Here is a 102,737-nt window from a genome sequence, read left to right on the forward strand (position 1 = left end):
TGTCCGCGGAGGTCGCTGGGCTCGGAGTCGAGGAGATGCTGATCCGCGCCGCGCTCGGCCTGATGCTCGATGCCGGGCAGAAGCACGTCGCCGTGACGGCGACGGCCGATGCGGACCCGGTCATCAGAACCGTCGTCGCCGGTATGCCGGTGCCCGACCCGCTTGCGGATTCCCCCGTCGCGATCCCTGCGGTCAGCGTGATCCCCGTGCGCGAGGTGGCCGGCCGCCTTGAGGTGTTTGTCCAGTACCGCGTCAGCACCATGGATTTCGCGGCCGGGGCCGTGGTCTTTCCGGGCGGCCGCATCGATCCCGGCGATCGACAGGCAGGTGCCGCACTAGCGCTCCCCGCGACGCTGGTCGCCGAGCACGGTGCGCTGTTCGGGAGAACGGCATACGGTCATTTGGGGTCCGCCGAGGAGGCGGCACGCACGCTGCTGGCCACGGGCATCCGGGAGGTCGCGGAGGAGACGGGAGCCGTCATCGACCCCGCTCGGCTGGTCCCGTGGGACGACTGGATCACTCCGATCGGGATGCCTAAACGCTTCGATGTGCGGTTCTTCCTCTATCCGGTCACGGAAGCCGAAGCGGCGGCGTTCGGTCATACGACCACGGAGTCGCACCGCTCCGGGTGGGCCGGCGTTTCAACCCTCGTTGATCGAACGGAGGCGCGCGAGCTGGTATTGCTGCCGCCGACGCGGACCATCCTCGACGAGCTCAGTGCGCTCGGCTCAGTCGCGGGCGCCCTGTCCCTGACGCCGGTCCTCAGGCCGGTGCGGCATGACATTGCCGCGCGCCGACCACGCCGCTGACGGCCTCGGGTCGCTACGGTCGGGCGATGGGAGAGACACCGAAGCGACTGCGTCGCCTTGCCACCATCACTGCGCTGACCGGATTGGCCGTTTCCGGCGCCTACCCTGCGCTCGCCGGGCCGGGTGACGGCGGCGCCGATGCCGGGGCGCCGCCGACGGTGATGATGCCGACGGGCGGCGGTTACGAGTTCGAGACGCTCCAGGCATTCGCCAAGATGGCGATCTCGCGGGCCGGAGACACGACCGTCGATCTCGTGGTCGTGCCGTCCGCCTATGGCGACGACTGGCCGAGCCGACCCGAGAACATCGCCCTTGCCACACAGCGCACCCAGGAGGTGCAGGACGCCTGCACTGCGGTCGTGCCCGCCGGGATGCGGTGCGTCGGCCGACTCGCCCTTCTGCTCAATCGAGCCGACGCTCTGAAGACGTCGAACTCGGCCGCTTTGCGCAGCCCGAGCCTGGACGGCATCTATGCCCTCGGCGGCGACCAGGGGATCGCGATGAAGGTGCTGGCGAACTCGCCCGCGGAAACGGCGATGACGGCGGCGGTCAAGCGGGGCGTGCCCTTCGCCGGCACCAGCGCTGGGGCAGCGATCGAGTCGACCTCGATGATCAACGGTTATGTCGGCGATTATGGTGCCGCGCAAGGACTTCGGCGCGGCTCGACGCTGATGTGGTGGGGCAATGACGGCGACCGGCAGCGCGGCCTGGTCTTCGGGTCGCAGCGGGCGATCTACGATCAGCACTTCTATGAGCGGGGCCGGTTCGGCCGGTCGCTGTCGACGATTGCCACCGCCGACGAGCGGTTCGGCGGCACGAGCCCCGTCGGGGTCGGCGCCGATTATGCGACCGGTGTCGTCAACTACGGCGACCGGACGCTGACGCAGGTCTTCGGCCTGTCCGGGGTGGCGACCATCGACTACGAGAGCCTGAACGCCACCCACCGGTGGGTCGGCACCGAGCGCTGGCTCTCGGCGCGGAAGGTCAAGGTTAACCTGCTCACCGAGAACACCGACTATGACCTGGTGACCCGGCGGATGACCCGCGGCGGCGCCACCGTCGGCGCGGTGACGGGGCGCGCCTGGGTGGTGCCAAGGGCGTCGGCCACCGGCACGGTCTATCTCGGCGGTGGGGTTCTCGGCGGCTCCAATGTGGTGCCGAGCGTGGTCAAGGATGCGGCGGCCGCGAGCGCCGATCCAGCGAAGGCCCGACTGCTCATCATCTCCGCCGACACCCGCTCGACCGCCGCCGCCTACGGCACCAAGGTCAAGGAGGCCGGATGGATGGGCCACGTCGACACTGTGACCTATGGCGACAGCGGCTGGATGGGCACCGATGTCACGACGTATGACGCGGTCCTCCTCGTCGCGGTCTCCCCGCCGCAGGCGGCCAAGGCCTTCCGCGATGCGAGCTTCCGCGCCCTCGCCGCGACAGCGGCTGCCGCGGCGCCGGTGTTCTTCGCGGACGGCCCCGCAGCGGCCTACGCCGGCGCGCGGTGGTCACCCAATGCCCGGCCGAACGGCGACAACTACGAGGAGGTCTCCGGCCTGGCGTTCAAGACGACCGAGGCGAAATGGCAGCGCGGTCTCGGAGTCGTCTCCGCAACCGTCGTCCCGGCGCTGAACACCGATTACACCTGGGGCCGGCTTTTCAACGGCGTGGCCGTGGCCAAGGGGCAACTCGGTCTCGGCATCAATGCCGGCACGGCGATCCGTTTCCAGGGCAATGACATCCGCGTCGTCGACGGGGCTGTCGTCGTGGCCGACGGCCGGGACGCCTCGACCTGGGCCTCCTCGAACGGGACGCTCGGTGCCGCCGGACTCGTGGTCGACACCTTCGGTCCGGGGGAGCGCCTGGCCCGCTGACGCGTTCCTATTACCGTCGAGTGGCCGGGCTGGGGGTCAGCTCGGGCGCTTGGCGAACGCCCAGGCCGAGACATTGGCTGTGTCCTCGGCCCCGAAGAAGGGCTCCCACAGCGAGAAGCGGTCGGTGCTGAAGTCGGTGTCGCCGTCATCCGCGGTTCCGCCGACCTTGTCGGGGCCAGCCTGGAACATCCGCCAGAATCCGCGGCCACCGCTGTCCATCAGCGAGGAGACGAGGTTGCCGTTGTCGGTGTGGAAGTTGCCGATGTAGTGGCCGGCCTCGTGCGAGACGACATTCCCGATCGCCCGGCCGACGAACTTCACTCGCGGCGTCTTCGTGCCGATGTAGGAGTTGAGCGACACCACGGAAAGGGGGTTGCCGGCGACCGGCGCGCTCATCATGTCCAGCAGCACCAGAGCGGTCTCCGCACGCTCGAAGTTGCCGGGGTCGATGCTTTGGGCGATGCCGACCGTCTCGATGCCGGACTCGCCGATGGTGCCGCCGATGATGATCCGCGAAACGCCGGGGCGGCCGAAGGTGTCGGGCGCACGCAAGCCGTTGACGACCTTGACCGAGAAGCCCGGAATGCCGCGCCGGGCCAGATCGGCTTGGAGATTTTCGGTCGCGGTCGCGGTGATCTGTTCGGCGAGTGGAGGCAAGTCGGCTTCGGTGAGCCCCCAGCCGGCGAGGAAGGACTTCAGCGGGGAGAGCTTGGCGCGCGGGTTGTCGCCTCCGAAGATCGAGGTGTCGATGACGGCACCGTCGAAGTCGAGGTAGATCGTTTGCGGCGTTGCCGACTCGGATCCGCCGGGCCGGTAGACCTCGACGGTGTTGGTGTAGCGGCCGACGCCGTTTTCGGTGATCACGCCATACCAGCCATCGGCCTCGGCGACATAGGCGACAGTGGCGTTGCCGCCGCCCGGCAGCGGGCTGGCCTCGGGATAGATGAAGGAGAGGTCGGCGTCGGTGGCGCCCGTGACGTACTGCGCGTCCCACCTCTGCACGGAGACCCGCTTCGCCTGCCCGGCAACGGACGCGCCGAGCACATCTCCCTTGCGCAAGTGCACGACCACCGCGTCACGGTCGCTGCGCCAGGAACCGAGGTTCAGCGAATATCGCGTGGTGGGGCCTTGACCGGTCCCGGATCCGGAGTCGAAGGAGTCCTTCTGCCACATGGATCCGAGCGTCACTTGCACATAAAAGGTCCCGCCCGTTGTCGTGTAGTAGGTCGCCGCCTGCGCGTCCCCGCCGCCCGGCACCTGCCAGCCGAGTGCCAACAGCGTGCCCGTCGCGTCGGCGATCATGGTGGTCGCGTACTCATCCGCTCCGCTCAGTTCCGCGCGAATGGTCTCGCCCGGTTTTGCGGTGACGGCATACCAGTCGAAGTCGCCGCTCTTGTCGCCGCGGGTGCCGTGCGGTCCGTCGCCGATCGTGCCCGTGACCGTGATCCGGCCATTGCCGGCGATCCCGGTCTGGCGAGCCAAGGGGATCGCCCCGTCGTCCTCCGCCGACGGCGTCAGTTGGCGGGCGGTGGGCGAGAGGTCGGCCAAAGCGCCTGTGACGACCATCCGGTTGCGTGCCCCAGCCGCCGTGCCGAAGGGCGTGACCCGCTCACCGGTCCACGTGGTGTCATTGCGCCCGCCGACACCGGCCGGCTCCTTCTCGCGATAGGTGAGTACCGGGCTCAACCGGCCGCCCGGCGAGGCCGCCGCCTGGACCGCGGCCGACGGCGCGGCGCGGCCCTGGCTGCGCTCAGTGAGCACGCGCCGCCAGGACATCATGTCCACGCCGTGGAGGTCCGGCAGATAGCTGATCACCGGGTTCGCACCGGTTGCACCCGTCCCTGGCCGGGCGAGCTGCCTACCCGCATTAAGGCGGGCCTCCTCGACGGGCGTCAGTTCTCCTGACTCGGTCGTGGCGGCGCGCGGGGCGGCGCTGCCCGCTGCCACCGACGCCATCCCGATCGCGGTGCCGCTCAACGCGAGAGTCAGCGCTCCCGCGGCCACCATCCGTGCTCGTGCCATCGCCATGTCACCTTTCCCCTGCCGGACGAGGCCGCCTCCATGCGGCCTGCTATGGACCCTAGGCAAGCCCCACCAACAGTGGCATCCGCAGGACTACTCATCCGCCAGGCCGTGGACCCCGTGCGACCCAGGACGCCGAGCGTCGTAGAGTGTCCCCTCGGTAGACATCCTTTAACGACCTGTCCGGCGAGGCAGGGAAGGAGGTCGCACGCGTATGACGCGCGCCGACATGACGGTTCCCGCGGGCCACCCGATCGACCCCGACGGGCGCACGGTGCTTTCCGCTCCCGAGATCTCTCGGTGCTTGCGACGCATCGCGCACGAGATCCTCGAACACAACAAGGGCGCCACCGACCTGGTCCTGCTCGGCATCCCGAGCCGCGGCGTGGAATTGGCTAGCCGTCTCGCCGCGATGATCGCCGAGGTCGAGGAGTGCGGCCCGATCCCGGTCGGCGACCTCGACATCACCATGCACCGCGACGACCTGCGCCGGCAACCGACGCGGGCGCCCATGCGCACGGTCATACCGGCCGGGGGGATCGACGGCAAGGTCGTCGTGCTCGTCGACGATGTCCTCTACTCCGGCCGCACCATCCGGGCGGCGCTGGACGCGCTCGCCGATCTCGGCCGGCCGCGCGCGGTCCGGCTGGCTGTGTTGGTGGACCGCGGCCACCGGGAGTTGCCGATCCGCGCCGATCATGTGGGCAAGAACCTCCCGACCTCGCATCAGGAGAAGGTGCAGGTCCGCTTGGCCGGCTTCGACGGAGGCGAGGACATCGTCCGGATCGCTTCCGGCGCAACGGTATTGGGGGACCCGGCATGACCAAGCACCTGCTGTCCTCGGCGGATCTGACCCGCACGGACGTCGAGGCCATCTTGGCCACAGCCGCGTCGATGCACGACGTCCAGCGCCGTGAGGTCAAGAAGCTGCCGACCCTGCGCGGACGCACGATCATTAACTTCTTCTTCGAGGACTCCACCCGCACCCGCAGTAGCTTCGAGATCGCCGGCAAGTGGATGTCGGCGGACACCATCAACCTCTCGGCCAAAGGGTCCTCGACGTCCAAGGGGGAGTCGCTGCGCGACAGCGTCCAGACCATCAACGCGATGGCTGTCGACGCACTCGTCATCCGGCACAACCAGAGCGGCGCCTGCCAGCAGGTGGCCGGGTGGGTCGATGCGAGCGTCATCAATGCCGGTGACGGCACGCATGAGCACCCGACGCAGGCCCTGCTGGACGCCTACACCCTCCGCTCCCGCGTCGGTCAGCTGGACGGTAGGCACGTAGCGATCGTCGGCGATCTGACCCACAGTCGCGTCTTCCGCAGCAATGTCATCACCTTGGCCAGCCTGGGCGCGCGGGTGACCGTGGTCGCGCCGCCGACCCTCATGCCCGCCGGCATGAGGGACTGGGCCGACCGCGACGGCTTCGCGACCTCGTGGGATCTGGACGAAGTGCTCGACGACGACACGCCGGATGCCGTCATGATGCTGCGCGTCCAGCGCGAGCGGATGAGCGGCGGCTACTTCCCGACCGCACGCGAGTACACCGTCGGCTACGGGCTGACGCGCCCCCGTCTCGCCCGGCTGCTCGACCGCAAACCCGAGGCGGTCGTGATGCACCCCGGACCGATGAACCGCGGCCTGGAGATCAGCGCGGATGCCGCCGAGTCGGGGGCGTCGATCATCCTCGACCAGGTCTCGGGCGGCTTGGCGGTGCGGATGGCCGTGCTCTATCACCTGCTCGCCGGCGAGGAGACTGCCGCATGAGTGACCTGCTGATCACCGGGGCCACGCTCCACGTCACCCATGCGGCCGGCGACGCCGGCGAACCGCGCCCGGGCGAGACGGCGGATGTCCTGATCCGGGACGGCCGGATCGCCGAGATCGGTCGGATCGCGGACGCGCCCGACGGGGTGACGTGCTTGGCCGCCGACGGACTCGCACTGCTGCCGGGCTTCGTGGACCTGCATACCCACCTGCGAGAACCGGGACGCGAGGACGCCGAGACGATCGCCAGTGGCTCGGCAGCAGCGGCCGCCGGCGGCTTCACCGCGATCCTGGCGATGGCCAACACCTCCCCAGTGACCGACACCGCAGAGGCCGCCGAACTCCTCCTCGACCGCGGGCGGGCGGTCGGCCTTGCCGACGTCCAGCCCGTCGGCGCCGTCACCAAAGGTCTTGCGGGAGAAGAGCTTGCCGAGCTGGGCCTGATGGCCCGCTCCCGCGCTCGAGTGCGCTTCTTCTCCGATGACGGGCGCTGTGTCCAGGACGCCCGCGTGATGCGGCGGGCGCTGGAATACCTCAAGCCCTTTGGCGGGGTGATCTCCCAACACGCCCGGGACGCGAACCTCGCCGGAGCGAGCGCGTGCTGCCACGAGGGCGAGATCTCGGGGCGACTGGGCCTGCCCGGCTGGCCGGCGGTGGCCGAGTCCGCGATTGTCGCGCGCGATGTGCAACTGGCCCGGCATACGGGCTCGCGAGTCCATGTGGCGCACGTCTCCACAGCGGAATCGGTCGAGGTCATCCGGTGGGCCAAGAACCACGGCATTGCCGTCACCGCGGAGGTCACTCCGCACCACCTGGCTCTCGGCACTGAGTTGGTGCGCGGCTACGATCCGGTCTTCAAAGTCAACCCGCCGCTGCGCCCGCGTGAGGACCAGGAGGCGCTGCGCGAGGCGCTGGCCGACGGGACCATCGACGCGGTCGCCACGGACCACGCCCCGCACGCCCGGCACGACAAGGAGCACGCGTTCGAGGCGGCGGCCTTCGGGATGCTCGGCCTAGAGACCGCGTTCGCCGTCGTCCATGACCTGATGGTCCGGTCGGGCCAGATGACGATGAGCGATCTCGTGCGCCGGATGTCGATCGATCCGGCCCGCATCGCCGGGCTGACCGAGCACGGCCGCTCGATAGCCGTCGGTAACCCCGCCAATCTCGTGGTGATCGACCCGGAGCGGGCCGTCACCGTCGATGCGGCGGTCTCGCACTCGTTGTCCCGCAACAATCCTTGGCACGGGATGAGCTTCACCGGCGCGGTCCATGCGACCATCCTGCGCGGCCGGATCACCGCCCTCGACGGGAAGGTTCACGACCAGTGAGCGTCACCACTTCAGCGAACGACACCGCTGTTCTCGTTCTCGAGGACGGGCGCCGCTTCACCGGGCAGGCCTTCGGCGCCCGCGGCACGACCGTCGGCGAGGCCGTCTTCAACACCGGGATGACCGGCTATCAAGAGACCCTGACCGACCCCAGCTACCACCGCCAGGTTGTCGTCATGACGGCGCCCCACATCGGCAATACCGGCTGGAACGACGAGGACGCCGAGTCCCAGCGCATCTGGGTCAGCGGCTTCGTTGTGCGCGATCCTGCCCTCCGGCCGTCGAACTGGCGCTCGCGCGGTTCACTCGACGAGCAGTTGGCCGCGCAGGGGGTCGTCGGGATCAGCGGCATCGACACGCGCGCCCTGACCCGGCATCTGCGTGAGCGTGGCGCGATGCGGGTGGGCATCTTCAGCGGCCCGGACGCCGCCGCCACGCCGGCGAGCCTGCTGCAGCGGGTGACCGAGGCGCCCGCGATGTCGGGTAGCCAGCTGGCCCCCGAGGTGAGCACCAAGGAGGCGTATGTAGTTGCGGCACAGGGTGAAAAGCGCTTCACGGTGGCTGCGCTCGACCTGGGCATCAAGGCGATGACCCCGCAGTTGTTGGCGCGCCGTGGCATCGAGGTGCACGTGTTGCCGGCAACCGCGACCTTCGCCGACATCGCGGCGGTCGCACCGGACGGGGTCTTCTTCTCCAATGGCCCGGGCGATCCGGCCACCGCCGATCACGAGGTCGGCGTGCTGCGCGCGGTGCTGGCCGCACGGCTGCCGTTCTTCGGCATCTGCTTCGGCAACCAGATCCTCGGGCGGGCTCTCGGCTTCGGCACCTACAAGCTGAGATATGGTCATCGCGGCATCAACCAGCCGGTGCAGGACATCGCGACCGGCAAGGTCGAGGTGACCGCCCACAACCACGGTTTCGCCGTCGATGCGCCCCTCGGTGACCCGGTTCCCGCGCCGGCGGACACGGCATACGGCCGGGTGCGGGTCAGTCACGTCTGCCTCAACGACGATGTCGTGGAAGGTCTGGAATGCCTTGACCTGCCAGCCTTTTCGGTGCAATACCACCCGGAGGCCGCGGCCGGTCCACACGATGCCGACTATCTCTTCGACCGGTTCGCGGCCCTGTTGGAAGGGGTGAAGTAGGGTGCCTAGGCGCGACGACATCACCTCGGTCCTCGTCATCGGCTCCGGGCCGATTGTGATCGGCCAGGCGTGCGAGTTCGACTACTCGGGGACCCAGGCCTGCCGGGTGCTGCGCGAGGAGGGCATCCGGGTCGTCCTGGTCAACTCCAACCCGGCGACGATCATGACCGACCCGGAGTTCGCCGACGCGACCTATGTCGAGCCGATCACGCCCGAGGTCATCGAGAAGATCATCGCCAAGGAGCGCCCGGACGCGGTGCTCGCGACGCTGGGTGGCCAGACGGCACTGAACGCGGCCATGGCGCTGCACGAGCAGGGGATCCTCGAGAAGTACGGCTGCCCGCTCATCGGTGCCAACGTCGAGGCCATCCAGCTCGGCGAGGACCGCGAGAAGTTCAAGGGCGTCGTCGAGCGCTGCGGCGCCGAGTCCGCACGGTCGATCATCTGCCACACCATGGACGAATGTCTCGCCGCCGCAACGAAACTCAGCTACCCCGTCGTGGTGCGGCCTTCCTTCACGATGGGCGGGCTCGGCAGCGGCTTCGCGTATGACGAGGACGAGCTACGCCGGATCGCCGGCGCGGGTCTGCAGTACTCCCCGGTTACCGAGGTGCTCCTGGAGGAGTCGATCCTCGGCTGGAAGGAATACGAGCTCGAGATCATGCGCGACGGCGCCGACAACGTCGTCGTCGTCTGCTCCATCGAGAATCTCGACCCGATGGGCGTGCATACGGGCGACTCGATCACCGTTGCGCCGGCGCTGACCCTGACCGACCGGGAGTACCAACGACTGCGTGACATCGGCATCGCCGTCATCCGCGAGGTCGGAGTCGCCACCGGCGGCTGCAATATCCAGTTCGCCGTCAACCCCGAGAACGGCCGAATCATCGTCATCGAGATGAACCCGCGCGTCTCCCGTTCCAGCGCACTGGCATCCAAGGCCACCGGCTTCCCGATCGCCAAGATCGCTGCGAAGGTCGCCATCGGCTACACCCTGGACGAAGTCCGCAATGACATCACCCAGGAGACCCCGGCGAGCTTCGAGCCCAGCCTCGACTACATCGTTGTCAAGGTGCCGCGCTTCGCCTTCGAGAAGTTCCCCTCGGCCGACCCGACGCTGACCACCACGATGAAGTCGGTCGGTGAGGCGATGGCGCTCGGGCGCAACTTCACCGAGGCGCTGCAGAAGGCGCTCCGCTCGATGGAGAAGGCCGACTCGACCTTCCATTGGACGGGGCAGCCTCCGGCCGGCGACGACCTGGATGCGCTCCTCGCGGGCATCGCGATCCCCACCGACGGGCGCATCATCGCGGTCCAGCAAGCCCTGCGCGCCGGGACGAGCGTCGAGCGGGTCCACGAGATCACGGGGATCGATCCGTGGTTCCTCGACCAGATCGCCTTGATCAACGACCTCGCGCAAGAAGTGCTCGCGGCCGAGCGACTCGATCCTGACCTGCTGCGGCTCGCCAAGCGACACGGCTTCTCCGACAAGCAGATTGCCCAGCTGCGCGGTATGCCCGAGTCCGTCCTGCGCGGCGTGCGGCAGGCCCTCGGGGTGCGTCCGGTCTACAAGACGGTCGACACGTGCGCGGCCGAGTTCGCGGCGCTGACCCCCTATCACTACTCGACCTATGACGAGGAGACGGAGGTGGCGCCGCGCGAGCGGCCGGCCGTCATCATCCTCGGTTCCGGGCCGAACCGGATCGGGCAGGGCGTCGAGTTCGACTACTCCTGCGTGCACGCGAGTTTCGCCCTGCGCGACGCCGGCTACGACACCATCATGGTGAACTGCAATCCCGAGACCGTCTCGACCGACTACGACACCAGTTCGCGGCTCTACTTCGAGCCGCTGACCCTGGAGGACGTCCTCGAGGTCGTCCACGCCGAGCGGCAGGCCGGTCCCGTGGCGGGTGTCATCGTCCAGCTCGGGGGGCAGACACCCCTGGGGCTGGCGCGGGCCCTGATGGACGAGGGCGTGCCCATCGTCGGGACCTCGCCGGACGCCATCCACCTCGCCGAAGACCGCGGCGCCTTCGGGCGGGTCCTCGCGGCGGCGGCCCTTCCGGCGCCTAAGCACGGCACGGCCTACTCGGCGGCCGAGGCGATCTCGGTGGCTGCGGAGATCGGGTACCCGGTGCTGGTGCGGCCGTCCTACGTGCTCGGTGGCCGGGGGATGGAGATCGTCTACGACGATGCCACCCTGGCCGAATACATCACGCGCGCGGCGAAGGCCTCGCCCGAGCACCCGATCCTCGTCGACCGCTTCCTCGATGACGCCATCGAGATCGACGTCGATGTTCTCTTCGACGGCGAGGAGATGTATGTCGGCGGCATCATGGAGCACATCGAGGAGGCCGGCGTGCACTCTGGCGACTCGGCCTGCACCCTGCCGCCGGCCACCCTGGGCCGCGAGGAGCTGGCGCGGGTGCGTCGCTCGACCCTCGCTCTGGCGCAAGGGATCGGCGTCCGTGGCCTGATGAACGTCCAGTTCGCGCTGGCCCACGACGTCCTCTATGTGCTGGAAGCGAACCCGCGGGCCTCGCGCACGGTGCCCTTCGTCGCCAAGGCGACCGGCGTGCCGCTGGCCAAGGCGGCGGCCCGGGTCATGCTCGGCGCCTCGATCGCCCAGCTGCGCGAGGAGGGCCTGCTGCCGCCCACCGGCGACGGGGGTGATCTGCCCACGCACGCGCACCTGTCGGTCAAGGAGGCCGTGCTGCCCTTCAAGCGCTTCCGCACGGCCGACGGCACCGTGGTTGACGCCCTTCTCGGGCCCGAGATGCGCTCCACCGGCGAGGTGATGGGGATCGACATCGACTTCGGGGCAGCCTTCGCCAAGAGCCAGACCGGCGCGATGTGCGAGTTGCCGACGAGAGGCCGGATCTTCGTCTCGATGGCCAATCGCGACAAGCGGGCGATGATCTTCCCGATCATGCGGCTGCGCGATCTGGGCTTCACCATCGTCGCCACCGTCGGGACCGCAGATGTCTTGCGGCGCAATGGAGTCGAGGCCGAGGTGGTGCGCAAGGTCAGCGAACGCGGGCCGGGGGAGACCAGCGTCGTCGAGCAGATCAACGCCGGCACGATCGACATGGTGGTCAACACCCCCTCCGGGCAGAACGCCCGCGAGGACGGCTACAAGATCCGTCAGGCCATCACGGCCATGGACAAGCCGATCATCACGACCGTGCAGCAACTCGGTGCGGCCGTGCAGGGCATTGAGTCGGCGATCCACCACGAGTTGCGCGTCAAGAGCTTGCAGGAACACGCTCGCGATCTCGACCTCTACGGCCGGCGAGGCGAGCAGTGACGGCGACGCCGGTGCGGGACCGGGTCACCCGCGTCGATGCCGCCGTCCGCGCCAGTGAGCCGGCCGGCGACTACCGGCGGCTGACCCTGGTCGCACCCGAGATCGCCGTGCTTGCCACGCCGGGGCAGTTCGTCGCCCTGGCGATCGACGGCGCGGACTCGGCCCTGCTGCTGCGTCGGTCCTTCTCGATCCACCGGGTCTCGGCCGATGCGGGCACGGTCGAGATCGTCGTCGCCGACGCCGGGCCGGGGACTCGGTGGATCACCCGGTTGCGCGCCGGGGGCGAGGTCAGTGTCGTCGGGCCGCTCGGCCGCGGCTTCACCTCGCCCTCCGCGCCTCGGCCGTGCATCCTCGTCGGGGGCGGCTACGGGTCCGCGCCGCTCTTCTGGCTGGCCGAAAGCCTTCGGGTCCAAGGCTGTTCGACTCACCTCATCCTGGGCGCGGCGACTGAGCGGCGGCTCTTTGGCGCCCGATCGGGAGCCGATTCGGTGGACGAGATGGTGGTGATGACCGATGACGGGTCGGCGGGCGCGACCGGCCTCGTCACCCAGCCGCTGCCGGAGTTGCTGACCCGCACTCACGCCGAGCTCGTCTACGCCTGCGGGCCGATGGGAATGCTGCGCGCGGCTACCGAGATCGCCGAGGCGCACGGGGCGCAGGCGCAGGTCGCCGTCGAGGAGGCCATGGCCTGCGGGGTCGGCGTCTGTATGACGTGTGTTCTGCCGATCACCGGCGACGACGGCATCACTCGGATGAGCCGGTCCTGCCTCGACGGGCCGGTCTTCACCGGCACGGCCGTGCGGTGGGACGTCATCGCGGACGGGCGGGTCGCCGTGCCCGCCGACTGCCTCGGGGCGCCGGCGGTGACGCCATGACCGAGGATCTGACCACCGTCGACCTGACGACCGATCTGGGCGGCGTGACCTTGCCCAACCCGCTGATGACGGCGTCGGGCTGCGCCGCGAACGGCAAGGAGTTGCACCGCTTCTTCGACATCGCCGAGCTCGGTGCCTTCGTGACCAAGTCCGTCAAGGCCGAACCCCAATCCGGTCGCGGGACGCCGCGGATGGCGGAGACGCCCAGCGGCATGCTCAACTCGATCGGCCTCCAGGGTCCGGGTATCGAGGCCTTCGTGACCACCGACCTGCCCTGGTTGCAATCGGTCGGCGCCCGGGTGATCGTGTCGATCGCCGGCGAGAGCAGCGAGGAGTTCGCGCGCGTCGCCGAGCGGCTCGTGGCCGCGCCGGCCTTCGGCGCGGTCGCGGCGATCGAGGTCAACATCTCCTGCCCCAATGTCGCGCGCCGCGGCTTGGTGTATGCCTGCGATCCCGAGTCGTCGGCCACCGTGCTGCGGCTGGTCCGTGAGGTTGTCCCACGGGGAATTCCGTTGCTGGCCAAGGTGACTCCGGATGTCACCGACATCGTGGGCATCGCCGAAGCAGCACTCGCGGGAGGTGCCGACGGGCTGACGATGATCAACACGCTGCTCGGCATCGCCATCGACATCGACCGGCAGCGCCCGCACCTGTTCGGCACGACCGGTGGCCTGTCCGGCCCGGCCGTCCGGCCGGTCGCGGTCCGGGCCATCTGGCAGACCCATGCCGCCATGCGAGCGGGTCGCATCCCGTCCGCACCGATCGTCGGGGTCGGGGGAGTACGCTCCGGTCGGGACGCCCTGGAGTTGACGCTGGCCGGCGCGAGTGCCATCCAGGTCGGCACGGCCACCTTCAACGACCCGCTCGCCCCGGTGCGGGTCCTCGGCGAACTCGCCGGGCTCGTCGCCGACCGCGGCGCCCGCTATGCCGACCTCGTCGGTGCCGCCCACCCCATCTGACAAAGGAGACCCGATGAGCACCTTCGGCGCGCGCCTGCGCACGGCGATGGACACCTACGGGCCGCTATGCGTCGGCCTCGACCCGCACCCACAGATCCTGACCGACTGGGGGCTGCCGGTCTCGGCCGCGGGCGTTCGGCGGTTCGGCGAAATCTGCGTCGATGCCTTCGCCGGGCAGGTGGCCGTGGTCAAGCCCCAGTCGGCCTTTTTCGAGGAATATGGCAGCGACGGGATCGCTGCGCTCGAGGCCACCCTGGCGGCCTTCCGTGTCGCGGGCACCTTGACGATTCTCGACGTCAAGCGCGGCGACATCGGCTCGACGATGGCCGGGTATGCCCGGGCCTATCTGCGTGACGATGCGCCGCTCGCCGCCGACGCGATCACGGTCAGCCCCTATCTCGGCTTTGGCTCCCTGGGGCCGGCCCTCGATCTGGCCGCCACCACCGGACGCGGCCTCTTCGTGCTCGCCCTGACCTCCAACCCCGAGGGCGCAAGCGTCCAGCACGCCCGTATCGGGGGCGAAAGTGTCGCTGCCGCAATGGTTTCCGGAGCCGCCGCGGCGAACGCCGGGGCAGGGGAGAACGGCATACTCGGCAGTGTCGGCCTGGTCGTCGGGGCGACCGTGGGCAGCGCGCCGCGCGACCTGGGCATCGATCTGGCGGCAGCGAATGCGCCGATTCTGGCGCCCGGTTTCGGAGCTCAGGGCGCCGGCCTCGATGAGGCCCGAGAGGTCTTCGGCGCCGCCTTGCCCAATGTGCTCGCGGCCTCGAGCCGAGAGATTCTGGCCGCCGGTCCGCAGGTGGCTTCCCTTCGGGAGGCGGCACGGCGAACTCTTCACTAGGATGCGCTCACTGGCGCCCGCCAAGGCGCCGGGAGGCCCTCCACCGTCGGGGGGTCTTTCCATGATTGAGAGGAGTATGAGCGTGGCACTCCCCCCGCTCACACCCGAGCAGCGCGCCGCCGCTCTCGAGAAGGCTGCCATCGCCCGTCAGGAGCGGGCCGCGGTCAAGAACCGGTTGAAACACGCCAGCGGGTCGATCGCTTCGGTGATTGACGAAGGCAAGACCAATGACGTCATCGGCAAGATGCGCGTCTCCGCTCTCCTTGAGTCGATGCCGGGCGTCGGCAAGATCCGGGCCGCCGCGATCATGGACGAACTCGGCATCTCGCCGAGCCGTCGGGTGCGCGGGCTCGGCGCCAACCAGGCCGCCGCGCTCCTCGAGCGCTTTCCCGCCAAGTAACCTCGGTTGTATGGCTGCGGGTCGGTTGACAGTTCTCGCCGGCCCGACCGCGGTCGGGAAGGGGAGCGTTTCGGCATACGTCCGGGAGCACTTCCCCAAGGTGTGGCTCTCGGTGTCCGTGACGACACGGCCGCCGAGGCCCACCGAGGTCGACGGCATCCACTATCGGTTCATCGATGACGCGACCTTCGAACGGATGCGTGCCGACGGCGACCTACTCGAATGGGCCGTCGTCCACGGCCGGGCCAAGTACGGCACGCCGCGCGGCCCGGTGATCGAGGCCATCGCCGCCGGGCTCTCCCCGCTGCTGGAAATCGACCTACAGGGCGCGCGACAGGTACGCGAATCGATGCCCGAGGCGCTCTTCGTCTTCCTCGACCCGCCCAGTTGGGACGAACTCGTGCGCCGCCTGATCGGCCGAGGCACCGAGAGTCGGGACGAGCGCGAGGCCAGGCTGGCCACCGCGCGCGTCGAACTTGCGGCAGCGGACGAGTTCGACGTGCGCATCGTCAACGACGATGTCCAGCGCGCCGCCGAGGAACTCGTATCATTGATGGGATAACCCCCGAAACCCTTCGCACATCGAGGCTGCCTACGTGTCTGGAACCCTGCCCAACCCCATCGGCATCACGAGCCCGCCGATCGATGACCTGCTGCTGCACGCCGCCGACAGCAAGTACGCCCTGGTGCTCTACTCCGCCAAGCGTGCGCGTCAGATCAACGCCTACTACTCCCAGCTCCAGGAAGGCCTGCTGGAGTATGTCGGCCCGCTCGTCGAGTCGCAGATGCACGAGAAGCCGCTCTCGATCGCGCTGCGCGAGATCAACGAGAGTCTGCTGACCTCCGAGCCCACCGAGGTCTGAACGCGATCGGGCGAGCAATGAAGGTCGTCCTCGGCGTCTCCGGCGGCATCGCCGCCTACAAGGCCGCACTCTTGCTGCGGCTGTTCACCGAATCCGGTCACGACGTAACGGTCGTGCCTACCAGCGCCGCCCTGGAATTCGTCGGCGCGCCCACGTGGGCCGCCTTGTCGGGCAAGCCGGTGCAGACCGACGTCTGGACCAATGTCAGCGCCGTGCCGCACGTGCGCCTCGGCCAGCAGGCCGATCTGGTCGTCATCGCGCCGGCGACCGCCGACCTGCTCGCGCGGGCGGCCGCCGGCCTGGCCGACGACCTGCTCACCGCGACCCTCCTCACCGCCCGGTGCCCGGTGGTCTTCGCCCCGGCCATGCACACCGAGATGTGGGACCACCCGGCGACCCAGGCCAATGTCGACCTGCTGATCCAGCGCGGCTGCCATGTCATCCCGCCGGCCGCGGGCCGCCTCACCGGCGCCGACACCGGCCCGGGGCGGCTGCCCGAGCCCGAGGACATCTTTGCCGTATGCCGGCGCCTGCTCACCGAGCACCGTGGCCCGGTTCGCGGGGCTGCCGAGCCCTCCCGTGCCGGCGACTACGCCGGCCGCCGGGTGCTGATCACGGCCGGCGGGACGCGCGAGCCCTTGGACCCCGTGCGCTTCCTCGGCAATCGCAGCTCCGGCAAGCAGGGCTACGCCCTGGCCGCACGAGCCGCGGCTCGCGGCGCGTCGGTCCGGCTGATCAGCGCCAATGCCGACCTCAGCGCCGCGCCCGGAGTGGACGTGATCCGCGTCGGATCCGCGCTGGAGATGCAGGAGGCGATCCGCGGGCATACCGACTGGGCGGATGTGATCGTCATGGCAGCGGCAGTGGCCGACTATCGGCCCGCGGTCTATGCCGAGAGCAAGATGAAGAAGACGCACGCCCCCGGGACCGAGAACGACGCGCCCACCATCACCTTGGTGCGTAACCCGGACATCCTTGCGGGGTTGGTCGCCGACCGCGGCGCCGCGACGTCGCCGGTGATCGTCGGCTTCGCCGCCGAGACCGGGGAGCCGGGACGCTCGGTGCACGAACTCGGCCGCGAGAAGCTGGCCCGCAAGGGCTGCGACCTGCTGGTCGTCAACGAGGTCGGGGTGGACGTCACCTTCGGCCGCGACGAGAACACCGTGCACATCCTGCGCCAGGACGGCGGTCCGCCGATCGACGCTGGCCCCGCACGCAAAGAGATCATCGCGGACGCCGTCCTCGATGCCGCCCGCGACCTGCTGGTCTAGCGCCCACGCCGGTTCTGGACAGCCTGCGGGCCGGTGGCGCCGCGAGCATTAGAATCCATGCCGTTCGTGCCTTCGCAGGGTGCACCCCATTCCCGGTTTTGAGGAGTTTTCGCGCGTGTCCGCTCGTCTGTTCACTTCGGAGTCCGTCACCGAAGGCCACCCGGACAAGATCTGCGACCAGATCTCCGACACCATCCTCGACGCCATGCTCGAGCAGGACCCGGGCAGCCGGGTCGCCGTCGAGACGATGGTCACTACCGGACTGGTGCACGTCGCGGGTGAAGTCACCACCGAGGCCTACGTCGAGATTCCGCGCCTGGTGCGCGAGCGTGTCCGTCAGATCGGCTACGACAGCTCCACCAAGGGCTTCGACGGCGGCTCCTGTGGCGTCTCGATCTCGATCGGGCAGCAGAGCCCCGATATCGCCCAGGGCGTGGACTCGGCCTACGAGGCGCGGACCGGGACCATCGACGCGCTGGACAAGCAGGGCGCCGGCGACCAGGGCCTGATGTTCGGGTATGCCTGCCAGGACACCGCCGAGTTGATGCCCCTGCCGATCTATCTTGCGCACCGGCTCGCCGAGCGCCTGACCGCGGTCCGCAAGGACAGCACGGTCGCCTACCTGCGCCCCGACGGCAAGACCCAGGTGACCATCGAATACGACGGTGACAAGGCCGTGCGGCTGGACACCGTGGTCGTCTCGACGCAGCATGCGGACGGGATCTCCCTGGACGACCTGCTGGCGCCGGACATCGAGCAGCAGGTCATCGCGCCCGTGCTCGCCGAACTCGCCGAGGCCGGCAACACCTTGGACATCAGCGGCTACCGGACCCTGATCAACCCCACCGGCAAGTTCGTCATCGGTGGCCCGATGGGCGACGCGGGCCTGACCGGTCGCAAGATCATCGTCGACACCTACGGCGGCATGGCACGGCACGGTGGCGGCGCCTTCTCGGGCAAGGACCCCTCGAAGGTCGACCGCTCCGCTGCGTATGCCATGCGTTGGGTCGCCAAGAATGTCGTCGCTGCCGGCCTGGCCGGCCGCTGCGAGGTCCAGGTGGCGTATGCCATCGGCAAGGCCCAGCCGGTCGGCCTCTATGTCGAGACCTTCGGCACCGAGACCGCGCCGATCGACGCGATCCGGAATGCCATCACCACGGTCTTCGACCTGCGGCCCGCGGCCATCGTCCACGATCTCGACCTGCTGCGGCCGATCTATGTGCCGACCGCGGCCTATGGGCACTTCGGCCGCACGAGCGCCGAGGGCGTCGAGAACGCCTTCACCTGGGAGCGCACCGACCGCGTCGAGGAACTGCGCCGCGCGCTCGCAGGCTGACCCGCTCGGGTCCGGCCGTCGCTGTCGGAGCGCGCGGGTAGCGTTCGACGCATGACGGTGACGGACGCGACCGCCTCGGGTGCCCAGGCACCCGAGGTCTCGCTGCCGGTTGCCCTCGTGGTGGTGGACACCGGTCTTCCACACCTGGATCGCCCTTTCGAGTATGCCGTTCCGCAGGCCCTGAGCGACGCGGCCCAGCCGGGCGTGCGCGTCAAGGTGCGCTTTGCCGGGCAGGACCTGCCGGGCTATGTCGTCGAGCGGCGGGCTCGGGCGGAGCACACCGGCCGGCTGGCACCGATCCGCAGTGTGGTTTCCGAGGAGCAGGTGCTCCGTCCGGCCATCCTGCGGCTCGCCGAGGAACTCGCCGAGGCGTATGCCGCCACCGTTGGCGACGTGCTCCGGCTCGCCATCCCGCCTAGGCACGCCCGCGCCGAGCGTGCCCTACCGATGGCGGCCCCCGACGGGGCGGACTTCACCCTCTCGACGGACCCAGCCGCGTGGTCGGCCTACCCGGCAGGTCAGGCCCTGCTCCGGCGGCTGATCGAGGGGGATGCGCCCGCCGCGGCCTGGTGCGCGGCGCCGGGTGCCGTCGGGCCGGAAGAGGACTGGCCGGCGGCGATTGCCGAAGCCGTGGGGCTGACCCTGCTCGGTGGCCGCGGGAGCCTCGTCGTCGTGCCCGATCACCGCGACGTCGAGCGAGTCGACGCGGCGCTGGTGCGGGTGCTGGGTCCCGGTCAGCACGTGCGGCTGACCGCCGATCAAGGCCCACAGGCGCGCTACACCTCGTGGCTGCGGGTGCTTCGCGGGCACGTGCCGGTGGCGATCGGGACCCGCGCGGCGGCATACGCACCCGTTGACCGGCTCGGGCTGATCGTCGTCTGGGACGACGGGGATGACCTGCACGAGGAGCCACGCGCACCCTATGTGCACAGCGCCGACGTCGCGCGGCGGCGGGCGGCGATCGAAGGTGCCGCGCTGATCCTGGGTGGGTTCGGCCGCAGCGTCCGCAGCCAGGCGCTCGTAGAGTCAGGCGCGGTGCGCTCGGTCACCGTCACCCGGGCGTATGCCCGTGACCACGCGCCCGCTGCCACGGTGGCCGGCGAGAGTGACACCGAGCAGGAGCGCGACGCGGGCGCCCGGTCGGCCCGCCTCCCCACACCGGCGTGGCGGGCGGCAAAGGAGGCGCTGGCCAGTGGGCCGGTGTTGATCCAGGTGCCGCGGCGGGGCTATGTGCCGTCGCTGGCCTGTCGCACGTGCCGGGCGCGGGCGCGCTGTCCCAACTGCCAGGGTCCGCTGAAACTCGATGCCGCGCAGGCGTTTCCGTCGTGCGGCTGGTGCTCGCGACAAGCGCCGGGTTGGGTTTGCCCGGTGTGCGAGGGCACCCAGGTGCGCTCCCTGGTGATCGGCGCTCGGCGCACGGCGGAAGAATTGGGGCGCGCCTTCCCCGGGTTCGCCGTGCTGACCTCGGGGGCCGGCACAGTGCTCAGCCGGGTGCCCGGGCGGCCGGCGCTGGTGATCGCCACGCCCGGCGCCGAGCCGGTCGCTGACGGTGGCTATGCCGCGGCGCTGCTGTTGGACGCCTGGGCGCTGCTCGACCGGCCCTCGCTGGATGCCCAGCCCGAGACCTTGAGACGCTGGCTCGCCGCGGCCGCACTGGTGCGTGGCCGATCCCTCGGTGGTGTCGTCGTGGTGTGTGGTGCACCGCCGGACGGGGCCGCGCCGGCGGTGGATGCCTTGATCCGGTGGGATCCGGTTTGGTTGGCGCGGAACGAGTTGACGGCCCGGGCGGAGCTCGGCCTGCCGCCCGTGGCGGTCTTCGCCGAGGCAACCGGGGATCGCAAGACGCTGGCCGAGATCGCTCAGCGGGCCGGGATAGCTTCTGGGGCAACGGCATTCGGGCCGCTGGCGCTCCCCAGTGGGGACAGCCACCGGTTGTTGCTGCGCACGACGACCGAGGCCGCGCCCGGGCTGAGTGGCGAGTTGCGCGCCATCCGGGCCGAACGCAGCGCCCGCAAGGTGGCCGAGCCGCTCCGGATCCGGATGCACGTCGACGACCCGGATTGATCCGGGCCGGCCGCAGAGCTCAGGCGAACCACGGGCAGACCAGGTCACGGGTCTGCAGCAGCCGGCGACGCTCGCGGTGCTCCGGTCGTAACAAGGGCGCGATGGGCTCGTCGGCATCGCCCGCGAGGCGCTCGCTGCCGCTGAGGTCGACGACCACGTCGTAGACCCCGCCCTCGGCTGGCTGGGTCTGGGTAGGCCCGAGCCGGCGCAGCATAGCCAGTGACGCGGGATTGTCGATGAGGACCTCGGTGACGATCCGGGTCACGCCGACAGGCCGCCGCGCGATCAATTCGCGCAGCAACAGGCTCGCGCAGCCCAGGTCTTGCCAGTCGTCCTTGACGGTGACGGCCAGGTCGGCGCTCTCGGGCTGATCGGCATACCGCACGATCCGGGCGATGGCGACGGGCACGAGATCGTGGTCGACGTCCACGGCGAGGACGAGCGCGACGTGATCAATGCCGTCGACGTCGTCGACCAGGTGCCGCAGCATCTCCTCGGTCAGGTGCACAACGGGTCGCAGAAAGCGCCGGCGCACCGAGTCCGGTGAGAGTTCCTCGAACTCGGCCGCAAGTTGCTCGCGATCGGTGGGCAACAACGGGAAGATCCACGCCGGCGTCCCGTCCCGCAGTTCGCAGGGCGCCTTGTCAGCCACGCACGCCGCCGCAGAGGTGACGAAGCGGGCTAGGCGTGGGTGCAGGCATACGGCCAGCGTAGGCAGCGTAGGCACCGGTTCCGGAAACCCGGCGAGGTGATCCGCGTGACGTCCGGGCTGCACTACTCGTTCGCGTCGGGCGGCTTCGTACACTGGCGCGATGCCCGTCCATCCCATCCGCCTCTTCGGCGATCCCGTGCTCCGCACCCGCGCCGACGAGGTCGTCGACTTCGACAAGGAGTTGCGCACGCTGGTGGCGGACCTGACCGAGACCATGCTGGAGGCTCCCGGAGCCGGGTTGGCTGCCCCGCAGATCGGCGTAAGCCTGCGGGTCTTCACCTATCACGTCGACGGTGAGCTCGGGCATCTGATCAACCCGGACCTGCGGCTCGGCACGGATGAGCAGTTCGGGCCCGAAGGGTGCCTGTCCTTCCCCGAGTTGCGCTTCGACACCCGGCGGGCCCTGGATGTCGTCGCCCGCGGCTGGAATATGCACGGCGAGCCCGTCGAGATCGTCGGGACCGAGTTGCTTTCCCGCGCTATCCAGCACGAAACCGACCACCTTGACGGCATCCTCTTCATCGACCGGCTGGACCCGGCCACGCGCCGCGAAGCCATGCGCATTATCCGAGCCGCCGACTGGACCGGAGATCAGCAGCCGGTGGTGAAGGTCTCGCCGCACAGCACCTTCGGGCTGGGGATGTGAGCGCGGTGCGCCTGATCTTCGCCGGTACCCCCGAGGTCGCGGTGCCCGCGTTGGCGGCGATCGCCGCTTCCGAGCACGAGGTGGTCGCCGTCATCACCAGGCCGGATGCCCGCGCTGGGCGCGGCCGGGTGCTCGCCCCGTCCCCGGTCAAGGTGCGAGCCCAGGAGTTGGGCCTGGACGTATGGACGCCCGCCTCCGCCCGCGACCCCGAGTTCCTGGAGCGGCTGGCGGCTGCCGCGCCGGACATCGCTCCGGTGGTGGCATATGGCAACCTCATCCCGCCGGCGGCGTTGGCCGTTCCGCTGCACGGGTGGGTCAACCTGCACTTCTCGTTGCTGCCCGCGTGGCGGGGCGCGGCCCCCGTTCAGCACGCGATCATCGCCGGCGACGAGATCACCGGAGCAAGCACCTTCCGCCTGGAGGCGGGAATGGACACCGGTCCGGTCTATGGGACCTTGACCGAAGAGATTCGGCCCGACGACACCTCCGGGGCGCTGCTGGCCCGGCTCGCCAGCGCCGGCGCGGGCCTGCTGCTGGCCACCCTGGACGGGATAGCTGCCGGTGCGCTGGAACCGGTGCCGCAGCCCGGCGAGGGGATCACCCTGGCCCCCAAGATCGAGGTGGCCGACGCCGAAGTGCACTGGGAACGGCCGGCGTTTGCGACCGACCGACTGATCCGCGGCTGCACCCCCGCGCCCGGTGCGTGGACCACCTTCCGGGGTGAACGGCTGAAGCTGTTGCCGCTCGTGCCGGGCGAGACTCCGCGCGGTGAACAGACGGCATCCGGGCCCCTGAAGCCGGGGGAGCTGCGCGTGAGCAAGGCGCGCGTCGAGGTCGGCACGGCGACGTCGCCGGTGGTGCTCGGCGAGGTGCAACCGCTCGGCAAGAAGCCGATGGCGGCCGCGGACTGGGCCCGCGGGGTGCGCATCGGGGACGGCGAGCGCCTGGGTTGACGCGTCGCCTCAGCGGGTCGCGTTCACCGCGGCATTGGCCTCCAGCGCAGGGCATTTCTGGCCCTTGGCCGGAGCGAGCACCTCGAAGTGCCAGTACTCATTGGCATAGCGGCGGCACAACCCGAATTGCACGCCATTCTTCTGCAGCCACGACGCGGCGGCATAGGGACCCACGTCGACCGCCTTGCCCTCGACATGCGCCGAATCTCCAGGCGGGAGAACCCATTTGCTCGCCTCGGCGGCAGAGCCGTACTTCTTGATCGCCGCGTCGTAGAGCCGTTGCTGGGTCGCGGCCGTGCGGTAGCCGGAAACGATATTGATCGTCACGCCCTCCTTGGCCGCGGCGTCGCGGGCCCGGGTGATGGCGCGGGTCAGTTGGGCATCGAGACCCTCGGTGCCGACGTCATTGCCCGTCGGTGCGTGATCGAGCAGTTCGGCGTCGGCCCCGGTGGGGGCCACGTCGGCGGGAGCGGAGGCAGCAGTATTCTCGCCGGCCGCCGGTGCCTGGGTGTGCTCGTGGTAGCCATTGATCACGGTCGCGCCGATCGCGGTCATCACGCCTAGGGGGATGGCGATGATCGCCGTCGTCGCCATGGCCCGGCGCCGCTCCCGGTTGCGCCGAGGTCGACCGTGGGTCCCGCCGGCCCCGCGGTCGTGGGAGCCGCCGGGCGTGCGCCGTTGTTGGTCGCGTTCCTGCGACTCGCGCAGCCTTAGCGGCTCGCTCGTGGTCGTCATGGCCCCTCCATCGTCGGCCGTCAGTCTGGCCGTCGCGACCACTGTATACCGAGTATGTAGGCGGAGTGTCGCCCGACACGCTGGTGCCGTCCTGCACTGCGCGGGCCGCGTACGGTCCCACGATCTGCGTGCCCAGGCCGGCCATGCGTGCCTGGGCCGGCGGTTTGGACCGCCGACCACTGCTCGACATGGCGACGGCGGCGCAGCCCGTCGACCTTTGCGCGGGCCTGGCCGTCGACCTCCGGCCCAGACGTAGGGTTGCGCCGTGCCCAGCAGCGACCGACCCCGCCGTCCGGACGACCGGTCGACCCACCGCGCACCGAAGGCTCGGTCCGCGCAGCGGCCGGCCGAGCGCGGGCGGACGGCGGATCCCGCCCGGTTGGCGGCCTACACCGTCCTGCGCGCCGTTGCCGGCGGTGGGTATGCCAACCTCGAACTCCCCGCGGAGTTGCGCCGGCGGCGCCTGCGCGGGCGAGACGCGGCCTTCGCGACCGAGTTGACCTATGGCACGACCCGGCTGCACGGGATCTACGACCGGATCATCGCCATCGCTGCCGATCGGCCGGTGGAGCGGATTGACGGGGGCGTGCTCGACTCCCTGCGCCTCGGCATCCACCAGGTCCTCGCGATGCGCGTGCCCCCGCACGCCGCCGCCGACGAGAGCGTCGCCCTGGCCCGTCAGGTCAACGGCGCCGGCGCGGCCGGACTCGTCAACGCCGTCATGCGCCGGGTCACCGAGGCGGACCTCGACACCTGGCTGACACGGATCGTGCCATCGAATGCCGAGCCGCTGGACCGCCTGGCGATCACCACCTCCCATCCCGAGTGGATCGTCCGCGCACTGCGGCAGGCACTGCTCGGTCATGGCAGCGCCACCGCGGACAACGTCGAGGAGGGGCTCGCCGCCCTGCTCGCGGCCGACAACCGGCCCGCCGAAGTCACCATTGCCGCGCGCCCGGGACTGGTCGAGCCCGCCGAGCTCGTGGCGGCCGGCGCGCTAGCGCATCCGGTAGTGGCCACGGCCTGGCAACTGACCGGCGGCGACCCTGGCGGGATCGCGGCCGTGCGCGATGGCCGGGCAGCCGTCCAGGATGCCGGGTCGCAGGTCGTCGCACTCGCCCTCGCGGCCGCACCAGTGCTGGCGGGGCCGGCCGGCGGACCGGTAACGCGGGTGCGCTGGCTCGACATGTGCGCTGGTCCCGGCGGCAAGGCCGGGCTGCTCGCCGCGTTGGCGCGAGCCGACGGAGCGGACCTGGTCGCCAACGAAATCGCGCCGCACCGCGCCGATCTGGTCCGCCAGACCTTGCGGCCGCTCATGGAGTCCGCTCCGGCCGACGGCCCGCAGGTCACCGTGCGGGTCGGGGACGGGCGCGAGATCGGCGCAGACGACCCCGCGGCATACGTGCGGGTGCTGGTGGATGCGCCGTGCACTGGGCTGGGGGCGCTGCGGCGGCGGCCGGAGGCGCGCTGGCGGCGCTCACCGAGCGATCTGGCGACGCTGGGTGGGCTGCAACGCCAACTGCTCATCAGCGCGCTGGACGCTGTTGCCCCGGGGGGCGTGGTCGCCTATGCCACGTGCAGTCCGCATCTGGCGGAGACGAGCTTTGTCGTCAGCGACGTGCTCAAGAAGCGACCGGACATCGAGCAACTCGATGCCCGCTCGATCGTCGAGGAGGTGGCGCCCGAATGGGCCGGCACCCTCGGGCAGGGGCCGGGCGTCCAGCTCTGGCCGCACCGCCACGATACGGACGGAATGTTCCTCGCTTTGCTGCGCAAGCACCCCACTGCTTGACTTGACCGCAACGAGGGCGCCGTCCCCGCGGAAACGAGAGCGTCCGCGGGTCCGGCGCCCTCGCTAGGCTTGTGGCCGTGTTGATCTCGCCGAGCATCCTGTCCGCCGACTTCGCCAACCTGCAGGCCGAACTCGCGCGGATCGCCACCGCGGACTGGGCGCATGTCGATGTCATGGACGGACACTTCGTCCCCAACCTGACGCTGGGGCTGCCGGTCGTCGAGCGCCTGGTCCAGGTCAGCCCGGTCCCCATCGACGCTCACCTGATGATCGAGGATCCGGACCGCTGGGCGCCGGTCTATGCTGAACTGGGCGCCAAGTCGGTCACCTTCCACATCGAGGCGGCGCGCGATCCGCGGATGCTCGCTCGCACGCTGCGGGCCGAGGGTGCGCGCGCGTCGATGGCATTGAAGCCGGCGACGCAGTGGGCGCCCTACGAGGAGTTGCTGCCCGACCTTGACATGGTGCTGGTGATGACGGTCGAGCCGGGCTTCGGCGGGCAGAGTTTCATGGCCGATCAATTGCCGAAGGTGCGCGCCGTTCGCGATTCGGTGCGCCGCCATGGCGGCGAGGTGTGGATCCAGGTCGACGGGGGAGTCTCGGCGGCGACGATCGAGCAGTGCGCGGAGGCTGGTGCAGATGTCTTCGTGGCCGGGACCGCGGTCTATAACGCCGATGACGCGGCGGCAAATATCGAGCGGCTCCGTGTGTTGGCCGCCGAGCACGCCCACTGAGCCATTCCCGTATGCCCGCTCACGCGCCCCCGGCTGGTCACTCACCCGGGCACGTCGAAAAGCCCTCTCTCCGAGCGGAAGTCGGGGATACGGCATACGTCTCGTCGACGCGACTGACGGGCGGACTGGACGAGGGTGAGGTGCTGCGCGGCGTCGATTTCGACGACTGCACATTCGCGGGGAATGTGCTCGTGGGTGCGCAGCTGGTGGGCTGCACCTTCACGAAATGCACCTTCACCGGGGTGGACCTGAGCCGCGCGGATATGACCGACTCGCGGTTCGCGGAGTGTGCGTTCAACGAGAGCCGGTTGCTGGGGGTGAACTTCGCGATCGGGCATACGGGCACGTTGAGCGCGCCATTCCGGTTCGAGCGGTGCCGGCTCGACTACGCGTCTTTCCGGGGGCTGGATGTCACGGGCTCGGTGTGGCGCGATTGCTCTTTCGGGCGCCGGGGCTCGACGCCCCGGTTCGCTGCCACCCCGCCACCAGCGCCATCCTCGACGGCGCCATCGCCAAAGGATTCACCCGCGCCACGACCCGCACCGTCACCGGCAACGACAGCTACCCGCGCTACCGGATCCCCGAACCCATGGCCTGGCTCGTCCGGTTCCGCGACCGGCAATGCCGCTTCCCCGGCTGCGCGATCAGTTCCCGGTTCTGCGACCTCGACCACGTCATCCCCTGGCCCGACGGGCCCACCAGTCCAGCGAACCTGATAGCCCTGTGCCGGCGACACCACCGGCTCAAGCAGTCACCCGGCTGGACGGTCGCGATCCATCCCGACCTGACCGTGACCTGGACCGACCCGGTCGGCCGCCCACACCAGCTATCCGAGCGACCACCTCGGCCTCACCGACGACTGGAAGTCCCTGCCCGACAACGCCGTTGCCGCGCCAGGTCGCGACGCGACCATACGCACCCCGGCCGCGTCGAACGAGGGCGAGATCAGCCCACTCGAAGCACACCTCACCCGACTGCTTGCCGCCTGAGCGGCGGCAAGAACCGGCCGGATTGGATCTCGCCACGGGCCGGCCGTTCGCCGGTCTAGGCCGAGGGTTCGGCGACGCGGCCGATGAAGAGCGGAGTGGCGGATTCCACCTCGTGGATCACGAAGAGGAAGGGCCGGTCGAAGGTCAGCGCCTTCGGCTCCGCCGGCGCTCCGGCGGCGTCCATGATCACGGCCGTGGCGGCTGCGGCTTCGGCACCGTTCTCGTCGACCGCGATGAAGGCCTCATGGATGACCGCGGAAATGTAGAGCCGCTCCTGGGTAGTCATCGCCGAGAAGTCCGCCTTGTCCGCGTCGAAGGCCAACGGCATACCCATCGCGGGCAGGATCGCCGTGAGCGGTGACGGGGTCCGGAAGTTCCATTTCGGCAGCGTGAGTTGAACGGCCGGCTGGTCGGTGGCAGTCAGTGCAGACCTGAGCTTGTCCGCGGTCAGCCACGCGCGCTGCGCGGAAACGCCCGGGTCCTCGGTGCGCACCAACGTCATCGCCAACTCCCGGCCGGCGAAATGCAGGGTCACCGACTCCCAACCGCTGCCGTGGGCATAGGGAGCGGAGAAACCGTTGTGCATCATCGGCACCTGCCGAGCATCACCCTTATCGCCGGTGAAGGGTCCGAGCGCCGTCAGCGCTGGCGTGAAGGGCACATGCCATGGCGCCTTGAAATAGACCGCGTTCACCAGGACCAGCCGGGTTGCGGGGGAGAGCACGCCGTGGGGGATGAGTTCCGGGATCTTCGCGTGCGTCTGCTCGCTGGTCCACCCATTGATCTCGGTCCTCGCGGCCTCGGCATCGGCCTTGTAGTCCACGGTGTGCAAGCCCGCACCGAACCACTTCGCCACGGCATCGAGGAAGGGCTTCTGAAACTCCGAACCACGTTGCGGCCATAGCGAGTTCGCGCTGTCCAGGGCGATCTCGTATGACGTGCCCGTCGCATCGGTCCGTTTGCCGGCCCTGCTCTCGGCCAGTCGGACGACGGCGGCCAAGCCGGCGTCGAGGCCCTCGACACTGTCGAAGTCCAGAGTGTTGAGCATCTCCTGCTGCGTCGCACCCACCGCCCCGTTGGCCGTCATACCAAGAGCAAGCGCGACCGAGAAGGGCGAGCACACCAGGTTCCCGGTCTTGTCGGTCAGCAATCTGGACGTCAACGCGGCGGTAAAGGCGCGGACCGCCTCGGCCCCCTTTGCCGCCGACCCAGCCGGCGGCTGAGCCAGGGCAACCTCGGCCTTGACGACGCTACCCCCGGAGATTGCGCCCTTGGTGGCCCCTGCGGTCTTGAGCACGGTGGCACCGTCCGAGCCGCAGGCGGTGGCGGCAAAGCCGGTAAGGCTGCCGATTATCAACGTACGCAACAGGATGCGACGATCGGGCCGCACCGGCATACGGGCGGCGGTGTCGGTTGCGGGCAATGCGTGCTGGTTTGTCATTCCGTTATGACGGCAGTTCGTCGCGGCCAGTTCCGCGCGAGCTAGGCGTGGGCGAGAATCCGCATCGTATGCCCGGGCGCTCTCCCGTCGAGGGCTTCGACGCTCACCGGCAGGCCAGTCGCCCGGTCGAGGCCGACCAGCCATTGCGTGGAGTACGCATAGCCCGGGTCCTCGTCGCGCGCTCGGAGCTCGCCGCCATAATCCTGCCGCTCGGCGATCTCGCCATAGAGCAGGGCGCAACACGAGCACCGCGGCTCGTATGCCGTGGTGGGCCGCAATCGCGCCCACCACGTCTCGCGGCCATACCGTTCGGTCGTCGCCACTTCCTCAACGTCGGCGCCGGGCACGGTGACAAGACGGCCAGGGCCGTCGGGATCGGCCGGGTCGTCGGGCACCCACTCGTGGCCGTCGGCGAGTTCGTAGGGGTCGAGCATCGCCAGCCAGTAGTAGTTGTGGAAGTAGAGGCCGTGGTCGTCGCCGTCGGTGCCGCTGGTGCGAGTGAGGACCAGGCCATCGGGGCGAAGGGTTGCCGGCCGGTCCGGTGGCTGGGGGCCGAAGTCGTGTCCCGCTGGTCGCGCGCGATCCGCGAGGTTTTCGCCAGGTCGCTCGACACGGGTCACTCGAACGTCGGACGGCCGTCGCAGCCGCGCATGCAGTGCCGGCCCACTCTTCTTCGGCCAGTGGAGGGTCGGCCAGTCGAGCTCGAACTCGACGGACTGCCACAGCCACGGTGCCGACCGCGCGAGGGCGCGCCAGTCGTCGGCGGTGGGGATCGTCATACGGACAGCAGATCACGGGGTCGCCTGCGGCGCAGCCTGTTTTGTGCCGCCAGCCAGCCCAGAAGACCCAGTGTTCCGCCGAGGAGGGGCAGCACGGTGCGCGGGTGCCACGAGATCCAGGTGTCCTGTACCCCATAGAAGGCCGTATGCCGTTCGCCCGCCAGCGCGTCATCCGCCCAGTCCACGCAGGTCAGGTCGAGTGCGGGGTTGGCGACGACCACCGGATCGCCGGCGACGCCCGCCAGCGTTGTCGACGTGGCGAGTGTCCGGTCGCTCTTCCACGGGACGAGCAGGCGGTTTTGCTGCCAGGCCAGGGGGCAATTGTCGTCCGCTTGCACGGGGATCTCGGGGATGTGCGAGTCCGCTGTCGGCGCGTTCACGTCCGGAATCAGTGCTCCGTTCGCCACGTCGAAAATGCGTACGTCCGTGGGATTGCCGGGCGCAGTGGGCGCGGACCGGAGAGCGAGCCGCGTGCCGTCCGGGGACAGCGATGCGCTGCCGATGACGAACTCGGGTCCAGGGCGCGTGCCGGTCGACTCCAGCGTCACGCCGGTGTCCTGCCAGCCGCCCCCGAGCCAGGTGGGATCGTAGATCTGCAGGGCGTAGTTCCGTCGATCCGAGAGGTACCCGACACCCAAGAGGCGCTGCCTTACGAACCCGACGAGGGTGACATTTCCGCGCGGAATGCCAAAGCTATGACCGTCGGTGTCCACGACCACGCCCGCAAGCGCCATAGCAAAACCGTCCCGAGGCTCCCCGGTCAACGGGAGGTAGACCCACCGCGAGTCCGGGCTCCACACCATCTGGGTCTCGAGGTCCGGTCGCTGGGTAGCGGGATGGCCGAGGTCGACGGGACGGCCCGTCGCCAGATCGAGAAGCTGATAGGACTCACCGTCGGTATCCGCCGCAAAGCGGCCGTTCGGCGACACGCGCACCGCCCGGGCCGTGTCGCCGATTCCCGCGAGCCACTGCATCCGGCCGCTGGGGAGCACCGCATACGTGCCGGTCCGGTTCGGCTCGCCGCCAGCTGAGGTCGGGACCGGTGCCCAGGCAATCCCCGACACCGGTCCGGGTGCCGCGTTGCCATCGTCGATGCCGGTAATCCGCTCGGGGTAGCCGAGAGCGCGGGCGTCGGTGTGCTCGATCGAGGTCGCGGGCGGCGCCGGGCCGCGCTCGTATGCCGTGAGCCGGGCCACGCCGCCGCCCACCGCGGCTATCGCGGCCACGGATGCCGCCGTGACCGTCAGCCGGCGCCGGGTTCGGCGACGCCGCCCCTGCGACCACAGGTCGCCCGGCGGCTCGGACGGGGTCGCGCTCAGAGCCGAATCAGCCTGGTGCACAAGCAGATCGCGCAGGTCGACAGTCATCAAGGACCTCCCGGGAAGGGCTTGGTCTCGGTCGTGGTGCGTCCGGCCGGGACGCCGAAATCGCTGGGTGTGAGCAGCGTGCGCAAGCGGGCCAGGGCGTCACGGGATTGCGACTTCACCGTCCCCACCGAGACCCCGAGCAGGCGGGCAGTCTCGACCTCGGTGAGGTCATCGACATAGCGCAGCACGACATACGCTCGTTGGCGGGTCGTCAGCTGCGCGAGCGCGGCGCCGACATCGACGCGGTCACTCACATCGATCGGCCCGGCCGGCGGAATCGATTGCGCCAGAACCACATCGGGCATCGGCCGTGGCTCCCGACCCCGCCGCCGCCAGCCGTCGATGGACCCGGTGACCAGGGCGCGCTTCACATACGCCTCGGGTGGCCCGCCGCGGATGATCGCCTCCCACCGCGAGGCCACCTTGACCAGGGTGTCCTGGAGCAGGTCGTCGGCAAGATGCGGATCGGCGGTCAGCAGATACGCCGTGCGCAGCAGCACCGGCCACCGGGCCCGCACGAAGGCCTCGAAATCCGCCTGCCCGTCCACACCCACCCTTTCTGAGAAAGCCCACTCACACCTAACACGCTCGACCCAGCCCCCGCGGAGGGGGTGTACCGATGGGCGGGAGGCAACGGCATACGGCAATCTCGCGTGGCGGACGCCACGCACACCTGACGCGAGCGAGCGGCGGGGGCGAGGCATACTGGGGGCACGTGCTCCGGGGTCGGTGTAATTCCGAACCGGTGGTGACAGTCCACGACCCGTACACAGCCAGTGTGCGGTTGATCCGGTGAAACTCCGGGACCGACGGTGAAAGTCCGGATGGGAGGCAGCACGTACCGACGGCCGTATGCCGTCCGCGCCCCTGCGCGGAACGCTCGTCCGCCCGAGGTGCACGTCCCCCGGAGTTCGTCCGAAGTGACACAACGACTCAAAGGACGAACACCAGATGTCATCACTACTCATGGCCGCAGCGGCCGATGAGAATGTCTTTCAGCGGCTCATCAACGCCGCGATGCCGATCGGGAAATATCAACTCCACTGGCTCGAACTGATCGGCGTCCTCATCGGCGTCGTCTCGGCGTGGTTCGGCATGAAGCGGCGGGTGTGGGCCTGGCCCGTCGGTATCACCGCCAACATCATGCTCTTCTTCGTCTATATCGGCGCGACTCTCGGTGCGGGAGAGCGGATTCCGCTTTTCGGCCAGGCCGGGCGACAGATCTTCTTCATCGTCACGAGCATCTATGGCTGGTGGCGTTGGTCGCAGCTGCAGAAGCGCGCGGGTGGCGGCGATGCGCCGGCGATCACACCGCGGTGGATGACCACGCGCGAGCGCGCCATCGTTATCGCCGGCTGGTTGCTCGGGACCGTCGTCGTTCACCAGGTCTTCGTCGCCCTGTGGAACGCCGCCCCGAACCCCTACTGGCAACCGCAGTGGTGGTACTACTGGTGCGACGCCTGGATCTTCGTCGGGTCCTTCGTCGCCACCTATGCGATGGCGCGGGGCTGGAACGAGTTCTGGCTCGCGTGGATCGGCGTCGACCTGGTCGGTGTGCCGCTCGGCTTCGCGACCGACTACGTCCCGACGGCCGTCATGTACACCTTTTACGGCCTCTTCGTCCTCTACGGCTTCAGCCAGTGGGTCAAGGCGACCAATGAGGCCAAGCGGGTGCCCGCCCCGGACGTGCTGGCGGACGCGGCCGCCCGCTGACGCCGCGCAGGCCTACCCTGGCGCGCGTGAAGACCTTCGACGCGCTGTATGCCGAGCTGGCCGAGCGGGCACGCACCCGCCCGGCCGGCTCGGGGACCGTCCGCGCCCTGGACGCGGGCGTGCATACGATCGGCAAGAAGATCGTCGAGGAGGCCGCCGAGGTGTGGATGGCCGCCGAATACGAGGGCCGCGAGAAGACGGCGGAGGAGATCAGTCAGCTCCTCTATCACCTGCAGGTGCTCATGCTCGCCTGCGAGTTGACGCCGGAGGATGTCTACCGGCATCTGTGAGCGGCAGCGTCGCTGGCTGAGCACCGGGCTCGGGGCGTTGGCGACCTCGCATACCCTGGCCGGGTGCTGCGTCTTGCCGTCCCCAACAAGGGCTCGCTCTCGGATTCCGCGATCGCGATGCTCAAGGAAGCGGGCTACCGGACCCGCCGCGATCCCAAGGAATTGGTGGTCACCGACGCCGACAACAGCGTCGAATTCTTCTATCTGCGCCCGCGCGACATCGCCGTCTATGTCGGATCGGGGACGGTGGACGCCGGCATCACCGGCCGCGACCTGCTCCTGGACGCCGGCTCGGGCGCCGAGGAGGTGATGGCGCTCGGCTTCGGCGCGTCAACCTTCCGGTATGCCGCCCGCCCCGGTGAGATCGCCGACGTCGCCGCGATCTCCAGTCGCCGCGTGGCGACGTCCTATCCGGGGCTGGTCGCCAAGCATCTCGCGCAGGCCGGCGTGCAGGCGGACGTCGTCCGGTTGGACGGCGCCGTCGAGACGGCCATCACGCTGGGTGTCGCCGATGTCATCGCGGATGTGGTGGAGACCGGGACCACGCTGCGGGCGCAGGGCCTCGAGCCCTTCGGCGAGCCGATCCTGCGCAGCGAGGCGGTCTTCATCCGCCGGCCCGGGACCAGCCAGGGTGGTGCGGTGGAGGTCGTGCGGCGGCGCCTCGTCGGCGTCGTGACCGCGCGGCACTATGTGATGTTGGACTACGACTGCCCGGCCGAGTTGGTTCAGGAGGCCTGCCGGGTGACGCCGGGGCTGGAGTCGCCGACCGTCTCGCCGATGCAAAACCCAGCGTGGCTGGCGGTGCGAGCGATGGTGCCCCGCGCGCAGACCAACCGGGTCATGGATGCGCTCTACGATCTCGGAGCCCGGGCCATCCTTGTCACCGAGATCTCGGCATGCCGGCTCTGAGTGAGCCTTTCGTGCCGGGCCGCGGCCGGCGGGTCGCGCTCGCCGCGGCCGGGATCTCCGTGGGCCTCTTCGGCGTCGTCGCCTGGCTGTTGCCCGGGCCCGATGAGGGTGGCGACTGGCGCCTCGGCGACCGGCTGATGATGTGGGGGCTGGGCCTGGCGATTGCTGCCTTGATGGCCCGGTATGCCCGCATCGGTGCCTGGCCGTTCGCGTCCGGGCTGCGCGTGCGCAATCTGCTGCTGACCCGGGAGATCCCGTGGGCCGAGATCGAGGACGTCCGCTTCGGCGGCGGCGAACCCTGGGTGCAACTTGAGTTGATCGACGGCGAAACGCTTGCGGTCATGGCCATCCAGCGGGCCGACGGGCCGCGCGGCCAAGGCGAGGCCGAGCGGCTCGCCGCGCTGGTCGCCGAACGTCAACGCCCGGCTGACTAGGGTGCTTGGCTGCGGGTCCGCGTGGTGTTAGTTTCATGGGCGGCCCGAGCAGGGGATGCCCGGGCCTGGCGCTGATCGGACGCCGCCCCTCGATGAAGAAGGAATCCATGACCACGCTGTCCACTCGCCTGACCGCAGGTGCCGGGCTCGCCGCCCTCGTCGGCCTCGCACTCGCGCCTGGCGCGTCCACCGCGGAGAGCGCCCCGCGCTCCCTGCCGGGCACCCTCGTTCCCGTTTACGCCGGTCCGGCGGCGACCACGCAGAGCGTCGTCGAGGACGCGCAGAGCGCCGCGAAGGCTGCTCCCACGGCGAAGTTCGTCGTCACCTACACCGGCTTCACAGCCGAGGCCAAGGCGGCCTTCCAGCGGGCCGTCAACACCTGGGCGGGCAAGCTCAACACCACCGTCCCGGTCACCGTCAAGGCCAGCTGGGAGCCGCTCGGCCCCGGCGTGCTCGGTGCGGCCGGTCCGTCCGCCGTGTGGGACATCGGTGGCGTCTGGAATGTCGACGCGATCGCCAACAAGAAGGCCGGCAAGCAACTGAACGCCTCGCCGGACATCGTCGCGCGCTTCAGCAGCAACTTCACCAACTGGTGGTTCGGAACCGGCCCGGCGCCGGTCGGGAAGTACGACTTCCAGAGTGTCGTGACCCACGAGCTCGGCCACGGCGTCGGCTTCCTCGGCGTCGGCAACGCGTCCGGGAGCACCGGAACGGTGAAGTATCAGGGCAAGAACACGGCATACGACCGCTACACGCGGCTCGGGTCGACCGCCACCAGCCCGCTGCTGTGGAAGATGCCCGACAACTCCACTCAACTCGGCTCGGCGCTCAAGAGCAACAACGTCTTCTTCGACAGCCCGGGCGTGCGCACGGCCAATGGCGGCAAGTCGGCAAAGCTCTACGCGCCCTCGACGTGGCGCCAGGGCAGCAGCTACAGCCACCTGGACGAGACGACCTTCCCCAAGGGCAACCAGAACTCGCTGATGACCTATGCCATCAGCGACGGCGAGACCATTCGCACCCCTGGCCCGGTCACCCTCGCCCTGCTGAAGACGATCGGCTGGTAAGCGAGGCCGCTTAGGGTTGGCGCCATGGCTTTGGCAGCGCGCGTGATCCCGTGTCTCGACGTGGATGCCGGGCGGGTGGTCAAAGGGGTCAACTTTGTCGACCTCGTCGATGCCGGCGATCCTGTCGAGCTCGCCAAGGCCTATGACGCCCAGGGCGCCGACGAGCTCACCTTTCTCGACGTCACCGCCAGCAGTGGCGGCCGCGAGACGACGTATGACGTGGTTCGACGGACGGCGGAACAGGTGTTCATCCCGCTCACGGTCGGCGGCGGTGTGCGCGGTGTCGACGATGTCGACAATTTGCTGCGCGCCGGCGCCGACAAGGTCGGGGTGAACACCGCGGCGATCGTCCGCCCGGAGTTGATCGCCGAGATCGCCGATCGCTTCGGTGCCCAGGTGCTCGTGCTCTCCGCCGACGTCCGGCGCCGCCGTCTTCGGGACGGCGCGCCGGCCGGCGGGTTCGAGGTCACCACGCACGGCGGTCGCCAGGGCACGGGTCTCGACGCTGTCGCGTGGTGCGCTCGAGCCGCTGAACTCGGTGCCGGAGAGATCCTCCTGAACTCGATGGACGCCGACGGCACGACGGCCGGCTTCGACATCGAGTTGATCGAATTGGTCCGGGCGGCCGTCACCATCCCGGTGATCGCCAGCGGGGGCGCCGGCACCCCCGGCCACTTCGCCGAGGCCCTCGACGCGGGGGCCGATGCGGTCCTCGCGGCCTCGGTCTTCCATTTCGGCACACTGACGATCGCCCAGGTCAAGGACGCCATCCGGGCGCACGGGCACCCGGTGCGCTGACGCTCGGTGCGGCGTCTGGTTAGGGGTTGTCGGAGCCACCGTGCAGGATGGACGTATGACGAGATTCGCCCATGCGGAGCGCGAGGCCCTCTGCGACACCTTTCTGACCGTCGGCCCGGAGGCGCCCACGCTGTGCGGCGGATGGAAGAGCGCCGACCTAGCCGTTCACCTCGTGATCCGTGACGGCCGGCCCGATCTGCTGCTCGGCGAGATGCTCCCGGTTGTCGGCGGGTGGGCCAAGTCGCGCCAGCGCGCGATGCGTCACCAGCCCTGGCCCGAGCTGGTCGAGGCCGTCCGCACCGGTCCGCCGATCTACTCGCCAACCCACATCGGCCCGGTCGATGAGTTGGTCAACCTGGTCGAGTTCTATATCCACCACGAGGACGTCCTGCGCGGTGAGCCGGGGCTGGAGCATCGCGCCATCCCCGAGGCCGAGCAGCGCGCGCTGTGGACGGCATTGAGCCGGATGGCCAAGCTGATGTTCCGCCGCGCCGCCACCGGCGCCGAGTTGGTCAGCCCCTACGGCCGCGTGGTCGCCAAGTCGCCGACTCGTCTCGGCAGCGTCACGATCGAAGGCACTCCCGGCGAACTGGTGCTCGCGGCATACGGCCGGCATCGCGTCGCGGACATCTCCACGCGGGGCCGCGACGAGGCCGTCGAAGCGCTCTGGGCCGGCAAGCTCGGGCTCGCCTGACGTATGCCGGCTGACGATCTCGGCGGGGCCCTGCCACCCACGGGCCTTCTGCGGCGCAGCGCCCGCGTGGTGGCCAAGGGGGTCCGGGCCGAGCCGGGGCTGTTCGCGCTCGCGGTGGGCGGGAGCACGCTCTACGGCGTGATGACCGCGGGGATGGCGCAGGCCGTCGGCTGGGTCACCACGCACGAGATCACGCCCGCCATTGCGGACGGTCAACTGGAGGTGCGACGGGCCGCGGTGATCTTCGCGGTCATCGGGGGCGTGGTCGTGCTGACCACGATCGGGGTATTGCTGCGGCGCATCGCCGGCGGCTTCACGATGTTCAACGTCGCTGCCGACTACCGACGGCAGGTCACCCGGCAATACCTCCGCCTGCCGCTCGCGTGGCATCAACGACATCCGTCCGGGCAGTTGCTCTCCAACGCCAATGCCGATGTCGAGGCAGCGTGGGGCATCTTCATGCCGCTGCCCATGGCCCTCGGCGTCATCGTCATGCTGCTCGCCGGCGCGGTCCAGATGGTGCTGGTCGACCCCGTGCTCGCGGCGGTCGGGTTCACGATCTTCCCGCTGCTCTTCGCGGCGAATGCTGTCTTCCAACGTCGGATGAGTGCCCGCGTCACGCACGCACAACAACTGCGCGCCGAGGTTGCCGAAGTCGCGCACGAGAGCTTCGACGGCGCGCTCATCGTCAAGGTTATGGGCCGCGAGAGCCATGAGACGGCGCGCTTCGCGGAGGTCAGCGACCGGCTGCGCCGGGCGGCCATCGAGGTCGGCCGCACCCGCGGCACCTTCGACCCGATCATCGAGGCGATCCCGACGATCGGCACTCTCGCCCTGCTCGGCGTCGGCGTGCAACGGGTCGCTTCCGGCGCGGTGAGCACGGCCGAGTTGATCCAGCTCGCCTATCTGATCGCGGTGCTCGCCTTCCCCGTGCGCGCCTTGGGCTGGGTGCTCGGCGAGATCCCGCGCACCCTGGTCGGGTGGGAGCGCGTCAGCGCCGTCCTCGAAGCCCGCGGCCAGATGACGTATGGCGAGATCCACCTCCCCGGCACCGCGCCCCTCGGCTCGGACCACCCGGGCGGCGTGGCCGTGCGCTTCGAGGGCGTGTCCTACGACTACGCCGCCGCCCACACCGCTTCGGCCCCTCCCGAGGCGCTTCAGAGCATCGACCTGGAGATCGCGCCCGGGCAGACCGTCGCCGTCGTGGGCCCGACCGGGTCGGGCAAGTCCACACTGGCGGCGCTCGCCGTCCGGTTGATCGACCCGACCCGCGGGAGGGTGCGCGTCGACGGCTCCGATGTCCGCGCGCTCGCTCGCGGCGCCCTGGCCCGCGAGGCCGCGCTCGTGCCGCAGCAGACCTTCGTCTTCGACGACACCGTCCGCGGCAATATCACCCTCGGTCTGGAGATCGACGACGACGAGGTCTGGGCCGCTCTGCGCGCGGCCCAGGCCGACGGTTTCGTCGCGGCCCTGCCCCGCGGCCTCGACACCGAAGTGGGGGAGCGCGGGGCCACGCTTTCCGGCGGGCAGCGCCAGCGGCTCGCGCTGGCCAGAGCCCTCGTGCGCCGCCCGCAGTTGCTCGTCCTCGATGACGCGACCAGCGCCGTGGACCCGACCGTCGAGCAGGCGATCCTCGCCGAACTCGGCGCCGGCACGGGCGGTATGACCCTGATCGTCATCGCCTACCGGATGTCGACGATCGCTCTCGCCGACGACGTCGTCTATCTCGAGCGCGGCCGGTTGCGCGATCGCGGTCGCCACGACGAACTGATGACGCGATGCCAGGGTTATCACGACCTGGTGACTGCGTACTCCCGCGAGGCCGCCGAGCGGGAAGCGGTGAACCGATGACCACGCTCGCCTCGGCCGAGCACAAGCCCCGGGCCTGGGAGACCGTCAAGCGCGGGCTCGACCTGTCGCCGGAGTTGCGCGCCGGCGCGCTCGTCACGCTTCTCCTCGCCCTGCTCACCACGGCCGGCCGGGTCGTCGTCCCGGTCGTCGTCCAGCGCATCACCGACGACGCGCTGCAGGCGCCCGGCGGGCCGGACACCGGCCTGGTCTATCGCTATCTCGCGATCGCGGCGGCGGTGGTCGTGCTGACCGCGGCCACGGCATACGTGGTGAATGTGCGGCTCTTTACCGCCGCGGAGGGCGGGCTTGCCACCTTGCGGGTCACCGCCTTCCGGCACATCCACGACCTGTCGGTGCTCACCCAGAACGCCGAACGCCGCGGCTCGATGGTCTCCCGCGTGACCTCCGACGTCGACACGATCAGCCAATTCGTCCAGTTCGGCGGGATCATGCTGATCGTCAGTCTCGGGCAGATCACCCTCGCGACGGCGTTGATGATCTGGTACAGCCCGATTCTGGCCGCGGTCACGTGGGGGTGTTTCATCCCGCTCGTCATCGGCGTCCGGCGGATGCAGCGTTCGCTCGGCGTGGCGTATGCCGCGGTCCGTGAACGCGTCGGCGACCTCCTCGCCGCGGTGTCGGAGTCCGTGGTGGGGGCGTCCACGATTCGCAGCTTCGGCGTCGAAGACCGGACCGCCGCCCGCCTGGACGAGGCCATCGAGGGGCATCGCCGAGCCGCGACCACGGCGCATATCCGCAGCTCAGCGGCCTTCGCGGCGGGGCAGTTCGTCGGCGGGATCACGCTGGCCGTGGTGCTCGTGGTCGGGACACTGTTGGGCGCGAACGGCCGGATGACGCTGGGGGAGTTGCTCGCCTACCTCTTCCTCGTCGGCTTGTTCACCATGCCGGTCCAGCAGGCCACCGAGATCTTCAACGAGTTGCAGAACGCCGTCGCCGGCTGGCGGCGGGTGCTTGAGGTCGTCGACACCCCGGCCGATGTCGCGGACCCGGGGGTCACCGGCGTCGACCTGCCGCGCGGGGCCATCCGGGTCGATTTCGACGCGGTCGGCTTCGCCTATCCCGGCGGGGAGCCGGTGTTGCATGAAGTCACTGAGCACATCGGCCCCCGCAGCCGCATCGCGGTCGTCGGCGAGACAGGCTCGGGGAAGTCGACCTTCGCCAAACTGCTGACCCGGCTGATGGATCCCTCGACCGGGATGGTCCGGCTCGATGATGTCGACATCCGCGAGGTGCGCTTTGCCTCACTGCGCGAGCGCGTCGCGATGGTTCCCCAGGAGGGCTTCCTTTTCGATGACACGGTGCTGGCCAATATCCGCTTCGGCGCAGCCATCGACCGCGCCCGCGTCGAACTGGCGATGACCGAACTCGGCCTGGACCACTGGGTCGCGGGTCTGCCGGCCGGACTCGACACCCCGGTGGGCCAGCGCGGCGAAGCGATGTCGGCGGGGGAGCGGCAACTCGTCGCGCTCGCCCGGGCCTATCTCGCCGACCCCGACCTGCTGGTCCTGGACGAGGCGACCTCGGCCGTCGACCCGGCGACCGAGGTCCGCATCCAGCGGGCCTTGGACTCTCTCTCCCGTGGCCGGACCTCGATCACCATCGCCCACCGCATCTCGACCGCCCAGGCGGCGGATGAGGTGATCGTCATGGACCGGGGCCGGGTCGTCCAGCGCGGCCCGCACGGCCGCCTGGTGACCGAACCCGGCCCGTATGCCGCGCTCCACGCCTCCTGGGTCGCCAACCAGCAGGGCGGCTGAGGCAGCGGGGCGGGGCGGCTTCACGCCATGTGCCAGAGTGACCCGCAGGCCTCCCGACGCAAACCGCTGGCTCGCCATCCGGCTCGCCGACCGGCCCGGTGACCGCGGGTGGGTCGTGATGGCCAATGGCGAGGCCTACGCCGAGCAGTTCGGCTGGGGCTCGCAGTTCGAGGCGCTGGGTGCCCGGATCGTCGCCGACTTCGCAGGCAACCGACCGGTCTGGCCAAGTTGCGCGTCCTCCTGGTGACCCCGAGAGCTCGCGGCCTGGGTGCGGGTAGTGCGCCCGTGAAGGCCTGTGTGGGCTTCGCGCAGGCGGCGGGCTACACGCGCGTGACCCTCTGGACCAACGACGTGCTGACCTCGGCGCGCCGCATCTACCAGGCCCACGGCTTCGTGCTCACCGACGAGACACCTCATGACAGCTTCGGACAAGATCTGGTCGGCCAGACCTGGACCCTGAATATCCCGCGATGACCCGCCCGGCGGGTGAGGTGGTGACCCCGGACCCGTGACCGGAGTAGCGTGCCCGGCGGAATGCGGGACGCGAGGAGAGGTCAGTTATGAGCACGGCACGACGCCCCCGAGTCACCGCAATGATCGGCGCGGCAGGCGTCCTGGCCGGGGCGGCCTGGACCCTGTCGATAACGGCGGCGACCGCGGGCGGCGCTCCTGCGGCATACGGCACGCCGTCCGGCACCGAGTCGACCATCGGAAGCGCGGGCGGCGGGGACCAGTACTACCCCATGGCCGGCAATGGCGGGATCGATGCCCAGCACTATGACCTCGACCTGAGCTACACGCCGGAGAAGTACCTGCCCAAGGCGATCCGCGACCAGTACCACCTGCTCAAGGGGGAGCACCTCGGCCGGATCGAGGGGACCGCCACGGTCGCCATTCGTGCCACCCAGCCGCTCACACGCTTCGACCTCGACCTGTCCAGCACCCTCCACGTGCGCAGCGTGACCATCAACGGGCACGCAGTCGCCTACGCGCATCGGGCCGATGGCGAGTTGGTGATCACCCCGCAGCGGCTCATCGCCGCGGGCACGCGGGTCTCGGTCGCCGTGGCTTATGGCGCGATCATCCGGCGACCCCCAGTCGTCAACGGCTTCTCGACCGGGCTGATCCCGACCGCCGATGGTGTGGTGTTGTCAGCCGAACCCACGGGTGCGCCGACGTGGTTCCCCTGCAATGATCTCCCGCACGACAAGGCGACGTATGCCTTCAACCTCACCGTGCCCCGCGGGCTGGTGGGGGTCAGCAACGGTCTCCCGGTGGGCAAGCGGACCACCGGCAACACGACCGCCTACCAATGGCGTACCAACGACCCGATGGCGCCCTACCTCGCCGAGATCGCCGTCGGCAACTATCGCATTATCACGCGCTCGGCGATGGGGGTGCCGATCTACGACTACATCGACCGCGACATCCCCAGCGGGAGGCAGCGGAAGATCGACGCGGTCCTGGCCAAGGTGCCGCAGATGATGCGCTATCTCTCGGGGCAGTTCGGACCCTACCCGTTTAGCTCCTACGGCCACATCGTCGATAAGGACTTGCAGGCTGGGGCCTCCATGGAGAACCAGACCCGCACCCTCTTGATGACCGATGAGGCCGACGAGGCCACAGTGGCCCATGAACTGACGCACCAGTGGTTCGGTGACCAGGTCGCGCTCGGGCAGTGGCGTGACATCTGGCTCAACGAGAGCCTTGCGACGTGGGGGGAGTGGCTGTGGCGACACCACTCGACCACTGACCACGAGTCGCTCGCGGCCAGCTATCGCGAAGCAGTACGCGATATGTCGGGATCGTGGCAGACCGTCGTCACCGACCCAGGCGCCGACGACCTCTTCTCCGATGCGGTGTACGCCCGCGGCGGGGCCATGCTCTACCGCCTCGACCGGCTCATCGGCGACTCGGCGATGAGCACGATCTTGCACCAGTGGGTGTCCATGCGCCGCCGCCAGCCCGCGAGCACAGCTCAATTCGTCACGCTCGCGACCCGGGTGTCGGGACGCGACCTCAGCGGCTTGTTTGAGCCGTGGCTCTTCCAGCCGGGTAAGCCCCGCGGCGCCTAGCGCGAACGCTCGGCATCCGGCTCCGCGAGCACTCGAGACCAGGGTGCGCGCGATAATGCAGCAATGCCCTTGGACCCCAGCATCGCCGCACGCCTGAAGCGGGACGAGCAGGGCCTGGTCGCGGCGATCATCCAACAGCACGACAGCGGCGAGGTGCTGATGCTCGGCTGGATGGATGACGAAGCCGTGCACCGGACCCTGACGACCGGCCGGGTGACCTTTTGGTCGCGCAGCCGGGGGGAGTACTGGTGCAAGGGCGACACCTCCGGACATATCCAGTTGGTCAAGACGGTTGCGATCGACTGCGACGGCGACGCCCTGCTCGTCCGCGTCGATCAGGTCGGCGCCGCCTGCCACACGGGCACGCGCACCTGCTTCGACGGCAACGACCTCGGTGCCGTTGCTGCCGTGCCCACCGCAACCACCGCCGGAGGCCAGCGATGACCGCGGAAGCCCCCGATCTGGCATACGGGCACACCTGGCCGAGCCTGGAGACCTTCACCGTCCTCGCGCAGGACCGCCGCGTCGTGCCGGTCGTGCGCCGGCTCCTTGCCGACGGCGAGACGCCGCTGGGGCTCTATCGTCGCCTCGCGGGCGGCCGCCTCGGCACCTTCTTGCTGGAGTCGGCCGAGCACGGCGGGGTCTGGAGCCGCTACTCGATCATCGGGGCTGCCAGCCGCGCGACTCTCACCGAGCGTGACGGCGAGGCGATCTGGCTCGGCGATCCGCCCGTGGGCGTCCCCACCGGCGGCAACCCGGTCGAAGCGATCCGCGACACCGTCGCCGCTCTGGCCACCGAGCCCATCGCGGGCCTCCCGCCGCTGACCTCCGGCCTGGTCGGTGCCATCAGCTACGACGCGGTGCGCCGCTGGGAGCGGCTCCCCGACAACACCCTCCGCGACGTCGACGTGCCCGAGGTCGCCATGGTCCTGGCCACCGATGTCGCCGTGCTCGACCACAGCGACGGCTCGGTCCTGCTGATCGCCAACGCCATCAACTATGACAACACCGACGCCCGCGTCGAGTGGGCGTGGCGCGACGCGCTCGAGCGGCTCGATGCGATGACAGCCGCCCTCGGGGGACCCGCGGAGTCGACCGTCTCCACTCTGGACCCAACGCGCGCAGCCGCAGCCCTCGCTGACGTCACGACCAATATGACGCCGAATGCCTTCGAGGACATGGTCGAACGCGCCACGGAAGACATCCGGGCCGGCGAAGCCTTCCAGATCGTCGTCAGCCAGCGCTTCGACATCGCCTGTCCGGCCGATGCGCTCGATGTCTACCGCGTGCTGCGCTCGACCAACCCCAGCCCCTATATGTATTTCCTCCGGCTCGAGCATCCGGCCGGCGGCCCGCTGGACATCGTCGGCTCCTCGCCGGAGGTGCATATCAAGGTCACCGGCCGCCAGGTGATCCTGCACCCGATCGCCGGCACCCGCCCTCGTGGCAAGAGTCCCGAGCACGATCTGGCGCTCCAGGAGGAGCTCCTCGACGATCCCAAGGAGCGCGCCGAGCACGTCATGCTCGTCGACCTCGGCCGCAACGACCTCCAGCGCGTCTGCGCCGCCGGCTCGGTGGACGTCGTCGAGTTCATGAACGCCCGCCATTACAGCCACGTCATGCACCTCGAGTCCACCGTCGTCGGCCACCTCACCTCGGGTCACACCGCCTACGACGCGCTCGCCGCGACCTTCCCCGCCGGCACGCTCTCGGGGGCTCCCAAGCCGCGGGCGATGGCCCTGATCGACGACTACGAACCCACTCGGCGCGGCATCTACGGCGGCGTCGTCGGGTATGCCGATTTCCACGGGGACATGGACGTCGCCATCGCGATCCGCACCGCCGTCATCCGCGGTGGCCGCGCCTATGTCCAGGCTGGCGCCGGCATTGTCGCCGACAGCGTCCCGACCCTCGAATACGACGAGACCCGCAACAAGGCCGCGGCCGTCCTGCGGGCGATCGCCGCCGCGAGCACCCTGCGCCCGGTCGATCACGTATGACGCCCGACCCCACCCGCTCCCGGCCCGCCGCGCGCTGGCGCGGCCCCCGCGTCGTGGTCCCGGCCGCGCTGCTCGCCGCCGGGATCGCCGTCGTCGCCGGTCGCCGGCCCTGGCTGACCGGCCTCGTCGATGACGCGACCCTGGGCCGTACCTCGGTCGGCGCAACCGGCTCGCAGGCCGTCCCCGGCCTGGTCGCCCTCGCGCTCGTCATCGCCGCCGCCGCCCTCGCGGCCGCCACCTCGGGCCCCGTGTTGCGGCGCCTGACCCTGGTCCTCGGCAGCGCCGCGGCGCTCGGCCTGGCGTTGCTGGGCGTGCGTGCGGTAGCCGAAGCTGACGTCATCCTCGGCGCCCTCGCGGCCACGGCGAGCGGGCGCACTGGCACCATCCCGGTCACCGGCGTCACCACCGCCTTCTGGCCGTATGCCGTGGCCGCCTCCGCAGCCCTGTCCGCCCTCGCGTCGCTGGCCGGCTTGACCGGCGCCGGCTCCTGGCGCGGGCTCTCCCAACGCTATGACGCGCCCGGCGAGGCCGCGGGCGGGCGCGGCCAGCGGGTGAGCACCGCCTGGGACGACCTCGAGCGCGGCGTCGACCCGACCGCCGACCCCGGCGCACCCGGGCGTTGACCGGGGCTGTCGGCCGCGTCTGACAGAATCTCAGGGCAGGTCCATCGCCGCAAGGCACCCGCACACCTCGACCGATGAAGGGCATCCACATGCAGCACCAGGAAGAGCACGAAGGGCACGGCAACAGCGTCGCGGCCTGGGTGAGTGTCGCCGTCATGCTCGTGGCCTCGGCCATCGCCTGCCTCGGCGTCGCCAAGGCGAGCACGCCGATGGCCGTCGTCGGCGCCGCCGGGTTCCTGATCGGCGCGGTGCTGTGGCCGCTTCTTTCCCGGATGGGCTACGGAGACAAGAATCCGCCCCGTTCGCTCTACAGCGACTAAGACAGCCTTGAGTTCAACCGTCCTCGACTCCATCATCGCGGGGGTCCGAGCCGATCTGGCCGCGCGCGTTTCGGCTCGGCCGCTCGCCAACGTCGTCGCCGCAGCCGCGTCGGCGCCCCCGCCCCGCCCCGTTCTGCCCCGCCTCAGCGGGCCGACGCTCGGGGTGATCAGCGAGGTCAAGCGGGCCAGCCCCAGCAAGGGTGACCTTGCCGCCATCCCGGAGCCCGCTGCCCTCGCCGCCACCTATGCCGCGGCCGGTGCCGCCGCGGTCTCGGTGCTCACCGAGGAGCGGCGCTTCCGGGGCAGCCTCGCCGACCTCGACGCCGTCCGCGAAGCCGTCGATATCCCGGTCCTACGCAAGGACTTCATGGTCGACGACTACCAGTTCTACGAGGCCCGCGCCCACGGCGCCGACCTGGTCCTGCTCATCGTGGCCGCACTCAGCGACGCGCAGCTGCGCCATTTCCACTCCCTGGCAACAGATCTCGGGATGACTGCCCTCGTGGAGGTCCACGACGCCGCAGAGATCGAACGCGCCCAAGCGATCGACCCGGCGCTGCTCGGCGTCAACGCCCGCAACCTCAAGACCCTCGACGTCGACCCCGACGCCTTCGGCGCCCTCGTCGGCACCATCCCCGCGGGAGTTGTCACGGTGGCCGAGAGCGGCATACGGCACGCGGACGACGCCCGGCGGTATGCCCGTGAGGGTGCCGACGCGGTCCTGGTCGGCGAGGCCCTGGTCACCCACGGCGACCCCGGGGCCGCCGTCGCCGAGTTCGCCGCCATCCCGGGAACACAGCGATGACCGCCGGCCGCTTCGGCCGCTTCGGCGGCCGGTATGTCCCCGAGGCCCTCATCCCGGCCTTGGAGCAACTGGACGAGGTCCGGTCCAAGGCGATGGTCGACCCCGAGTTCCTCGGGGAGCTCGACCGCCTCCACCGCACCTACACCGGCCGGCCGAGCATCATCACCGAGGTCCCCCGGTTCGCCGCGCACGCCGGCGGCGGGCGCATCATCCTCAAACGCGAGGACCTCAATCACACCGGTTCGCACAAGATCAACAACGTCCTTGGCCAAGCCCTCCTCACCAAGCGGATGGGCAAGCGCCGCATCATCGCCGAGACCGGCGCCGGCCAGCACGGCGTCGCCACGGCGACGGCCGCGGCGCTCATGGGCCTGGACTGCACGGTCTATATGGGCAAGGTCGACACCGAACGCCAGGCCCTCAATGTCGCCCGGATGCGCATCCTCGGTGCCGAGGTCATCCCCGTCGAGCACGGCACCGCCACCCTCAAGGACGCCATCAACGAGGCGCTGCGCGACTGGGTAGCCAATGTCCACGACACGCACTACTGCATCGGCACGGTGACCGGCCCCCATCCCTTCCCCGAGATGGTCCGCGAGTTCCACCGGATCATCGGCGTCGAAGCACGCGCCCAGGTGCTCGATCTGACCGGCCGCCTCCCCGATGCCGTGATCGCGTGCGTCGGCGGCGGATCCAATGCCATGGGCATTTTCCACCGCTTCATCGACGACGCTGAGGTGCGCCTGATCGGGGTCGAGGCCGGGGGAGAGGGCATCGAGTCCGGCCGGCACGCCGCCCGCTTCGCCTCTGCCGAGCCCGGCGTGTTGCACGGCGCGATGAGCTACCTCATGCAGGACGACGACGGCCAGACCCTCGAATCCCATTCCGTCAGTGCGGGATTGGACTACCCAAGCGTCGGTCCCGAGCATTCCTATCTCAAGGACTCCGGCCGCGCCGAATACCGCTACGCCACCGACGAGGCGACCATGGCGGCCTTCCGGCTGCTGTGCCGCACCGAAGGCATCATCCCCGCCCTGGAGTCCGCGCACGCGCTCGCCGGGGCGATCGAGGTCGGCCAGGAGCTCGGCCCGGACGCCCTGATCTTGGTCAATCTGTCCGGCCGCGGTGACAAGGACATGCATACGGCCGCTGCCTGGTTTGGGCTGATCGAGACGGATCCCGTATGACGCCCCCCACCACCGCCCGGGGCGTCACCGACGTCCTCGCCCGCTGCCGCGCCGAGGGCCGCGCCGCACTCATCGGCTATCTGCCGGTCGGCTTCCCCGACAAGCCGACCTCGCTCGAAGCCATGGTGACGCTGGTGGAGAACGGCTGCGACATCGTCGAGGTCGGCGTCCCCTATAGCGACCCGGTCATGGACGGCCCCACTGTGCAGCGGGCCGCGTCCACCGCGCTCGCCGGCGGCACCCGCGTGGCCGATGTGTTCGACGCGACGGCGGCGGTCCGGCGCGCAGGCGCGCCACCACTGGTGATGACCTACTGGAATCTCGTGATCCGCCGTGGCGTCGATCGTTTCGCCGACGACCTCGCGGCAGCCGGGGGAGCGGGCTTGATCACCCCGGATCTGATCCCCGACGAGGCCGGCGACTGGATCGCCGCCTCCGAGCGCACCGGCCTGGACCGGGTCTTCCTCATCGCCCCGTCCTCGACCCCCGAACGGCTCACCTTCGTCACCGACAAGTGCCGTGGCTTCGTGTATGCCGCGTCCACCATGGGCGTCACCGGCGCCCGTAACAGCCTGGGCAGTGCTGCCGAAGAACTGGTCGCACGGGCTCGTGCAGTCAGTGACATCCCGGTCTGCGTCGGACTCGGTGTCAGCACCCGGGAACAAGCGGCGCAGGTCGGTTCGTTCGCGGATGGGGTGATCGTCGGGTCGGCCTTGGTCTCGACCATGCTCGACACCGACCGGGCGGCCGGGCTCGACCGGCTTGCGGCGCTCACCCGAGACCTCGCGGCCGGCGTGCGGGAGGGCCGGGCCGACCGGCAGAGAGCGTAGGTAAGGACACGATGACGATGGTCGATGACGACGTGCGTTCGGCGCCGACGGGCAGCGCCGGCCGCGAACGCGCACTGGATTGGGCCGGCACCCTCGCCCGCCTGATTCTCGGCGGGGTGCTGCTCATCGCCGGACTGCTCAAGGTCGGGCACCCGGGCCAGTCCGCCCGCGCCGTGCAGGCCTACCAACTCCTCCCCTTCGACGTGGCACGGCTCGTCGGCTATGGCCTGCCGCTCGTGGAGATCATCGTCGGCAGCCTGCTCATTCTCGGCCTATTGACCCGTGGGGCTGCCGTTCTCGGCACCATGCTCATGCTCGCCTTCGTCATCGGCATCTCCTCGGCCTGGGCCCGTGGCCTGGCCATCGACTGCGGGTGCTTCGGCGGCGGCGGGCAGATCGAGCCGGCCAAGACGGCCTATCCCCTCGAGTTGGCCAGGGATAGCCTGTTCGCCCTGTGCGGCGCCTACCTGAGCTGGCGACCGCGCAGTTTTCTCAGCCTCGACCGCCGCTGGTACGGCAACTGACCGACCCGGCCTCGCTCTTCACGTTCCCATCACGCAGGAAGTCGCAATCACTCATGGCGAAGAATCAGCCCGCCCCTCAGGACGCCGTCAGCGCGCGCCAGGCCAAGATCCAGCAGGCCACCAAAGGCACCCACCGCGGCGGCCCCAACCCGCTGGTCATCGCGGGGGTGATTGCTCTGGTCGCCATCGTGGCCGTCGTTGGGTTCGTGGTGATCAACAACAAGAACGCCACCAAGGCCGCATCCGAAGGTGGGTCCGCGCTGCCCAAGGGTGTCAGCGCCATGGGGCAGCCGTTCGTGCGTGGCACGCCCAAAGCCGGCGCGCCCACGCTCGACATCTACGAGGACTTCCAATGCCCCGGGTGCGGACAGTTCGAGCGCATCCTCGGTTCGACGGTCAAGGAGATGGCGACCTCGGGCGATGTCCAGGTCCGCTATCACGTGATGACCTTCTTGGACGACAACTTCCAGGGCAAGAACTCCAGCCGCGCGGCTAACGCCGCATTCTGCGCCGCCGACGACGGCAAGTTCGGCGAAATGCACGACCTGATCTATGCCAACCAGCCGACCCAGGAGGGCAAGGGCTGGACCGACGAGCAACTGACGACCTTCGCCGGCCAGGCCGGACTGACCGGGGCCGCCTTGGACGCCTGGACGACGTGCTATCAAAAGCAGGATCACAACCAGTACGTCGTCTCGATGCAGGACGCCACCAGCAAGGACGGCGTTACCAGCACCCCCACGGTCCGTCTCAACGGCAAGGACCTGACCCTGACCAATATGGACGCCGCCGCCTTCAAGAAGGCCGTGCTGGGCTGAGCCCGGCTCCGACACGACAAGGACGTAGAGCAGATGGCCAAGCGCCCCAACGCGCCCAAAGATGTGACCACGCGTGCCGCGAAGGCGAGTGCTGCGCAGAAGGCGGCCACGAAGTCCGGTCCGAGCGCGGTGACCATCGGCGGCGTCATCGCGATCCTGACGATCATCGCGGTCGTCGCCTGGGTGATCATCGCCAACCAGAAGGCGACCAGTGACGCTCGAGCCGGGGGCACCGCCATACCGGCCGGGGCGTCGGTCGATTCCGGCTATCGCGCGTTCGCCGATGTCACGCCCGCGGCCGGGGCCCCAGTCGTGGACCTCTTCGAGGACTTCCAGTGCCCGGTCTGCGGGCAACTCGAGGCCGCGGTCGGCAAGACCTTCGAGTCGCTCGCCCAGAGCGGCAAGATCACCCTGAACTACCACGTGCTCAACTTCCTCGACGAGAAGTTCGGCGTGAAGTACTCCGTCCCGGTGGCCAACGGGGCCTTCTGCGCCGCTGACCAGGGCAAGTTCCAGGCCTTCCACGACGCCGCCTACGCGGGTCAGACCGAAGAAGCCAAGAGCATCCCGACCGAGACTCTGGACAACTTCGCCACGATGGCCAGCCTGACCGGCGAGGCCCTGCGCACCTGGCAGACCTGTGTCAAGGCCGAGAAGTACTCCTACTACGTCGGCAAGGTGACCGACGCCGCCGTGCAGGCCAAGGTCAGCGGCACACCCACGGTCAAGATCAACGGCACCGAGGTATCGCTGAAGGATGTCGCCACGCCGGACGGCCTGACCAAGGCAGTCGAGGCGGCTACCAAGTAGCCGGGCACGTATCGTGACCTCGTGCTGACCTACATTCCGAGCCCCACGGTCGGTGCCCTGCACCTCGGCCCGCTGGCGATCCGCTGCTACGCCTTGTGCATCCTCGCGGGCATCGTGGTCGCCGTCTGGCTGACGCAGCGGCGGCTCGAGGCCAAAGGCGGGCCCGAGGGCGCGGCCCTGGACATCGCGACCTGGGCGGTGCCCTTCGGCATCGTCGGCGGCCGGCTCTACCACGTCATCACCAGCCCGCAGGCCTACTTCGGCAAGGACGGGCACCCGATCGACGCCCTGAAGATCTGGCACGGCGGTCTCGGCATCTGGGGGGCCATCGCGCTCGGCGCCGTCGGCGCCTGGATCGGCTGCCGGCGAGCGGGCGTGCGACTGGCCGTTTTGGCCGATGCCGCGGCTCCCGGCGTCGCCCTGGCCGAAGCCCTCGGCCGGTGGGGCAATTGGTTCAACAACGAGGTCTACGGCTCGGCCACCGACCTGCCGTGGGGCCTGCAGATCCACGAGTGGGACACCCTCGCCGGCCGAGCGGTCACCGACGCCAAAGGCAATGCGATCGTGCTCGGCACCTTCCACCCGACCTTTCTCTATGAGTCGATCTGGTGCGTATTGCTGGCCATCGCCCTGCTCTGGCTCGACCGGCGCCGGCAGTTCGCGCCGGGCCAGCTCTTCGGGCTGCTTCTCATGGGCTACACGATCGAGCGGCTCATCGTGGAGAAGATGCGCACCGACCCGGCGAACGTCATCCTCGGCCAGCGGCTCAATGTCTGGACCTCGATCCTCGTCTTCCTCCTCGGTCTCGCGCTCTACCTAGCCGCGGCCCGGCGGGCACGATCCGGCAACACTGAGGCGGCGATCTCACATAATGAGAAATCGGCGACCACATCGTAGGACGGCGCCTGCTATTCTCGGCCCCAGCGTGGCCAGAGCCGTCCACCCGGCCGCCGGGTCGCGGGACCCGGCGGCACCCATACGATTCACGGATAGGACGGTGACGGTCGATGACGTCCGCCCTTTTCAGCACCCAGCCCGAGAACACCGGGCTCTACCGGCGCGAGTTCGAGCACGACGCTTGTGGCGTGGCCATGGTCGCCACGCTGCGCGGCCACGCGGGACACGACATCGTCGAGGCCGGCTTGACGGCGTTGACCAATCTCGATCACCGCGGCGCCACCGGCGCCGATCCGCTGGTCGGTGACGGGGCGGGCATCCTGACCCAGGTCCCGGATGCCTTCCTCCGCGCGGTCACCGGCTTCGTGCTGCCGCCCGCCGGGTCGTATGCCGTCGGGTCGGCCTTCCTGCCCGCCGACGCCGATGCGCGCGCCACGACGGTCGCCCGCATCGAGGACCTCGCCGAGGAGGAGGGCCTGGAGGTCATCGGCTGGCGCGATGTCCCTGTCGTCCCCGAGCTCGTCGGGCAATCGGCGCGCGACTGTATGCCGCATTTCGCCCAGCTCTTCGTCACCGCCTCCGACGGCGCCGTCCGGGGCATCCACCTCGACCGCCGGGCCTACTGCCTGCGCAAGCGCGCCGAGCGCGAGCTCGACGTCTATTTCGCCTCGCTGTCCGCGCGTACCGTGGTCTACAAGGGGATGCTCACCACCGGCCAGCTCGAACCCTTCTTCCCCGACCTGTCCGACGACCGCTTCGTCAGCGAACTCGCGCTGGTCCACTCGCGCTTCTCCACCAACACCTTCCCGAGCTGGCCGCTCAGTCACCCCTACCGGTTGATCGCCCACAACGGCGAGATCAACACTGTCAAGGGCAACCGCAACTGGATGGCGGCGCGCGAGTCGCTGCTCGCCTCCGACCTGATCCCCGGCGACCTGAGCCGCCTCTCGCCGATCTGCCCACCCGATGGCTCGGACTCGGCGTCCTTCGATGAAGTCCTCGAGTTGCTCCACCTCGGCGGCCGCCCGCTGCCCCATGCGGTGCTGATGATGATCCCGGAGGCCTGGGAGAACCACGAGGAGATGGACCCGGATCGCCGGGCCTTCTACGAGTTCCACTCGCTGACCATGGAGCCCTGGGACGGCCCGGCCTGCGTGACCTTCACCGACGGCACGCTCATCGGGGCGGTCCTGGACCGCAACGGCCTGCGCCCCGGCCGCTTCTGGGTCACGGACGAGGGCCTGGTCGTCCTCGCCTCCGAGGCCGGCGTCCTCGACATCGCCCCCGAGAAGATCCTGCGCAAGGGCCGCCTCCAGCCGGGACGGATGTTCCTCGTCGACACCGCGCAGGGGCGGATCATCGAGGACGAGGAGATCAAGTCCCAGCTCGCCACCCAGTTGCCGTATGCCGATTGGCTGCACGCCGGGCTGCTGCACCTGAGCGATCTGCCCGAACGCGAGCACATCGTGCACACGGCCAAGTCGGTCGCGCGGCGTCAGCAGACCTTCGGCTACACCCAGGAGGAGCTGCGGATCATCCTGGCCCCGATGGCACGCAGCGGCTACGAGGCGCTCGGCTCGATGGGCACCGACACTCCGATCGCGGTCCTATCCAGCAAGCCACGGCTACTTTTCGACTACTTCACCCAGCAGTTCGCCCAGGTCACCAACCCGCCGCTGGACGCCATCCGCGAGGAACTGGTCACCTCGCTGGGCACCTCGGTCGGGCCGGAGGGCAACCTGCTCACCGCAACTCCGGCGCACGCCCGCCAGTTGGTCCTGGACTTCCCGGTGATCGACAATGACGAGCTCGCCAAGATCGTGCGTATCAACGCCGACGGCAACCTGCCCGGTTATGCGACCGCCGTCATCAAGGGCCTGTATGACGTGACCGGCGGCGCCGCGGCCCTCCAGGCGCGCCTGACCGAGATCTTCGCTGAGGTCTCCGCGGCCATCGAACTCGGTGCCCGGTTCGTCGTCTTGTCCGACCGCGACAGCAACCGCGATCTGGCGCCTATTCCGTCGCTGCTCTTGTGCTCCGCCGTTCATCACCACCTGATCCGGGAGAAGACTCGCACCCAGGTCGGCCTGATCATCGAGGCCGGGGATGTGCGCGAGGTCCACCACGTCGCCCTGCTCGTCGGCTATGGCGCGGCGGCCGTCAACCCCTATCTGGCCATGGAGACCGTCGAGGACCTGGTCCGCTCCGGCGTGCTGACGGGCGTCACGGGGGAGCAGTCCGTCAAGAACCTCATCAAGGCGCTCGGCAAGGGCGTGCTGAAGGTGATGTCCAAGATGGGCATCAGCACCGTCGCCTCCTATCGCGGCGCCCAGGTCTTCGAGGCGATCGGCCTGTCGCAGGAGCTGGTCGACACCTACTTCACCGGCACCGTCTCCCAGCTCGGTGGCGTCGGCCTGGACGCCATCGCCGCCGAGAGCGCGGCGCGGCACGCCGCGGCCTACCCGCCCGAAGGTGTGCGCCTGCCGCACCGCGTCCTGGAGGTCGGCGGCGAATACCAATGGCGCCGCGAGGGCGAGCCGCACCTCTTCGACCCTGAGACGGTCTTCAAGCTCCAGCACGCCACGCGACAGCGGCGCTACGACATCTTCAAGCAGTACACCGCACGCATCGACGACCAGTCCGAGCGACTGATGACCTTGCGCGGCCTGTTCTCCCTCGGCGGCGACCAGTCACGACCGGCTGTCCCGATCGATGAGGTCGAGGCCGCCAGCGAGATCGTCAAGCGATTCAACACCGGCGCGATGAGCTACGGCTCGATCAGCCTCGAGGCGCACCAGACCCTCGCCATCGCGATGAACCGCCTCGGCGGCCGCTCCAACACCGGTGAGGGCGGCGAAGATCTCGACCGGCTACTCGACCCCGAGCGCCGCTCGGCGATCAAGCAGGTCGCGTCGGGACGGTTCGGTGTCACATCGGCCTATCTGACCCACGCCGACGACATCCAGATCAAGATGGCCCAGGGCGCAAAGCCCGGCGAAGGTGGCCAGTTGCCCGGCCACAAGGTCTACCCCTGGGTGGCCAAGACCCGGCACTCCACCCCGGGCGTCGGCCTGATCAGCCCGCCGCCACACCACGACATCTACTCCATCGAGGATCTCGCCCAGCTGATCCACGACCTCAAGAACGCCAATCCCAAGGCGCGCATCCACGTCAAACTGGTCGCCGAAGTCGGCGTCGGCACGGTTGCGGCCGGGGTGTCGAAGGCGCACTCGGATGTCGTGCTCATCTCCGGCCATGACGGCGGGACCGGCGCCTCGCCGTTGACCTCACTCAAGCACGCGGGTGGACCCTGGGAACTCGGCTTGGCTGAGACCCAACAGACCCTGGTGCTCAACGGGCTGCGCGACCGGATCGTCGTGCAGGTCGACGGCCAACTCAAGACCGGACGCGATGTCGTCATCGCGGCCCTGCTGGGAGCCGAGGAGTTCGGCTTCGCGACGGCCCCGTTGGTCGTCAGCGGCTGCGTGATGATGCGCGTGTGTCACCTCGACACCTGCCCGGTCGGCATCGCGACGCAGAATCCCGAGTTGCGCGCCCGGTTCTCCGGCAAGCCGGAGTTCGTCGAGACCTTCTTCGAATACATCGCCGAAGAGGTCCGCGAGCACCTCGCCGCCCTCGGGTTCCGCTCGATCGCCGAAGCCATCGGCCACATCGAGGCCATCGACACTAGCGCAGCCGTCGCGCACTGGAAGGCCAGCGGACTCGACCTCGCCCCGATCCTCACCGACGCTCCACCGGCCGACGGTGGAACGCGTTATCAGAGCATCAGCCAGGATCACGGCCTGGAGAAGGCCCTCGATCACCAGTTGATCGCCTTGGCACGCCCCGCGCTCGATGACGGGGAAACGGCATACGGCGAACTGGCCGTGCGCAATGTCAACCGGACCGTGGGCACGATGCTCGGCCACGAGGTGACGACCCGGAATGTCGGCGGGCTGCCGGACGGCAGCATCGATCTGACACTGACCGGGTCAGCAGGGCAGTCGTTCGGTGCCTTCTTGCCGGCCGGGGTGACCCTTCGGCTGATCGGCGACGCCAACGACTATGTCGGCAAGGGCCTCTCCGGCGGACGGGTCATCGTGCGCCCGCACCCGGGTTCCGTTTTCGTTGCCGAGGAGAATGTGATCGCTGGCAATGTCATCGGTTACGGCGCGACCCTTGGGCAGATCTTCTTGCGCGGGACCGTCGGCGAGCGCTTCTGCGTCCGCAACTCCGGCGCCACCGCCGTGGTCGAAGGGGTCGGCGATCACGGGTGCGAGTACATGACCGGTGGCACAGTGCTCATCCTCGGGCGGATCGGGCGCAACTTCGCGGCCGGTATGAGCGGCGGGTATGCCTATGTGCTCGACTTGCCCACCCACCGGGTCAACCGGGAGATGGTCGATATCCTGCCCCTGTCCGACTCGCATGCCGAGGTCGTGGAGAGTTTGCTGGGCCAGCACCTCGAGGCCACCGGCTCTCGGGTCGCTGCCGACCTGCTCGGCGATTGGGCCAGTGCACGAGAACGCTTCTCGCTGGTCCTGCCGCGCGACTACGAACGCGTAATGACGGTCCGCGCAGCCGCGCAGGCCGAAGGCCTCGACCCGGAGGGCGAGGTCGTCTGGGACCGAATCATGGAGGCCTCCCGTGGCTGACCCGACAGGATTCTTGACCACCCGCGAGCGGGCCCTGCCCGCCCGTCGGCCCGTCCCGGTCCGGATCATGGACTGGAAAGAGGTCTACGAGGCCCAGGATGTCGCCGAGTTGCGCCAGCAGGCCGGCCGGTGCATGGACTGTGGCATCCCCTTCTGCCACGCCGGGTGCCCCCTGGGCAACCTGATCCCGGAGTGGAACGATCTGGCGTGGCGAGGGGACTGGCGCGATGCCATCGAACGGCTGCACGCGACCAACAACTTCCCGGAGTTCACCGGCCGTCTGTGCCCCGCGCCCTGCGAGACCGCCTGCGTGCTCGGCATCAACCAGCCGGCGGTGACGATCAAGCAGATCGAGGTCACCACGATCGAGCGGGCCTTCGCGGCGGGCGGGGTCGTTCCGCAACCGCCGGAGCGGCTCTCCGGCAAGACGGTCGCCGTCGTCGGCTCAGGCCCGGCGGGCCTGGCCGCTGCACAGCAACTGACGCGGGCCGGGCATACGGTCGCGGTCTACGAGCGGGCCGACAAGCCCGGCGGTCTGCTGCGCTATGGCATCCCCGAGTTCAAGATGGAGAAGTCGATCGTCGATCGACGGATCGCCCAGATGGAGGCCGAGGGCACCCGCTTCCGCAATGGTGTCGACGTCGGCGGCACGGTCACCGGGCAGCAGTTGCGCGACCGATACGACGCCGTCGTGTTGGCCATCGGGGCCACCGTTCCCCGAGACCTGCCCGTGCCCGGCCGGGACGTGAGTGGGGTGCTCCAGGCGATGGATTACCTGCCGCCGGCCAACCGGGTGGCGCTCGGCGAGCGGGTGGAGAACCAGGTCACGGCGACCGGCAAGGACGTCATCGTCATCGGTGGTGGCGACACCGGTGCCGACTGCATCGGCACCGCGCACCGCCAAGGGGCCCGGTCGGTCACCAGCCTGGAGATCATGCCCCAGCCCGGAGCCGACCGGCCGGCCAACCAGCCGTGGCCGACCTACCCGATGATCTACCGCGTCGCCAGCGCGCACGAGGAGGGTGGCGACCGGCTCTACGCGATATCCACCCAGGAAGTGCTCGCCGATGACGCCGGCCGGCTCAGTGGCCTGCGCGTGAGCGAGGTGCGGATGGGGGAGCGCGGCTTCGAGCCGGTGGAGGGCAGCGAGCGCCTGCTGCCGGCCCAGTTGGTCTTGCTCGCCATGGGCTTCCTCGGACCCGAGCCGGACGGCGTCGTCGCCCAACTCGGCGTCGACCTGGACGGGCGCGGCACTATCCTGCGGGACGCGGACTACATGACCAGCGTGCCGGGCGTCTTCGTCGCCGGCGATGCCGGCCGTGGACAGTCGCTGATCGTCTGGGCGATCGCCGAAGGCCGCTCTGCCGCTCGGGGCGTGGACGCCTATCTGATGGGTTCCTCGCAACTACCCCGGCCGATCAACCCCACGGACCGCCCACTCGCGGTCGGCTAACAGCGGCCGGCGCGCCCGTCACGAGAAAGTCGGGCGCGCCGTGGGTGACCGGTGGGAGTGAAAGCGCTTACATCGGTAGCATGGTGCCCATGCGTCGAGCCAAGATCGTCTGCACCCTCGGTCCCAGCACATCCACCCCTGAACGGCTTCGTGAGCTCGTCGACGCGGGAATGGACGTCGCTCGGCTCAATCTCTCGCACGGTGAGTACGCCGTCCACGAGGAGATCTACCGTAATGTGCGCGCCGCGTCGGACGAGTCTGGCCGGGCGGTCGGCATCCTGGTCGACCTGCAGGGCCCAAAAATCCGCACCACCCGCTTCAGCGGCGGCCCCGTCGACCTGATCGCCGGCGATTCCTTCACGATCACCACCCGTGAGATCGACGGCACCCAGTCAGCGGTCGGCACGACCTACAAGGGCCTGGCCGGTGACGTCAACCCCGGCGACACCCTGCTGATCGACGACGGGAAGGTCGAACTGGTCGCGACCGAGGTGAACGACACCGATGTCGTCTGCCACGTCGTCGAGGGCGGCACGGTGTCCAACAACAAGGGCATCAACCTGCCGGGTGTCGCCGTGAGCGTCCCCGCCATGTCCGAGAAAGACGAGGCCGACCTGCGCTGGGCGCTGACGCTGACGGCCGATTTCATCGCCTTGTCCTTTGTGCGCTCGGCCGAGGACATCCGTCGCGTGCACGAGATCATGGACGAGGTGGGGGTTCGTCTGCCCGTCATCGCCAAGATCGAGAAGCCGCAGGCCGTGGACAATCTCGAGGAGATCGTCGTCGCCTTCGACGGCATCATGGTCGCGCGCGGTGACCTCGGCGTGGAACTCCCGCTGGAGCAGGTGCCCCTGGTGCAGAAGCGGGCCATCGAGATCGCTCGCCGCAACGCCAAGCCGGTCATCGTCGCCACCCAGGTGCTGGAGTCGATGATCGAGAATCCGCGGCCCACCCGCGCCGAGGCCTCCGACGCCGCCAATGCCGTGCTCGACGGCGCGGACGCGCTGATGCTCTCGGGCGAGACGAGCATGGGCGCTCACCCGGTCGCTGCCGTCGCGACGATGGCCAAGATCATCGCGAACACCGAGGAGACCGGGTTTGACCGGATCGCCCCACTGACCGCGAGTCCCCAAACCGTCAGCGGCGCCATCACGCGAGCCGCGGCCGAGATCGCCAAGCTCGTGGGCGCCCGCTATCTGGTGACCTTCACCACCTCCGGCAACTCGGCGCGGGCGATGGCCCGGATGCGCCCCCAAAAGCCCATGCTCGCCTTCACCCCGAGCGCGGCGACGCGCTCGCAGTTGGCGCTGACCTGGGGAGTCGAGACCTTCCTGGTGCCCAATGTGCATCACACCGACGACATGGCCTTCCAGGTCGACGAGGCCGTCATCCAGGCCGGCCGCTGCCCCGAGGGGGAGCGGGTGGTCATCGCCGCCGGGTCGCCGCCCGGCGTGGTCGGGACGACCAATGCGCTGCGGGTCCACGTGGTCGGCGACGCGATCTATCACCGAGGTGCGTTCTCGGCGCTCTAGGCGTCCGCTCACCGGTCGGCAACCGAGCGCAGTCCGCGCACGCAGGTATGCTGTCCGGGCACCTGGCCGGGGTGGTGGAATGGCAGACACGGAGCACTCAAAATGCTTTGCCGCAAGGCGTGCGGGTTCAAGTCCCGCTCCCGGCACGTAGGCGGAATCGCCGCCTGACTCAACCTGGACGCAACCGATGAGGAATCGCGCGATGAGCACCCCTGCCAAGGCCACCACGGCAGCCCGGATCGTCGTAGCCGAGGACGAGGCACTGATCCGTCTGGATCTGGTCGAGATGCTCGGCGAGGCCGGCTATGACGTCGTGGGGCAGGCCAGCAATGGCGAGCAGGCCGTCGAGATGGCCCTCGAGCTGACTCCGGACCTGGTCATCATGGACGTCAAGATGCCCGTCATGGACGGGCTGTCGGCCGCGGACGAGATCGGCAAGCAACGCCTGTGCCCCGTCATCATGCTGACCGCCTTCTCCCAGACCGAGCTCGTCGAGCGGGCCCGCGACGCCGGAGTGATGGCCTATATCGTCAAGCCCTTCACCGCAGCCGACCTGGCGCCCGCCATCAATATCGCACTCTCGCGCTGGGCAGAGCTGAAGGAACTGGAGAAGGAAGTCGCCGACCTCGGCGAGGCCCTGGAGACCCGCAAGGCCGTCGAGCGCGCCAAGGGCGTGCTGATGAAGAAGCTCAAGCTCTCCGAGGCTGACGCCTTCCGGTGGATCCAGAAGACCGCCATGGATCGGCGCCTGGGGATGAAGGAAGTCGCCGAGGCCGTCATCGCGGGGATCGACAAGGCCTGACCTGCCCCACCCGTCACACCGGTCACACGGGCGCAGACCTGCGCAAAGGCCGTGAAGAAGGCCACTTTCCGACGGTGCCTCCGGTGCTCTAGAGTTGGATTTCCGAGGTCGTTCGGTGTTCAACCGGACGCCCGGTAACCATCGCATTCGATCTCGAAGGAGCCGGTCATGCCCCGCCCGCACATAGTGGTCAGCCGGGCGGGTCAGCGGCAGGTCGGTGAGTTGGCGACCTTGTGGATCGAGAGTGCACTCGCTGCGGGTATGACGCACGATCTGGCCGCCCGGACGGCCGGGACCGCGCGGGTGGCGGACGCTTTGCGACGACCCGGCACCGCCGCCTATTTGGCGACCTTGGACGGCCGGCCGCTCGGCTTCGCGGTGGTCAACGAGCGCCAGCACGGCCTGCTGGAACCTCCGGCGCTGGCGCTGGACGAGCTCTTTGTCATCCCGGAGGGCCGCCGGCAAGGCGTGGCCGGGCAGTTGCTCGCCGCGGTTGCCAGGCATGCCGAGAGCACGGGTCACGATCTGGTCTTTGCCAATGTCGCCACGACCGACAAGGTCGGCAACCGGTATTTCGCCCGTCTCGGGTTCGGCCAGCAGGCCACCCGGCGCGTCGTCCCGACGACGGTGCTGCGTCGCAAGCTGAGCCCCGAAGATGCCGAGGCGCGCGATGTGCTGCTCGGCCGTCGCCGCACCATCCGAGCGCGGGCCGTGCGCCAGAGCGGGGCAACGCCGGCGCGGGGGCTGGTCCTTCGGCGCCCGGCCGCCGGCTGACCCCGCGGGCTGACGCAGCAGCGGCATACGGGCGAGGTCAGGCGCCCGGCGGCTTGTCGCGCAGTAGGCAAGTGATCCGCGAGGTGCACAGCTTCTTCTCGTCCTCGTCTCGGATGACGATCTCGTAGGTCACCAGCGTGTTGCCGACGCTGATCGGGGTTGCGACACCGGTTACCCACCCCGAGCGCCCCGCCCGGTGGTGAGTGGCGTTGATCTCGATGCCGACCGCGGCACGCCCGGGACCGGCCGCCAAGCCGGCGCCGATGGACCCGAGGGTCTCGGCGAGCACGACGCTCGCGCCGCCGTGGAGCAGGCCATACGGCTGGGTGTTCCCCTCCACCGGCATCCGCGCCACGATGCGGTCCTTGGCGACTTCGAGCAACTCGAGGCCCATCCGTTCGGCCAGGGTGCCCTTGGAGGCCTGGTTGAAGTAGCCCGCGAGCTCGGTCGGGGAGGCGGCGGCGTCGAAGGCTGTGGGGTTGTCGGTCATGACGCATAGGCTGCCATGCGTGAGTCGCCTCCTGTTGCTCGACGGTCATTCGCTGGCCTACCGCGCCTTCTTCGCCCTGCCGGCCGAGAACTTCTCGACCAAGACCGGGCAGCATACGAACGCGATCTACGGCTTCACCTCGATGCTGATCAATGTGCTCCGCGACGAGGAGCCGACCCACGTCGCGGTCGCCTTCGACGTCTCGCGCGACACCTTCCGCATGCAGGAGTACGCCGAGTACAAAGCCGGCCGGTCGGCGACGCCGCGCGAGTTCTCCGGCCAGTTGCCGCTGCTGAATGAGGTGCTCGATGCCCTCAAGATCCGGCACCTGGAGGCGCCCGGCTACGAGGCCGACGACATCATCGCCACCCTGGCGACCCAGGCCGAGGCGGCCGGTATGGACGTGTTGATCTGTTCCGGCGACCGCGATGCGATGCAGTTGGTCTCCGACCGCGTCACCCTTCTCTATCCCATCCGTGGGGTCTCGGAGTTGACCCGGATGACCCCGGCGGCGGTCGAGGAGCGGTATGGCGTGCCGCCGGGCAAGTATTCGGATCTCGCGGCCCTGGTGGGGGAGTCCAGCGACAACCTGCCTGGGGTGCCGGGCGTCGGGCCCAAGACCGCGGCCAAGTGGATCGGCCAGTTCGGCGGCCTGAGCGGCCTGGTCGCTAATGTCGACCAGGTCAAGGGCAAGGTCGGCGACGCACTCCGGGCCCATTTGGACCAGGTGCTGCGCAACCGGCGGCTCAACCAGTTGGTCCGTGACCTAGACGTGGGCGCAACTCTGCCCGAACTCGAGCGGCGCATGTGGGATCGCGAGCAGGTCCACACCGTCTTCGACGGCCTGGAGTTCCGTGTGCTGCGCGAGCGCCTGTTCGCGACCTTCAACACCGTCGCGCAGGAGGCCGAGGGCGGGTTCGCGGTGGACGTGGAGACCTTGACCAGCGCGACGCTGGGGCCGTGGCTCGCGGCGCACGCGCGCTCGGGCGCCGACGTGGGCGTGCACGTCGTCGGGTCGTGGGCGCGGGGGACCGGGGATCTCGGGGCGATCGCGCTGGCCACGACCCAGGACCGGGTGGGTTATGTCGACGTGACCGACCTGACGCCGGCCGCCGAGGCGGCGCTCGGCGACTGGCTGGCGGATGCCAGCGTGCCGAAGATCCTGCACGACGCCAAGGGCCCGATCCAAGCGCTCGCGGCGCGCGGCTGGACTTTGCGCGGACTCTCCCTGGACACGGCCCTCGCGGCCTATTTGGTGCGCCCGGATCAGCGTGACTACGACCTGACCGACCTCGTGCTGCGCCAGCTGGGGCGCGATCTGCACAGGGACGCCGGTGCGCAGGACGGGATGCTCGACTTCGGTGCCGACGATGCCGCCGAGGTCGATGCTGCGGGCGTGCGGGCGCTGGCCGTACTGGAGTTGGGCGCCGCCCTGCGCGATCAGGTCGACGCCGCCGGGGGCACCGACCTGATGCGCGAGGTGGAGTTGCCGCTGGTCGATGTGCTCGCCGAGATGGAGCGCACCGGCATCGCTGTGGATATGGACCGCTTGCACGCGCTGGAGAAGGATTTCGCCGACCAGGTCGCCCTCGCCCAGGACGACGCCTACGACGCCATCGGCGGCGAGCAGATCAACCTCGGCTCACCGAAGCAGCTGCAGGTGGTCCTCTTCGACACCCTGGGCATGCCGAAGACCAAGCGCACCAAGACGGGCTGGACGACCGACGCCGAGGCGCTCGCCGATCTCTACACCAAGACCGAGCATCCCTTCCTGGAGGCGCTGCTTCGGCACCGGGACGCGACGCGGCTGCGGGTGACGGTCGAGGGCTTGCTGAAGTCGGTCGCGGACGATGGGCGCATCCATACGACCTATGAACAGACGATCGCCGCGACCGGGCGGCTGTCCTCGAAGGATCCCAATCTGCAGAACATCCCGATCCGCACCGAGGAGGGGCGCCGGATCCGTGAGTCCTTCGTCGTCGGTCCGGGCTTCGAATCGCTGATGTCGGTGGACTACAGCCAGATCGAGATGCGGATCATGGCGCACCTCTCGGGCGATGAGGGGCTGATCGAGGCCTTCCGTAGCGGTGAGGACCTGCACCGCTTCGTCGGGTCGCGGGTCTTCGGGGTCGAGCCGGCCGATGTCACGCCGGCCATGCGCAGCAAGGTCAAGGCGATGTCCTACGGCCTCGCCTACGGGCTCTCGGCCTTCGGCCTCTCGCGGCAGTTGACCATTCCGACCGAGGAAGCGCGGGCGCTGATGGAGGAGTACTTCGCCCGGTTCGGCGGCGTGCGCGACTATCTGGGCTCGATCGTGCAAGATGCCCGCGGGACGGGGTACACCGAGACCATGCTGGGCCGGCGGCGCTACCTGCCCGACCTGACCAGCGATAATCGTCAGCGCCGCGAGATGGCCGAGCGGATGGCGCTGAATGCCCCGATCCAGGGCTCGGCGGCCGATGTCATGAAGGTCGCGATGCTTGGCGCGCACCGGGCGCTGGCCGACGCGGGCTTGGCGTCCCGGCTGCTTCTTCAGGTCCACGACGAACTCGTGGTCGAGGTGGCCCCCGGCGAAGCGGCCGCCGTCGAGGCGTTGGTGCGCCGCGAGATGGGAGCGGCGGTGGCGATGGACGTGCCGCTCGACGTCAGCGTCGGCGTCGGCCGGTCCTGGCACGACGCCGGCCACTGATCGCAGACTTTCCGCCCGATGCCACAAATCCCTCTTTCGCAACGGAAGACTTCTCGCGCGAACGCGCACTTTCCGATGCCCGAGGCCCTGTTTACCTTCACGCACCTCTGGCGGGTGGCGGCCCCGCCGGATCGGGTGTTCGCGGTCCTCGCCGACCCCGATCGGTATGACCAGTGGTGGCCGCAGATTCGTTCGGTCATCCGGCTTGGCCCGGACGACGGGCTGGCCCGGGTGCGAAGCCTGCTCCCGCTGACGTTGACCTTGCATCTGCGCCGGATCGAGACGGACGCGGCCGCCGGCCGCCTCGCCGTCGCGATCACGAGAGACCTGACGGGCTGGGCGCGATGGACCGTGGGACCGGACCGTGACACCGGGGGGACTTGGGCGGCATACGAGCAGGAAGTCGTGGTCACCGCACCGCTGCTCGCGCGCATCGCGCCGCGTGCCGGTGCTCTACTGCTCGCCAATCATGAGGCGATGATGCGCTCCGGCGAGCGCGGCCTGCGCCGGCGCCTGAAGGAGCGAGCCTGCCGGTCAGGGGCGGCCGCGCCCCCAAGCGACGGCGACATCCGCCGGGGTGGTGAGCACCGCGGTCGTGCTCCGCTGTTTAAGCGCGGCCAGCAGGGTGTTGCGGCAGAAGTTCTCGGGGTGGCCGGTCCACCGGTTGCGCCAATCCGGGCTGGTGCAGTCCCAGGCGTTGGCTTGGCCCATGGTTCCGGACTTTCCGTCGACCACGCGATAGAGCTGCAAGATGCCATAGGTGCCGGCCGCCGGCCGCAGCACCTTCAGCATGTCCGGAAGTGCCGTGGTCCGGCGATCGGAACGGACCGGGAAGCTGTAGCACGGCAGGGCGGGGTTGTTGCACCGTCCCCCGTTGATCGAGTAGGTCAACAGTGGATAGGGGTAGGTCGTCGCGGCGGCCCTGGTGTTGGTCAGCGGGGTTTCGGTGTAGAGCCGACCGAAGCTGAAGTACTTTGACACCACGCTCTGAGTGGCCGCGTCTTGCATGTCATTGGGGTAGTTGAACAGCCCCCAGGCTTTGGTCTGGCCCTTGGCCTCCAGGACCGGAATGGTGGCGCCGCTCTCGTCGTACCGTTGTTCATCGGTGGTCAGCGTCGTCATTTCGACATAGTTCATGCCCTGGGAGACGGCCGTCCAGCCGTAGTTCGTGCGCAATGTGGCCAGGTCGTTCCAGGTCGGATAGATCACGCCCCGAATGCATGGTCGGCTGGTCGCTCCCATGCGATTGACCACTACCCCGGTGACGACCGTGGTGATTCCGATGGATTTCAGATCGGCCGCATCCTGAAGAAGGGTGCGCATGCCTGACGTGGGCGTGCACGCCGCGGTCCAGATCGACCGCCCGAACATGATGCTCAGGTAGCTCGGTGCCGGGGCATCGAGGGCGTGGCGATCGTCCGGCACCCGCTGGGCGCTTGCAGGCGTGGCGACGGCGGTCAGCAATAGCAATGGGACAAGGGCGCGGAGGGGTTTGCTGATCATTGTCATCTCTCGGGAATGGTCGACAGGGCGGGGGCCAAGCGCGGGCCCCCGCCCTGTCGACGTCACTTGGCGAACGAGTACAACTTGCCGCTGCCGACGGCATACACCGACGGCTGACCCTGCTGGTAGGCCGGGCCGGACAAAGCGTATTGGCCCGTTGTGTAGCTCCAGCTGGTGGCGCACGACGAGCTGAACTTGTAGGTCTTTCCGTTGGTGTTGGTGGCGTAGGTGCTGCCCGTGGTGGAGTCCGCCGCCGCGCGCGAGTTGAACGATCCGCCGACTGTGGCCATGCACATCGTGAGCCCATTGGAGGAGTTGATGCTGTAGAACTTGCCGTTGGCGCCGGTCAGGTAGACGCGGCCTTGGCCCTTTGAGCCCATGAGTTGTCCGGTGGTGCCCATATTGCGCGACCAGGACAGGGACCCGTCGGAGACGTTGTAGGCGTAGACATTGTTGCCCGCATCGGAGACATAGACGCGCCCGTCGTTGGGAGCCGAGGCCCGGCCGACGAGGTTGTAGCTCAAGGAGTGGTACCAGAGCGAATCGCCGGTGTAGGCACTCACCGCGTCGATGTAGTGGCCGTTGGCCAGCAGAATCACCCCGGCGTTGATGAATCGGGGCTCTTGCGCGCCGCTCACGCCGTAGACGTAGTCCCAGAGGAAGCTCAATGAGGTGTTGTAGCCGTAGAGCTTCGAGGCGTTCGGGAAGGCGGCGGCGACAACGCCATTGCCGTATGCCACGAGGGCGGGTCCACCTGGGCCGCTCGCCACGGCGAGCAAACCGCAGTTCGTCGCGCTCAAGGCGAGGACGTAGCCATTGGTGGTGCCGACGTAGACGCGGTTCGTGGCGGCGTCGACGACTGGGGCGAGCGTCGCCTGGCCGTAGTTCCCGCTGGTGCACACGAGCGACCCATTGGTCGTTCGTCGAATCTCCATCGTCTTGTTCGTACCGAGGACGACGGTGCCGGACTTGCCCATGGCGACGTTGAGATACGTCTTCCCGGTGCTGACGCTCCACCGAGGCGTTACGGGTGCTGAGGCTGATGCGCTCGCTGCGGCCGACCCGATGAGGGCCAAACCGAGAGCGGTGGCGATGCTGATCGTGCGTGTGGGCGACTTCATGGCTCTCCTCCAGTGCGCTGTGGCTCGGGAATCCCCGGCTCTTGGCAATCTAGACAGCGCGATCGCCGTTGTCTCGAAAACGCAGAAGTTGCCACACGGCATCCTTCGATAGCGCTCTATTACAGCAACACTCGTGATTCCAAGGCCCTCCGGATCGCCGACGAGCTCCGCTTGTCGCCGACCTCATAGAGTGGCCGTATGCCTGCAGACCAGCCCACCATCCTGGCCACCTCCGGCGGCTACCGCTATGGCACGCGGACGCGGATGGAGTTCGACAAGCTCGTGGAATATGCCGTCGAGCTGTCCGGGGTGACCGGACGCGCCCCGCGGGTGTGCGTCCTGGGGACCGCCTCCGGCGACCAGCGATGGTTCGCCGCCGAACTCGATGAGGCCGCGCGGGTGGCGGGCTATGACCTGACCCCGCTCCACCTCTTCCCGATGCCCAATGTCGACGACATCGAGGCTCACCTGCTCGCGCAGGACGTCGTGTGGGTCAACGGCGGCTCGGTCGCCAACCTGCTCGCCGTGTGGGACGTGCACGAGTTGCGCCCCGTCTTCCGGCGGGTGTGGGAGGCCGGCGTCGTGCTCAGTGGCGTGTCGGCCGGCTCGATCTGCTGGTATCGCGGCGGGTGCACCGACTCCTTCGGCCCCGATCTGCGCGCGGTCACCAACGGGCTGGCCCTGCTGCCCTACGACAACGGGGTGCATTACGACTCCGAGGAGCAACGGCGCCCGACCATTCACCGCCTCGTCGGCGACGGGACGCTGGGCGAGACGCACTGCACCGACGACGGGGTCGGTCTGCTCTATCGCGGAACCGAATTGATCGAGGCGGTGAGCGAGCAACTCGGCAAGGGCGCGTATGTCGTCACCCGCGGCCCCGACGGCACCGTCACCGAAGAGCGGATGGACGTTCGCGCTCTCGCGTGACGGCCCGGGCCGTGCGGCCCTTGCTACCGTCGGGCCATGGACGCGCTCCCCTTCTTCGTCCATGGCCGTAGTGTTCATCTGCTACCCAGGATTGGCGATGCAGGTGACCGCCGCCACCAAGGACGTGCAAAGGCGGCTGGACGTGCAGGACGACCAGATCAAGCGCACCGCCGACCGCGTCGGCGTGCCCGCATCAGAGGTCCGCGTCCTGCCGAGGTCCGCGAGGCGCTGCGCGGCGAGAAGATCCGCGCCATCAAGCCCCATCGCGACGCGACCGGCTCGGACCTGACATCTGCGAAGGAGGCTGTCGACCGGATCGAGTCGACCGGCGCCCAAGACACACCCTCGTGACCATGGGTCTGTGTGCGCGGCCCGTGATTGGCGTGCCAGGATCTGCGCATGACGATCCTCTACACCGCCGAAGCCCTCGCTACGGGGGCCGGCCGCAACGGACATACGCGCACCAAGGACGGCCACGTCGACCTCGACCTCGCCGTCCCCGTCGAGATGGGTGGTGCCGGGGGCGCGGCCAATCCCGAGGACCTCTTCGCCGCCGGGTATGCCGCCTGTTTCCACTCCGCCCTCCAACTGGTCGCGCGCCGCGCGAGGGTCGAGCTGGGCGAGTCGAGCGTCGGAGCGCGGGTCGGCATTGGCCCGACGAGCGGCGGCGGCTTCGGGCTGGAGGTCGCCCTCGAGGTGATCATTCCCGACCTGCCGGCCGACCAGGCCCAGCAACTGGCCGACGCCGCGCATCAGGTCTGCCCCTACTCCAATGCGACCCGCGGCAACATCCCGGTCACGGTGACGGTCGCGGCGGACTGACGTCGGTCAGCTCAGGCGCTCGCCGGCAAGCAGGGTCACCAGCCCCGCGAGCGAGAGCACGGCCAGGACGGTGATGGTCGTCGCGATGATCCCGCCGACCGTCGCGGGTGCGATGAAGCGGATGGCCAGGCCGACCACGATGACCGCGACCCACACCACCACCGAGAACGTATGCCGTGCCCTCGCCACGTCGACGTACGTCACCAACTGCACCACCGCGAGCAGCATCCCCGCGGCGGCGAAGGCGGGGGCATAGGGGGCAGCCTCGGCATACGCCGATCCGGCGAGGGCGGCCGTCAGTTCGGTGTCGAAAATCCAGGTGACGACGATGGCGAGGGCACCGACGCCGGCCACGGCGGCCAGCGCCAGCCGGACGGCGCGCCCGGAGGCGCTGCGCGCCGCTACGTGCGGGAAGACCCACAAGGCGATGAAGTTGGTGCCCCAGAAGGTGACCCGGGTGAAGAGGGTCAGGAAGGCATACCAGCCCGACGCGGTCGCCGGCAGCACCGCACGCGCGAGCAGGAGGTCGGCATTCAGGAGCGCGAGGAGGGCGCCCGAACCGATGCTGGCGCGCAGCAGGCCGCTCCATCCCGGTCGGCCGTCGTTGTCGCTCGCACCCTCCGCCGTATCGATGAGCCCGACGTCGATCGTCGATTCGCTGCCGGCGACCCACTGGTGCTCGGCGTCCACGGGCCCGGCGATCCCGTCCAGCCGATCACCGCCGCGAAGCAGCACGGCTCCAACGATGTTGACGGCGACCGCGGTAACGGCGGTCGCCCAGAGCGCGAAGTTCGGCCCGCCGCCCACGATCGCGGTCACGACGGCGGCGAGCGTGCGGCTGGCTGCGCTCAGGGCCAACAGGACGGCGAAGGCGATGTGGCGGCCGGACCCGAGCAGAATGCCGAGTTGGCCACCGACGTACGTCTGCGGCAGTAGCACGGCGGCCAGGCCGAAGGCCGGCCACCACGACGAGAGATGGAGCAGGTGCACCACGGCCGGCGCGGCTACCACGCCGACGCCCGTGGTGGCCAGGGAGACGAGCGCGGTTCGACGGAGTAACCAGCCGATCGCTCCGGCCGGATTCAGGGCCATCGCCCGGGTGGCTTCGAGTTGGATCCCGGTCGAGGTGACGGCCAGCACCACGGAGAGCCCGAGGAGGGCACCCAACTCGCCATACCGCTCAGGCCCGAGAGCACGGGTGAGCACGACGATATAGACGTAGCCGAGGATGCCGGAGGCGAAGGTTGCGACGGCGATGCTGGCCCCCGAGCGGGCCAGTCCCCGATCGGTCGTCCCGGTCGCGGTCATCGGGGCGGTGCGACTGGGGCCGGACGCTTGCGCACGACCAGCAGCAGGTTCCACGTGAGGATTTCGCGGACTCCGGGCAGCCGCAGGAGATGGCGGAAGGTGTCGGGGAGGTAGCGCGGCCGGGCCGCGAGGATCTCGATATCCGGGGTGCGTGTGGCCCACGTCAGGCCCTGGGCGATGCTCGTGCGGTGGATCGTCTCACCAAGGCGGTTCTTCGGCGGTTTGCCGTGCTTGCGCTCGTAGCGACGGGCCGCGTAGTCGCCACTGACCCAGTGCCACGGCGACGCCTCGTGGCCACCCCAGGGCGAGAGCCAGTTGGTGTAGCTGAGATAGAGCACGCCGCCGGGGCGAAGCACCCGGACCATCTCGTCGGCGACGCCCTCGACGTCCGGGACGTGCTCGAGCAGATTGCTGGAAAAGACGATGTCGATCGAGCCGGTTGCGAGGGGGAGGGCCAAAGCGGACCCGACGATGCCGCCGTCGGCGACCGAGGCAACGTGCGGGTCGTGATCGAGCGGCACATAGTGCGCTCCTGCGGCGCGGAAGGCGGCCGCGAACTGCGCCGGGCCGGCCCCGACGTCCACGACGATGCGGTCGCGGACCTCGACGTGCTCGCTCAAGGTCGCCAGCGAGTCCGCGGCGAGATGCCCGTAGAACCGATCGGGGTCGCTCTGCTCCACCAGGAAGCTGGCGAACAAATCCCGCGAGCGTCGCAGTCCCCGTCGCTGCCTGGTCGGGGCCGTCACGCCGCGGCCCGGCGGGCTGTCAGGCGCAAGGTGGGGCGGGTGCTCGGCGCGAGCGCCCGCAGGCCGAGGATGGCCGGGGCGGTCACGAGCGCGCCGGCCAGCACCGCACTGCTGCCCAGGACCCCGTCGGGCCGTCGAATGCCGCGCATCCGGGCCACCGACCCAGCGTCGGTGGTCAGGCTGTCCAGAACGAGTCGATCGACGCGAACGTCCACCAGATCGACGGCGCGTGCGGCCCGCGCGAGCGAATCGGCCGAGAAGAACCGGACGTGCGTCGGATCCTCGAGCATCCACCAGGCCGAACCATAGGTGCGCGGGCCCCACGAATCCCCGGCCGGAGTCAGGGCGACCATCCGGCCACCGGGTTGCAGCATGGTCGCAGCTTTGCGCATCGTGGCCAGCGGGTCGATGACGTGTTCGAGAACGTGCACCCCGACGACAAGATCGGCAGCGACCCAGGCGTCCGGGAGATCTTCGGCAGGGCCGGACCACAAGCGGCCGTGGGCCCGGACGAGTGGATCGACGCCGACATCGAGCTGCCCCGGGTCGACGCCCGACACAGCTGCGCCGGCGTCGTGGAAACGCCGCAACAGCCCGCCGGCGCCATAGCCGATCTCGAAGACGCTGCGGGGAGTGCCGTCGGCGATCAGCGCCCGGTAGGTGAGCGCGGTGCGCCACCGATCGAGGGCGGGATCGCCGCCATACGCCAGGTCGCGGTGGTGTGCCGCAGCCGCGGCCAGCGGCCGGCGGACGTGGCCGCATACGGGGCAGCGCTCGAGCGCGCCGCCGCCGAGGAGATGCCAGGGCAGCGTCGGTGTCGCGCAGATCTCGCACGGGCGGCCGCGTTCGAGCGTATCAAGAGGGAGCGGCACTCCGCTATCCTAATGGCGAGTAACAACCCGGCTGTGCCGCTGTCGGGCTTCCCGGAAAGGTCCCGACGTGGTCGACTGCGATCGCCTTGCCAGCAGGCCGCTGCGCATCCTCTATCTGTCCTGGCGGGACCGGGAGCACCCGGAGGCCGGTGGCTCCGAGACCTTCGTCGAGCGCACCGCCGAGATCCTCGCCGAGCACGGACACCAGGTCACTCTCTTCACCGCCCGCTTCCCGGGTGCGGCCGCGACGACCTGGCACGACCGGGTGCGCGTGGTGCGAGGCGGCGGCCGCTTCGGCGTCTATGCGCACGCGCTCAGGCACCTCGCGCGGCACCGCGATAACTACGACCTAGTCCTCGATGTCCAGAACGGCGTGCCCTTCTGGTCGCCCCTGCTGGCCCGTGTCCCGGTCGTCAACATCGTCCACCACGTCCACCGCGACCAGTGGCCGATGGTGTTGGGCAAGCAGCTTGGCGCCGTCGGGTGGTTCCTGGAGTCGCGGGTCGCGCCCTGGGCGTATCGCCGCAGCGACTATGTGACCGTCTCGGAGGCGACGCGTTCCGACCTCGCCGAGCTCGGCATCGCCCGCGACCGGGTGTCCGTCGTCTATTCGGGCAACGACCAGCCCGCGGACCTCGACTCGTATGCCGACATCCCCCGCACGGCCGAGCCCAGCCTGATGGTTCTCGGGCGGCTGGTGCCGCACAAGCACAACGAAGTGGCCATCGACGTCGTCGCCGCCCTGGCCGAGCGCTACCCGACGCTGCAGTTGCACATCGTCGGCAGCGGCTACTGGGAAGATGCCCTGCGGGCGCACGCCCAAAGCTCCGGTGTCGGTGACCGCGTGAACTTCCACGGCTTCGTCACCGAGGCCGAGAAGCACCGGCTGCTCGCCGAGTCCTGGGTGGTGCTGATGCCCTCGCAGAAGGAGGGCTGGGGTCTGACCATCGTCGAAGCCGGACTGCACGCGACCCCCGCCATTGCCTTCGCGTATGCCGGCGGCGTCACCGAGTCGATCGTCGCGGGCGAGACGGGGCTGCTGGCTGCGGATGTCCCCGAGCTGGTCGCCCAGGTGGACGCGCTGCTCGCCGACAACCAACTGCGTGGCAAGTACGGCGCCAACGCCCGCCGTCACGCCCGCTCCTTCAGCTGGGAGCGCACCGGCACCGAGCTCGAAGGCCACGTGCGCCGGATCGCCGTCCGCGCCCGAGGCTGAACCGGCCTCTCGACGGGGCTGAACCGGCCTCTCGACGGGGCTGAACCGGCCTCTCGACGGGGCTGGCTACTCGAAGTCGGCGAAGGCGGCGCCCATGCGGGCGCACTGGGTGGCGAGGTCGTGCTCGGCGAGCACGTGCGCGTGGTTGGCGGCCCCCACCGTGGCGCGGCGCGCCGGGTCCTGAAGCATCGTAACCAGGGCATCGGCGAGCGCCTCGACATCGTCCGCGACCAGCGCATTGCCGGGCGAGACGGCCTCGTCATTGGTGCCGCAGACCGTCGTCACGACAGGCAGGCCACAGGCCATCGCCTCCAGATAGGCCAGCCCGAGTTGCTCGGTCCACTTCCACGTCGGGCGCGGCGCGGTCGTGAAGACCGCCCCGGTGCGCAGGAAGCCGGGCACCTGGGCCGGGGGCAGGCTCCCGACGAAATCGACGCCACGCGCCGGGTCGGCCGCAGCCGCCTCGACCAGCCCCTGCAGCGGCCCCCGGCCCGCCACAGCCAGCCGAGCCTCCGGGACAGACCGGCGCACGATCGCCATGGCATCGAGCACCCGGTCGATGCCCTTGTTGGGGGCAAGGGGTGAGCAGAAGACGACGCGCGGCTCGGCGATCGGCTCGGTCGGCGGCGTGAACGCGGTGGTGTCGACGCCCGGCTTGACCACGCGAATCCGCTCGTCGTCGAAACCATTGGCCAGCAGGTGATCTCGCGCCGCGTCCACCATGCACAGCAGCAGATCCGCGTCGCGGCAGGAATCGACCGCCTGCTGATAGGGCGGCAACCGATAGAGCGGCTGGTCGGGCAGGTTCTCCCACGTGATGACCGCCTGGCGCACCCGGCCGCCACGCCCGCGCGCGGCTCGTCGCCAACGCGACGCCTGCCCGGTCACCAGGGAGCACAACTCCAAGGACGCCACCCAGTCGTAGGCCGCTGGGTCCTGATCGCCGACGCCGCGCGCCCACGCGAACGCGCCCGCCTCGATGAACCGCTTGATCGGTCGGGTGTAGGTCGTCGGCACCCAGGTGATCTCACCGTCCGGCGCTTCCCGGGCGAGCGCGGTGACGTGGGTCTGCGGCATACGGGACATCCAGTAGACCTCGCGCCGGGCCCGCTGGTCCGGCAGCGAGACCCAGAGCAGTTCGCGCGTCACGCGGCGGCCCGGTCCTTCGCCCCGCGGCGAGCGCCCCAGGCATACCCGCCAGCCTCCAGAGCGCGGAGGAAGACCATGCCGGCCGCGTGCGCGGGGTCCTTGGCCAAGCGACGCCAGTTGCGGGCATACGCGCGCAGGACGGTGCGGCCCTGCGCGCCGACGGCGCCGGCATGCTCGCCGGCGAAGGCGGGGATGGACCGGCCGTAGTAGTAGCGCTTGGCGAGCACGTCGGCCACGGTCAGCCGGCCCTCGTCGTGGTCGATGATCACCGGCGCGAGAGCGATCCCGGCGCCGTCCGCACGCATCCGCAGCCGCAGGTCGGCGTCCTCCGGCCCGGACATGGCCAGGTGGAAGCCGCCGCCGTCCACCAGATACGAGCGGCGGATCAGGCGCGGATTGTGCAGCCACGGCTCATCGAGATAGCACTCGCGCTCCAAGGCCCGGCAGGCCGTCCAGAAGCCGTCGCCGATGGTGCGCTCCGGCAGCGCGATCCCGGTGGCACCGGTCGTGGCGGCGGTGTCGACCGCGGCCTGAATGGCGTCCGGGGTGAGGAGCATGTCGCTGTCGAGCCAGAGCACCCACTCGCCCGCAGCGGCTGCGATCCCGGTGTTGCGCTGGGCGCTGCGCTCCGGCCCGGCGGTGATGACCTGGTCGGCGCGCACCTGGGCGATATCGGGCGTCCCGTCGGTGCTGTGGTTGTCGACCACGATCAGCTCGATCGCCGGATAGGTCTGCGCCCGAACGGAATCCAGACAGGCGGAGATCGTCCGTGCGTTGTTGCGCGTCGGGACGACCACGGTCACGAGGGCGGGTTGCTGGGTCATTGGGCGGCTTCCTTGGTGATGGGGTGTGCGCGCATCGCCCCGGCGAGGGCGATGACCAGCCCGGCGGCCGCGATGACGTGCGGTGTGCCGGAGTGTGCGTTGACGAGGGCGTCGACCGATCCCCACGCGGGGAGGGCGAGCGCGATCTGGGTGAGGCCGGCAAGGCCGACCAGGCCGGCACCGAGCACCAGGTGGTGTCTCGCGCCCAGCCGGTGACGGGTGGCCAGGGCGGCGACTGCCGCGATCAGGCCCGGCAAGCCGAGGGCGAAGCCCGCGGCCCCGACGAGAGCCCAGGGCCGCCAGCGGCGGGCGAACGGCCACGCGGGGCGGGCTGCCGGGTCGGCGACCACCGCCACGCGACCCGGCCGACGCCGAGGCAGCCACGCGACGACCAGCCAGGCGGCGCACCCGAGCACCGCCAGGCCCGATACCCAGGCGGCGCGGGTCGCCGCGCGTTGCGGGGCGAAGCGCACGTGCACCGAATGCCGGCCCGGCTCGCTGACGATCCACCCCACCGACCAGCCGTCGACGACGACGGGTGCGCCGAGCAAGTGGCCGTCGATCTCGGCGGTCCACCGGGCGTCATAGCCCTGCCCGATCTTGACGACGACCGGTGTGGTGCCGACATCGAACGTCACGCGCTGATCGGTGGTGCTCCCGCTGATCGAGAGCGCGCGTGCCGTGCCGGCCGCCACGGGCTCCAGGCCTTGCCGGTCGCGGAACGCCAGGGTGTCGATCTGATAGTCAGATTCGGATCGCATCGCGTGTGCGCCAGCGCCCAAGGTGACCGGCGAACAGCCGACCCAGGCGGTGCCCGGTGCCTGGCGATCGGCCAGCCGGATGGGGGCCGCCGGCCGCATCCGCAGCGGGAGGCCGTCGAGCCGCGCCACCGCGACACAGCCCCGGTCCGGTTCGAGCGAGGGGCGCAGCCCGGTGTCGATGTCGACGAGATGGGGCGCCCATCCGCTGCCGGACTCGCCCGAGAAGATGATCCGCACGGTCTTGGCGCGGACCGGCTCGGCCAGGCGGATGACCGTCGTGCCCGCGGTCAGCTCGGCCCGGGCCACGGTCCTGCCGTCCGCCACGATCCGGGCGCGGGTCGCGATCCGGCCGCTCTCGGCGCCCTGGGGCACCCGCCGCTGCGTCAGCGTCACCCGCTCCATCGTTCGGGTCGGGCCGGTGATCTCCCACCAGGCGCCTTCGACACCCGACGGGATCCACCCCGTCCGGTTGTCCCCGTCGACCGCCATCGACCCGCGCAGATCTGGGTTGTTCGCGAAGATCGAACTGACCCGGACCGACACGGACGGATCGAAGCCGGCCAGCCGGTCATACGTCGCCCAGGACGCGTCCGGCACCCGCACCGTCGCGGACGTCGCGAACTCGCGGACGTCGGGCAGGCTGAAATCGCGTTCCAGGGTGGTCTCGGAGTCGTCGGCGGCACCCGCCGCATTTCGTACCCGGGCGAGCAGCACATCCAGCGGCGTCGCCGCGACCTTCGCCCGCCCGGACGCGTCCAGCGAGGCGTATGCCGCGTCGAAGCTCACCGGGAGCCGCCCGATCCGCGTGACGGTGGGTCCGGGCAGGCCGAGTTCGGCGATTCCGACCAACGAATAGCCCTCGCCCCGGATCGAGTCGACCCGCAGGTGGACCCCATCGGCGCGCACCCCGCCCAAGTCCACCGTGGCGACGCCACTGTCCGGCAGATCAACCGTGGCCCTGACCCCGCCCGCGGTCAGGGTGACCCGGCCGATGTGCACCGAGCCGAGGGCCACGGGGCGAATCGTCACAGCATCGAGCGTCTGCGGCTGGGTAAACCTCACGTCGAGGGTGACCCCGGGTGCGCGCCGGAAGTCCCCGAACAGCCAGGCCGTCGCCGGGTCGCCGTCCAGGACATTGGCGGGCTCGCCATAGGGCGTCTCGAAGAAGGCCGCACCGCTCTGACTGGCCGTGACCTGCGGCCCCTGCTGCGTCAGGACCGTCTGATCGTCCGCGGCGCCGAGCGCGCGCGTCGCGGCCGGGGTCTGACCGGCGGGCAGTAGCGGCCCGAAGCCGGCGGTGAGCCGGCCAGGGATCACGCTCTGGCGCCGGTTGGTGTCGGTCAGCACCAGGCGGGCTGCCTCGGTGAGCCTGGCGGCGACGGTGGCCGGCGTGCTGGGGGTGGTGGTGTCCGCGGCGAAGCGCACCACCGGCATACCGGGAAGCAGCCCGGAGCGGGTGAGCGCGTCATACGCCCAGCCGTCGCCCGCCACCAGGACGTTGCCCGTGAGCGGCCGGGCCGAGACCGTGGCCGCCCGGTCGTGCACGTCATAGACGTTGAGGGGGGAGAGGAAGCCCTCCGGCCCGTATGCCGGCACCTTCCCGATGACATTCTCGCCCGCCGCGCCGTAGCGGCCCTGCAGCGTCAGGCCGGGGTCGGCGCCCAGGACCGCCGTCGTCGTCGCGGGCCGCGCGCCGCCGTTGTCCTCCCAGGTCACGTCGTGGCGCAGCAGCACGGTGCCCGCCCCGAGATAGCGCGCCACGGTGGAAATGGTGCCGGGGGCGGCGGTGGCGCTCGCGACGAGGTCGCCCAGGGCGGCGAGCACATTGGCGCCGGGGGGCGAGGTATTTGCCGTGGTCTCGGGGATGATGGCCTCGCGGGTGAGCAGCGAGTTGGCCAGGTCGTCGGGACGCTCGTCGGTCCAGCGGTAGGTCGGCCGGGCCTGGGCGGGCAGGAAGAGCACCCGGCTGGCGTGCGACTGGTCATCGAGCGCCGCCGCGGCCTGGCGCCAATAGGCGGGGATGTCGATCGGCGAGGTGTTGAGATTGCCGACGACTGCGGGATACGCCCAGCCGGCCGCCAAGGCCGTCACGGCGAGCGGCGCGACCCATCGGCGGCCTACTTCTGGGACCGGACGCCACCTCCGGGATCGGACCCACCAGATCGGCAGGGCGTGCCCGAGGGCGAGGGCAGCGCCCAGGGTCAGGACGGCACCGGCCTTGTTGGTCGTCCGGAAGGCCAGGAGCGGGCCGACGGTGTCGAAGAGCGTGGCGACGACGGCGGCGACCGGAGTGGGGCCGGCGCCGGCATACAGGCCGACCATGGCGATGGCTCCGGTCGCGATCAGCAGCGCGCTGGTGCGCCGCAGCACGGGGCCGGCCACGGCCAGGGCGAGCAGCGCGAGCACCGGCCAGGCCATCGACGCGATCACGATGACGGGATTGATCTGATAGGGGGCGAACTGCGGCTGCCATGGGCCGTCCGGGCCGACGCCGTAGAGGGTCCAGATGCCCAGGCCCCGCAGCACTTCCGTCAGCGAGGACACCCGGGCGATCCCGTCCACGGTCTCCGAACTCGCGACGATCTGCTGCCCGGTGGCGGCAGCGGTAAGCGACGGCACCAGCCAATACACCGACACCCCGGCCACGGCGATCGCGCTCTTGATCAGAACCAGGCCGATCCGGCGCCAGGGCAGCCCGTCGGCCCGGCCGACGATCAGGGCGATCGGGGGTACCGCCAGCAGTTGAAAGATCGGGATGACGGCGACATTCATGCCGCTCTGGGCGAAGAAGGCCAGCCCGACTACCGCGGGCCAGACCCACGAGCGGGGCCGGCGCAGGGCCCGGACCAGGGCATACGCCATCCAGGGCAGGAAGGCATAGGGGAGAAGCACGGCGAGGGTGCTGCCGCCGACCACGGCATACGGGTTGGCGAGATAGCAGGCCGCCGTCGCCAGACCGGTCCATGACGACGCCGAGGGCGATAGGGCACGCCCCAGGCGAGCGGCGCCAGCGGCGGCGATGAGCCAGAGTGCGACGTGGGAGATGGCGAAGATCGCCTGGGCGGACAGGCCGAGCAGGTCCAGCGGGGCAAGCGCCAACACGACCGGGGTGAGGCCGACGTTGAAGTTCGGCGAGCCGAGATACGGCGTGCTCGTCCACGAGGAGAAGTATTGACCGACCATGGCGGCCGGTGACTCGTAGATCTCGGGCTTGATGTCGGTATAGGTGTGCCCCCAACCGTTCGCGACCACCACGAGCACGACCAGCAGACCCAGGCCGGCCACGGCGAGCCGATGCGGCGTCAGGAGGCGATGTGGCGTCAGGGCGCGGCGCATCGAATCGACTCCGGGAGGGCGGGACGGGTTGGCTGAGTGGTGGTGGTCCGGTTGCTACCCTTGAGTAGGGATTTAGCTACCGTCGGGTAGGCAAATACTAGCTGGGCGCACGCCGCAGCCGGAATCCGCAGAAAGGGCGCTGCTGGCGATGTCCGCTCCCGTGCTTACCGCCGCGGCCCCGCGCCGGCTGAGCGGGCTGGCGCTCGGCGTGCTGATGACGCTGGCGAATGTCCTGGGGTATGTCTTCGTCCTGATCGCGACGCGCGCGCTCGGTCCGGCGCAGTTCGGCGCCTTCTCGGCGGTCAACAGCACCGGCCTGCTCCTGGCGATTCCGGTGGGCGCGATCCAGGTCGTCGTCGCCCGCCGGCAGGCGGTGCACCCGGGCACCGGCCTGCGGATCGCGGCCGGCCTCGGATTGGCGTTGGCGGTCCTCGGTGCCCTGGGCAGCCTGCTGGTCGTCGATGCCTTCCACCTCAGCGGCCCGCGGACCGTGGTGCTGGCGATGGCCAATCTGCTGCCGATGGCGATCACCGCCGCGCTGCAGGGCGTCCTACTCGGCCGGGGCCAGCTGATCGCCTTCGGGGTCTCGGTCCTGGCCACCGCCGTCGCGCGGACCGTCGCGGTCGCGGTGGTCGGCGTCCTGCACGGGAGCATCGACGCACTCTTCGCCGCGCTTCTTCTCGCGGGCGTCGTCGGCGCCGTGCTCCCGGCCTGGCAGGCGCGGCGCGAGTTGCGCGACCTGGCCCCCGGGCTCGGTGCGGGTGCGCTGCCGGAACTGCTGCGGGCCAACCGCACGCTGGGCGCACTTGTCGCCCTCTCCAGCGTCGACCTGTTGCTCGCGCGGCACTTCCTCACCCCGGACGATGCCGGCGCCTATGCCCTCGGGTCGGTCTTCAGCAAGGTCGTCATGTGGGGCACCCAGTTCCTCGCCCTGGGGATCGTGCCCGCCCTGCACCCGTCCACCAGCCGCAAGCGCGTCCTCGAAGCCGCCGGCTTCGTCGTCGCGATTGGCGCCGTGTCCGTGGTCGGGACGATGGCCACCGCGCCCCTGCTCGTGCGCGCGGTGGGTGGCGCGGCATACGCGCACGCCGACGGCATCATCGTGTGGTTCGTCGTCCTGGGCGTCCTGCTCGGACTCGCCCAGGTCCTGCTGTATGCCGGCATGGCCACCGACGATGGGCGCCTCGGGTTGGTCACGTGGGTGGCCACCGCCGTGATCGTGGTGGTCGTCGTCGGCTGGCAGCACCAGCACGCCTACCGGATCCTGGCCACCGCGCTGGTCGCGACCGCCCTCGTCGTGGCCGTCGGTTTCGCTGCGGTGCTCCTGCGCTCGCCGCGCGACCTGACCGAGGAGGAGTCCGCAACGGCCCTCAGCGAACTCGCCCCGGTGCTCGGGGGCGATCCGTCACTCGATGCGTGAGGGCTTCTTCGGATAGAGCTTCTTGGCCAGCGGCACCAGTTGCGGGTAGCGGTGCAGCGTGTGCCAGGCCGCGGATTCGGCCGGGCCGACGGCGCCGACCTGCGCGCGGCGCAGCCAGGAGACATCGCGACTGTGGCCGAGGCGCCGCTCGGCCGGGCGGACATACTTCAAGGCGTGCAATCCGTTGGCCCACAACGGATCTCCGGTCTGCGTAGCATCCCACCGGGCGACGACCTCCCAGCCGTCGTGCCGCGCGAGATAGCTGCGGTGGGCCTTCTGCACGACCGGCCAGGTCGCGTCGTCGACGAGCACGAGCGCCTCGTCGGCCAGCAGCGGTTCGACCAGGCCGAGGGCGAGATAGTGGGCGAGCGTGGTGTGCTTGCCGTCGTAGAAATAGACGCCGACCGGCTGCTGGATGACGCCCGGCTTGGCGAGCGTGACGAAGCAGTCGCCCTCGATCAGGCGCACGTCGACGCCCGCGGCGTGCTCGTCGAGATTCCGCTGCAGCTCGTCGCGGGCCTCCTGGCCGAGCATCCCGAACTCGAGGTAGTTCTCGCTGGCGTAGAAGGTGCACCCGCTGACGCCGATGACCGCACCGCACAGCGAGCGACCCTTGAAGGTCCCGACCTCGAGATAGGCCTCGCCCTCGGGCAGCAGCTTCGCCGCGAGATTGAGCACGGCCAACTCGTTGGCCGAGGTGTAGCCAGCCACCTGCTCGACGACGCGCGCGTAGGCGGGGTCGGCCGGGCCCACGGCCATCGGATCCCCGTCGAAGAGCGCAGGAACCTGGGCGAGAAAGGCGTCGACGTCCATGTGACCGGCTCAGTCGTCCAAGGCGGCCGGGTCGCGGGGCGACTCGGTGGTTTCGTCGTCGTCCGCGCCCACGCGGGCGGCGCGGATGCCGCCGCCGAAGAGCATCCAGCCGAGACCGCCGACCAGGATGGCGGCGATCAGGGACATCAGCGAGCGGAAGCGGTTGATCGTCGAGAGGTCCTGGCAGATCCCCTTGGCGAAGTCGTCGGTAGGCGGGTGGATCGCCGACCCACAGCCAAAGACGCCCTGCTGAGCCTGGATGTTGATCGGGACGAAGTAGTAGTACGCGGCGAGCAGGAAGAAGAGCACCGCGATGATCGTGGAAACCTTCGCGCCGGTGCTCATCCGTTCGCCGCGCATGACCGGCTGGGATGCACTAGACATACACACAGATTACCGGCGGGTACGGCTGCTCCCGACCATCGTGGCACCATTGCCCGGTGACAACCACGGCGCTCGCGCGTGGCGCGACGCTGGGGCGCACGCGGCATTGGGCCAGCGCGCACAAATCCCTGCGTTACCGGCCCGGCCTCGACGGCATCCGCGCGGTCGCGGTCCTCGCCGTCTTCGTCTTCCACGCCAACCCGCGCTGGCTGCCGGGCGGCTGGCTCGGCGTGGACGTCTTCTTCGTCCTCTCGGGCTATCTGATCACCACCTTGCTGCTGACCCAGCGCGCCCGCCTGGGGCGCATCGACCTGACCGACTTCTGGCTCGCCCGCGCGCGCCGCCTGCTGCCGGCGGTCATCCTCGTCCTGCTCGCCGTCGTGACGGCCGGCTTCTTCTGGACGTATGCCGCGCGGCGGGCCGCCCTGGCCGGCGACGCCCTGGCCGCCTGGTTCTATGCCGCGAACTGGCACTTCCTGCTCGGCGACGAGGCCTATTTCGCGGCGGTCGCCAGCCCGTCCCCGCTGCGGCACATGTGGTCGCTCTCGGTGGAGGAGCAGTTCTATCTCCTCTATCCGCTGCTGCTCGTGCTCCTGCTGCGCCTGCTCGGGCGCACGCGGCGCCTGGCCCTGGTCCTCGGTGCGCTCGCCGTGGCCAGCGCGCTGACGATGATGCTGCTGCACCACCCGGGAATCGACCCGAGCCGGGTCTATTACGGCACCGACACCCGCGCCCAGGAGTTGCTGACCGGCGCCGTGCTCGCCTCCTTGCTCTCGCCGGGCAGCCCGATCAGCCGCCCGGCCCGGATCCGCATCGACGACCTCAGCCGCCGGGTGGCGTTGCCGGCTCTGCTGGCGCTCGTGGCCTGCTTCACGCTGGTGCACGAGACAACACCCGGGGTTTTCGAGGGCGGCCTGCTGGCCTTCTCGGTCCTGACCGTCCTCGTCGTGGTGGCCGCGGCCAGCCCCAACGCCTCGCCGGTGCAGCGCCTGCTCTCGGCGCAGCCCCTGCGCCGGCTCGGCGTCATCTCCTACGGCTTCTATCTCTGGCACTGGCCGGTCATCGTCTTCCTCGACGCCCAGCGGATGCACCTGCACGGGCTGGTGCTCGCGGTGCTCCAGTTCGCGATCACCCTCGCGCTCTCGGGGTTGTCCTATCGCTTCGTGGAACACCCGATCCGCAGCCGCGGCCTGAGCGGCTGGTGGCCCCGTATGCCGCGGCTCGGCCTGCTGTCGGCCCTCGCGGCCGCGGTGCTGCTGGCCGTCCTCATCGCCCTGCTGCCGTCGAGCACCCGCGCGGTCGCCGGCGGCACCGACGGCTTGCAGTATGCCGCGCCGAGCTACACTCCCGGCGCGGAGCAGCGGCGAATCATGTTGCTGGGCAACTCGATTCCCTTCAGCGTGGCCGCGAGCTTCCCAGCCGGGACGTACCCCGACCTGGCCGTGGACCAGGACACCAACTTCGGCTGCGATATGTACGACGCCCCCAAGGTCGTCGACGGTCAGGTGCAGCCGACGACGCAGGCGTGCCGCGACTGGCGGGCGAGCTGGCCGGCCACGGTCGCGGCGCACCGGCCCGATGTGGCGCTCGTCTTCCTCACCCACCCGATGCTCGACGACATCGAGGTCGACGGCCGGGTCCTGACCGCGGGGAGTGCCGAGCACACGGCCTACCTGCGCGGCCAGTTGGACCAGATGGTGGCGTCAGCGAAGGACAATGGGTCCGCGCACGTCGCCGTGATGAACCTCGCCTGCCACCGGATGCCCAATATCGTCGGCACCTCCGAGCTGACCCGGACCAATGACGACGCCGCGGTCGGCGCGCTCAACGCCATGGTCGCCGACTGGGGTCAAGGGGCCGGCGTCCCCGTGCTCGACCAGTTCGGCCTGCTGTGCACCGGTGGCTACCACGACACGATCAACGGCATCCCGCTCTATGCCGACGGTCTGCACTTCTCCACCGAATCCGGGGCGATCTTCTGGTCCTGGCTCGCGCCGCAACTCCAGGCGATCGCGGCCGGCCGGTGACCCGCGCGATCGTCCTCGCGGGCGGCTTCGGCACCCGTATGGCCCCGCTGACCGCGCACCGGCCCAAGCACCTCCTCGAAGTGGCCGGCGAACCCTTCCTCGCCCACCAGTTGCGCTGGCTGGCCGGACACGGCGTCGACGTCGCCGTGCTCGCCACGTCCTACCGTGCCGAGCTCTTCGAGCCGGTCTTCGGGCCGGGAAGCGACGTCGGCCTGAACCTGCGGTACGCCGTGGAGCCCGAGCCGCTCGGCACCGGGGGTGCGCTGGCGCATGCCATCGCGGCACTGCCGGAGACCGCGCCCGAGGACCCGATCGTCGTCGTCAACGGCGACCACTTCACCCGGCACGACCTCGGGGCGCAGCTCGCGGTGCTGGCCGGCGCGCCGGAGGCCGACGCGGTCCTGTTACTGCGCACGGTGGCGGACGCCACGGCATACGGCTCGGTGGTCGCGGACGCCGGCGGCATCGTGAGCGCGTTCGTCGAGAAGTCACCCGACCCGCCGAGCCAGGAGGTCAACGGCGGCACCTATGTGCTGCGGCGCCGGGTCATCGACGCCATCGGGCCGGGCGTGGTCTCCCTCGAGCGCGAGGTCTTGCCGCGGCTGGTCGCCGCAGGGGGGGTGCGCGCCTACCGCGAGCAGGCGGACTGGATCGATGTCGGGACGCCGGCCGCGCTCGTGCTGACCTCGGCGCAGATCGTGCGCTCCCGGGGGCTGGAGCGGATCATCGGCGCAGGCGCGACCGTCGATCCGAGCGCGATCGTCGACGGGGGATCGGTGATCGGTGCCGATGCGCATGTCGGCGCCGGCGCCGCGGTGCACGGCTGCGTGCTTATGCCGGGGGCGAGCGTCGGGGCGGGGGCTCGGGTGCGCGCCAGCGTCCTCGGCCGGGGGGCGGTCGTCGGGCCCGGAGCGGCCCTGGAGGCCGGCGCGCTCGGGGACGCGGAGCGCTTCCCGTCCGCGGCTACCGCGGAGTAACCATCGCGGGGGAGGATGGGATACCGTCACCCCTTGCCGACGTCAGGAAAGGACCGGTTCGTGCTGCCCACGCGCTCAACTCTGCGGGCCCGCGCGCCCCTGCGGGTCAGCTTCGCGGGCGGCGGGACCGATGTGCCGCCCTTCCCCGAACGCGAGGGCGGGGCCGTGCTGTCGGCGACCATCAGCCGGTATGCCTACTCCACCCTGCGGCCGCGCGCCGACGGGCTGGTCACCGTGCAGTCGCTGGATTTCGGTGAGTCGGTGGACTTCGCCGTCGGCTCGCCGGTGGAGTTCGACGGGCGGCTCGACCTGCCCAAGGCGGCCATCCGGCACCTGCTGGAGTTCCCGCACGCCTTCGCGGCGACCGGCTTCGATCTCTTCCTACACACCAACGCCCCGCCCGGATCGGGGCTGGGGTCCTCAAGCGCGGTGATGGTCTCGGTGATCGCCCTGGTGGGGGCCCATCTCGGTGTCGATCTGACCCCGCACGAGATCGCCGAACTCGCCGTCCGCCTCGAGCGCGAGGATCTGGCGATCCCCGGCGGGCTGCAGGACCAATATGCCGCGGCCTTCGGCGGGTTCAACTTCATCGAGTTCGGCGCCGACGATGTGGTCGTCTACCCGCTGCGCATCCGCGAGGCGACGGTGCACGAGCTCGAACACAATATGCTGCTCGCCTTCACCGGCAAGACCCGCGTCAGCGACCACATCATCGAGGACCAGGTCAGCCGCTACGAGCACGGCCAGGCCGACGCCACCGCGGGGCTGCGCGCGCAGAAGGAGATCGCGCACGCGATGAAGCAGGCCCTGTTGCGCGGCGATGTGCCGGCCTTCGGCTCGCTCCTGGGGCAGGCGTGGGCCCAGAAGCGCAAAATGTCTGATCGCATTTCCACGCCGCTGATCGACGAGGCCGTGGAGGTGGCGCTGCGCAATGGTGCTCTGGGTGCCAAGGTCACCGGGGCCGGCGGAGGCGGCCACATGATCTTTGTCTGCGAGTTCGAGCGCAAGCACGTGGTGGCCGAGAAGTTGCTGGAGCTGGACATGACGGTGTCCGAGTCCAGCTTCACCCAGCAGGGCGTGACGACCTGGCGGGTGGAGACGGCATGACGCACGCGGAGCAGGCAGCCCTCGGGGGCGCTGCGGAGATCGCCCGGCGGCACGCCGACGCGCGCGCGGACTGGGTCCGGCTGGCAGCGGCGCTGGCCGAGCCAGGGCTGGTGGGAGCGGTGGATGCGGCCGGGGCGGCGGTCATGGCGGCGGTGGGGGGCGGGCATACGGTCCTCGTCGCGGGGAACGGCGGGAGTGCGGCGATGTCGAGCCATGTGGCCGCCGAGTTCGCCGGGCGCTGCGTGCGCGACCGGGACCCGCTGCCGGCGCTGAGCCTGGCGGAATCCTCGACATCGCTCACGGCCATCGGCAACGACTACGGCTTCGATCAGGTCTTCGCCCGCGGCGTGCGCGCGCACGGGCGGCCCGGGGATGTGCTGATCGTGATGACGACCAGCGGCTCCTCGCCCAATATCGCAGCGGCGCTGGCTGTCGCTCGCGAGCGCGGCCTGGTCACGATCGTGCTGACCGGGGTGCGCGGCGCGCAGCTGGCCGGCCACGCCGACCATCTCCTGGTGGTGCCGAGCGACTACACCCCGCGCATCCAGGAGGTGCACCTGATGTGGACCCACGCCTGGTGCGAAGCCGTGGACCACGTCTGGGCCCGCTGAGCGGTGAGCCGCCCATGATCGGGCCGGCGGGGGCGCTGGCGGCCTACGACATCGTCTTCCTCGACCGGGACGGGACGATCAACGTCCGCGAGGAGGGCGGCTATGTCGCCGCGGCCGAGAGCGTGGTGCTGCTGCCGGGAGCGGGCGAGGCGATCGCCCGCCTGAACGCCGCCGGCATACCGGTGGTCGTCGTCACCAACCAGCGCGGCCTCGCGACCGGGCGTGTGACCTGGGAACAGTTCGCGGCCGTATCGGCCGCCTTGGACGTCGCGCTCGCCGCGCACGGTGCCCACCTGGACCACACGGCCGTATGCCCGCACGATCACGATTCGTGCAACTGCCGCAAGCCGTTGGACGGGCTCTTCCGCCAGGTGCTGGCCGCCGAGCCCTGGGCCCAGCCCGAGCGATGCGCGCTGGTCGGGGACATGCCGACCGACACCGCGCCGGCCCGGGGCCTGGGGATGCGGGCCTTTCAGCTGGGGGTCGACGTGCCCGATCTCGCGGGGGCAGTGGAGATCCTGCTCGGCGCGTAGCGTGCGGGTCAGAATGGGTCGTAGAGGCTGTCGTGCCCGGCTCGGCGCGCGAGGCCGCGAAGCTTCAACCTCAACAAGACCTTGATGCCGATATTGCGCGCCCACCAGGGCAGTTGTGCCAGCAGGCGAAGCCGGTCCGACACGCCCGGTGAACCGAGCTCGAAGACGGCCATCGATCCCGTGCGGGTGAGGAATCGCAGCGGCGACCCGGGGCGCAGCAGGGGCAGGACGCCGAGCGTGACGCCGACCGAGGAGAAGCAGTCGTGCACGAGCAGCCGGCCACCCTGGCGGACGTGCGCGGCGAACTTCAGGTCGTCCAGCACCGTCAGGACGTCGTGCTTGCCGTCGACGAAAAGCAGGTCCAGGGGCTCGGTCCAGGTCGGCCGGACGGCGGTGGAGTAGTCGGCGACGAGGCGGACACCGGCGGCCACGCCGGCCCGCGCCAGGTGTTCCTCGAAGCGTGAGCGGGTGACGGGGGAGCCATATTTCCAGTCGTCCACGAAGGGGTCGACGGCGACCACCTGGCCACCGGAGTCGGCCAGCGCGGCCGCGAGGACCACCGTGCTGCGGCCCTGATAGCTGCCGATCTCCAGCACACGCGCCCCGGGTTGCAGCCGGCGGGCCTCGTCCCAGAGCAGCCGCGCCTGGTCGGGGGTCAGCCAGCCCGGAATGTCCTCGGCCAGAGTCCAGGCATCGGCGAACGAGCCGAAGCGCATCATGCGGCGCTCGCTTGGCGATGGGGCACGGGGGACTCCGGATCGGGATCAGAGGGGCTCGGGTCGGGTGGTCGGCGGGGACGATTGTGGCACGGTCCGCCGCCGGCTGTTACCGACAAGTAGGAAGCCCGGCCCGACACGGTCGTCATACTCATGCTGTCCACCAAGGAGGTCCACGATCACCGCCCCTGTGCCCACGGCCGACGCGCGATTGCGCCGTCACGCGCCGGACCTCGTGGCCCTCCTGCTCGCGCTCGCGATCTGTGCCCCCTTCCTGCGCCGCGGCACGGTGATCGCCTACGACCTGGCCTGGTCCCCGCGCCCGCGATGGACCCCATTCGTCCGCGGGATCGGCATTCCCGCGCCGCGCGCCGTTCCCAGTGACGCGGTGGCCGTCCTCATCGGCCGTGTCACCGGCGCTGGGCTCGCCCAGGCGCTGATCCTGATCGGCATCCTCACGCTCGCCGGGGCGGGCGCGGCGCGCCTGCTCGCCCAGCTCGCCGGCCCGATGGGCCTCGCCGGCCGCACCGGTGCCGCGGTCGTGGCGATCTGGAATCCCTTCGTCGCCGAGCGGCTCGCGATCGGGCACTGGACGGTCCTCTTGGCGTATGCCGTGCTCGCCCCCCTCTGCGCTGCCATCGTGCGCGCCCGACGTGCCGACGGCTCGTTCGCGCCGGTCGCGGCGTGGCTGGCCCTGGCCGGTGTCGGTGGGGCGAATGCCCTGGTCATTGCCGTGCCATGTGCCCTGGTCTTGCTCGCCTGGCCCGCGCGATCCGGCGAACGCCCACGGCTATCCCGCGTGCGAGCCGCGTGTGTCGTGGTCGCGCTGGGCACCGGCCTGGCCGCCTGTTGGGCGCTGCCCGCCCTGGCCGCGCAGGTGACCGGTGCCGCGAGCGGGGCTGCGGCCTTCGGGGCGCGGTCGGACACGGCATACGGGCTGGTGTTGTCGCTCGTCACCGGGGGTGGATTCTGGAACGGCGCCGGTCAGGCGGCCGCGCGCGGACCCTGGCAACTGACCGGCATCCTGACCGCGCTGGCGGTGGTCGCACTCGCCGCCGGTGTGCGCCCATTGCTGCGAGGTGCTGCGCGGCCGCTGCTCGGCGCGGCCGTGCTCGCCTATCTCGTCGTGCTGGCGAGCGGCGTGCCCGGGGTGCGCGACGGCTGGGCGTCGGTGATCGGCGCGGTGCCGGGCGGCGGCGTGCTGCGGGACACGCAGAAACTCCTCGCCGCCTGGATGCTACTGACGGCGTTGGCCGCCGGCGTGGCGATCGACCGGCTCGCCGGATCGCCACGCCTGGCCGGGTGGCGGCCGATGCCGGCCCTGGCCGCCGTCTTGGTCCCGGTGGCGCTGCAGCCCACCCTGGTCTGGGGTCTGAACGGGCGGCTGACGCCGGCGGTGGTGCCCACGGACCTGCTGGCGACGACGGCGACGCTGTCCCGCTTGCCCGATGGTCTGGTCGGCGTCCTGCCGTGGGGGCAATACCGGCGTTACCCCTGGAACGGCAATCGCGTCTCGCTGACGCTCGCCCCGCGGTTGGTCGACCAGCAGGTCCTCGTCAACGACGCCCTGCCGACCCGGACGGGCACCATCGCCGGCGAGGATGCGCGCGCCACGGCGGTCTCCCGAGCGATCGCCACCGGGGAGGATGCCGCCCTGGCCCTGCGCGGCCAGGGCGTGCGCTATCTGCTGATCGAGGCCGATGCCGCTGGCGATCCCACGGGCGCCGATCAGAATCCGGCCGTCGGCGGCGTCAGGACCGAGCACGGGCTCACCGTCCCGGCGAGCCTGTCCGGCGCCACGCCGATCGCGAGCGGGCCGAGCGCCGTGGCCTACGACCTCGGACCGGTGGCCGGCGGCGTCGAACCGATCCGTCCGAGCCTCGTGGCCGGGTGGGCGATGACCGTGCTGACCTGGGCATTCGCTGCCGGATGGGCCATCGCCCGTCGCCATCCGCGCCGGTCCGGACGGGGTGCCGCCCGCCCCTGACCGGCCGCGCAGCCACCGGGTCCGCCGGGCCCTCGGCGTGGCGTCTAGAGCGTGTTGGCGTTGGGTGCCGGAGCTTTGCTACTCTTCGGTATATGTCGACGACTTCCACCCGCCGGCGCCGCCGAGGCGGCGCTGCTTTCATTACGGGCGTCATCCTGGCCCTCGCGGCGAGCTGCGGCGGGGTCTCGGCGATCACGCCCGGCGCAAACCAGGCCCCCAATACGCTCGCGAACTACGACGAGCCGTAAGTCCTGCAGGCACCACGGCCCCCTTGCCCGGATGGGTGAGCGGGGCCGTTGTCATGCCCCGCCAGTCGGTCATGCCCCGTCGGGCTGTCCTGTCCCGACGAGCAGCCGCTCCCAGGCATCGACCGTCTCCGACCAGCGAAACCGGCTCACCCAGTTCGCCGCCTCGGCGCCCAACCGCGCCCGCAGGTCCGCGTCGGCCAGCACCGAACGCACGGCGGCCGTGAAGGCCGCGCCGTCCGGTTCGCACAGCAGCCCCGTCTCGCCGTCCTTGATCGAGTCCCGCAGACCCCCCGCATCACGAAAGGCAACGGCCGGCGTCCCGTGCACGCCGGCCTCGACGACCACCAGTCCCCAGCCCTCCTTGACCGACGGGAACGCCAGCACCCAGGACTGAGCCAGCAGTCGGTGCTTCTCGGCCTCCGAGACCTGTCCGGTGAAGGTGACGTGCTCGCTGATGCCCAGCCGCCCGGCATACGTGCTCAGGGTCGGCGCCCACCAGCCCGAGCCGACGACGTCGAGGCGCAGGTCGGGAAACTCCGGCAGCAGGGCGGCGACCGCGTCCATCGCCAACTCGACCCGCTTGTGCGGCACCAGCCGGCCGAGCACCGTGATCAGCGGCGTCGCCGACCGGGCCACCCCGGCGTCGGCGACGACGTCGGTGCCATTGTGGATCACCGTGATCCGGGCCGGGTCGACCCCGAGATCCACCAACTCGGCCCGGGTCGAATCCGACACGGCGACATACTCACTCGCCGCATAGACGCGTGGGGCGACGCGCGATTCCAGCCACCAACCGACCCGCGCCGCCCGCTCCCCGACGACGATCGGCCACTGCTCGCGGTGCACGTGATGGATCAGGTTGATCACCCGCGTGTTGCCGACGAGGGGGGAGAGGAAGGGCACGCCGTTCTGGACGTCGATCACGACATCGGCCCGCTGCCGCCCGGCCAGCCGCGAGACCAGCGCCCGCGGGAAGACGCCGTAGTGCCCGCCACGCCGGGAGTAGGCGACCCCGCCGACGACCTCGTCGGGCAGGCCACCGGGATAGGCGGCCGTGCGGATGGTCACCTGGTGGCCACGCGCGGTCAGGCCCTCGGCCAATTCGCTGAGGTACTTCTCGGCGCCGCCGGCCTCGGGGTGGTGCTGGTCGCGCCACGACAGGCACAGGATGCGCAGGTGGCGGCGACTCACTTCGGTCCTCGGCGACGGGCGACTGGGCGGCCGTACCATGTCCGGGTGCAGCCTGGGCAGACCCAAATTTACCGCACGGTAACTGCCGCGGCGAGCGCCGAGGTGCCGTGACGCCTCCGCATCCGGGAAGTCGTGACGTCGGGCCGGCCACAGACGCGGGCCTCGCCGAAGCTTCCGTCAGCCGACACGGGAGGCGGGAGCCGCGCGACCCGGCTTCGGCGCTGACGACGCTGGCCGGCCTCGCGCTGGTGTGGACGGTGGCCTGGTCCACGCCGGCGGGCCAGATCGGCGAAGACACCAAGAACGACCTCTACGTCGATGCCTGGGGGCTGATGCGGCGCGCCCTGCACCTGTGGGATCCGCAGGTCACCTGGGGAATGCTGCAAAACCAGGGCTATGGCTACCTCTTCCCCATGGCCCCCTTCTATGCGGTGCTCTCCGAGGTCCTGCCGGTATGGGTCGTGCAGCGCCTGTGGTGGACCGCGCTGCTGACCATCGGCTACCTCGCGATGCTCGCGTTGCTGCGTAGCCTGACGGATGGCCGCCTGGGCGCCGTTCACGTCGGTGCGCTCGCCTACACCCTCGCCCCCCGTGTGCTCTCCACCCTCGGGGCCATCTCGCCGGAGGCCCAGACCCAACTGCTGGCCCCGGCGATCCTCCTGCCGCTCGTGCTCGCGGGCCGAGGGCGCCTCGGCCCGCGCCGGGCGGTCGCCCTCTCCGCCGTGGCGATCCTGCTGTGCGGGGGCGTCAATGCGACGGCGACATTGCTGGCCTGCGTCCCCGCCGGGCTGTGGCTGATCACCGAACGCCGCTGGTGGAGCCACGCGTTGACCTGGTGGTGGGCGGGCGCCGTGATCGCGTCCACGGCCTGGTGGCTCGGGCCGTTGCTCCTCCTGGGTCGCTACAGCCCGCCCTTCTTGACGTGGATCGAGAACGCCAACGCCGTCGTCCAGACGGTAGGGCTGCTCGACGTCGTCAAGGGCACGACCCACTGGCTCGGCCATCTGCTGGTTCCCGGCGGCCCGTGGTGGCCCGCCGGCTGGGCCCTGACCGATAGCCCGAGCGTGGTCGTGGCCACGACCATTCTCGGGGGGTTGGGGCTGGCCGGCCTGGCCATGCCGATCCGCCGCCGCGGCTTCCTGCTCGCGACCCTGTGCGCCGGTGTGTTGCTTATCGCCCTCGGTCACGAGGGTCCCCTGGCCAGCCCGATCGCGGGGGCGGTCCGTGACGCTTTCGACGGTCCGCTCGCGCCCTTCCGCAATGTGCACAAGGCCGACCCGCTGGTCCGGCTGCCGCTGACGATCGGCCTGGTCAACGCGCTGCGTCACCTCGCTCGCGCCGTGGCTCACCTGACGTCCCCCCGCGCCGAGGCAGCCGGCGCCCGCCGTGTGGTCCCGGCGCTTGCGGCGGGCCTGGTCGTCATCGGGGCCGCCCCGGCGCTCGGGGGCACGGTCGCGACGCGGGGGACCTTTACCGGCATGCCCACCTACTGGCGCGATGCGGGGGAGTGGCTCGATCGGCATACGGCCAATGGCGGGGCGGTGCTGCTGCCGTCGGCGAGCTTCGGCGAATACACCTGGGGCCGCACCATCGATGAGCCCCTGCGTTCCCTGACCACCGCGCCGTATGCCGTGCGCGACGCCGTCCCGCTCACCCCGGCCGGCACCATCCGCTTCCTCGATGAGATCACCCGGCGCGCCCAGAGTGGCCGCGACCTGCGCGGCGTCGGCCGGGCGCTGCTGGCCGCCGGCGTCAAATATGTCGTCCTGCGCAACGACCTCGCCACCGACCTGACCGGCGGACCGCCCGTCGCCGTGACCCGGTCGGCGCTCCTGGACAGCCCCGGCATCAGCCGGGTCGCGGGCTTCGGGAAACCCCAACGCGATGTCACCGGCACCCCGGTCAGCCCCGTCGAGATCTTCGCCATCACCGGCACGGCATCCCCCCGGCTGACCCTGTGGCCGGGGGCGTCGATCCCCGTGGTCGCGGGCGCGAGCGAGGCATTGCCCGCGCTCCAGGAGAGTGCGCTGGCCGGCGGCCCGGTGCTCTTCGACGGCGATGCCACCCCGCGCGACGGCACCGCCCGCGTCGAGACCGACACCTTCGCCGCCCGCGACCGCTACTTCGGCACCACGCGCGGACAGGACGTCACCCGCATGCTGACGCGCGCCGAGGCCGAGGGCGCCGCCGACTACTTTCCCTGGCCCGCCCCCGGCTTGCGCACCACCGTGACGTATGGCGGCGGCCTCGCCTCGCTGACCGCGTCGTCCGCCCTGTCCGACCGGCTCACCTTCGCCGGGCTGGTGCCCGCCCGCCGCCCGTATGCCGCTCTCGACGGCGACTCGGCCACCGCCTGGCTGACCCTTGGCGATCCGGCGCCCACCTGGACCGCGACCTTCGCCGCCGATCGCCGCATCGACGCGATCGAGATCCGGCCCGCCGCCGACCGGCGCCGTTTCGGGTCGGTCGCCGCGGCGACCCGGGTGCGGGTCAGCTTCGGCGGCCAGTCCATCGACGTCGACCTCGCCGTGCATGGGTCGCGGATCGCGCTGCCCGCCAACCATGGCCGAGAACTCACCATCACCATCGTGCGCACGAGCAGCGGCGACCCCGGCCTCGCGCTCACCGGGCTCGCCGAGATCGCCGTCCCGGGTCTCGACGCCCGCGAGATCGTCGATGCACCGGCGCCCGCCACGTCCGGGCCGACCGGTGGCTTCGTCCTCAGCCGAGACCCCGAGGCCTTCGACGGCTGCATCCGCAGCGCCGCCGGCTACCAGTGCCTCGAGGGCAGCGGCTGGCCCGCGGAGGAGACGGGGGAGCTGCGGCGGTCGGTCTCCACGACAGCGGCCTCGACCTACGCCATGTCGGGGACCCTGGTCGCCGACCCTGCGCACCCATCGCCCTTGCTCGCCCTGCCCGGCATCGCGAGCATCACCGCCAGCAGCACCCGGGCAGCCGGGCAAGTGGGGGCACCGCGCGCCGTCCTGGACGCCGACCCCGGGACGGCCTGGAGTCCGGCGATCGGTGACCGCGATCCCACCCTGACCATCCGCTTCACCGCGCCCCAGCTCGTCGCCGGGCTTCGCGTCCACGCCCGGGCCGACTGGCTGGCCGAGAACGCGCCGATGACGGTGGCCGTCACCCGGGACGGCCGGCGCACCGTGGCGGTGCTCGGCATCGACGGGCGGATTGCGCTGCCGGCGATGGCGACCACCGCCTTGGTCCTGCAATTCATCCCGGACGCGGGCACCGACCACATCACGGCCCTGGAGCTGGCCGGCGTCGACGTCGCCGGATTCGCCCCATCGCCACCCGGTCCGAGCGTCGGCGTCGCGTGCGGCGGAGGGCCGAAGCTGCTCGTGGGCGGGACCACCATCCCGACCGCGGTCATCGGTGAGCGCGCGGCCGTGGCCGGCGCGGGCACCCTGGTCTGGCAGGCCTGTGCGAGCGCTCCCGTCCCGAAGGGCACCACCGAGGTCAGTGTGGGCAGGTGGCGCGACCTGGTGCCGGCCCAGCTCGTGGCCCGCGCCGACGCGGGCCCGGTCGCCGGCTCCACCGCTGCCGCGGGCACGGCTCCCGAGGTCGTGGCCGCTGCGGACGGTGGCCTGACTGCGAGGGTCGAGTCCGCGGCATACGACCGGTTCGTGGTGCTCACTCAAAATGCCAACCCCGGCTGGCGGGCCCGCGCCGGGGGCACGGCCTTGGTGCCGCGAACCGTCGACGGCTACCGCCAGGCCTTCGTCCTGCCGGCCGGTGCGGGTGGCGAGGTGGTCATCGATTTTGCGCCGGACCGTCCCTACCGGCGCGCGCTCGGGGCCGGCGGTGTGCTCGGGCTGGGGGTGCTGGTGGCGGCGACCTGGCCCGGCCGTCGGCGCGTCGTGCCCGTCGACGAGGGCGGCCCCGGCCAACCCACGCGTCGCGGCGTGCGCGCCCTGGGCGTGCTCGCGCTCGGCGCATTGCTTGCCGGTATGCCAGGTGCTGTCCTCGCCGGGCTCGTCCTGATCGCATCCGGCCGGGGCCGGCGACCCGGTGATGCCGCGGCTGATCACGATCGGGCGCCGCAAGAGCGACCCACGACCCGGGCAGTGGTGGCTGCTCTCGGAGGCGCGGCGACACGCCAGCCGGCCCCGGTTGTCGTGGTGATCCTGCTCACCCTGGCCGGCGCCGTTCAGGCGGGCTTCGCCGATGGCACCGGGCCTGGGGCGGCATGGGTCGAGGCGACGACGCGCACGCTCAGCCTGGTGGCGCTGCTGATCGTGGTGGCTGCGGCTCCACCTGCTCCCCCGCCGCTGGGGACCGGCGGCGCAGGGACGCCCAGCGGATCGCCGGAGCCTCGATCCAGGCGAAGCTGATGGCTGCGAGGGCCATGGTGATCGGGACACCGATGGCCAAGAGTGCGGCCAACCCGCCGCTGAAGACGTCGACGCCGGTCACGGCATAGAGCCCGACGAAGACCGGGACGTGCCACAGAAAGATGCCGTAGGAGATCCGGCCCACCCAGACCACGCCCGGGCGAGAGAGCCAGCCCGTCCACCAGCCGCGCGAGCCGAGGACCACCGGCCCGAGCAGGGCGGCGGCGAAGACGCAGGAGAGCAGCATCTTGGTCGTCAACTGCCATCCGCTAACGATGCCGAGCGTCAGCAACCCGGCCACCGGTGTGGTGGCCAGGGCGTAGACGGCGGCGCCCAGAGCCAGCACGGGGCCCGGTGCGGCCATCCAGGCGCGCAGCCGGCGGGCGAGCGGATGCGACTGCCGGACAACGGCTTCCGCGAGGATCATGCCGATGAGGAAGCTCGCGCTGCGTGCCGGCAGCCAGCGCTCGTAGGGCGTGTCCACGCGCAAGTCACCACTGGGTGCCAGCCAGGTGCAGGCCAAGGCGAGAGGAAGCAGCGCCGTCAGCAGGGTCAGCGGCGCGTCCGCATTCCGCCGCCGCACGCGGTGCAGAAGTGCGGCCGCAATGGGGAGCACCGCATAGAAGGAGAGTTCGGTGGCGATCGACCAGGCGGGGGAGAAACTGGGGATCTGCGAACCGGGCGCATAGATTTGCAGCGCCAGCGCGTGCAGCACCACATCCCGCGCGTCCGGCCGTGCGGCCACGCAGACAACCAGCAGCACGACCCAGTAGGCGGGGAGCACGCGCGCGGCCCGGCGCAACAGATAGGTGCCGATGTCGAGCCGCTCCCCAGGGGCGCGCAGGAAGCCGAGGTGGAGCAGATAGCCGGAAAGCGTGAAGAAGAGGGCCACGCCGAAATCGCCGCGTCCCAGCAGCGCACCCCAGAATCCGCCCGAGTTCACAAAACCGGTCAGATAGGCCGCGTGGGTGAGCACGACGAGACCGACCGCAACGGCGCGCAGGCCGTCCAATGCGGCGACGTGCGCGGGGAGCACGGCACGGTGGCGGTGCTCCGAATCCATGGCGGGCAGCATACGGACGCGGTCTGGCAGCGACGCGGAGGTTTCCATCCGTCCTACTCGCTGGTAGCATCTGCCGACCACTGCTCCGGCCGGCCGGCCCCCCATTAGGAGAACGACCTCGATCATGCGGAAAATTCTCGGACCGCTCCTGCTTGGCCTCGGTGGCTTCCTGCTGACCACTGCCCTGATGGTGGCGCTGTGGGTGCCCGGGCAGGTCAAGAAGACTCCGCTCGACGTCGACAGCATCACCACGCTCCTCGGTGATGCGAGCTATCTCGGCAGTGACCGGGCGCCCGTCAAGGCGACCAGTCACACGGTTATCGACGGCGACGCCTCGACCGGGGCGGTCGCGGTCTTCCAGAGCTTCACCTGCCTGATGTGGAATAAGGACGGCAAGGCTCCCAACTGTGTCAGTGCCGAGGCCGCGGACACCCGCCTGATCAACGCGGGCGCCGACAACTTCGCCACCGACCGGGTGACCGCGGAAGCCGTCTCCGACCAGGAAAAGTTCCTCGGCGCCAATGCCTCGCCGCACGAGGGTCTGATCAACAAATTCCCCTTCGGCGTGGAGAAGAAGACCTACCCCTTCTGGGACGGCATCCTCAACCGGGCTGTGGACGCGGCGTTCGTCGGTGAGGAGAAGCTCGACGGGCTCAGCACCTACAAGTTCAATATCAACGTCCAGGACCAGCCTGCTGAGGTTGCCTCCGGCGTGCAGGGCAAGTACTCCGACGACAAGACGATGTGGATCGACCCGGTCACCGGCTCGATCATCAAGCAGGCCGAGAAGCAGGTCCGCACCCTCGCCGACGGTGGGTCCGCCCTCGACATGAACCTCGCCTTCACCGACGAGCAGGTGGCCTCGAACGTCTCCGACGCCAAGGCCAACGGCAACAAGCTCGGCCTGGTCGGCAAGATGCCCTGGATCGCCGGCCTGCTCGGCCTGGCGAGCCTGGCGCTCGGCGCCCTGCTCGTCCTGGGCAAGGGCGACGACGATGATGTGGCGCCCGCTGCTGCGGCTCCGGCTGCAGGCACGACCGCGGCAGGCGCCACCACCGTCGGCACGACGCTGCCGCGCGGCACCGACCCGGCTCTCGACACGACGGTCCGCCGCCCCGGCGCTCCCGGCGCTGGGGCGACGGCCCCCGACGCAACCCGGCCGCTGCCGCGCCTGGAGCAGGGCGGCCCGCTCTTCGGCAGCCGTGACCCCAAGGACCCCGAGAGCGGTTCGGGCATCAATCTGACGAAGGGCTGATCGTCCAAGCTATGCGTGTCGTCGTCACAGGTGGCGCCGGCTTCCTTGGCTCCCACTTGTGCGAACGACTGCTCGCGCGCGGGGACCAGGTCGTCTGCCTCGACAACTTCCTCACGGGGACGCCGGACAATGTCGCCCAACTGCTCGAAGTCCCCGGCTTCCGGCTGTTCCGCACCGATGTCACCGACTACCTCCACGTCACCGGGGATGTCGACATCGTGCTGCACTTCGCCTCGCCGGCCTCGCCGATCGACTACCTCCGGGTGCCCATCGAAACCCTGAAGGTCGGGTCCATCGGCACCTTGCACGCGCTCGGCCTGGCGAAGGAGAAGCGGGCCCGATTCGTGCTCGCGTCGACCTCGGAGGTCTACGGCGATCCGGAGATTCACCCGCAGCCGGAGTCCTACTGGGGTCACGTCAACCCGGTCGGCCCGCGTGGCGTCTACGACGAGGCCAAGCGGTTCGCCGAGGCGCTCACCCTGGCCTACCGGCATACGCACGACGTCAACACCGGGATCCTGCGGATCTTCAACACCTTCGGGCCGCGGATGCGGCCCAACGACGGACGAGCCATCCCCAACTTCATCCGTCAGGCCCTCGCCGGCGAGCCGGTCACCGTCGCCGGCGACGGGTTGCAGACCCGCTCGATCTGTTATGTGGACGACCTCGTCACGGGGATCCTCGCGATGGCCGATGCCGACCACCAGGGTCCGATCAATCTCGGCAACCCGCACGAGTTGTCGATGCTCGACCTGGCCCGGTGGATCGTCGACCTCACCGGCTCGAGTAGCGAGGTCGTGCACATCGAGCGCCCGGTCGACGACCCGACCGTGCGGCAGCCGGACACCACCCTCGCGCAGCGCCTGCTCGGCTGGACTCCGCAGGTCCCCGTCGAGGACGGCCTGCGCCGCACGATCGCGTGGTTCCGAGAGCAGGACGAGCGCCACGCCTTCAGCGCGCCGCCGCTGGCCCCGGAGACCACCGAGCAGATCCTCCACGGCTGACCGGTCGCCCGGCCCAGGGCGGGGTCGGGTCAGAGTGGTTTAGCGCCCGCCTCGCGGTCCGCGGCGAGCGCGGCCGCACCCACGATGCCGGCCTCGTTCTGCAAACCGGCCGGGATGATCGGGGTGCGCAGTTCCAGATAGGGCAAGAAGCGGTCGGCCTTGCGAGAGACGCCCCCACCGACGACAAAGAGGTCGGGCCACAGGAGGTCTTCAAGCCGCTTGTAGTAGGGCTGGAGCCGCTCCTGCGCCCACTCCTTGTATTTCAGGCCCTCGCGATCCTTGGCGCTCGACGCCGCTCGGGTCTCGGCGTCGTGGCCATTGACCTCCATGTGCCCCAGCTCGCAGTTGGGGATCAGGACGCCGTCGTGGATCAAGGCGATCCCGATGCCGGTGCCGAGCGTGGTCAGGACGATCAGGCCCTCCTTGTCGGCCGCTGCGCCGAAGCGATCCTCGGCGACCCCGGCGGCGTCGGCGTCGTTGACCAGTAAGCAGGTGCGGCCGAGCGCCTTGGAGAAGATGTCCTCACCGGCGGCGTCGATCCACGACTTGTCGATATTCGCGGCGGTCCGCACGATCCCGTGCTGGACGACGCCGGGGATGGTGACGCCGATCGGGGCACCCTTGGGCAACTCGTCGGCGAAGGAGTCGGCGATCTCGTCGACGATCGCGGCGACCGCGTTGGGGGTGGACTTCTCCGGGGTGGCGATCTTCAACCGCGGGGCGAGCAATTTGCCGGTGGCGAGGTCGACGGGGGCGCCTTTGATCCCCGACCCCCCGATGTCGATCCCGAGCGCGACCTTTGCCTTGGCCATGTCTGGTGCCCTTTCGCCGTTGCGAGCGTGCCTGTCGTCGGGTCGAGGGTAGTGCTTCCACCACCGGCATGGCGGGGCGGCCGGACCCGGGTGGATCCGGGCACCCCGACCAGCCGGATCATGCCCGTTCAGCGACGAAGATGACCGTGCCCGGCAGGACTGCGCCTCGGGTCGGCGACCAGCCACCCCACTCCTGGGTGTTGCGCTCTGGCCACTCCGGCTCGATCACGTCGACCAACCGCAACCCGGCGGCGACGATCTCGCGGACCCGCTGCCCGAGCGTGCGGTGGTGCTCGACGTAGGTCAGGCGCCCGTGGTCGTCGCGTTCGGCATAGGGGCGGGTGTCGAAGTAGCTCTGCACGACGGTCAATCCCTCGGGCCCCGGTTCGTCGGGGAAGGCCCACCGGATCGGGTGCGTCGTGGAAAAGACGAAGCGGCCGCCGGGCCGCAGGACACGCGCCGCCTCGCGCATCACCCGAGCCGAATCCGCGACGAAGGGCACCACCCCGTAGGCCGTGAAGACCGCCGCGAAACTCGCGTCCCCGAAGGGCAGGCGCGCCCCATCGCACTGGACCAGCGGGACGGACGCGTGCGTGCCGCCGCCCGTTCGGCGCCGCTGGATCCCTACCGCCTGCGCCAGCATCCTGCCGGACAGATCGCTCGCGACCACCGGCACGCCCTGCCCGGCCAGCCAGCGCGAGCACTGCGCGGCACCGGCGCCGATCTCCAGGACCGGACCGGACGGCATACCGGCACCGGTGAGCAGGCGTAACTCGTCTTCGGTCCAGCCCTCAGGCCCCCAGACGAAGTCGTCGTCACCGAGGAAGGCGCCGTGCTCGGCGTAATAGTCGCCGGCCTCCCGGTCCCACCAGGCGCGCTGCGCGGCGACCGACTCCGGCTGGGTCACCGCATCCCGGCTGACGTGCACCGATTCGCTCATCCGGCTCCTTCGCGACGCTTTGACCACGTATGGACGCGGCCGATAGACTTACCAGGCACTCGTGTGCGCTCTCCCTGGTCCCGGTCGACATCGCTGATGTCTGCCCGCACCCGGGGGAATCGTATGCGGGCGCACCAACACCCTGTCCGCACTATTCCCTGTCCACATCAAAGGTTCCCTGCACATATGACTGCAACCACGGTCTCCTCGACCGCCCCTCAGATCGCGATCAACGACATCGGTTCCGAGGAAGAGCTTCTGGCCGCTATCGACCAGACCATCAAGCATTTCAATGACGGCGACATCGTCGAAGGCCGCATCGTCAAGGTCGACCGCGACGAGGTCCTCCTCGACATCGGCTACAAGACCGAGGGCGTCATCCCCTCGCGTGAGCTGTCGATCAAGCACGACGTCGACCCCAATGAGGTCGTCAAGGTCGGCGACGAGGTCGAAGCCCTGGTTCTCCAGAAGGAGGACAAGGAAGGTCGGCTGATCCTGTCCAAGAAGCGTGCGCAGTACGAGCGCGCCTGGGGCACCATCGAGCGCATCAAGGAAGAGGACGGCGTCGTCAAGGGCTCCGTCATCGAGGTGGTTAAGGGTGGTCTCATCCTCGACATCGGCCTGCGTGGCTTCCTGCCGGCGTCCCTCGTCGAGATGCGTCGCGTCCGCGACCTCCAGCCCTATGTCGGCAAGGAGATAGAGGCCAAGATCATCGAGCTCGACAAGAACCGCAACAACGTCGTGCTGTCGCGCCGTGCGTGGCTCGAGCAGACCCAGTCCGAGGTCCGCACGACCTTCCTGCGTGAACTCAAGCAGGGTCAGGTGCGCTCCGGTGTGGTCAGCAGCATTGTCAACTTCGGTGCGTTCGTTGACTTGGGCGGCGTCGACGGTCTCGTCCACGTCTCCGAGCTGTCCTGGAAGCACATCGACCACCCGTCCGAGGTCGTCGAGGTCGGCGATGAGGTCACCGTCGAGGTGCTGGACGTCGACATGGACCGCGAGCGCGTCTCGCTGTCGCTGAAGGCGACCCAGGAAGACCCGTGGCAGCACTTCGCCCGCACCCACGCGATCGGTCAGGTCGTGCCGGGCAAGGTCACCAAGCTGGTGCCCTTCGGTGCGTTCGTCCGCGTCGCGGACGGCATCGAGGGCCTGGTCCACATCTCCGAGCTGGCCGAGCGCCATGTGGAGTTGCCGGAGCAGGTCGTCACCGTCGGTCAGGAGATCTTCGACAAGGTCATCGACATCGACCTCGAGCGTCGCCGCATCAGCCTGTCACTGAAGCAGGCCAACGAGGACGGCGCCGGCCAGGTCGAGTTCGACCCGACCCTCTACGGCATGGCCGCGGAGTACGACGAGCAGGGCAACTACAAGTACCCCGAGGGCTTCGACGCCGAGACCAACGAGTGGCTCGAGGGCTACGAGAAGCAGCGTGAGGCGTGGGAGAAGCAGTACGCCCAGGCGTTCGCCCGCTGGGAGGCGCACCGCGCCCAGGTCGAGGCCGCGGCCAAGGCCGACGCAGAGAGCAGCGAGACCGCGGGCGAGACCCAGTCCTCCTACTCCTCCGCCAGCGGCTCCAGCGCCTCCGCGCCGGTCGCCGAGGGCACCCTCGCCTCCGACGAGGCGCTCGCCGCGCTGCGCGAGAAGCTCACCGGTAACTGAGGCACCGGGCATACGGGCACGTATGCCGTGTGCCACCGAAACGGGCCCGGCCCCCCTCGCGGGGGGACCGGGCCCGTTCTCGTGCGCCGAGGCAGCGATCAGGTGCCGGACGGCTTGACGCCCCACGCCTCGGCGACGGTCGCCGCGTCGGTGACTTTCACGGTGGAGGGGATGGCGTCGATCACGCGCAGGAAGTCGCGCACGCAATACAGCTCGGCATCGCTGGTCCAGTGGGTGTTCTCCGCGCCGGTGCAGTTCCATTGCGCGACCGTGCCCGTCGTGCTCGTCCCGGTGACCAGGCGATACCACTGCATGGTGGTCCACGCGCCCGCGGCGACACGGGTCTTGGGAATAAGCATCGCCGGTGTCTGATAGGTGGACGAGGCGCCCGAGGTCGAGCAGGCCAGGGTCGTGTCCGCGCAGCGGCCGCCGTTGACCGAGACCGTGGTCTGCCAGTTCGGCCACAGCGCGCCAGCCGCCTGCGTCGTGGTCGTGTCGCCGTATTGCCGGCCGAAGGCGAAACACTTCTTGACGACTTGGGTCTGGATCTTGTCGGAGTACTTGTTGTTCGGGTAGGCGAACAATCCCCACGCGCGGGTGTGCCCGCGGCGCGCCAGTGCACCCACGGATCCGCATGCTTCGGCGAGCTGCTCGGTGGGCGTCAGTGTCGTCATATTCGCGTAGGTCATGCCAGCGCTGTTGAAGGTCCAGCCATAGACCGTCCGCAACTGGGTCAGATCGTTCCACGAGGGCGAGATGACGTAGTTGGAGAAGCACGACTGGCTGACGCCTTGGCGCTTGACCACGACATTGCCCGACGCCACCTTGCCCCGCTGCTGCAGGAGGGTGGCGACCCGGCCGAGGGTGACGGCATTTTGCAGGGGCTTGCAGAGCTTGTCTGCCGACACCCACTGGGTGCGGCCAAACTGGATCGTGAAATAGGGCGTGGTGTCCCGGGCGCCCGGAGCGCCGACAGCCGCAGCAGTGGCTGCGGCGGTGGCGGGAACGATCGGTGCGACCTTATCGAGAGGCTTGGCGCTGGCGGCTCCGGCGATGGCGGTGGCACCGAGGGCCAGGCCGAGGACCCCGGCGCGGCGTGCTGTGGACATGAGGCAGAACTCCTAAGAGATCGCGCGGATAGGTCAGGGTCGTCGGGTGGGTCGGGTGTCCCAGCGGTGGGTCGTCCAGGCTCGGCGGAGCAGGCTTCGGGTGATGATGACCGCGTT

At 70.1% G+C, this 102,737-nt stretch carries 89 protein-coding genes, 1 tRNA gene, 1 pseudogene and 1 riboswitch (1 of these 92 only partly in view); of the genes and pseudogenes, 67 read left to right on the forward strand and 24 right to left on the reverse strand.

What is annotated here, in order from left to right:
- On the forward strand, positions 1-809 hold the 3' portion of the coding sequence (locus ABD209_RS09365) for an NUDIX hydrolase (RefSeq protein ID WP_344065214.1). The gene continues 196 nt to the left of window position 1, outside the view; only the last 809 of its 1,005 coding nucleotides appear in the window; its start codon lies beyond the left edge, outside the window; the stop codon is at positions 807-809.
- Between the two features lie 26 nt (positions 810-835).
- Positions 836-2,674: a Type 1 glutamine amidotransferase-like domain-containing protein gene (locus tag ABD209_RS09370; protein ID WP_344065217.1), complete on the forward strand. Its 1,839-nt coding sequence runs from the start codon at positions 836-838 to the stop codon at positions 2,672-2,674.
- Positions 2,675-2,710: 36 nt separating this feature from the next.
- On the opposite strand, the gene ABD209_RS09375 is transcribed toward ABD209_RS09370, so the two are convergent.
- Complete coding sequence (locus ABD209_RS09375) at positions 2,711-4,696, reverse strand: hypothetical protein (RefSeq protein WP_344065220.1); 1,986 nt, start codon at positions 4,694-4,696, stop codon at positions 2,711-2,713.
- Between the two features lie 214 nt (positions 4,697-4,910).
- Here ABD209_RS09375 and pyrR point away from each other — a divergent pair, with 214 nt between their 5' ends.
- From pyrR to ABD209_RS09445, 14 genes are all read left to right on the forward strand, one after another.
- On the forward strand, positions 4,911-5,519 hold the full coding sequence (gene pyrR, locus ABD209_RS09380) for a bifunctional pyr operon transcriptional regulator/uracil phosphoribosyltransferase PyrR (protein WP_324386030.1): 609 nt from the start codon (positions 4,911-4,913) through the stop codon (positions 5,517-5,519).
- Positions 5,516-6,466 (forward strand): aspartate carbamoyltransferase catalytic subunit, encoded by a 951-nt coding sequence (locus ABD209_RS09385; RefSeq protein ID WP_344065224.1) that lies wholly within the window; start codon positions 5,516-5,518, stop codon positions 6,464-6,466. Before pyrR ends, ABD209_RS09385 begins: the two co-directional genes overlap by 4 nt.
- Positions 6,463-7,797 (forward strand): dihydroorotase, encoded by a 1,335-nt coding sequence (locus ABD209_RS09390; RefSeq protein WP_344065227.1) that lies wholly within the window; start codon positions 6,463-6,465, stop codon positions 7,795-7,797. The genes ABD209_RS09385 and ABD209_RS09390 overlap by 4 nt, the downstream gene beginning before the upstream one ends.
- Entirely contained in the window at positions 7,794-8,942 is a 1,149-nt protein-coding gene (gene carA / locus ABD209_RS09395; RefSeq protein WP_324386027.1) for a glutamine-hydrolyzing carbamoyl-phosphate synthase small subunit, read from the forward strand. Before ABD209_RS09390 ends, carA begins: the two co-directional genes overlap by 4 nt.
- 1 nt (position 8,943) lies before the next feature.
- Entirely contained in the window at positions 8,944-12,249 is a 3,306-nt protein-coding gene (carB, locus tag ABD209_RS09400) for a carbamoyl-phosphate synthase large subunit (RefSeq protein WP_344065230.1), read from the forward strand.
- Positions 12,246-13,124, forward strand: coding sequence for a dihydroorotate dehydrogenase electron transfer subunit (locus tag ABD209_RS09405; RefSeq protein WP_344065233.1), 879 nt, complete (start codon positions 12,246-12,248; stop codon positions 13,122-13,124). Before carB ends, ABD209_RS09405 begins: the two co-directional genes overlap by 4 nt.
- Positions 13,121-14,083: a dihydroorotate dehydrogenase gene (locus tag ABD209_RS09410; RefSeq protein WP_344065236.1), complete on the forward strand. Its 963-nt coding sequence runs from the start codon at positions 13,121-13,123 to the stop codon at positions 14,081-14,083. The genes ABD209_RS09405 and ABD209_RS09410 overlap by 4 nt, the downstream gene beginning before the upstream one ends.
- A 13-nt stretch (positions 14,084-14,096) precedes the next feature.
- Positions 14,097-14,924: an orotidine-5'-phosphate decarboxylase gene (gene pyrF / locus ABD209_RS09415; RefSeq protein WP_344065239.1), complete on the forward strand. Its 828-nt coding sequence runs from the start codon at positions 14,097-14,099 to the stop codon at positions 14,922-14,924.
- 82 nt (positions 14,925-15,006) lie between these two features.
- Positions 15,007-15,324, forward strand: coding sequence for an integration host factor, actinobacterial type (mihF, locus tag ABD209_RS09420; protein WP_324386022.1), 318 nt, complete (start codon positions 15,007-15,009; stop codon positions 15,322-15,324).
- A gap of 10 nt (positions 15,325-15,334) precedes the next feature.
- On the forward strand, positions 15,335-15,886 hold the full coding sequence (gene gmk / locus ABD209_RS09425; RefSeq protein ID WP_344065244.1) for a guanylate kinase: 552 nt from the start codon (positions 15,335-15,337) through the stop codon (positions 15,884-15,886).
- 34 nt (positions 15,887-15,920) lie between these two features.
- On the forward strand, positions 15,921-16,187 hold the full coding sequence (gene rpoZ, locus ABD209_RS09430) for a DNA-directed RNA polymerase subunit omega (RefSeq protein ID WP_344065246.1): 267 nt from the start codon (positions 15,921-15,923) through the stop codon (positions 16,185-16,187).
- 17 nt (positions 16,188-16,204) lie between these two features.
- On the forward strand, positions 16,205-17,458 hold the full coding sequence (coaBC, locus tag ABD209_RS09435) for a bifunctional phosphopantothenoylcysteine decarboxylase/phosphopantothenate--cysteine ligase CoaBC (protein WP_344065249.1): 1,254 nt from the start codon (positions 16,205-16,207) through the stop codon (positions 17,456-17,458).
- 115 nt (positions 17,459-17,573) lie between these two features.
- Complete coding sequence (gene metK / locus ABD209_RS09440) at positions 17,574-18,794, forward strand: methionine adenosyltransferase (RefSeq protein WP_344065252.1); 1,221 nt, start codon at positions 17,574-17,576, stop codon at positions 18,792-18,794.
- A gap of 51 nt (positions 18,795-18,845) precedes the next feature.
- Positions 18,846-20,858, forward strand: coding sequence for a primosomal protein N' family DNA-binding protein (locus tag ABD209_RS09445; protein WP_344065254.1), 2,013 nt, complete (start codon positions 18,846-18,848; stop codon positions 20,856-20,858).
- A gap of 19 nt (positions 20,859-20,877) precedes the next feature.
- On the opposite strand, the gene ABD209_RS09450 is transcribed toward ABD209_RS09445, so the two are convergent.
- Complete coding sequence (locus ABD209_RS09450) at positions 20,878-21,585, reverse strand: GNAT family N-acetyltransferase (protein WP_344065257.1); 708 nt, start codon at positions 21,583-21,585, stop codon at positions 20,878-20,880.
- Between the two features lie 85 nt (positions 21,586-21,670).
- Between ABD209_RS09450 and def the strand changes: the two genes are divergently transcribed.
- Both def and fmt read left to right on the forward strand, forming a co-directional pair.
- Positions 21,671-22,216, forward strand: coding sequence for a peptide deformylase (def, locus tag ABD209_RS09455; RefSeq protein WP_324386015.1), 546 nt, complete (start codon positions 21,671-21,673; stop codon positions 22,214-22,216).
- Between the two features lie 5 nt (positions 22,217-22,221).
- Entirely contained in the window at positions 22,222-23,169 is a 948-nt protein-coding gene (gene fmt, locus ABD209_RS09460) for a methionyl-tRNA formyltransferase (protein WP_344065422.1), read from the forward strand.
- A 9-nt stretch (positions 23,170-23,178) separates the two neighbouring features.
- Here the strand turns inward: fmt and ABD209_RS09465 are convergent, their stop codons facing one another.
- Complete coding sequence (locus tag ABD209_RS09465) at positions 23,179-23,904, reverse strand: M15 family metallopeptidase (protein ID WP_324386014.1); 726 nt, start codon at positions 23,902-23,904, stop codon at positions 23,179-23,181.
- Positions 23,905-24,169: 265 nt separating this feature from the next.
- On the opposite strand from ABD209_RS09465, the gene ABD209_RS09470 reads away from it, so the two are divergent.
- The 3 genes from ABD209_RS09470 to ABD209_RS19815 all read left to right on the forward strand — a co-directional run bounded on the left by ABD209_RS09470 (position 24,170) and on the right by ABD209_RS19815 (position 27,146).
- Positions 24,170-25,696: an RsmB/NOP family class I SAM-dependent RNA methyltransferase gene (locus ABD209_RS09470; RefSeq protein WP_344065261.1), complete on the forward strand. Its 1,527-nt coding sequence runs from the start codon at positions 24,170-24,172 to the stop codon at positions 25,694-25,696.
- Positions 25,697-25,773: 77 nt separating this feature from the next.
- A complete protein-coding gene (gene rpe / locus ABD209_RS09475; RefSeq protein WP_324388640.1) occupies positions 25,774-26,430 on the forward strand; it encodes a ribulose-phosphate 3-epimerase in 657 nt (218 codons plus the stop codon).
- An 11-nt stretch (positions 26,431-26,441) separates the two neighbouring features.
- Positions 26,442-27,146, forward strand: a complete 705-nt coding sequence (locus ABD209_RS19815) for a pentapeptide repeat-containing protein (RefSeq protein ID WP_425564631.1) — start codon at positions 26,442-26,444, stop codon at positions 27,144-27,146.
- A 328-nt stretch (positions 27,147-27,474) separates the two neighbouring features.
- Here ABD209_RS19815 and ABD209_RS09480 read toward each other — a convergent pair whose 3' ends face one another.
- Genes ABD209_RS09480 through ABD209_RS09495 form a run of 4 tightly spaced genes read right to left on the reverse strand, consistent with a single transcriptional unit; the run spans position 27,475 to position 31,554 of the window.
- Positions 27,475-28,860: a serpin family protein gene (locus ABD209_RS09480; protein WP_344065265.1), complete on the reverse strand. Its 1,386-nt coding sequence runs from the start codon at positions 28,858-28,860 to the stop codon at positions 27,475-27,477.
- Positions 28,861-28,901: 41 nt separating this feature from the next.
- Positions 28,902-29,639 (reverse strand): hypothetical protein, encoded by a 738-nt coding sequence (locus tag ABD209_RS09485; protein WP_324388315.1) that lies wholly within the window; start codon positions 29,637-29,639, stop codon positions 28,902-28,904.
- Complete coding sequence (locus ABD209_RS09490; RefSeq protein ID WP_344065268.1) at positions 29,636-31,006, reverse strand: hypothetical protein; 1,371 nt, start codon at positions 31,004-31,006, stop codon at positions 29,636-29,638. The genes ABD209_RS09485 and ABD209_RS09490 overlap by 4 nt, the downstream gene beginning before the upstream one ends.
- Positions 31,006-31,554: a SigE family RNA polymerase sigma factor gene (locus ABD209_RS09495; RefSeq protein WP_324386723.1), complete on the reverse strand. Its 549-nt coding sequence runs from the start codon at positions 31,552-31,554 to the stop codon at positions 31,006-31,008. The genes ABD209_RS09490 and ABD209_RS09495 overlap by 1 nt, the downstream gene beginning before the upstream one ends.
- A 163-nt stretch (positions 31,555-31,717) precedes the next feature.
- Positions 31,718-31,848: riboswitch (FMN riboswitch) on the forward strand.
- Positions 31,849-31,957: 109 nt separating this feature from the next.
- On the opposite strand from ABD209_RS09495, the gene pnuC reads away from it, so the two are divergent.
- From pnuC to ABD209_RS09640, 29 genes are all read left to right on the forward strand, one after another.
- Positions 31,958-32,719 carry a nicotinamide riboside transporter PnuC gene (gene pnuC / locus ABD209_RS09500; protein WP_344065272.1) on the forward strand — a complete coding sequence of 254 codons (762 nt, stop codon included), beginning with the start codon at positions 31,958-31,960 and terminating at the stop codon, positions 32,717-32,719.
- A 26-nt stretch (positions 32,720-32,745) separates the two neighbouring features.
- The gene (locus ABD209_RS09505; RefSeq protein WP_344065275.1) at positions 32,746-33,009 is read left to right on the forward strand and encodes a phosphoribosyl-ATP diphosphatase; all 264 of its coding nucleotides are present in this window, start codon (positions 32,746-32,748) and stop codon (positions 33,007-33,009) included.
- A gap of 63 nt (positions 33,010-33,072) precedes the next feature.
- On the forward strand, positions 33,073-33,918 hold the full coding sequence (hisG, locus tag ABD209_RS09510) for an ATP phosphoribosyltransferase (protein WP_324386720.1): 846 nt from the start codon (positions 33,073-33,075) through the stop codon (positions 33,916-33,918).
- Positions 33,906-34,352 (forward strand): PH domain-containing protein, encoded by a 447-nt coding sequence (locus tag ABD209_RS09515; protein WP_344065278.1) that lies wholly within the window; start codon positions 33,906-33,908, stop codon positions 34,350-34,352. The genes hisG and ABD209_RS09515 overlap by 13 nt, the downstream gene beginning before the upstream one ends.
- Positions 34,353-34,459: 107 nt before the next feature.
- Positions 34,460-35,419 (forward strand): hypothetical protein, encoded by a 960-nt coding sequence (locus ABD209_RS09520; RefSeq protein WP_344065281.1) that lies wholly within the window; start codon positions 34,460-34,462, stop codon positions 35,417-35,419.
- A 24-nt stretch (positions 35,420-35,443) separates the two neighbouring features.
- Complete coding sequence (gene hisF / locus ABD209_RS09525) at positions 35,444-36,217, forward strand: imidazole glycerol phosphate synthase subunit HisF (protein WP_344065284.1); 774 nt, start codon at positions 35,444-35,446, stop codon at positions 36,215-36,217.
- A gap of 55 nt (positions 36,218-36,272) precedes the next feature.
- Positions 36,273-36,911 (forward strand): TIGR03085 family metal-binding protein, encoded by a 639-nt coding sequence (locus ABD209_RS09530; protein ID WP_324386716.1) that lies wholly within the window; start codon positions 36,273-36,275, stop codon positions 36,909-36,911.
- Between the two features lie 3 nt (positions 36,912-36,914).
- Complete coding sequence (locus ABD209_RS09535; protein WP_344065287.1) at positions 36,915-38,762, forward strand: ABC transporter ATP-binding protein; 1,848 nt, start codon at positions 36,915-36,917, stop codon at positions 38,760-38,762.
- On the forward strand, positions 38,759-40,540 hold the full coding sequence (locus tag ABD209_RS09540; protein WP_344065290.1) for an ABC transporter ATP-binding protein: 1,782 nt from the start codon (positions 38,759-38,761) through the stop codon (positions 40,538-40,540). Before ABD209_RS09535 ends, ABD209_RS09540 begins: the two co-directional genes overlap by 4 nt.
- A gap of 37 nt (positions 40,541-40,577) precedes the next feature.
- Positions 40,578-40,787: a hypothetical protein gene (locus ABD209_RS09545; RefSeq protein WP_344065293.1), complete on the forward strand. Its 210-nt coding sequence runs from the start codon at positions 40,578-40,580 to the stop codon at positions 40,785-40,787.
- Complete coding sequence (locus ABD209_RS09550) at positions 40,784-41,014, forward strand: GNAT family N-acetyltransferase (protein WP_344065297.1); 231 nt, start codon at positions 40,784-40,786, stop codon at positions 41,012-41,014. The genes ABD209_RS09545 and ABD209_RS09550 overlap by 4 nt, the downstream gene beginning before the upstream one ends.
- An 86-nt stretch (positions 41,015-41,100) precedes the next feature.
- The gene (locus ABD209_RS09555) at positions 41,101-42,615 is read left to right on the forward strand and encodes a M1 family metallopeptidase (protein ID WP_344065300.1); all 1,515 of its coding nucleotides are present in this window, start codon (positions 41,101-41,103) and stop codon (positions 42,613-42,615) included.
- Between the two features lie 63 nt (positions 42,616-42,678).
- A complete protein-coding gene (hisI, locus tag ABD209_RS09560; RefSeq protein WP_324386713.1) occupies positions 42,679-43,059 on the forward strand; it encodes a phosphoribosyl-AMP cyclohydrolase in 381 nt (126 codons plus the stop codon).
- Complete coding sequence (locus ABD209_RS09565; RefSeq protein WP_344065303.1) at positions 43,056-44,615, forward strand: anthranilate synthase component I; 1,560 nt, start codon at positions 43,056-43,058, stop codon at positions 44,613-44,615. The genes hisI and ABD209_RS09565 overlap by 4 nt, the downstream gene beginning before the upstream one ends.
- On the forward strand, positions 44,612-45,238 hold the full coding sequence (locus ABD209_RS09570; RefSeq protein ID WP_344065306.1) for a Trp biosynthesis-associated membrane protein: 627 nt from the start codon (positions 44,612-44,614) through the stop codon (positions 45,236-45,238). Before ABD209_RS09565 ends, ABD209_RS09570 begins: the two co-directional genes overlap by 4 nt.
- 74 nt (positions 45,239-45,312) lie before the next feature.
- On the forward strand, positions 45,313-45,558 hold the full coding sequence (locus ABD209_RS09575; RefSeq protein ID WP_324386528.1) for an HGxxPAAW family protein: 246 nt from the start codon (positions 45,313-45,315) through the stop codon (positions 45,556-45,558).
- 7 nt (positions 45,559-45,565) lie between these two features.
- A complete protein-coding gene (gene trpC, locus ABD209_RS09580) occupies positions 45,566-46,363 on the forward strand; it encodes an indole-3-glycerol phosphate synthase TrpC (protein ID WP_344065309.1) in 798 nt (265 codons plus the stop codon).
- Positions 46,360-47,550: a tryptophan synthase subunit beta gene (trpB, locus tag ABD209_RS09585; RefSeq protein WP_344065312.1), complete on the forward strand. Its 1,191-nt coding sequence runs from the start codon at positions 46,360-46,362 to the stop codon at positions 47,548-47,550. Before trpC ends, trpB begins: the two co-directional genes overlap by 4 nt.
- Positions 47,547-48,380 (forward strand): tryptophan synthase subunit alpha, encoded by an 834-nt coding sequence (gene trpA, locus ABD209_RS09590; protein WP_344065315.1) that lies wholly within the window; start codon positions 47,547-47,549, stop codon positions 48,378-48,380. The genes trpB and trpA overlap by 4 nt, the downstream gene beginning before the upstream one ends.
- A gap of 11 nt (positions 48,381-48,391) precedes the next feature.
- Positions 48,392-48,904, forward strand: coding sequence for a MauE/DoxX family redox-associated membrane protein (locus tag ABD209_RS09595; RefSeq protein ID WP_324386532.1), 513 nt, complete (start codon positions 48,392-48,394; stop codon positions 48,902-48,904).
- 53 nt (positions 48,905-48,957) lie between these two features.
- On the forward strand, positions 48,958-49,722 hold the full coding sequence (locus tag ABD209_RS09600) for a DsbA family protein (RefSeq protein ID WP_344065320.1): 765 nt from the start codon (positions 48,958-48,960) through the stop codon (positions 49,720-49,722).
- Between the two features lie 33 nt (positions 49,723-49,755).
- Positions 49,756-50,532 carry a DsbA family protein gene (locus tag ABD209_RS09605; protein WP_344065323.1) on the forward strand — a complete coding sequence of 259 codons (777 nt, stop codon included), beginning with the start codon at positions 49,756-49,758 and terminating at the stop codon, positions 50,530-50,532.
- 21 nt (positions 50,533-50,553) lie between these two features.
- On the forward strand, positions 50,554-51,429 hold the full coding sequence (gene lgt / locus ABD209_RS09610) for a prolipoprotein diacylglyceryl transferase (RefSeq protein ID WP_344065326.1): 876 nt from the start codon (positions 50,554-50,556) through the stop codon (positions 51,427-51,429).
- Between the two features lie 110 nt (positions 51,430-51,539).
- Positions 51,540-56,084 (forward strand): glutamate synthase large subunit, encoded by a 4,545-nt coding sequence (gene gltB, locus ABD209_RS09615; RefSeq protein ID WP_344065329.1) that lies wholly within the window; start codon positions 51,540-51,542, stop codon positions 56,082-56,084.
- A complete protein-coding gene (locus ABD209_RS09620) occupies positions 56,077-57,537 on the forward strand; it encodes a glutamate synthase subunit beta (protein ID WP_344065331.1) in 1,461 nt (486 codons plus the stop codon). Before gltB ends, ABD209_RS09620 begins: the two co-directional genes overlap by 8 nt.
- A gap of 89 nt (positions 57,538-57,626) precedes the next feature.
- Entirely contained in the window at positions 57,627-59,069 is a 1,443-nt protein-coding gene (gene pyk / locus ABD209_RS09625) for a pyruvate kinase (RefSeq protein WP_344065334.1), read from the forward strand.
- Between the two features lie 65 nt (positions 59,070-59,134).
- Positions 59,135-59,215: transfer RNA gene (locus ABD209_RS09630), tRNA-Leu, on the forward strand.
- Between the two features lie 56 nt (positions 59,216-59,271).
- The gene (locus tag ABD209_RS09635; protein ID WP_425564632.1) at positions 59,272-59,871 is read left to right on the forward strand and encodes an ANTAR domain-containing response regulator; all 600 of its coding nucleotides are present in this window, start codon (positions 59,272-59,274) and stop codon (positions 59,869-59,871) included.
- 168 nt (positions 59,872-60,039) lie between these two features.
- Positions 60,040-60,645, forward strand: a complete 606-nt coding sequence (locus ABD209_RS09640) for a GNAT family N-acetyltransferase (protein WP_344065337.1) — start codon at positions 60,040-60,042, stop codon at positions 60,643-60,645.
- A gap of 37 nt (positions 60,646-60,682) precedes the next feature.
- Here ABD209_RS09640 and ABD209_RS09645 read toward each other — a convergent pair whose 3' ends face one another.
- Positions 60,683-61,135, reverse strand: coding sequence for a PaaI family thioesterase (locus tag ABD209_RS09645; RefSeq protein ID WP_425564633.1), 453 nt, complete (start codon positions 61,133-61,135; stop codon positions 60,683-60,685).
- Between the two features lie 19 nt (positions 61,136-61,154).
- On the opposite strand from ABD209_RS09645, the gene polA reads away from it, so the two are divergent.
- The gene (gene polA, locus ABD209_RS09650; RefSeq protein WP_344065340.1) at positions 61,155-63,824 is read left to right on the forward strand and encodes a DNA polymerase I; all 2,670 of its coding nucleotides are present in this window, start codon (positions 61,155-61,157) and stop codon (positions 63,822-63,824) included.
- A 75-nt stretch (positions 63,825-63,899) separates the two neighbouring features.
- A pseudogene (locus ABD209_RS19820) lies at positions 63,900-64,199 on the forward strand (SRPBCC family protein); the annotation flags it as partial.
- Between the two features lie 159 nt (positions 64,200-64,358).
- Here the strand turns inward: ABD209_RS19820 and ABD209_RS09655 are convergent.
- Together ABD209_RS09655 and ABD209_RS09660 are read right to left on the reverse strand one after the other, a co-directional pair.
- A complete protein-coding gene (locus tag ABD209_RS09655; protein WP_324387204.1) occupies positions 64,359-65,333 on the reverse strand; it encodes a hypothetical protein in 975 nt (324 codons plus the stop codon).
- 56 nt (positions 65,334-65,389) lie between these two features.
- Positions 65,390-66,448 carry an outer membrane protein assembly factor BamB family protein gene (locus tag ABD209_RS09660; protein ID WP_324387205.1) on the reverse strand — a complete coding sequence of 353 codons (1,059 nt, stop codon included), beginning with the start codon at positions 66,446-66,448 and terminating at the stop codon, positions 65,390-65,392.
- A 198-nt stretch (positions 66,449-66,646) separates the two neighbouring features.
- Here ABD209_RS09660 and ABD209_RS09665 point away from each other — a divergent pair, with 198 nt between their 5' ends.
- Both ABD209_RS09665 and ABD209_RS09670 read left to right on the forward strand, forming a co-directional pair.
- The gene (locus tag ABD209_RS09665; RefSeq protein WP_324387206.1) at positions 66,647-67,378 is read left to right on the forward strand and encodes a Type 1 glutamine amidotransferase-like domain-containing protein; all 732 of its coding nucleotides are present in this window, start codon (positions 66,647-66,649) and stop codon (positions 67,376-67,378) included.
- A gap of 399 nt (positions 67,379-67,777) precedes the next feature.
- Positions 67,778-68,200 (forward strand): organic hydroperoxide resistance protein, encoded by a 423-nt coding sequence (locus tag ABD209_RS09670; protein WP_324387207.1) that lies wholly within the window; start codon positions 67,778-67,780, stop codon positions 68,198-68,200.
- Between the two features lie 6 nt (positions 68,201-68,206).
- Here ABD209_RS09670 and ABD209_RS09675 read toward each other — a convergent pair whose 3' ends face one another.
- Genes ABD209_RS09675 through ABD209_RS09685 form a run of 3 tightly spaced genes read right to left on the reverse strand, consistent with a single transcriptional unit; the run spans position 68,207 to position 71,126 of the window.
- On the reverse strand, positions 68,207-69,508 hold the full coding sequence (locus tag ABD209_RS09675) for a polysaccharide biosynthesis protein (RefSeq protein WP_344065345.1): 1,302 nt from the start codon (positions 69,506-69,508) through the stop codon (positions 68,207-68,209).
- Complete coding sequence (locus ABD209_RS09680) at positions 69,505-70,206, reverse strand: class I SAM-dependent methyltransferase (protein ID WP_344065348.1); 702 nt, start codon at positions 70,204-70,206, stop codon at positions 69,505-69,507. The genes ABD209_RS09675 and ABD209_RS09680 overlap by 4 nt, the downstream gene beginning before the upstream one ends.
- Before the next feature lie 44 nt (positions 70,207-70,250).
- Positions 70,251-71,126: a class I SAM-dependent methyltransferase gene (locus ABD209_RS09685; RefSeq protein WP_344065350.1), complete on the reverse strand. Its 876-nt coding sequence runs from the start codon at positions 71,124-71,126 to the stop codon at positions 70,251-70,253.
- Between the two features lie 67 nt (positions 71,127-71,193).
- On the opposite strand from ABD209_RS09685, the gene ABD209_RS09690 reads away from it, so the two are divergent.
- Positions 71,194-72,342, forward strand: coding sequence for a glycosyltransferase family 4 protein (locus tag ABD209_RS09690; protein ID WP_344065352.1), 1,149 nt, complete (start codon positions 71,194-71,196; stop codon positions 72,340-72,342).
- Positions 72,343-72,408: 66 nt separating this feature from the next.
- On the opposite strand, the gene ABD209_RS09695 is transcribed toward ABD209_RS09690, so the two are convergent.
- Genes ABD209_RS09695 through ABD209_RS09705 form a run of 3 tightly spaced genes read right to left on the reverse strand, consistent with a single transcriptional unit; the run spans position 72,409 to position 78,412 of the window.
- Positions 72,409-73,491: a glycosyltransferase family 4 protein gene (locus tag ABD209_RS09695; protein WP_324388212.1), complete on the reverse strand. Its 1,083-nt coding sequence runs from the start codon at positions 73,489-73,491 to the stop codon at positions 72,409-72,411.
- Entirely contained in the window at positions 73,488-74,315 is an 828-nt protein-coding gene (locus tag ABD209_RS09700) for a glycosyltransferase family 2 protein (RefSeq protein WP_344065354.1), read from the reverse strand. The genes ABD209_RS09695 and ABD209_RS09700 overlap by 4 nt, the downstream gene beginning before the upstream one ends.
- Complete coding sequence (locus ABD209_RS09705; protein ID WP_344065355.1) at positions 74,312-78,412, reverse strand: alpha-(1->3)-arabinofuranosyltransferase domain-containing protein; 4,101 nt, start codon at positions 78,410-78,412, stop codon at positions 74,312-74,314. Before ABD209_RS09705 ends, ABD209_RS09700 begins: the two co-directional genes overlap by 4 nt.
- A gap of 148 nt (positions 78,413-78,560) precedes the next feature.
- On the opposite strand from ABD209_RS09705, the gene ABD209_RS09710 reads away from it, so the two are divergent.
- Positions 78,561-79,832, forward strand: coding sequence for a lipopolysaccharide biosynthesis protein (locus ABD209_RS09710; RefSeq protein WP_344065358.1), 1,272 nt, complete (start codon positions 78,561-78,563; stop codon positions 79,830-79,832).
- Here the strand turns inward: ABD209_RS09710 and ABD209_RS09715 are convergent.
- Complete coding sequence (locus ABD209_RS09715) at positions 79,818-80,645, reverse strand: class I SAM-dependent methyltransferase (protein ID WP_344065361.1); 828 nt, start codon at positions 80,643-80,645, stop codon at positions 79,818-79,820. The two genes, ABD209_RS09710 and ABD209_RS09715, sit on opposite strands and share 15 nt — an antisense overlap.
- Before the next feature lie 9 nt (positions 80,646-80,654).
- The gene (locus ABD209_RS09720; protein ID WP_344065364.1) at positions 80,655-81,029 is read right to left on the reverse strand and encodes a hypothetical protein; all 375 of its coding nucleotides are present in this window, start codon (positions 81,027-81,029) and stop codon (positions 80,655-80,657) included.
- 56 nt (positions 81,030-81,085) lie between these two features.
- Between ABD209_RS09720 and ABD209_RS09725 the strand changes: the two genes are divergently transcribed.
- Genes ABD209_RS09725 through ABD209_RS09745 form a run of 5 tightly spaced genes read left to right on the forward strand, consistent with a single transcriptional unit; the run spans position 81,086 to position 86,284 of the window.
- The gene (locus ABD209_RS09725) at positions 81,086-83,056 is read left to right on the forward strand and encodes an acyltransferase family protein (RefSeq protein WP_344065367.1); all 1,971 of its coding nucleotides are present in this window, start codon (positions 81,086-81,088) and stop codon (positions 83,054-83,056) included.
- A complete protein-coding gene (locus ABD209_RS09730) occupies positions 83,053-84,033 on the forward strand; it encodes a nucleotidyltransferase family protein (protein WP_344065370.1) in 981 nt (326 codons plus the stop codon). Before ABD209_RS09725 ends, ABD209_RS09730 begins: the two co-directional genes overlap by 4 nt.
- Before the next feature lie 60 nt (positions 84,034-84,093).
- The gene (locus ABD209_RS09735; RefSeq protein ID WP_344065373.1) at positions 84,094-85,140 is read left to right on the forward strand and encodes a GHMP family kinase ATP-binding protein; all 1,047 of its coding nucleotides are present in this window, start codon (positions 84,094-84,096) and stop codon (positions 85,138-85,140) included.
- The gene (locus tag ABD209_RS09740) at positions 85,137-85,751 is read left to right on the forward strand and encodes a D-sedoheptulose-7-phosphate isomerase (protein ID WP_344065376.1); all 615 of its coding nucleotides are present in this window, start codon (positions 85,137-85,139) and stop codon (positions 85,749-85,751) included. Before ABD209_RS09735 ends, ABD209_RS09740 begins: the two co-directional genes overlap by 4 nt.
- A 14-nt stretch (positions 85,752-85,765) precedes the next feature.
- Positions 85,766-86,284: a D-glycero-alpha-D-manno-heptose-1,7-bisphosphate 7-phosphatase gene (locus tag ABD209_RS09745; RefSeq protein WP_344065379.1), complete on the forward strand. Its 519-nt coding sequence runs from the start codon at positions 85,766-85,768 to the stop codon at positions 86,282-86,284.
- Positions 86,285-86,292: 8 nt separating this feature from the next.
- Here the strand turns inward: ABD209_RS09745 and ABD209_RS09750 are convergent, their stop codons facing one another.
- A complete protein-coding gene (locus ABD209_RS09750; RefSeq protein WP_344065382.1) occupies positions 86,293-87,003 on the reverse strand; it encodes a class I SAM-dependent methyltransferase in 711 nt (236 codons plus the stop codon).
- Positions 87,004-87,190: 187 nt separating this feature from the next.
- Between ABD209_RS09750 and ABD209_RS09755 the strand changes: the two genes are divergently transcribed.
- Together ABD209_RS09755 and ABD209_RS09760 are read left to right on the forward strand one after the other, a co-directional pair.
- Complete coding sequence (locus ABD209_RS09755; RefSeq protein WP_344065385.1) at positions 87,191-88,987, forward strand: MmpA family trehalose lipid delivery protein; 1,797 nt, start codon at positions 87,191-87,193, stop codon at positions 88,985-88,987.
- 92 nt (positions 88,988-89,079) lie between these two features.
- Entirely contained in the window at positions 89,080-89,235 is a 156-nt protein-coding gene (locus ABD209_RS09760) for a hypothetical protein (protein ID WP_344065388.1), read from the forward strand.
- Between the two features lie 69 nt (positions 89,236-89,304).
- Here the strand turns inward: ABD209_RS09760 and ABD209_RS09765 are convergent, their stop codons facing one another.
- The gene (locus ABD209_RS09765; protein ID WP_344065390.1) at positions 89,305-90,426 is read right to left on the reverse strand and encodes a glycosyltransferase family 4 protein; all 1,122 of its coding nucleotides are present in this window, start codon (positions 90,424-90,426) and stop codon (positions 89,305-89,307) included.
- Between the two features lie 107 nt (positions 90,427-90,533).
- Here ABD209_RS09765 and ABD209_RS09770 point away from each other — a divergent pair, with 107 nt between their 5' ends.
- Positions 90,534-94,778: an alpha-(1->3)-arabinofuranosyltransferase domain-containing protein gene (locus tag ABD209_RS09770; RefSeq protein ID WP_344065393.1), complete on the forward strand. Its 4,245-nt coding sequence runs from the start codon at positions 90,534-90,536 to the stop codon at positions 94,776-94,778.
- Here the strand turns inward: ABD209_RS09770 and ABD209_RS09775 are convergent.
- A complete protein-coding gene (locus tag ABD209_RS09775; RefSeq protein WP_344065396.1) occupies positions 94,660-95,841 on the reverse strand; it encodes an acyltransferase family protein in 1,182 nt (393 codons plus the stop codon). The genes ABD209_RS09770 and ABD209_RS09775 overlap by 119 nt on opposite strands.
- 124 nt (positions 95,842-95,965) lie before the next feature.
- On the opposite strand from ABD209_RS09775, the gene pgfA reads away from it, so the two are divergent.
- Both pgfA and ABD209_RS09785 read left to right on the forward strand, forming a co-directional pair.
- Positions 95,966-97,096, forward strand: coding sequence for a cell envelope lipid trafficking protein PgfA (gene pgfA, locus ABD209_RS09780; RefSeq protein ID WP_344065399.1), 1,131 nt, complete (start codon positions 95,966-95,968; stop codon positions 97,094-97,096).
- Positions 97,097-97,107: 11 nt separating this feature from the next.
- Positions 97,108-98,100, forward strand: a complete 993-nt coding sequence (locus ABD209_RS09785) for a UDP-glucuronic acid decarboxylase family protein (RefSeq protein WP_344065402.1) — start codon at positions 97,108-97,110, stop codon at positions 98,098-98,100.
- 29 nt (positions 98,101-98,129) lie between these two features.
- Here the strand turns inward: ABD209_RS09785 and ppgK are convergent, their stop codons facing one another.
- Both ppgK and ABD209_RS09795 read right to left on the reverse strand, forming a co-directional pair.
- Positions 98,130-98,912 carry a polyphosphate--glucose phosphotransferase gene (gene ppgK, locus ABD209_RS09790; RefSeq protein ID WP_324388328.1) on the reverse strand — a complete coding sequence of 261 codons (783 nt, stop codon included), beginning with the start codon at positions 98,910-98,912 and terminating at the stop codon, positions 98,130-98,132.
- Positions 98,913-99,030: 118 nt separating this feature from the next.
- The gene (locus tag ABD209_RS09795; protein WP_344065406.1) at positions 99,031-99,852 is read right to left on the reverse strand and encodes a methyltransferase domain-containing protein; all 822 of its coding nucleotides are present in this window, start codon (positions 99,850-99,852) and stop codon (positions 99,031-99,033) included.
- Between the two features lie 186 nt (positions 99,853-100,038).
- Between ABD209_RS09795 and rpsA the strand changes: the two genes are divergently transcribed.
- Positions 100,039-101,511 carry a 30S ribosomal protein S1 gene (gene rpsA / locus ABD209_RS09800; protein WP_344065409.1) on the forward strand — a complete coding sequence of 491 codons (1,473 nt, stop codon included), beginning with the start codon at positions 100,039-100,041 and terminating at the stop codon, positions 101,509-101,511.
- A gap of 98 nt (positions 101,512-101,609) precedes the next feature.
- On the opposite strand, the gene ABD209_RS09805 is transcribed toward rpsA, so the two are convergent.
- On the reverse strand, positions 101,610-102,620 hold the full coding sequence (locus ABD209_RS09805) for a polysaccharide deacetylase family protein (RefSeq protein WP_344065412.1): 1,011 nt from the start codon (positions 102,618-102,620) through the stop codon (positions 101,610-101,612).
- Positions 102,621-102,737 lie beyond the last annotated feature (117 nt).

The sequence above is a fragment of the Nostocoides vanveenii genome (assembly GCF_039531165.1).
Classification (GTDB): domain Bacteria; phylum Actinomycetota; class Actinomycetes; order Actinomycetales; family Dermatophilaceae; genus Nostocoides_A; species Nostocoides_A vanveenii.

Coding starts and splice junctions, on each gene's coding strand:
- ABD209_RS09445 (WP_344065254.1), top strand. CDS start 18,846: ATGACGGTGACGGACGCGACCGCCTCGGGTGCCCAGGCACCCGAGGTC.
- ABD209_RS09535 (WP_344065287.1), top strand. CDS start 36,915: ATGCCGGCTGACGATCTCGGCGGGGCCCTGCCACCCACGGGCCTTCTG.
- ABD209_RS09515 (WP_344065278.1), top strand. CDS start 33,906: ATGCCGGCTCTGAGTGAGCCTTTCGTGCCGGGCCGCGGCCGGCGGGTC.
- pnuC (WP_344065272.1), top strand. CDS start 31,958: ATGTCATCACTACTCATGGCCGCAGCGGCCGATGAGAATGTCTTTCAG.
- ABD209_RS09745 (WP_344065379.1), top strand. CDS start 85,766: ATGATCGGGCCGGCGGGGGCGCTGGCGGCCTACGACATCGTCTTCCTC.
- ABD209_RS09670 (WP_324387207.1), top strand. CDS start 67,778: ATGACGATCCTCTACACCGCCGAAGCCCTCGCTACGGGGGCCGGCCGC.
- ABD209_RS09490 (WP_344065268.1), bottom strand. CDS start 31,006: ATGACTGTCGACCTGCGCGATCTGCTTGTGCACCAGGCTGATTCGGCT.
- ABD209_RS09640 (WP_344065337.1), top strand. CDS start 60,040: ATGCCCCGCCCGCACATAGTGGTCAGCCGGGCGGGTCAGCGGCAGGTC.
- pyrR (WP_324386030.1), top strand. CDS start 4,911: ATGACGCGCGCCGACATGACGGTTCCCGCGGGCCACCCGATCGACCCC.
- ABD209_RS19815 (WP_425564631.1), top strand. CDS start 26,442: ATGCCCGCTCACGCGCCCCCGGCTGGTCACTCACCCGGGCACGTCGAA.
- ABD209_RS09665 (WP_324387206.1), top strand. CDS start 66,647: ATGCCTGCAGACCAGCCCACCATCCTGGCCACCTCCGGCGGCTACCGC.
- ABD209_RS09715 (WP_344065361.1), bottom strand. CDS start 80,645: ATGGACGTCGACGCCTTTCTCGCCCAGGTTCCTGCGCTCTTCGACGGG.
- ABD209_RS09520 (WP_344065281.1), top strand. CDS start 34,460: ATGACCACGCTGTCCACTCGCCTGACCGCAGGTGCCGGGCTCGCCGCC.
- ABD209_RS09785 (WP_344065402.1), top strand. CDS start 97,108: ATGCGTGTCGTCGTCACAGGTGGCGCCGGCTTCCTTGGCTCCCACTTG.
- ABD209_RS09390 (WP_344065227.1), top strand. CDS start 6,463: ATGAGTGACCTGCTGATCACCGGGGCCACGCTCCACGTCACCCATGCG.
- ABD209_RS09555 (WP_344065300.1), top strand. CDS start 41,101: ATGAGCACGGCACGACGCCCCCGAGTCACCGCAATGATCGGCGCGGCA.
- ABD209_RS09805 (WP_344065412.1), bottom strand. CDS start 102,620: ATGTCCACAGCACGCCGCGCCGGGGTCCTCGGCCTGGCCCTCGGTGCC.
- ABD209_RS09540 (WP_344065290.1), top strand. CDS start 38,759: ATGACCACGCTCGCCTCGGCCGAGCACAAGCCCCGGGCCTGGGAGACC.
- coaBC (WP_344065249.1), top strand. CDS start 16,205: ATGAAGGTCGTCCTCGGCGTCTCCGGCGGCATCGCCGCCTACAAGGCC.
- hisF (WP_344065284.1), top strand. CDS start 35,444: ATGGCTTTGGCAGCGCGCGTGATCCCGTGTCTCGACGTGGATGCCGGG.
- ABD209_RS09710 (WP_344065358.1), top strand. CDS start 78,561: ATGTCCGCTCCCGTGCTTACCGCCGCGGCCCCGCGCCGGCTGAGCGGG.
- ABD209_RS09760 (WP_344065388.1), top strand. CDS start 89,080: ATGTCGACGACTTCCACCCGCCGGCGCCGCCGAGGCGGCGCTGCTTTC.
- ABD209_RS09570 (WP_344065306.1), top strand. CDS start 44,612: ATGACGCCCGACCCCACCCGCTCCCGGCCCGCCGCGCGCTGGCGCGGC.
- ABD209_RS09795 (WP_344065406.1), bottom strand. CDS start 99,852: ATGAGCGAATCGGTGCACGTCAGCCGGGATGCGGTGACCCAGCCGGAG.
- ABD209_RS09370 (WP_344065217.1), top strand. CDS start 836: ATGGGAGAGACACCGAAGCGACTGCGTCGCCTTGCCACCATCACTGCG.
- ABD209_RS09385 (WP_344065224.1), top strand. CDS start 5,516: ATGACCAAGCACCTGCTGTCCTCGGCGGATCTGACCCGCACGGACGTC.
- ppgK (WP_324388328.1), bottom strand. CDS start 98,912: ATGGCCAAGGCAAAGGTCGCGCTCGGGATCGACATCGGGGGGTCGGGG.
- ABD209_RS09750 (WP_344065382.1), bottom strand. CDS start 87,003: ATGATGCGCTTCGGCTCGTTCGCCGATGCCTGGACTCTGGCCGAGGAC.
- trpA (WP_344065315.1), top strand. CDS start 47,547: ATGACGCCCCCCACCACCGCCCGGGGCGTCACCGACGTCCTCGCCCGC.
- ABD209_RS09705 (WP_344065355.1), bottom strand. CDS start 78,412: ATGCGCCGCGCCCTGACGCCACATCGCCTCCTGACGCCGCATCGGCTC.
- rpsA (WP_344065409.1), top strand. CDS start 100,039: ATGACTGCAACCACGGTCTCCTCGACCGCCCCTCAGATCGCGATCAAC.
- ABD209_RS09485 (WP_324388315.1), bottom strand. CDS start 29,639: ATGACGATCCCCACCGCCGACGACTGGCGCGCCCTCGCGCGGTCGGCA.
- ABD209_RS09740 (WP_344065376.1), top strand. CDS start 85,137: ATGACGCACGCGGAGCAGGCAGCCCTCGGGGGCGCTGCGGAGATCGCC.
- ABD209_RS09605 (WP_344065323.1), top strand. CDS start 49,756: ATGGCCAAGCGCCCCAACGCGCCCAAAGATGTGACCACGCGTGCCGCG.
- gltB (WP_344065329.1), top strand. CDS start 51,540: ATGACGTCCGCCCTTTTCAGCACCCAGCCCGAGAACACCGGGCTCTAC.
- ABD209_RS09595 (WP_324386532.1), top strand. CDS start 48,392: ATGACGATGGTCGATGACGACGTGCGTTCGGCGCCGACGGGCAGCGCC.
- ABD209_RS09775 (WP_344065396.1), bottom strand. CDS start 95,841: ATGGATTCGGAGCACCGCCACCGTGCCGTGCTCCCCGCGCACGTCGCC.
- gmk (WP_344065244.1), top strand. CDS start 15,335: ATGGCTGCGGGTCGGTTGACAGTTCTCGCCGGCCCGACCGCGGTCGGG.
- ABD209_RS09565 (WP_344065303.1), top strand. CDS start 43,056: ATGACCGCGGAAGCCCCCGATCTGGCATACGGGCACACCTGGCCGAGC.
- ABD209_RS09375 (WP_344065220.1), bottom strand. CDS start 4,696: ATGGCACGAGCACGGATGGTGGCCGCGGGAGCGCTGACTCTCGCGTTG.
- pgfA (WP_344065399.1), top strand. CDS start 95,966: ATGCGGAAAATTCTCGGACCGCTCCTGCTTGGCCTCGGTGGCTTCCTG.
- ABD209_RS09655 (WP_324387204.1), bottom strand. CDS start 65,333: ATGACAATGATCAGCAAACCCCTCCGCGCCCTTGTCCCATTGCTATTG.
- def (WP_324386015.1), top strand. CDS start 21,671: ATGCCCGTCCATCCCATCCGCCTCTTCGGCGATCCCGTGCTCCGCACC.
- ABD209_RS09575 (WP_324386528.1), top strand. CDS start 45,313: ATGAAGGGCATCCACATGCAGCACCAGGAAGAGCACGAAGGGCACGGC.
- pyk (WP_344065334.1), top strand. CDS start 57,627: ATGCGTCGAGCCAAGATCGTCTGCACCCTCGGTCCCAGCACATCCACC.
- ABD209_RS09700 (WP_344065354.1), bottom strand. CDS start 74,315: ATGACCCAGCAACCCGCCCTCGTGACCGTGGTCGTCCCGACGCGCAAC.
- ABD209_RS09600 (WP_344065320.1), top strand. CDS start 48,958: ATGGCGAAGAATCAGCCCGCCCCTCAGGACGCCGTCAGCGCGCGCCAG.
- ABD209_RS09530 (WP_324386716.1), top strand. CDS start 36,273: ATGACGAGATTCGCCCATGCGGAGCGCGAGGCCCTCTGCGACACCTTT.
- ABD209_RS09410 (WP_344065236.1), top strand. CDS start 13,121: ATGACCGAGGATCTGACCACCGTCGACCTGACGACCGATCTGGGCGGC.
- ABD209_RS09645 (WP_425564633.1), bottom strand. CDS start 61,135: ATGACCGACAACCCCACAGCCTTCGACGCCGCCGCCTCCCCGACCGAG.
- ABD209_RS09635 (WP_425564632.1), top strand. CDS start 59,272: ATGAGCACCCCTGCCAAGGCCACCACGGCAGCCCGGATCGTCGTAGCC.
- hisI (WP_324386713.1), top strand. CDS start 42,679: ATGCCCTTGGACCCCAGCATCGCCGCACGCCTGAAGCGGGACGAGCAG.
- ABD209_RS09660 (WP_324387205.1), bottom strand. CDS start 66,448: ATGAAGTCGCCCACACGCACGATCAGCATCGCCACCGCTCTCGGTTTG.
- ABD209_RS09465 (WP_324386014.1), bottom strand. CDS start 23,904: ATGACGACCACGAGCGAGCCGCTAAGGCTGCGCGAGTCGCAGGAACGC.
- ABD209_RS09675 (WP_344065345.1), bottom strand. CDS start 69,508: ATGACCGCGACCGGGACGACCGATCGGGGACTGGCCCGCTCGGGGGCC.
- trpB (WP_344065312.1), top strand. CDS start 46,360: ATGACCGCCGGCCGCTTCGGCCGCTTCGGCGGCCGGTATGTCCCCGAG.
- ABD209_RS09720 (WP_344065364.1), bottom strand. CDS start 81,029: ATGTCTAGTGCATCCCAGCCGGTCATGCGCGGCGAACGGATGAGCACC.
- pyrF (WP_344065239.1), top strand. CDS start 14,097: ATGAGCACCTTCGGCGCGCGCCTGCGCACGGCGATGGACACCTACGGG.
- ABD209_RS09480 (WP_344065265.1), bottom strand. CDS start 28,860: ATGACAAACCAGCACGCATTGCCCGCAACCGACACCGCCGCCCGTATG.